Annotated in this window: 72 protein-coding genes, 1 tRNA gene, 1 rRNA gene, 1 pseudogene and 1 riboswitch (1 of these 76 cut by a window edge); of the genes and pseudogenes, 40 read left to right on the forward strand and 35 right to left on the reverse strand. The window is 38.2% G+C overall.

What is annotated here, in order from left to right:
- A protein-coding gene (locus tag H4J38_RS13025) for a lipoprotein-releasing ABC transporter permease subunit (protein ID WP_182132255.1) crosses the window boundary here: on the reverse strand, positions 1-569 show its start. Its footprint begins 652 nt before the window's first position; the window shows 569 of its 1221 coding nt (coding positions 1-569); the start codon lies at positions 567-569; its stop codon lies off the left edge, out of view.
- Between the two features lie 400 nt (positions 570-969).
- On the opposite strand from H4J38_RS13025, the gene H4J38_RS13030 reads away from it, so the two are divergent.
- The 5 genes from H4J38_RS13030 (at position 970) to H4J38_RS13050 (ending at position 6902) form a co-directional block, all read left to right on the forward strand.
- Positions 970-3036, forward strand: coding sequence for a M13 family metallopeptidase (locus H4J38_RS13030; RefSeq protein WP_182132256.1), 2067 nt, complete (start codon positions 970-972; stop codon positions 3034-3036).
- Positions 3037-3176: 140 nt separating this feature from the next.
- A riboswitch (cobalamin riboswitch) is annotated at positions 3177-3322 on the forward strand.
- A gap of 196 nt (positions 3323-3518) precedes the next feature.
- On the forward strand, positions 3519-4361 hold the full coding sequence (locus H4J38_RS13035; RefSeq protein WP_182132257.1) for an ABC transporter ATP-binding protein: 843 nt from the start codon (positions 3519-3521) through the stop codon (positions 4359-4361).
- Between the two features lie 2 nt (positions 4362-4363).
- The gene (locus H4J38_RS13040; RefSeq protein ID WP_182132332.1) at positions 4364-5365 is read left to right on the forward strand and encodes an iron ABC transporter permease; all 1002 of its coding nucleotides are present in this window, start codon (positions 4364-4366) and stop codon (positions 5363-5365) included.
- 5 nt (positions 5366-5370) lie between these two features.
- Positions 5371-5976, forward strand: a complete 606-nt coding sequence (gene cobO, locus H4J38_RS13045; RefSeq protein ID WP_182132258.1) for a cob(I)yrinic acid a,c-diamide adenosyltransferase — start codon at positions 5371-5373, stop codon at positions 5974-5976.
- Between the two features lie 32 nt (positions 5977-6008).
- A complete protein-coding gene (locus H4J38_RS13050) occupies positions 6009-6902 on the forward strand; it encodes a cobalamin-binding protein (RefSeq protein ID WP_182132259.1) in 894 nt (297 codons plus the stop codon).
- A gap of 104 nt (positions 6903-7006) precedes the next feature.
- Here H4J38_RS13050 and H4J38_RS13055 read toward each other — a convergent pair whose 3' ends face one another.
- Complete coding sequence (locus tag H4J38_RS13055; protein WP_182132260.1) at positions 7007-8173, reverse strand: methyl-accepting chemotaxis protein; 1167 nt, start codon at positions 8171-8173, stop codon at positions 7007-7009.
- A 205-nt stretch (positions 8174-8378) separates the two neighbouring features.
- Here H4J38_RS13055 and H4J38_RS13060 point away from each other — a divergent pair, with 205 nt between their 5' ends.
- Positions 8379-8546 carry a DUF2897 family protein gene (locus H4J38_RS13060; RefSeq protein ID WP_182132261.1) on the forward strand — a complete coding sequence of 56 codons (168 nt, stop codon included), beginning with the start codon at positions 8379-8381 and terminating at the stop codon, positions 8544-8546.
- A 30-nt stretch (positions 8547-8576) separates the two neighbouring features.
- Here the strand turns inward: H4J38_RS13060 and H4J38_RS13065 are convergent.
- Positions 8577-8854, reverse strand: a pseudogene (locus H4J38_RS13065) (peptidylprolyl isomerase).
- 176 nt (positions 8855-9030) lie between these two features.
- On the opposite strand from H4J38_RS13065, the gene can reads away from it, so the two are divergent.
- The 3 genes from can to H4J38_RS13080 all read left to right on the forward strand — a co-directional run bounded on the left by can (position 9031) and on the right by H4J38_RS13080 (position 11424).
- Positions 9031-9633 (forward strand): carbonate dehydratase, encoded by a 603-nt coding sequence (can, locus tag H4J38_RS13070; RefSeq protein ID WP_182132262.1) that lies wholly within the window; start codon positions 9031-9033, stop codon positions 9631-9633.
- A 306-nt stretch (positions 9634-9939) separates the two neighbouring features.
- A complete protein-coding gene (locus H4J38_RS13075) occupies positions 9940-10689 on the forward strand; it encodes an ABC transporter substrate-binding protein (RefSeq protein ID WP_182132263.1) in 750 nt (249 codons plus the stop codon).
- 102 nt (positions 10690-10791) lie between these two features.
- Positions 10792-11424, forward strand: coding sequence for a sulfotransferase family protein (locus tag H4J38_RS13080; protein ID WP_182132264.1), 633 nt, complete (start codon positions 10792-10794; stop codon positions 11422-11424).
- 10 nt (positions 11425-11434) lie between these two features.
- Here the strand turns inward: H4J38_RS13080 and arsJ are convergent, their stop codons facing one another.
- The 3 genes from arsJ to H4J38_RS13095 form a co-directional block, all read right to left on the reverse strand.
- Complete coding sequence (gene arsJ / locus H4J38_RS13085) at positions 11435-12679, reverse strand: organoarsenical effux MFS transporter ArsJ (RefSeq protein ID WP_182132265.1); 1245 nt, start codon at positions 12677-12679, stop codon at positions 11435-11437.
- A 16-nt stretch (positions 12680-12695) separates the two neighbouring features.
- Entirely contained in the window at positions 12696-13721 is a 1026-nt protein-coding gene (locus tag H4J38_RS13090) for an ArsJ-associated glyceraldehyde-3-phosphate dehydrogenase (protein ID WP_182132266.1), read from the reverse strand.
- A 78-nt stretch (positions 13722-13799) separates the two neighbouring features.
- Entirely contained in the window at positions 13800-14150 is a 351-nt protein-coding gene (locus tag H4J38_RS13095; RefSeq protein WP_182132267.1) for a metalloregulator ArsR/SmtB family transcription factor, read from the reverse strand.
- 280 nt (positions 14151-14430) lie between these two features.
- On the opposite strand from H4J38_RS13095, the gene H4J38_RS13100 reads away from it, so the two are divergent.
- From H4J38_RS13100 to bfr (H4J38_RS13110), 3 genes are all read left to right on the forward strand, one after another.
- Positions 14431-14625 (forward strand): bacterioferritin-associated ferredoxin, encoded by a 195-nt coding sequence (locus H4J38_RS13100; protein WP_182132268.1) that lies wholly within the window; start codon positions 14431-14433, stop codon positions 14623-14625.
- Positions 14626-14778: 153 nt separating this feature from the next.
- The gene (gene bfr / locus H4J38_RS13105) at positions 14779-15243 is read left to right on the forward strand and encodes a bacterioferritin (RefSeq protein ID WP_182132269.1); all 465 of its coding nucleotides are present in this window, start codon (positions 14779-14781) and stop codon (positions 15241-15243) included.
- Positions 15244-15279: 36 nt separating this feature from the next.
- Complete coding sequence (gene bfr / locus H4J38_RS13110) at positions 15280-15747, forward strand: bacterioferritin (protein WP_182132270.1); 468 nt, start codon at positions 15280-15282, stop codon at positions 15745-15747.
- Positions 15748-16332: 585 nt separating this feature from the next.
- On the opposite strand, the gene secF (H4J38_RS13115) is transcribed toward bfr (H4J38_RS13110), so the two are convergent.
- The 5 genes from secF (H4J38_RS13115) to queA form a co-directional block, all read right to left on the reverse strand.
- On the reverse strand, positions 16333-17280 hold the full coding sequence (gene secF, locus H4J38_RS13115; protein ID WP_182132271.1) for a protein translocase subunit SecF: 948 nt from the start codon (positions 17278-17280) through the stop codon (positions 16333-16335).
- Between the two features lie 16 nt (positions 17281-17296).
- Entirely contained in the window at positions 17297-19144 is a 1848-nt protein-coding gene (secD, locus tag H4J38_RS13120) for a protein translocase subunit SecD (protein ID WP_182132272.1), read from the reverse strand.
- Between the two features lie 162 nt (positions 19145-19306).
- Positions 19307-19642 (reverse strand): preprotein translocase subunit YajC, encoded by a 336-nt coding sequence (yajC, locus tag H4J38_RS13125; RefSeq protein ID WP_126669501.1) that lies wholly within the window; start codon positions 19640-19642, stop codon positions 19307-19309.
- Positions 19643-19706: 64 nt separating this feature from the next.
- On the reverse strand, positions 19707-20837 hold the full coding sequence (gene tgt / locus H4J38_RS13130; RefSeq protein ID WP_182132334.1) for a tRNA guanosine(34) transglycosylase Tgt: 1131 nt from the start codon (positions 20835-20837) through the stop codon (positions 19707-19709).
- 123 nt (positions 20838-20960) lie between these two features.
- On the reverse strand, positions 20961-22019 hold the full coding sequence (gene queA, locus H4J38_RS13135) for a tRNA preQ1(34) S-adenosylmethionine ribosyltransferase-isomerase QueA (RefSeq protein ID WP_182132273.1): 1059 nt from the start codon (positions 22017-22019) through the stop codon (positions 20961-20963).
- Between the two features lie 358 nt (positions 22020-22377).
- Here queA and aceK point away from each other — a divergent pair, with 358 nt between their 5' ends.
- The 4 genes from aceK (at position 22378) to rimI (ending at position 25375) form a co-directional block, all read left to right on the forward strand.
- Positions 22378-24120 carry a bifunctional isocitrate dehydrogenase kinase/phosphatase gene (aceK, locus tag H4J38_RS13140; protein ID WP_182132274.1) on the forward strand — a complete coding sequence of 581 codons (1743 nt, stop codon included), beginning with the start codon at positions 22378-22380 and terminating at the stop codon, positions 24118-24120.
- 125 nt (positions 24121-24245) lie between these two features.
- A tRNA-Trp gene (locus H4J38_RS13145) sits at positions 24246-24322 on the forward strand.
- Positions 24323-24443: 121 nt separating this feature from the next.
- The gene (locus H4J38_RS13150; RefSeq protein ID WP_182132275.1) at positions 24444-24917 is read left to right on the forward strand and encodes a DNA polymerase III subunit psi; all 474 of its coding nucleotides are present in this window, start codon (positions 24444-24446) and stop codon (positions 24915-24917) included.
- Positions 24914-25375, forward strand: a complete 462-nt coding sequence (gene rimI, locus H4J38_RS13155) for a ribosomal protein S18-alanine N-acetyltransferase (RefSeq protein WP_182132276.1) — start codon at positions 24914-24916, stop codon at positions 25373-25375. Before H4J38_RS13150 ends, rimI begins: the two co-directional genes overlap by 4 nt.
- Positions 25376-25511: 136 nt before the next feature.
- Here rimI and H4J38_RS13160 read toward each other — a convergent pair whose 3' ends face one another.
- The 6 genes from H4J38_RS13160 to napF all read right to left on the reverse strand — a co-directional run bounded on the left by H4J38_RS13160 (position 25512) and on the right by napF (position 30135).
- A complete protein-coding gene (locus tag H4J38_RS13160) occupies positions 25512-26087 on the reverse strand; it encodes a NapC/NirT family cytochrome c (protein WP_182132277.1) in 576 nt (191 codons plus the stop codon).
- 26 nt (positions 26088-26113) lie between these two features.
- Entirely contained in the window at positions 26114-26527 is a 414-nt protein-coding gene (locus H4J38_RS13165; protein WP_220465552.1) for a nitrate reductase cytochrome c-type subunit, read from the reverse strand.
- A gap of 137 nt (positions 26528-26664) precedes the next feature.
- Positions 26665-29154, reverse strand: coding sequence for a nitrate reductase catalytic subunit NapA (gene napA / locus H4J38_RS13170; protein WP_182132279.1), 2490 nt, complete (start codon positions 29152-29154; stop codon positions 26665-26667).
- Complete coding sequence (locus H4J38_RS13175) at positions 29151-29453, reverse strand: chaperone NapD (RefSeq protein ID WP_182132280.1); 303 nt, start codon at positions 29451-29453, stop codon at positions 29151-29153. The genes napA and H4J38_RS13175 overlap by 4 nt, the downstream gene beginning before the upstream one ends.
- Positions 29454-29465: 12 nt before the next feature.
- The gene (locus tag H4J38_RS13180) at positions 29466-29639 is read right to left on the reverse strand and encodes a TIGR02808 family protein (RefSeq protein WP_182132281.1); all 174 of its coding nucleotides are present in this window, start codon (positions 29637-29639) and stop codon (positions 29466-29468) included.
- Positions 29632-30135, reverse strand: a complete 504-nt coding sequence (gene napF, locus H4J38_RS13185) for a ferredoxin-type protein NapF (RefSeq protein ID WP_182132282.1) — start codon at positions 30133-30135, stop codon at positions 29632-29634. The genes H4J38_RS13180 and napF overlap by 8 nt, the downstream gene beginning before the upstream one ends.
- A gap of 500 nt (positions 30136-30635) precedes the next feature.
- On the opposite strand from napF, the gene prfC reads away from it, so the two are divergent.
- From prfC to H4J38_RS13205, 4 genes are all read left to right on the forward strand, one after another.
- Positions 30636-32216, forward strand: coding sequence for a peptide chain release factor 3 (prfC, locus tag H4J38_RS13190; RefSeq protein WP_182132283.1), 1581 nt, complete (start codon positions 30636-30638; stop codon positions 32214-32216).
- Between the two features lie 158 nt (positions 32217-32374).
- Complete coding sequence (argS, locus tag H4J38_RS13195) at positions 32375-34111, forward strand: arginine--tRNA ligase (protein ID WP_182132284.1); 1737 nt, start codon at positions 32375-32377, stop codon at positions 34109-34111.
- A 26-nt stretch (positions 34112-34137) separates the two neighbouring features.
- Complete coding sequence (locus tag H4J38_RS13200; protein ID WP_182132285.1) at positions 34138-35253, forward strand: HDOD domain-containing protein; 1116 nt, start codon at positions 34138-34140, stop codon at positions 35251-35253.
- Between the two features lie 36 nt (positions 35254-35289).
- Positions 35290-36108: a TatD family hydrolase gene (locus H4J38_RS13205; protein ID WP_259365517.1), complete on the forward strand. Its 819-nt coding sequence runs from the start codon at positions 35290-35292 to the stop codon at positions 36106-36108.
- Between the two features lies 1 nt (position 36109).
- Here the strand turns inward: H4J38_RS13205 and H4J38_RS13210 are convergent, their stop codons facing one another.
- Positions 36110-36712 carry an AhpA/YtjB family protein gene (locus H4J38_RS13210; protein ID WP_182132337.1) on the reverse strand — a complete coding sequence of 201 codons (603 nt, stop codon included), beginning with the start codon at positions 36710-36712 and terminating at the stop codon, positions 36110-36112.
- Between the two features lie 107 nt (positions 36713-36819).
- On the opposite strand from H4J38_RS13210, the gene serB reads away from it, so the two are divergent.
- Positions 36820-37854, forward strand: a complete 1035-nt coding sequence (gene serB / locus H4J38_RS13215) for a phosphoserine phosphatase SerB (RefSeq protein WP_310733479.1) — start codon at positions 36820-36822, stop codon at positions 37852-37854.
- 62 nt (positions 37855-37916) lie between these two features.
- Here the strand turns inward: serB and H4J38_RS13220 are convergent, their stop codons facing one another.
- The gene (locus H4J38_RS13220; protein WP_182132286.1) at positions 37917-40370 is read right to left on the reverse strand and encodes a PilZ domain-containing protein; all 2454 of its coding nucleotides are present in this window, start codon (positions 40368-40370) and stop codon (positions 37917-37919) included.
- A 387-nt stretch (positions 40371-40757) separates the two neighbouring features.
- On the opposite strand from H4J38_RS13220, the gene radA reads away from it, so the two are divergent.
- Positions 40758-42146 carry a DNA repair protein RadA gene (gene radA / locus H4J38_RS13225; RefSeq protein ID WP_182132287.1) on the forward strand — a complete coding sequence of 463 codons (1389 nt, stop codon included), beginning with the start codon at positions 40758-40760 and terminating at the stop codon, positions 42144-42146.
- A gap of 143 nt (positions 42147-42289) precedes the next feature.
- Here radA and metH read toward each other — a convergent pair whose 3' ends face one another.
- Together metH and metA are read right to left on the reverse strand one after the other, a co-directional pair.
- Positions 42290-45982 carry a methionine synthase gene (gene metH / locus H4J38_RS13230; protein ID WP_310733480.1) on the reverse strand — a complete coding sequence of 1231 codons (3693 nt, stop codon included), beginning with the start codon at positions 45980-45982 and terminating at the stop codon, positions 42290-42292.
- A gap of 28 nt (positions 45983-46010) precedes the next feature.
- Positions 46011-46961 carry a homoserine O-succinyltransferase gene (gene metA, locus H4J38_RS13235; RefSeq protein ID WP_182132289.1) on the reverse strand — a complete coding sequence of 317 codons (951 nt, stop codon included), beginning with the start codon at positions 46959-46961 and terminating at the stop codon, positions 46011-46013.
- Between the two features lie 353 nt (positions 46962-47314).
- Between metA and H4J38_RS13240 the strand changes: the two genes are divergently transcribed.
- Positions 47315-47965, forward strand: a complete 651-nt coding sequence (locus H4J38_RS13240) for a methyltransferase (protein ID WP_182132290.1) — start codon at positions 47315-47317, stop codon at positions 47963-47965.
- A gap of 57 nt (positions 47966-48022) precedes the next feature.
- Here H4J38_RS13240 and H4J38_RS13245 read toward each other — a convergent pair whose 3' ends face one another.
- Positions 48023-48616 carry an HD family hydrolase gene (locus H4J38_RS13245; RefSeq protein WP_182132291.1) on the reverse strand — a complete coding sequence of 198 codons (594 nt, stop codon included), beginning with the start codon at positions 48614-48616 and terminating at the stop codon, positions 48023-48025.
- Between the two features lie 240 nt (positions 48617-48856).
- Between H4J38_RS13245 and H4J38_RS13250 the strand changes: the two genes are divergently transcribed.
- From H4J38_RS13250 to secF (H4J38_RS13260), 3 genes are all read left to right on the forward strand, one after another.
- Positions 48857-49276, forward strand: coding sequence for a hypothetical protein (locus H4J38_RS13250; protein ID WP_182132292.1), 420 nt, complete (start codon positions 48857-48859; stop codon positions 49274-49276).
- A 155-nt stretch (positions 49277-49431) separates the two neighbouring features.
- Positions 49432-51369, forward strand: a complete 1938-nt coding sequence (gene secD / locus H4J38_RS13255) for a protein translocase subunit SecD (RefSeq protein ID WP_182132293.1) — start codon at positions 49432-49434, stop codon at positions 51367-51369.
- Positions 51366-52274, forward strand: coding sequence for a protein translocase subunit SecF (gene secF / locus H4J38_RS13260; RefSeq protein ID WP_182132294.1), 909 nt, complete (start codon positions 51366-51368; stop codon positions 52272-52274). Before secD (H4J38_RS13255) ends, secF (H4J38_RS13260) begins: the two co-directional genes overlap by 4 nt.
- Positions 52275-52521: 247 nt before the next feature.
- Here secF (H4J38_RS13260) and H4J38_RS13265 read toward each other — a convergent pair whose 3' ends face one another.
- The 5 genes from H4J38_RS13265 to H4J38_RS13285 all read right to left on the reverse strand — a co-directional run bounded on the left by H4J38_RS13265 (position 52522) and on the right by H4J38_RS13285 (position 55243).
- Positions 52522-52698, reverse strand: a complete 177-nt coding sequence (locus tag H4J38_RS13265) for a hypothetical protein (RefSeq protein ID WP_182132295.1) — start codon at positions 52696-52698, stop codon at positions 52522-52524.
- Between the two features lie 38 nt (positions 52699-52736).
- Positions 52737-53570, reverse strand: coding sequence for a rhombotarget lipoprotein (gene rhlP / locus H4J38_RS13270; RefSeq protein WP_182132296.1), 834 nt, complete (start codon positions 53568-53570; stop codon positions 52737-52739).
- Between the two features lie 195 nt (positions 53571-53765).
- A complete protein-coding gene (locus H4J38_RS13275; RefSeq protein WP_182132297.1) occupies positions 53766-54326 on the reverse strand; it encodes a flavodoxin family protein in 561 nt (186 codons plus the stop codon).
- A gap of 249 nt (positions 54327-54575) precedes the next feature.
- Positions 54576-54926, reverse strand: a complete 351-nt coding sequence (locus H4J38_RS13280; RefSeq protein ID WP_182132298.1) for a hypothetical protein — start codon at positions 54924-54926, stop codon at positions 54576-54578.
- A 125-nt stretch (positions 54927-55051) separates the two neighbouring features.
- A complete protein-coding gene (locus H4J38_RS13285) occupies positions 55052-55243 on the reverse strand; it encodes a DUF3185 family protein (RefSeq protein WP_182132299.1) in 192 nt (63 codons plus the stop codon).
- A gap of 413 nt (positions 55244-55656) precedes the next feature.
- Between H4J38_RS13285 and H4J38_RS13290 the strand changes: the two genes are divergently transcribed.
- The 5 genes from H4J38_RS13290 (at position 55657) to H4J38_RS13310 (ending at position 58283) form a co-directional block, all read left to right on the forward strand.
- The gene (locus tag H4J38_RS13290; RefSeq protein ID WP_182132300.1) at positions 55657-56292 is read left to right on the forward strand and encodes a LysE family translocator; all 636 of its coding nucleotides are present in this window, start codon (positions 55657-55659) and stop codon (positions 56290-56292) included.
- Positions 56293-56301: 9 nt separating this feature from the next.
- A complete protein-coding gene (locus tag H4J38_RS13295; protein ID WP_182132301.1) occupies positions 56302-56619 on the forward strand; it encodes a DUF962 domain-containing protein in 318 nt (105 codons plus the stop codon).
- A gap of 74 nt (positions 56620-56693) precedes the next feature.
- Positions 56694-57257 carry a DUF1697 domain-containing protein gene (locus tag H4J38_RS13300; protein WP_310733481.1) on the forward strand — a complete coding sequence of 188 codons (564 nt, stop codon included), beginning with the start codon at positions 56694-56696 and terminating at the stop codon, positions 57255-57257.
- 359 nt (positions 57258-57616) lie between these two features.
- Positions 57617-58075, forward strand: a complete 459-nt coding sequence (locus tag H4J38_RS13305) for a hypothetical protein (RefSeq protein WP_182132302.1) — start codon at positions 57617-57619, stop codon at positions 58073-58075.
- A gap of 1 nt (position 58076) precedes the next feature.
- Positions 58077-58283 (forward strand): helix-turn-helix transcriptional regulator, encoded by a 207-nt coding sequence (locus H4J38_RS13310; protein WP_182132303.1) that lies wholly within the window; start codon positions 58077-58079, stop codon positions 58281-58283.
- 26 nt (positions 58284-58309) lie between these two features.
- Here H4J38_RS13310 and H4J38_RS13315 read toward each other — a convergent pair whose 3' ends face one another.
- On the reverse strand, positions 58310-61168 hold the full coding sequence (locus tag H4J38_RS13315) for an ATP-binding protein (protein WP_182132304.1): 2859 nt from the start codon (positions 61166-61168) through the stop codon (positions 58310-58312).
- Positions 61169-61483: 315 nt separating this feature from the next.
- On the opposite strand from H4J38_RS13315, the gene H4J38_RS13320 reads away from it, so the two are divergent.
- Complete coding sequence (locus H4J38_RS13320) at positions 61484-62281, forward strand: ion transporter (RefSeq protein ID WP_182132305.1); 798 nt, start codon at positions 61484-61486, stop codon at positions 62279-62281.
- A 175-nt stretch (positions 62282-62456) separates the two neighbouring features.
- Here H4J38_RS13320 and H4J38_RS13325 read toward each other — a convergent pair whose 3' ends face one another.
- Positions 62457-63929: an NAD-dependent succinate-semialdehyde dehydrogenase gene (locus tag H4J38_RS13325; protein WP_182132306.1), complete on the reverse strand. Its 1473-nt coding sequence runs from the start codon at positions 63927-63929 to the stop codon at positions 62457-62459.
- Positions 63930-64160: 231 nt separating this feature from the next.
- Positions 64161-65339 (reverse strand): glutamate 5-kinase, encoded by a 1179-nt coding sequence (gene proB / locus H4J38_RS13330; protein ID WP_182132307.1) that lies wholly within the window; start codon positions 65337-65339, stop codon positions 64161-64163.
- A gap of 391 nt (positions 65340-65730) precedes the next feature.
- Between proB and H4J38_RS13335 the strand changes: the two genes are divergently transcribed.
- The 3 genes from H4J38_RS13335 (at position 65731) to H4J38_RS13345 (ending at position 69734) form a co-directional block, all read left to right on the forward strand.
- Positions 65731-66510 (forward strand): pyrroline-5-carboxylate reductase, encoded by a 780-nt coding sequence (locus tag H4J38_RS13335; RefSeq protein ID WP_182132308.1) that lies wholly within the window; start codon positions 65731-65733, stop codon positions 66508-66510.
- Between the two features lie 264 nt (positions 66511-66774).
- On the forward strand, positions 66775-68043 hold the full coding sequence (locus H4J38_RS13340; RefSeq protein ID WP_182132309.1) for a glutamate-5-semialdehyde dehydrogenase: 1269 nt from the start codon (positions 66775-66777) through the stop codon (positions 68041-68043).
- A gap of 353 nt (positions 68044-68396) precedes the next feature.
- Positions 68397-69734 (forward strand): sodium-dependent transporter, encoded by a 1338-nt coding sequence (locus tag H4J38_RS13345; protein ID WP_182132310.1) that lies wholly within the window; start codon positions 68397-68399, stop codon positions 69732-69734.
- A 253-nt stretch (positions 69735-69987) separates the two neighbouring features.
- Here the strand turns inward: H4J38_RS13345 and H4J38_RS13350 are convergent, their stop codons facing one another.
- The 3 genes from H4J38_RS13350 to H4J38_RS13360 all read right to left on the reverse strand — a co-directional run bounded on the left by H4J38_RS13350 (position 69988) and on the right by H4J38_RS13360 (position 74467).
- Positions 69988-71112, reverse strand: coding sequence for a diguanylate cyclase (locus H4J38_RS13350; RefSeq protein WP_182132311.1), 1125 nt, complete (start codon positions 71110-71112; stop codon positions 69988-69990).
- A gap of 199 nt (positions 71113-71311) precedes the next feature.
- Positions 71312-72760 (reverse strand): DNA recombination protein RmuC, encoded by a 1449-nt coding sequence (locus H4J38_RS13355; RefSeq protein ID WP_182132312.1) that lies wholly within the window; start codon positions 72758-72760, stop codon positions 71312-71314.
- Positions 72761-72940: 180 nt separating this feature from the next.
- Entirely contained in the window at positions 72941-74467 is a 1527-nt protein-coding gene (locus tag H4J38_RS13360; protein WP_182132313.1) for a fumarate hydratase, read from the reverse strand.
- Between the two features lie 202 nt (positions 74468-74669).
- Here H4J38_RS13360 and pabB point away from each other — a divergent pair, with 202 nt between their 5' ends.
- The 3 genes from pabB (at position 74670) to H4J38_RS13375 (ending at position 78344) form a co-directional block, all read left to right on the forward strand.
- Positions 74670-76121, forward strand: coding sequence for an aminodeoxychorismate synthase component I (pabB, locus tag H4J38_RS13365; protein WP_182132314.1), 1452 nt, complete (start codon positions 74670-74672; stop codon positions 76119-76121).
- 92 nt (positions 76122-76213) lie between these two features.
- Entirely contained in the window at positions 76214-76792 is a 579-nt protein-coding gene (locus tag H4J38_RS13370; RefSeq protein ID WP_182132315.1) for a CoA pyrophosphatase, read from the forward strand.
- Positions 76793-76967: 175 nt separating this feature from the next.
- Entirely contained in the window at positions 76968-78344 is a 1377-nt protein-coding gene (locus H4J38_RS13375; protein ID WP_182132316.1) for an L-serine ammonia-lyase, read from the forward strand.
- A 108-nt stretch (positions 78345-78452) separates the two neighbouring features.
- Here H4J38_RS13375 and cysB read toward each other — a convergent pair whose 3' ends face one another.
- Entirely contained in the window at positions 78453-79427 is a 975-nt protein-coding gene (gene cysB / locus H4J38_RS13380) for an HTH-type transcriptional regulator CysB (protein ID WP_182132318.1), read from the reverse strand.
- Positions 79428-79689: 262 nt separating this feature from the next.
- On the opposite strand from cysB, the gene H4J38_RS13385 reads away from it, so the two are divergent.
- Both H4J38_RS13385 and H4J38_RS13390 read left to right on the forward strand, forming a co-directional pair.
- On the forward strand, positions 79690-80454 hold the full coding sequence (locus H4J38_RS13385; RefSeq protein ID WP_182132320.1) for a hypothetical protein: 765 nt from the start codon (positions 79690-79692) through the stop codon (positions 80452-80454).
- 56 nt (positions 80455-80510) lie between these two features.
- Positions 80511-80900, forward strand: coding sequence for a ribosome recycling factor family protein (locus H4J38_RS13390; RefSeq protein WP_182132322.1), 390 nt, complete (start codon positions 80511-80513; stop codon positions 80898-80900).
- 507 nt (positions 80901-81407) lie between these two features.
- Here the strand turns inward: H4J38_RS13390 and rrf are convergent.
- Positions 81408-81507 (reverse strand): 5S ribosomal RNA (gene rrf, locus H4J38_RS13395); the annotation flags it as partial.

Consider the following 81507-nt stretch of genomic DNA (forward strand, 5'->3'; position numbering starts at 1 on the left):
ACAATGGTAAAAGTACGGTGCACTGGCACACGTCCCATTGGGGTAAATAAGGTTTTATTGGGTAAGGTTAGGCGCACAACATCGCCTAAGCTAACATTTAACTTTCGTGCTAAAGCTTGCCCTAAAACAAGGCTAAATGGCTGAGTATCTAAATGGGATAATTGGCCATATTCCATGGCCATATTGATAATATTGTGTTGTTCAAACTCAGGCATAATGCCATGTACTAAAACCCCTTGTAGCGCGGTTTTAGACTGAATTAAGGCTTCACTTTCCTGAAAAGGAGTAACTTGAGTAACGTCAGGCAACGCGAGAATGTCGCGTTGTAAATCACGCCAGTTATTAATATGAGTTTGTTGTGCAGACACTAAAATATGAGGCACTAAGCCCAATACTCGCCTTTTTTGCTCACGCTCTAGGCCATCCATAACAGAAACAACGGTGATCAAAGAAGCAACACCGAGCACAATACCGATAATAGAAAAAAAGGTTATGAAAGAGACAAAACCTTTTCCCTGACTGCTGCGACTATATTTTAAGCCGATATAAACACTAACTGGCTGAAACATGAACTCTTTCTTTATTGATAATGGTAATAACACCAAGATTATTGAGCGTAAAATCATAGCACAGCTCATAAAGATATATCTTCTGACTTTATTAACTTTTCTGCCTTTTGCTAAAAATGTAGACAACAATTAAGTAAAAAACTGCAAATGAAATGTGAAGGCCTGACGAATAGCCAGTGCTATAAGCAGAAACCAATAAAAAATATAACCACTCAAACTTAGTTTATTAATCACCTTATTAATTGCTGTGTAAATTTAAAACTACAGCGTAAGTTAAAAATATGTTAAAAAAACTGACTTTATTCTAGTAAATCGGCTTAATAGCCTTTAATATCGTGTGCTTTAAATAAAGCTCTGCAACCCTCTGAGCCTTCTACATAAATTAAATTGTGAGTATTGAATGAAGAAAATAATAACGGGTGCTGTTTGCACCTCTTTACTGTTCATTGCTGGTTGTAATGATAACACCAGCTCAAAAGCGGCTGTTGAAGCACCTGTAATGCAAAAAACAGCATTAGCATCTGGTATTGATAAAGCCAATATGGATTTATCGGTTCGTCCACAAGACAACTTCTACCGTTACGTTAACGGCGCATGGCTAAACAGCAACGAAATTCCTGGTGACAAAACCTCAATTGGTTCATTTTACGACTTACGTGATGAAGCTGATGATAACGTAAAAGCAATTATCGAAGAATTAGCCGCAACTAAAGATTTAAAAATGGGTAGCGACGAGCAAAAAGTTGCCGACTTATTCCGCTCATTTATGGATACAGACACCCGAAATGCTGCAGGTACTGCGCCAGTTCAAGCGATATTTGATCGTATTGATAGCCTGAAAGATAAAAATGAACTCGCTACATTCTTTGGTGAAAATCAAAAAATTGGTGTGAGCAGTCCGTTAGCTTTTTACATCAGCGTTGATGCGAAAGACTCTACTCGCTACGCTACACACGTTTGGCAAAGCGGCTTAGGTTTACCTGACAGAGATTACTACTTTAATGAAACTGAGCGTTTTGAACAATTACGTACCGGTTACATTGCTCACATTGAAAACATGTTTAACCTAGCGGGCTTAAAAGGCGGCAAGGCTGCTGCACAAACCATCATGGCACTTGAAACAAAGTTAGCCGGTTTTCATTGGACAAAAGTTGAATCTCGAGACAGCACAAAACGTTATAACAAATTTGATGTTACTGACTTAAATACCGTCACTGATGCCTTTAATTGGACAGTTTTCCTTGAAGCACAAGGTGTTCCTGCTCAGAAAGACTTAATTGTTAACCAACCTTCATTTGTGAAAGGTTTTGGTGAAACATTCGCAGCTACATCGCTTGCTGATTGGCAAACTTACTTAACTTTTCACACCTTAAGTAATTTTGCAAGTTCATTAACTACTGCTTTAGATAATGAGAATTTTGACTTTTATTCTAAGCAATTAAGTGGTCGTGAAGAGCAACGCCCAATGTGGAAACGTGGCGTTTCGGTAGTTAATAGCAATTTAGGTGAAGTTATTGGTAAAGTTTATGTTGGCCGTCACTTTAAACCTGAAGCTAAAACACGTATGACACAATTGGTTGAAAATTTGCGCGGTGCTTATGGCGCAAGTATTGATGACCTAGAGTGGATGTCAGATTCTACTAAAAAAGCAGCACATGTAAAACTAGCGAGCTTTGATCCTAAAATAGGTTACCCAGACAAGTGGGAAGATTATTCTGCACTTGTTATTAAAAATGACGATTTAGTCGGTAACAAAATGCGCTCTGGCATAGTTGCTCACGAAAAAGAAGTCGCTAAACTAGGTGGTCCAATCGACCGTCAAGAATGGGGCATGACACCTCAAACAGTGAACGCTTATTACAATCCAACTAAGAATGAAATTGTATTTCCAGCCGCAATTTTACAACCACCATTTTTTAACTTAAGTGCAGACGACGCAGTAAACTACGGCGGTATTGGCGCGGTTATTGGTCATGAAATGGGGCACGGCTTTGACGACCAAGGCAGTAAATATGACGGTGACGGCAACATGCGTAACTGGTGGACTGATGAAGATTTAGCTGCTTTTAAAGTACGAACTGACAACTTAGTTGCACAATACAGTAACTATGCGGTATTTGATGACTTAAACGTTAATGGTGAGCTAACTTTAGGCGAAAACATTGGTGATTTATCAGGTGTTACTATCGCCTATAAAGCTTACAAAGCATCATTAAATGGTAAAGAAGCGACCGTGATTGACGGCTTAACTGGCGATCAACGTTTCTTCATGGGCTATGCACAAGTATGGCGCGGCAAAATGGTTGAAAAATCATTACGTAACCGCGTAGCAACTGACCCGCATTCACCTGCTGAGTTCCGTGCTTTAGGTTCATTATCAAACATGCCTGAGTTTTATCGCGCATTTGACGTAAAAAAAGGTGACGCTATGTATATTGCACCTGAGAAACGCGTTAAAATTTGGTAAGCTTAAATGCTAGATTACTAGAAAACTAAAAAGGAGCTTCGGCTCCTTTTTTTACGTGTGTTGTATAGCCTCCCAGACACCACTGCAAGGTTTTCATTGTAAAGCAGTATACTTAACCGTAAAATCACCCGCTTAATAGATGATACTTTTAGCCAGAAATTGCATTGTTATTTTTTGGCTGATTTATAGGGAACACGATTTAAAGCCGTGACTGTACCCGCAACTGTAAATAGCTTCAGGTTAAAAGCTATAAGTCAGGACACCTAGTATCAAAACTTTACACCTAACTAATAATGTTAACACCGTGCGGGAATACACGCGAGTTACACTGTCTACAAGACATTTGTATACTATTGTCTCGCCTTAGTTTCATTATTCTTTATAAGCTTTTGAATTAACTTTTAGGCAGCAATGAAAATAACCATATTGCACATTATTAAAAATATTTCACACCTAGTGTGCATTAAGCTGAGCTACCTTTAATGTCAAAATTACTCAGTGTTGAATCCGTGTCCTGGTCAGTTGAAAAACAAGATATTCTCAATAATATTTCATTTGACGTTACCAGCGGCGATATTATCGGCATTATTGGCCCCAATGGCGCAGGTAAAACCTCACTTCTAAAGTGCTTACTAAACCAATATAAAAACTGGCAAGGGAGCATTAAACTAAAAAATAAAGCACTAACACATTATAGACCCCATGAATTAGCGCAAATATTCGCTTTAGTGGTACAAAACGCACCACCGATATTTGATTTAAAAGTTTATGATGTGGTTAGAATGGGCTTACTGCCCTATAAAGCCCTTTTTGCTAGCGACAACAATGATGATAAAAAAAACATTATGCTCGCGTTAGAAAAAGTCGGTTTAGCCTCCAGCCAGGCTAAGTTTTTTAACACCTTATCTGGCGGTGAACAACAGCGAGTATTAATCGCTAAAGCCTTAGTTCAAAAAGCAAAAATATTAGTGCTTGATGAACCCACTAATCACTTAGATATTTTCTATCAACACCAAATATTACAACTGGTTAAAGCGTTAAACATTACCGTAATTATGACCATACATGACCTCAACCTTGCCGCACATTACTGCAATAGATTACTGTTGTTAGATAAAGGCAACTTGGTTAGCGACAATAGTGTTGATCAAGTGTTAAAACCTGAGCTACTCACGAAAGTTTTTGGATTGCCTTGTCATCGAGACAACGAATTACATTCTGGCGTACCTAGAGTCTATTTTTATCCCGCTTGTGATACCTCGATGAATAATCCGTCAGCACTTAATTCACCCTTGTTGAATTCCAGTAAAGGTGAATACTCGTGAGAATGATTAGTGCCATTAAAGGTAAAAATTCTTGGGTATTTTCAGGCCTAATTATTTTTACTATTTTCTCCAGTATTCTCTCAATTACCTATGGACCAGCAACAATAACAAGTACTGATATATTTCAATGTGTAGTTAATGAATGTGCTTCACCTATGCACGACATGGTGATTTGGCAAATACGTATTCCACGTGTTTTAGTCGGTTTAGTGGCTGGCATGGGTTTAGCTTGTGCCGGGGCCATATTGCAAAATGTAACTCGCAACCCGCTTGCCGACCCTTATTTATTCGGCATTATTTCTGGTGCAGGTTTAGGGGCAACCATAGCCACCTTAGTATTAAACGATCAACAGTCGCTTGCATTGCCGTTGGCGGCATTTTTGGGCGCATTATTTTCTGTGGTCATCGTTTTTGGTATCGCAACTTTACTGCGTAATATGAGCCATTTACTATTAACCGGCGTGGCGGTTTCATTCATGCTGGGTTCTATCAGTCACTTTATTCTGTATCTTGGTGATCCGTTCGCTACCAACCGCGTAATTTTTTGGTTAATGGGCAGTTTAACGCGTGTTGAAATGTTTCACTTTTACTTGATCGGTGCCATGGTATTAATAACTTTACTGACTATTTTTGCCTTACATAGACAAATAGACGCGCTATTACTCGGCGATGAAAGCGCGGCAAGCCTTGGCGTTAATGTTGATAAACTACGCTTAATTCTTTTAGCTTTATGCGCAGCGGTTACCGCCACCATTGTTGCTTATTGCGGTGGTATTGGTTTTGTTGGTTTGATGATCCCACATATTGTTAGGCAACTGGTTGGCGTTACAACCATGCCGTTAATTATTGGTTCAGCGTTAGTCGGCGGCTGTTTTTTAATTTGGGTTGATGTTGCAGCGCGCAGTGCCCTGAGCAATGTCGAAATTCCCATTGGAATCATTACTTCAGCCATTGGCAGTATTTTCTTTTTAGCGATTATGTATCGCACTCGTAAAACAGGATAACTCACATGACAACAGATGCAGATAAAACTCAAAAACACCAAGAGCGCATGCAACGCCTTAAAGACAAAGTTGATGCCCGTATTGATTCAGCTCAAGAAGAGCGCGGTTTACTTATTGTTATTACCGGCAACGGTAAAGGCAAATCAACCTCAGGCTTTGGCACACTCGCTCGCGCTGTTGGCCACGGCTATAAAGCCGCGGCATTACAATTCATCAAAGGTGATTGGGCTTGCGGTGAACGTAACTTATTAGAAAACAATGGTGTTGAGTTTCACGTAATGGCAACGGGGTTTACTTGGGATACTCAAGATAAATCAAAAGATATTGCCGCCGCAACGAAAGTATGGAACGAGGCAAAACGTTTGCTAAAAGATGAAAGTGTCGACGTAGTTCTCCTTGATGAATTAACTTATATGTTGTCATTCAAGTATTTAGATTTAGATGAAGTGATTGAAGCTATAGTTAACCGCCCTGCGATGCAACATGTCATTATCACGGGCCGTGCTTGCCATCGCAGTATTATCGAACTTGCCGATACGGTTAGTGAAGTACAACCCCTCAAGCATGCATTTGATAATGGTATAAAAGCACAAAAAGGTATTGATTGGTAGCCGACTTGGCTGCAATAACAAATGGAATGTTAATGAAAATAATCCGCTCTCTAGTCATAGTTTTAATGAGCTTCACTTATGCAGCAGGCGCACAAGCAAGTAGTAAAAATGTTAATAATACCGCGGTTAGTGATGTGCCTAAACCCCGCATCATTGCACTCTCTCCGCACATTGTTGAAATACTGTTTAAAATAGGGGCTGGTGATCAAATCATCGCCACTACAGATTACGCAGATTACCCACTTGCAGCAAAGAAAATCCCAAAGATCGGCAGTGCATCGCGTATTCAGTTAGAGCGAGTAATTGAATTACAACCCGACTTAATTATTGCCTGGAGAAGTGGTAATCCCAGTGATGATTTAGCGCGCATTAAACAACTAGGCTTTAATGTGGTTTATTCACAACCCGATAGTTTTGAAGATTTAGCTAACGAAGTACGTTCATTTGGTAAGCTCTCAGGTCACACTGAACAAGCTGATCGTGTTGCCACTAAGTTTTTAACTGATTTAGACAAGATTAAAAAGCAATATGGTAATAAAGCACCACTCACTGGCTTTTACGAAGTTTGGTCTCGACCACTAACCACCATTGCCAAAGGCAGTTGGCCACAGCAGTTTTTAGACATTTGTAGTATCAAAAATCCATTTTATCAAGCGCAAGCTCAATACCCACAAGTAAATATTGAACAAATATTGCAAACCAATATTGATGTCATCATTGTGCCATTATCAACAAAACAAGCTAATGAAGATGCTTATGATTGGCAGAAATGGTCAATATTGAAAGCGGTTAAACATCAACAAATGATTAAACTTAATGCCGATGTTGCCCATCGAATGACGACGCGAAGTTTACATGCTCTGACTGAGTTATGTCAGCAAGCTGAGAAAAGCCGACTGTATTATCAACAAGTTATTGGTGAGTAGTATTTATAACGCTAAAGATGTTTGAGATGTCTGGAAATGAAAAAAGGTTCGCACTGCGAACCTTTATTATTCAAATCATTTATATATTTTTATACTTTTATTTATCAAACACAAATTCGGCTTAAAGTTGTGTCAACTTCTGCCGCTGTTTGCTGCTGCATCTCTGCAAGTTCTGCTACCGATAGTAAATTGGCATTAAGTTCTCTACTTAATTTTACCACCATCGACATATTGTCATTTATCGATGCAGTTGAATGCTGTTGCTCTGTGGTGCCTTGAGCTATTTGTGATGTTAAAGTATCTACTTCGGAAAACACTTGGCCTATTTTTTCTAGCGAATCAACTACTTGTGTTGAATGAATCAAGCTTTCTTGCGATAAAGTCTGACCACGGCCAATCGCATTTACCGCATTAGTCGACTTCTCTTGTAACCCTTCCACCATGGCATGAATTTCAACGGTAGATTCTTGTGTACGGTGTGCTAACGCCCTCACTTCATCGGCTACTACTGCGAAACCTCGGCCCTGTTCACCGGCTCGCGCGGCTTCAATAGCGGCATTTAATGCTAGCAAATTGGTTTGATCGGCAATACCACGGATAACCTCTAACACTGAACCAATGCGTGAGCACTCTTCTTGCAACAAGGCTAAATCAGAGGCCATTGTTGTTACTTCACTGTCGAAGGCTTCAATCGTGTGCTGGCTAGTATTTGAAGCGTTGGTACCTTGCTCTAAAATAGCTAATACTTGGCTTGATGTTTCACTCACCTGTGTTGCACTATCAGAAAGTGTCGCTGACGTTAAGGCAACTTGGTCAATTGAGTTCGCCATTTGTTCAATTTGATTTGCTGACTCATCAACCGCCCTAACCGAACCAACCATTTGAGCCGCTAACGACGCTGACCCTTGCTTTAAGATATCTGACTCACTGCGAATCTCACTAATAACATCCGCTAAATTAGCAATGAACTTTGATAAGTCATTAGTCACCTTTGCTAAATCATCATTGTTTTCATCTTTTATCAGTATGCTGGGTGCTTCATCAATACTCGCAACCTGATCAATATATTGCTGTAATTGTGCAAGTCGTTGAGTAAGTTTTTGCTGGGAATATAAATAACCGACAACAACTTGTGCAACCACCATCACTAACAATAATATTGCCGTTACGTTTTGGCTAAGACCCTCTCCGAGAAAAACTAACGAGATGATACTAATAATTCCAATAAAAAAAGTAGGGACTAATAATTTGATACTGAGACTATTCGACATGTTTTTTCCAAATACTTAATTATGATGACTTGTTAAACTTACTTTATGTTTAGGTGCTGAACGAAAAAGTTCTCCTACACGTGTTCCGAGCTTACAAATAAATTACATGCTATTGTGCTATTTAGCTATCTGTTTTTTTATCTAAATAAACATTCCATAGTAAAAAAACACTTAACCATAAATTTCACCTAATAAGGATATAGATATGACTATCACTAGTATTTTCATTATTGTTATTGCAGTTGGCTCTGTTATCGCAGGTATCTTATTGATAAAACAATCAGCTAGTAAGTTTCATCTATCAGATGAGCAAAAAAACAAAGTAGAGACCCGAAAAGCAGAGCAAATCAAAAAAGATCAAGAGCAAGAATAATTGCTATAGCCTATTAGTTTTAGTCAATGCTTAATTTCTGTAAATGGTTTGAATGAGGTGATAACCAAATTTCGGTTTAATTGGACCATGTACTGCTAGTATCGCTTTTTTGAAAACGGCATCATCGAACGTTTTACCATTTGGCCAGGTTTAAATTCACCCAAATCCCCACCTTTTTTACCTGAAGGGCAAGTTGAGTTTTTCTTTGCTAATTGAGCAAAATCTGCACCTTTAGCAATTTTATTCTTTAATTCTTGTGCAAGATTTTCTCTTTTAACTCAAATATGACGGGCACATGCAGAGGCCATATTATTATCCCATTCATTGTTAATGGCGCATTATAGCCATGACAAAGTAAATAATTTTAATCAAGAGCATAACAAGACGACTAAAACAAAGACCTGTAGATATAAGACCAGTTTTTTCTTTACTTGTGAGCATAACAACTTAGAATCACGGTATATTTTCCTTAGTTGTCTCCTCCATGAGTTCAATACAGCATTTATTTGACAATAATCAGCAGTGGGCTGAAAAGATAAAGCAAGAAGATCCTAATTTTTTCAAGCATTTATCAGAACAACAAAATCCTGAATATTTATGGATAGGTTGCTCAGACTCACGAGTACCCGCCAATGAGTTACTTGGTATGCAACCCGGTGAAGTGTTTGTGCACCGTAACATTGCAAATCAAGTTATTCACACCGACCTAAATTGTCTTTCCGTTATACAATTCGCGGTTGATGTTTTAAAAATCAAACACATTATTGTCTGTGGCCATTATGGTTGTGGTGGTGTAATTGCCTCTTTAGATGATAAAAGCCATGGTTTAATTGATAACTGGTTACACCACATTAAAGACGTTTATCGCTTTAACAAAGCTAGATTAGATGCCGTTAAAGACATGCCAGAACGACTAAAACTTCTGTGTGAACTAAATGTTATAGAACAAGTTGCCAACGTATGTAATACCACAATTTTAAAAAATGCTTGGAAAATAAAACAAGATGTGACCGTTCATGGTTTTGTTTATAATTTACAGGACGGTATTTTAAAAGACTTAGAAGTGTCAGTCGACAGCAACAAATAGTATTAACATAAACATAAAACTCACTTGTTTAGTTTTATGTTCACTTAACGATATTATTAGCAATAGAAAAGGCTTAGCTAAACGTTCACTCTGACCTTGCTCGCATTAACATTGCGACATCATTGTTTCGACTTTTTTACTCAACGTGGCATTTTTTATGCCTGAGTAAAGTCAATTATGGCTTCAATATGACAATCCGCTTGCACAAATATTGCAGATTTATGAAATGAAAAGTAGTTGCGATTTTAATATATTTAACTATTTACTTATTATGTCTATAATAAATAAAATAATTAGGTAAAAACTATGCGTTGGATATCTTGTTTATTGGTGTTATTCGTTTTTTGCTCTCTTGCTAATGCCCGTTCAATTCAGGCGATAGCAGACCAGCAAGTAGATTATGAATTTGCCGCCATTGAATACCTCATTGAACAAGAAATTGGTAAAATAATTTTAACGGCTATTTATCAAGAATTAGGCCTAAAAGTTAATATCACGTCTTATTCGGGTAATCGCGCACAATATGCAGCAAACTCAGGGCAGAGAGCCGGCGAAATCATGCGTATTTGGTCTTATGGTGCGGAGAACAAAAACCTAATTAGAGTACCGACCCCTTATTACAGTTTCATTACCTCAGCCTTTACACTTCGCAACAGCACGATAAATATTACTAAAGCCAAAGACTTAACAGGTTATAAAATTGCTCGCGTTAGAGGTGTGAAGCATACCAATAATATCACTAAAAACTTGCCAAAAGTCTCTGACAGTCCCTCCACAGAAGCCATGTTTAAACTATTACAGCAAGGTCAGGTCGATATTGCCTTAACTAGTTATATTGATGGTATTCAGGTGTTAAAAAAGCTAAAACTTGAAAAAGAGATCATGATCAGTGAACCTTTGGCTGGTTATAAACTTTATCATTACATACATAAAGATCATCAAGCACTCGTTAGTAAAGTTGATAACATCATTAAGCGGTTAAAAAACAATGGCAAATTAGCTAAAATCATTGCCCTAGCAGAGCATACTGTGCTCAATACTGACCGTTTACATTAATATTAGCCAATGCATTTATTTTCTACAACGGTAAATAACGTTAGTTTTTATTACACTCAAATCATACAATAGTGTGCTTTACCTCATTAAAATCCTATATCGATGAACAAAATTTTTATAATTGGTTTACCCCGTACCGGCACCACCAGTGTTTGTGCTGCAATGCTTGAATTAGGTTTTAGTGTTGCTCATACCGCTTATACTGAACGTGCATTCTTTGAAGCACAAGTCATCGCTGATACACCGATATTCTGTGACTATCAACACTTAGATAAAGCCTACCCTGATGCCAAGTTTATATACTTAACCCGAACAATGGATAAATGGCTACCTTCAATTGGACAGTTGCTGGCTCGTATGCACGTTAACCTTATTCGCGACGATGGTGGCTTTAACCCGATTATTAAACGCTGTTATCAAGCAATATTTAGCCCCTATAGTTCAGAAAACATCAATAATATTGAGTTTTTAGCGCAGTGTTACCAACAACACGAAAAGCAAGTTCTGGAATACTTTCAAGACAGAGCAGATGATCTTTTAACGATAGATGTTAGCGTTAACCAGAACTATGCCCAACTTTTAAAATTTTTAGATATAAAAGACAGTGAAGCGAAAGGCTTAGGTTTTAAAAAACTTAATGTTGGCGGTAAGGTTACCGCTTGGAAAGATATAAAAAGTGAATTAAAAGTTGAGTCTACCAACAAAGGTAGAGTTACCAAACTGCCCTATTTATAAACATCACAGTTTATTTAGCAGAAGTTGATAGCTCAGAAGCCTTACCATTAGCGGGTTGAATTAAGCCAGCAAATAGTACAGCTAAAGCAATAAAAATTGCTGATACATATAAACAGGCAACTAAACCATAAGCCTGAAAAATCCAGCCTGAAAGCACAGTGCCAAGCAACCTACCACAGGCATTCGCCATATAATAAAAGCCAACATCAAGTGACACGCCATCTTTACCCGCTATATCAACAATCAAAAAACTATGTAGTGAAGAGTTGATCGCAAATAAGAGAGCAAATACTGTCAAACCAGCAATAACAACCCATTTAGCTGAAAAGTCACCCTGTAAAGCAAGCGCCATAGCTGCTGGCACAACAACAAGTATAGCGCCCCAAACAGCAGCATCTCTGCTTTTTGGTGGCATACCAGCACGCTTTGTTGTTAATTTAGGTGCCAGTGTTTGCATAAAACCATAGAGCACAATCCAAGCGGCAATAAAGCCCCCTACCCAACTATGCGACCAGCCAAATTCAGACGCTAAATAAACGGGTAAAGCGACAACAAACCAAACATCACGGGCAGCAAATAAAAATAACCTCGCGGCTGAGAGCAAATTAATAGCTCGGCTTTTTGACAATACGTCTTTAAATTTAGGTTTGTGTTTAGCTTTACCTAAGTCTGCTTGCAACTTAAAAAGACTAAAGAACCAAACTAGCGTTAACATGGATGCCATCAGCGCAATAGCGCCCGTAAAACCTAGCCAAGTTAATAGTATGCCACCAAGAAAAAAACCAATGCCTTTTAGCGTGTTTTTAGAGCCAGTTAATAATGCTACCCATTGATATAACTTCCCGCTCTCACTTGCAGGCACAAGTAGTTTAATCGAGCTTTTTGCACTCATTTTATTAAGATCTTTAGCAATACCAGATAAGGCTTGCGCTACCATTACATAAGCAATAGTGAGAAAACTGGTCGGTACAAGTAACATAGACAAAGCAAGTATTTGCATGGCTAAGCCTATGTTCATGGTTTTATTAAGGCCAATTCTAGCGCCCAGCCAACCACCAACTAAATTAGTGATTACGCCAAAAATTTCGTAGAACAAAAACAACATAGCAATACTCAGCGGGCTATAACCCAGCTGATGAAAGTACAGCACAACTAACATGCGCAGCGCACCGTCAGTTAGGGTAAATGCCCAATAATTTCCAGTAATAATTAGATACTGTTTTACTTGTGCTGATAAACCGCTGAATACTTTCATTTATGCAAGTCTACCGTTAGCTTTTAGTTTTGATATCTAGATCAGAGCGACCTACCATACGAGCGATTTCTGCCGTACGATTTGCGTAACCCCATTCATTGTCATACCAAACATAAAGTTTCACTTGTGTGCCATTAACGACCATAGTTGAAGGTGCATCGATTATGCACGAACGGGGATCGGTTTTATAATCAATAGAAACTAGTGGTCGCTGTTCAAAACCTAAAATATCTTTTAGTTCGCCATTTGCAGCCACTTTTAAATAGTCATTTACCTCTTGCTCAGTTGTTGCTCGTTCAAGCTCGAAAACACAATCAGTAATTGACGCGTTAGCCAAGGGTACACGTACGGCATGGCCATTAAGTTTACCTTTAAGTTCAGGGAATATATGCGTAATAGCTGTTGCAGAACCCGTAGTGGTCGGGATCAAACTCATTGAGCAAGCTCGAGCACGGCGTAAATCTTTATGCGGTGCATCCAATATGGTTTGGGTATTAGTAATATTATGTATGGTGGTCATCGAACCATGCTTAATGCCTATACTTTCATGAATAACTTTTACTACAGGCGCAAGACAATTAGTGGTGCAAGATGCCGCCGTTACTATAGGATGTTTATCCGCATGGTATTGGTCATCATTAACGCCCATTACAATGTTTAATACGCCATCTTCTTTCACTGGCGCAGTAACTACTACACGCTTTACGCCTTGTTCTAAATAGGCTTGCAGTAACGCTTTAGACTTCATCACACCCGTTGCTTCAATAACTACATCACAGTCTGACCAATCAGTGTCTGCAATATTTTTATTTTGGCTACAGATAATTTCCTTGCCATTGATAACTATATTTTTTGCTGAATGCTCTGCCTGATGCTGCCAAATGCCGTGAACTGAGTCAAAATTAAGTAAATGAGCTAAGGTTTCCGCGTTGCCAGCAGGATCGTTGATTTTGATAATTTCAACATCATCCCAGCCATATGCCACACGCATCGATAAGCGTCCAATACGGCCAAAACCGTTAATACCTATTTTAATTGTCATGATAATTTTCCTGTCAAAAATTTATTTTTTAATCACATAAACTCTTTATGTAAGCCTGCCATTTGAGTTTTGTTTCACCTACTCACAACAACTAGCAATTCGTTCGGGTCTGTCGCCCATAATTTCTAAAGCTTGCAAATTCGGAGTAATAAAACCTATATTTTCTTCTAAAGTTAAGGTTATAACCTGTTGTGCCCAGGCAGGTATGTCAGCGTTAATGGTATAAAACACCCACTGTTTTTGTTTTCGGGTTAATAACACGCCTGAGTTTTTTAACACCGCTAAATGTCGAGATATTTTTGGTTGACTAGGCTCAGCAAGCGCTGTCATTAGTTCACAAACACAAAGTTCACCTTTTTTAGCAATCAGCAATATAGATTTAAGACGGGTATCATCAGCCAAATTTTTATAAAACTCAGTAGGGTTCATTCACTGCTCGTCAGGTTAATACACAATGTAGATAATCATAACTTAACTCAATGCATAACTAAATAGTTATATAACTAATTTATTATAAACTATCTCATTATTATGCAAACCAATTAAAATGGTATGAGTTACAGCACTTGATTAAATCGTAAAACACTTCTTAGTGAATTAAATTATCCTATTTTTCAAGCTTCTAATAAAAAGCGCAAATTAATTCTTGAAACGAACTTAAATAAGAACTATTATCAATCGCGTTATCAATCACTAGCGAATTTTTTACATGTTTGTTTGTATTTGCAAAGGCATCACAGATCATCAAATTAAACAATTAGTCACTGAATCAGGTGTCGGTTCTATACGTGAGCTAAAGCAGCACTTACCGTTAGGTTCTCAGTGTGGCACTTGTGTTAAAGTCGCTCAAAACATCATTGATAACACTATTATCAATGAAAGCTTATTTAAAGAAGTAGGCTAAAATACCACTACCTTATAAACCTGACTGCAACTGATAACGATTAACATTCTCAAGCTGTTGTTTTTAAATGTTTTTTATAATATACCCTTTGCATTCTCGTCGTTTCTTTCTATAATTACAGTCAATATTTAATCCGCTTAAATTTGAGGCTCTATGAAAGGCAACGCAACAGTTCTAACAATACTTAACAAAGTACTCACCAGTGAACTAACATCAATTAACCAATACTTTCTTCACGCCCGCATGTATAAAAACTGGGGCATTAATGCGTTAAACAGTAAGTGCTATAAAAAATCGATTCTTGATATGAAGCAAGCTGACAAAGTTATTGAGCGTATATTATTTCTCGAAGGTTTACCTAACTTACAACAATTAGCGCCTCTTTCTATCGGCGAACATACCCAAGAAATGATCGGCTGTGATGTTAGCTTTCAAACAGCGCAAATTGCGGTAGTAAGAAACGCCATTACTATTTGTGAACAAGAACAAGATTACGTAAGTCGCGAAATGTTAGATACCATATTGAATGATGAAGAGGAGCATTTAGATTGGCTGGAAACTCAGCAATACCAAATTGATGCTATGGGTATTGAAAAATTCATTCAGGCACAGTTATAAAACGGCTTAAGCTAGACCTATTAGAAGGAAAATAAAATGAAAGGTAATACCCAAATTATTTCTGCATTAAACGGCCTACTCGCCTATGAACTAGCCGCAATGGACCAATACTTCATTCATTCAAGTATGTATGAAGACTGGGGCATTAATAAGCTATTCGAACGTATCAGCCACGAGTTTGACGATGAAAAATTGCACGCATCAATGCTTATTCAGCGTATTCTATTTTTAGAAGGCATACCTGACATGCAAACCCGTCCAGGCTTAAATATTGGCAAAACAGTACCTGAAATGCTGCAAAGCGATTTAGATGTGGAATATGCCGTCGCAAAATCACTTAGAGCCGCTATTGCGTTATGCGAACAAGAAAAAGATTACGTTACACGTGAAATACTTGAAAAGCTGCTTGATGATACCGAAGTAGACCATGCATTCTGGCTAGAACAGCAACTAGGTCTCATTAAAACCATAGGTTTAGCGAATTACATACAGTCACAATTATAAGCCAATACTGACGCTAAAAAACGCCGTAAACATCCTAAACATTAAAAGCCAGCTATTTTATCAGCTGGCTTTTTTATATCTACTGCGCTTGCATATAAAGAATAATTATCCTCTAGAGACAAAAATTGGCGATTCATAGAGAATTTATTCTAATTTATGACGACCCAAGTAATGATAAACAGACGAAAGCTCATAAATACCAATACAAACATTCCAGCTGAACAATACTCAATTTATACCAGAGCAGCTAACCAATTTATTGAAAGCACAAAGTCTGGGCTAAGTTTCTATCTTAAATTTCGAATTTCTTTATTAATAGCGTCAATAGTTTCCATCATCATAATCGTCTACTTACTGGTGACTAGCTCTATGCTCAAAAAATTAACTGAGCTACTCGGCACCGGTACTATTGAACTGCTTAAAAAATCACGAGATCAGAGTAGTTTGAGTGAATACCAAAAGTGGTTATAAAGTTAATCACTATTCCGTGCAAAGTATTATTTAGAGCTAATTAAAAAATTGATAAAAAAACGGCCCGCATAATGCGAGCCGTATTAAACATTTAACGGTAAATAATAACGCTTTTTACTGTCTCATTTCTTCTTGATCAGCGCCTTCTTTTTCAATCACTTCAGGGATTAAGTCTTCTTTCGAAATACCTAATGCCAAAGCAACTGAGCTAGCAACGTAAACAGATGAATAAGTACCAACAAAAACACCCAAGAGTAATGCCGTAGCAAAACCATGAATTAGTGCGCCACCTTTAAAGAACAAAGCTGAAAGTACTAATAAAGTGGTGATTGAGGTAATTATGGTACGCGATAAGGTTTGTGTTAAAGAAATATTAATCACATCTTCAGGGGTACCAACACGCACTTTTCTGAAGTTTTCTCGAATACGATCCGAGACCACTATCGTATCGTTCAGCGAGTAACCTATTACCGCAAGTATTGCCGCCAATACCGTTAAGTCGAACTCTAGTTGTAAAATAGAGAATAAACCTAAGGTTAACAATACATCATGAAATAGCGCGATAACTGAACCTAAAGCAAAACGCCATTCAAAGCGAAACGCGACATAAACTAAAATACAGATAAGCGCGGTTAACATAGCTAAGCCACCCTGCTCTGCTAGCTCATCTCCGACACTCGCACCAACAAACTCGATACGACGCATATCAATGGTTTGCCCTGTACCTGCTTGTAGAACGTCCAGTACTTGGTTACCTAGCATTTCTGCTTTTACATCTTCACGGGTTGCTAAACGTATCACCACATCACGGCTTGAACCGTATAGCTGCACAACCGCATCATCAAAGCCGTTTGAATCCATAATGCTACGGATTTTGGTTAGATCTGCTGAGTCTTCAAAACCAACTTCGATTAAGGTACCACCGGTAAAATCTAAACCGAAATTGAGTTTATTTGTTGCCAATGAAACAACCGAAGCCGCCATTAGTATAATACTAAATATCACCGCTACCTTGCGGTAGCGCATAAAGGCAACAGTATCTTTTAATTGTAAAATTTGCATAATATTGAAGCCCTACCTATATAGACAATTTATCGAGACGTTTACCACCCCAAACAGCGTTAACGACAGTACGAGTACCAATAACAGCAGTAAACATTGACGTTATAATACCGATTGATAATGTTACCGCGAAACCTTTAATTGGGCCTGTGCCGACGGCAAATAAAATCAAGGCAGCAATTAACGTGGTGATGTTAGCATCAATAATGGTTGAAAACGCAGCGTCATAACCTTGATGAATTGACTGTTGAATTGACTTACCTGCACGCATTTCTTCACGAATACGCTCAAAAATAAGGACGTTAGCATCAACGGCCATACCAACTGTTAACACTATCCCTGCCATACCAGGTAAGGTTAATGTTGCACCTGGGATCATAGACATAACACCAATAATCAAGACTAAGTTCGCGCCCAAGGCTAAGTTTGCCACCACACCAAAAGCACGGTAATAAACCAACATAAACAAGAAAACAAGACCAAAGCCCATCAAAATAGCATGGAAACCCAGTTGAACGTTTTCAGCACCTAATGTTGGCCCTACAGTGCGCTCTTCAACAATTTGAATTGGCGCAATCAAAGCACCCGCTCTAAGTAATAGTGCTAAGTTATGGGCTTCAGATTGACTACCTGCACCGGTAATTCGGAAGGTTTTACCTAAACGCGCTTGAATAGTTGCAACACTGATCACTTCTTCGATTTTCTCAAAAATAGTATTGCCTTCAGCATCAACGCGATCCGTTGGCTTGTATTCTATAAATACCGTTGCCATTGGCTTACCAATACTGTTTTTGGTACCGTTCGACATTTTACTACCGCCGGCAGAATCCAAAGTAATATTAACTTGCGGACGACTATATTCATCAAAACTTGAACCCGCATCAACAATATGATCACCGGTTAGCATCACGCGTTTTTTCAATAAAACAGGTTTGCCGTTACGCTCTTTTAGTAATTGAGAACTTCCCGGCACACGACCATTAAGTGCAGCACCTAAATCACCGTCAGTATCAACTAAGCGAAATTCAATAGTAGCGGTAGCATTTAATATTTCTTTTGCTTTCGCGGTATCTTGAACGCCCGGTAATTCAATAACAATATGCTTTTGACCTTGGCGTTGTACTAGCGGCTCAGCAACACCTAGCTCATTAACACGATTACGAATAATGGTGATGTTTTGTTGCAGTGCATATTCACGAGTTTCTTTTAGCTTTTGTTCAGTCATTTTAGCGGATAACGTTAAGTTACCCTCATCACTAACAAACAATAAATCAGGGTTTTGTTTATCTAAATAAGTTTCTGCACTTACTAGATCTTCAGCATTACGAAATTGAATTTTAACGGCATCATCAACTTTTTTCACTGAGCGATAACGAATTTTTTCGCTACGTAAGTCACTACGAAAATCGTCAACTAAACTTTCTTGCGCCTTATTAATGGCTTCTTTCATGTTTACTTCCATTAGGAAGCTCACTCCGCCACTTAAATCTAAACCTAACTTCATTGGCGTTCCACCAATGCTTGCTAACCACTTAGGCGTTGCAGGTGTTAAGTTTAAGGCTACTGAATATTCATCGCCCATATTATCGTCAAGTAAATCACGTGCGCGCAATTGTTGTTCTGTATCACGGAATCGAGCTAATATTTGGCCGCCTTCCATGACGATACTTGCGTAGGAAATTTCCTTGCCATCTAAGTGAGACTTAACTACATCTAGCGTTGCTGCGTTTGTTTCAATACCGCGCAAGCCAGAAATTTGTACTGCAGGATCTTCACCATAAAGGTTAGGAGACGCATACAAAGCACCAACAGCAACTATTAATAGCACCATCAATGTTTTCCATAATGGATATTTGTTTAACACAATATCACCCTATTTTCTTTTGAATTACGCGATAATACTAAACTGAATTATCGCGTAAAAGTTTGTTAGAATTTTTTGTTATAGTTATGCGAAAGTGTGTACTGATGATTATCAATACACACTTTCAAAACCGCTATAGCGAAAAAAGCCAACAAAATCTCATTATAGAGACTTCATTGTACCTTTAGGTAATACAGCATTAATTGCGCCTTTTTGTACTGTTACTTCAGTACCTTCAGCTATGCTTACTACAATAAAATCTTTTTCATCTGAAACTTTAACAATTTTACCAACAATGCCGCCTTGTGTTAGCACTTCGTCACCTTTTGATAATTCAGACATCAAACTTTTATGCTCTTTCACACGCTTAGCTTGCGGACGATAAATCATAAAATAAAACACTAAACCAAATACCGCTAGCATAATTAACATTGACATACCGTCTGCCCCTTGAGCGGGACCTGCAGCAGCGTGGGCTTGACTAATAAATAAACTCATAAATACCTCTTGTTATTTTTTCTGATTGATTTTTATAAAATGGTGAATTAAACCTGTGAATCTTTTATTCTGCTTCACTGTCTGCCATTGGCGGGACAGGTAAATCGCGTAGTGCATAAAAGTCAGCAACAAACTCATCTAGTTTGCCTTGCTCTATAGCATCGCGCAATCCTTGCATTACACGTTGGTAAAAACGTAAATTATGCATGGTATTTAATTGCGAACCTAAAATTTCATTACATTTATCTAAATGATGTAAATAAGCGCGCGAATAATTTTTACAAGTATAACAATCACATTCAGGATCTAATGGGCCAGTATCCGTTTTGTGACGTGCGTTTCTAATTTTAATAACACCGTTAGTAACAAATAAATGGCCGTTACGGGCGTTACGTGTTGGCATTACACAATCGAACATATCAATACCACGTCGCACACCTTCAACTAAGTCTTCAGGTTTGCCTACTCCCATAAGATATCGGGGTTTATTTTCCGGTATCAAGGGCGCAGTATGATCTAATATTCGAATCATATCTTCTTTTGGCTCACCTACCGATAAACCACCAATAGCATAGCCATCAAAGCCAATACTGGTTAAACCATTAACTGATACTTCACGTAAATCTTCATACATGCCGCCTTGAACAATACCAAACAAAGCGTTTAAATTACCTTCATGGGCATCTTTTGAGCGCTGTGCCCAACGTAATGAAAGTTCCATTGACACTTTTGATTCTTCGTGGCTAGCAGGATAAGGCGTACATTCATCAAAGATCATGACAATGTCTGAGCCTAAACTGTTCTGAACTTCCATTGAACGTTCAGGTGTTAGCATAATTTTTTCACCGTTCACTGGCGAACTAAACTTAACACCTTCTTCGGTAATTTTGCGCATTTTGCCTAAACTAAAAACTTGGAAGCCGCCAGAGTCAGTTAAGATCGGCTTATCCCAATTCATGAAACCATGTAAGCCACCGTGCTGTTCGATAATTTCAGTACCTGGACGCAGCATTAAATGAAAAGTGTTACCAAGCAAAATTTCTGCACCGGTTTGAGCAACTTCTTCGGTTTTCATACCTTTTACTGTGCCGTAAGTACCCACTGGCATAAATGCAGGGGTTTCAACTGAGCCACGATCAAAGGTTAAGCGACCACGACGAGCTTTCCCGTCTGTCGTCAGTAATTCAAACTGCATAGCGTTTTTTTCTGTTTTCTCTGTCATATTATATCCTTCGCCCACTAGCGAAACAGGCTAGTAGCTTTTTCGTTTTAGCGACTAGAATTCTAGCCAACTACTATTTTCTCTAGTCAGTATATTTTACTGGCCAGTATTTAAATCTTTTTTCGTCAACAACATCGCATCACCATAACTAAAAAAGCGATACTGCTGCGCAACCGCATGTTGATAGGCAGCCATAATATTTTCGTAGCCAGCAAATGCACTCACTAACATCAACAAGGTTGATTCAGATAAGTGAAAATTAGTAATTAAGGCATCAACAATTTGAAACTCATAACCTGGGGTGATAAAAATATCGGTGTCACCATAAAACTCACTAAAATTTTTACCTTGTTCTTTAGCTATTTTCGCAGCACTTTCTAGTGACCGTACTGACGTAGTACCCACAGCAATAACTTTTCCGCCATTAGCCTTAGTTTGTTCAATTTGCACCACAACACTTGGTGGTACTTCAACATATTCTGCATGCATTATATGGTCGGCAATTTCATCAACCTTTACAGGTTGAAATGTGCCAGCACCGACATGCAAAGTCACAAAGGCAAAATCTACACCTTTGGCTTTAAGTTGCGTCATTAATTCATCATCAAAATGCAAACCTGCTGTTGGTGCTGCTACAGCACCCGGCTTTTCATTATAAACCGTTTGATAACGTTCACGATCACTGTCTTCATCAGGTCGGTCAATATAAGGAGGTAATGGCATATGACCAACTTCATCTAATATTGATAACACCGATTGTTCACCCTGAAATTCAAGCTCAAACAAAGCGTCATGCCTTGCCACCATAGTGGCTTTAACTTTACCTTCTAATAGTATTTCACTACCCGGCTTTGGCGACTTACTGCAACGAATGTGCGCTAATACGCGATGTTCGTCTAGTAAACGTTCAACTAACACCTCTAACTTACCACCACTGGCTTTTTGACCAAACATGCGTGCTGGAATAACTCGCGTATTGTTAAATACTAACAAGTCTCCCGCTTCAACATGGGCAATAAGGTCTGTAAATGTTTCATCTTTGCGCACACCATCGTTGCCATTTAACGTCATTAAACGGCTCGCAGAACGGTTAGCTTTTGGATATCGAGCAATTAGCTCTTCGGGTAAATCAAATGAAAAATCAGCAACGCGCATGGTAAATTAACTAGTTCAAAGAATAAAAAACGCGTAATTTTAGTGCTGCACGGCACGAATAGCAAGCATTAACTTGTATACCCACTGCACTTCAAGTTGCAAACTTCAGCAAGTTGAGAAAGGGTTTGGTATCGGACATGGGTCGAAGAGAATAATGGTTATATTGTCGAAATCCATAACGCAGGAGAAAACCCTTTATCGGCTTGCTCATAGGAAGCTGAACTTGGATTATTGCAGGAATATAGCTTACCCCCTAAGCGCTATCACGATTATAAATAGCGACTATAGTTTAAAAATAATCACCCAAAACATTCATTTTGACGTATGCTAAAATCAAACAACCTTGCTAGGTAAACTAATGAAAAATCTTGCTTTCGCCATCGCAAAAACCATCATCAATGGTTTTGAGCGACATATTTACCTTTATAGTGAAATTACACAAACGGCAAAACAGCGCTTTGAGCAACATCGCTGGAAAGACATTCAAATCGCTGCTAAAGCGCGTACAGATTTTTACGACCAACGCATAGAAGAAACATTGGCCACTATCAAGCAAGATTTTTGCATCAATGCGCTCGATGACAAGCTTTGGCAAACAGTTAAAACTTGCTATATTGAACTACTGAGCAAACACCCACAACCCGAGTTAGCTGAGAGTTTTTACAATTCAATATTTTGCCACTTATTTGAGCGCAAATATTATCATAACGCCTATATTTTCGTGCAATCAACTGCAACACGCTTAGACAAATTACCCACACCAAAAATATTCACCAGTTACTTTCCTGCTGAACATGGCTTGTTTCAAACCATTAATAATATTATGGATAGCCAAAATTTTTCAGTGCCCTTTACGCATTTGAAAAAAGATATCAATATTCTAATAGCCAAATTTCGCCAACAAGCAGATAAAACCCTCTATCAGTTGTCTGATTTACAATTCGACATTTTAGATTCTGTTTTCTACCGTAATAAAGGCGCTTATATTATTGGCCGGGTTATATCCCCTGGTGGTGAAACACCATTTATTATTTCGCTATTAAATACTGAAAAAGACGGTTTTTTTATTGATGCCTTGATTACCGAAGGTGAGCATATGGCGGTGGTTTTTGGTTTTGCTCGTGCTTATTTCTTTGTAGATTGTCAGCACCCCCATGCTTTAGTTGATTTTCTTAATCGATTAATTCCACATAAAACAAGTGCCGACTTATATTCTGCCATTGGTTTTCACAAACAAGGTAAAACCCAGTTTTATCGTGATTTTTTAAATCACTTGGATAACAGTGACGACAAGCTTGAGTTAGCACCAGGGATCAAAGGTATGGTGATGTCGGTATTTATGCTGCCGTCATACCCTTATGTTTTTAAAATTATTAAAGATAAGTTTTCCCCGAGTAAAAATATGACCCGAGCAGATGTTAAAGGCAAATATCGCTTAGTTAAATTGCATGACCGGGTTGGTCGAATGGCTGATACCATGGAATATTCGGAAGTTGCCTTTCCTCAGCAGCGCTTTTCAGCCGAACTACTCGAAGAGCTAAATACCGTGGCTCCTTCATTGTTAAGATACGAAAATGATCTGGTGATTATTAAACATATGTACATTGAGCGTAAAATGACCCCGCTAAATTTATACTTAGCAAAAGCCAATGATGATGAAATCGACAATGCTATGTACGGCTACGGTAAAGCCATTAAACAACTAATTGCCGCAGATATATTCCCAGGTGACATGTTGTTGAAAAATTTTGGCGTAACTCGTCATGGACGGGTTATTTTTTATGACTACGATGAAATTACTTATATGAATGAAGTTAATTTTCGCGTTAAGCCTGAAGCGGTAACAGAAGAGCAAATTTACGCAGCTGAGCCATGGTATTCTGTTGCGCCTGGTGATGTGTTTCCAGAAGAAATTGCCACATTTGCTCTAGCCAACAATCGCTATCGACAAGCTTTTCTTCGTCATCATGCTAACTTACTTGAAGCAAAATATTGGCAGGCCTGTCAAGCCAGAGTTGCTAAAGGTGTTTTTGCCGATGTTTACCCTTACCCAGAAAAATCACGTTTTTGTTATTGGAAAACAACCAGTACTGAGCAATAAACCAACAAAGGGTAAATTAAACCGGTTAAAACTAGCACAAATGCTGTTTATTTAGGCGAACAGTCATTTTTTTGAAATTTGCGCTTTACCTTTAGCTTGGCATCAGTATAATTCGAATCTGTTGCAGGGGTGTAGTTCCAATTGGTAGAACAGCGGTCTCCAAAACCGACGGTTGGGAGTTCGAATCTCTCCACCCCTGCCATTTTCCTTTCTTGTGTTATTCCAATTATATTGTTTCTATTTAGACTATTTTTAAAATTCTAGTTTTTCCTATTTAAAAACTCTGTCATGATAACTGTGATTTTAACCATACCTGAAATGATATGAGCATTAACAAAAGACAATTTGATTTATTACAAGCCATGGGTATTACGGTTTGGCAAAGGCGGGGATTACCTGGCCAAAACTCATTGTCAGCTGAATCTTCTGAGACGGTTCAAAATACTGAGCAAGCTAACGACTCAATAAATGCTGTTACCCCGCAATCTTCATCTTCACCAGAGCAAGATACAGCTCAACAAACACTACACAATAAAAATATTGCTTTAGATCTCAAGACACTACTTAAGCATCAGCTATTTAAAGATATTATAAGCAGTATCGGTGCAAGCAGTGCCGATTTATCCATTGCGCATAATCAGATAGATCTAGGCATCATTAATTGGCAATTCACAGCAAATAAAAATATTGAATTTAAGCATAACTGCTTAAAAACACCCGATTTAACAACGCTGGCCAACTCACCTGAATTAAAAAAATCTTTGTGGCAATCAATAGGACCTTTAAGCTCATCATGACAATTAAAGCAAACACAATCTTCAAGCCTGTTGATCAGGATATAGTTGCACAACTTATGGAAATTGAAGTTGCTTGCCATCCACACCCATGGAGTGAAAAAACTTTTCGCAGTTGCATTGAAGGTCGATATTTTGGTGAATATCTGACGGTCGACAATATCGTAGTCGGCTTTTATGTTGGTGAGCACGTAGCCGGTGAATCAACTTTAATGGATGTTTGTGTTGCGCCATCACAACAAGGTAAAGGTTTCGGTAAAGCACTGTTATTGCAGTTCTTCGAACACTGTAAAAAACTAGCAACCACAAGTATTTTCCTCGAAGTGCGAGCAAAAAACATCAGTGCACAAATGCTTTATATTAATCAAGGTTTTACTGAAATATCACGAAGAACAGGTTATTACCCAAGTAATAGTGGCTTTGGTTACGAAGACGCCATAGTGATGTCAAAAAAACTCTGATCAAACCCTAGTTTCTAACAGCAGATATATATTCGATATGTAAGCATATTGTAGCTATTAAAAAGCAAACCTAATGGTTTGCTTTTTTACTACTCACTATTTTTACTGCTCAATACATCACTACAGTTGAGCATAACTACCAGTTTTCAACCCCTTTCATATCAGGTAACTGATGAGCGATGCCTTTATGGCAATCGATACAGGTTTTCTCACCTGATGCCAAGGCGTCGGAGTGCATCTTCACACTACGATTACCTTGCTCGGAAAAGTCCATATACTCAAAATTATGACAGTTACGACATTCTAGTGAGTCATTGGCTTTCATACGTTTCCACTCACGCTCAGCCATAGAGCGACGATGATCAACAAACTCTTCACGGGTATCTATAACGCCGGTTAACATACCCCAAACTTCTTTACTTGCGGCAATTTTACGCACTATTTTATCCGTCCATTTTTTAGGTACATGACAATCAGGGCAAGTAGCTCGCACACCCGAGCGATTAGCGTAATGAATAGTTTCACGATATTCCTCATACACATTGTCTTGCATTTCATGACAACTAATACAAAACTCTTCGGTATTCGTTACCTCTAAAGCTGTGTTAAAACCACCCCAGAAAATAACTCCACCGGCAAAACCAATAGCTAAAATAAACCACAAAGCAGCACTATTGGGTGACTTTAAAAACATCCACAAATTCTTTAGCATTTTAACCTCCTATATTTTGCAATTATTTACTCATGACCCAATGATTCAACAGGCTCAAAGGTGTTATCAACCAGAGGCGCTGCATCAGCTTGTGTAACATGACATTGCAAGCAAAAATAACGACGAGGAGAAACATCAGATAAGGTTTTACCGTCACGTGTTTCATAATGCGTTAAGCTAATTTTCGTTGCACCGGTTTCTGCGGCATATTTCCAACTATGGCAGTTCAAGCACTTATTACTGTTTAAATCGACGCGATAACCTCGTATTTGATGAGGTATAACGGGTGGTTGATGCACATAATTACGCGCGATTGGATTTTTGTCCTTAATAACACGCTTTAGTTTTTCAGCTGGACGGGTTTCATCAATAGTTGCAGCCCCGCGAATAGTGGCTAAACCACCTGTATTTACCGTTTCTTGCGCCATTGTGCTAGACATAGTAGCGAACGTAACCGCACACGTAGCTACACATGCAGTAATGGCAACTAATAAAGGTAATAATTTCATTTACTCTCTCCACTGCATCAAGTATCAAGTATCAACATTATCGATGCATTAATTCGTCAAGGTTGGCTTTAAGCTTTAGTTACTTTGACCGCACACTTTTTATAATCAGTTTGTTTTGATAGTGGATCAGTTGCATCTAAAGTTAACTTATTCACTAGCTGCTTAGCGTCAAACCACGGCATAAACACTAACCCTTTCGGTGGTCGGTTACGGCCTCTTGTTTCAACACGTGACTCAACCTCTCCTCGGCGAGACGCCATTAAAACCTTATCGCCTCGGCGTAAACCACGATCTCTTGCGTCATCAGGATGCATAAAAATCACCGCATCAGGAAAAGCTTTATGCAGTTCAGGTACTCGCGACGTCATGGAACCTGAATGCCAATGTTCAAGTACCCGTCCGGTACTAAGCCATAAGTTGTATTCTTCATCTGGCGATTCCGCTGGTGGTTCATAAGGCAGAGCAAAAATAACCGCTTTATTATCTTTGTGACCATAAAACTGCACTTCACTACCTTTTTCAACGTATGGATCATGGCCTTCTCTGAAGCGCCACTTAGTTTCTTTACCGTTGACCACGGGCCACCTTAAACCACGCTCTTCGTGATATCGGTCAAACGGCGCTAAATCGTGACCATGGCCGCGACCGAATTCAGCATATTCTTCAAACAAACCTTTTTGAATATAAAAACCAAAAGCATCACCTTCAAAATTGGTATCGCCTTTTGACTCACTCATCGGGAACTTATTCACTTTGCCATTAGCGTATAGCACGTCGTATAACGTTTTACCGCGAAGCGCAGGTTGTTTTGCAATTAACTCTTCTGGCCACACTTCTTCAACTTTAAAACGTTTAGAAAACTCAACCAATTGCCATAAGTCTGAACGCGCATCGCCTGGCGCATTCACTTGTTGATGCCAAAATTGTGTTCTGCGTTCGGCATTACCGTAGGCACCTTCTTTTTCTACCCACATCGCGGTAGGTAAAATTAAATCAGCAGCTTGCGCGGTTACCGTTGGGTAAGGGTCTGACACAACAATAAAATTTTCTGGGTTACGATAGCCAGGGATCGCTTCTTCATTGATATTTGGCGCTGCTTGCATATTGTTATTACACATAACCCAGTAAGCATTAAGTTCACCATCTTTTAACATCCGATTTTGTAATACCGCATGATAACCAGGTTTAGGTGGAATAGTACCTTCAGGCAACTGCCAGATTTTTTCAGCTATAGCCCTATGTTTGGGGTTTGCAACTTGTAAATCAGCCGGTAAACGATGGGAGAATGTCCCTACTTCACGAGCGGTACCACAGGCCGAAGGTTGTCCTGTTAATGAAAACGGACTGTTACCCGGTTCAGAAATCTTACCGGTTAACAAATGCACGTTGTACATTAAATTATTAGCCCAAACACCACGGGTATGTTGGTTAAAGCCCATGGTCCAAAATGAGGTTACTTTCACTTTTGGATCTGCGTATAATTTCGCCATTTCAATTAAGTTCGCTTCTGGCACACCAGATAATTTTGAAACAGACTCAACTGTGTAGGTACTAACAAACTTAGCATAAGCTTCAAAAGTCATGGGTTTCGAAGCACCACTACCGGCATTTTTGGCCGCTTTTTCTAATGGATGTGTTGGACGTAAGCCATAGCCGATATCAGTAACGCCTTCACGAACATTAACGTGTTTTTTCATGAAGTCTTCATTGACGGCATTATTTTGAATAATGTAATTAGCGATAAAATTCAAAATAGCCAAATCGGTTTGCGGTGTGAAGATCATGCCATTATCGGCAAGCTCAAAACTACGATGCTTGTACGTCGATAAAACATTTACTTTAACGTGTGGTGCACTTAAACGACGATCGGTGAGTCGTGACCACAAAATAGGATGCATTTCCGCCATATTTGAGCCCCAAAGTACAAAGGCATCGGCATTTTCTAAATCGTCGTAACAGCCCATCGGCTCGTCGATACCAAAGGTACGCATAAAGCCACCAACAGCAGAGGCCATGCAATGACGCGCATTCGGGTCGATATTATTGGTTAAAAAGCCTGCTTTCATTAACTTAGAGGCGGCATAGCCTTCCCAAACCGTCCACTGCCCTGAGCCAAACATACCCACCGAGGTTGGGCCTTTTTTCTTAATCGCTGCTTTAAACTTATCAGCCATAACATCAAAGGCTTTGTCCCAGCTTACCGGCGTAAAGTCGCCTTCTTTATCGTATTCACCATCAGTCATTCTTAATAATGGTTGAGTTAATCGGTCTTTACCGTACATAATTTTCGATAAAAAATAGCCTTTTATACAGTTCAAGCCTTTATTAACTTCTGCCTCTGGATCGCCCTGTGTTGCCACCACTTTGCCATGTTGAGTACCGACTAATACACTACAACCCGTGCCACAAAAACGACAAGGGGCTTTATCCCACTTAATCGTGCTTTGTGACGATTTTGTGATCAAGTTAGTCGCTGACGCAGGGATCGCAACACCTGCGGCAACAGCCGTGGCAGCAATAGCATTAGCTTTAATAAAGTCACGTCGAGTTAACGTCATAATGCTTTCCCCTGATGCTGTGGCAAACCGGCATCGTTATGATGAAATATTAGTGATGATGAGATAACACCTGACACATTGCTCATGTCTGTAATGGTATCTATGATGCGTTTGGCAGGATTGGTTTCTCCTTCAAGGCCTTCTACGGTGAAAACCAAACTGCCATTTTCGCCAGTTGCATGTATTTCAGCACCAGGAAATGCTTGCAAATCATCAGCAACTTTATCCGCTTTGTCTGGGTAAGCCATAAACATAACTCCGGCAATATTTACTGGGCTTTCTTCTAAAAGATTAATCACATTTTTGCCCTCTTATAATTTTTCGTTTGCTTCTGCTGAATGCTCAAGTACGGCTGCAGGCTTGCCGCCAAATATTTTTAAAATAATAACCGCGACTAAGGCTGTGGCGATAAAGCCAAAAAGAAATATCAATGGCATTGAGCTGTAGCCCAAAATATTCCATATTAGTTGCTCTAAATCACTCATGACTTACTCCTGGTAAAACTGTTGATATTTTAATCGCTGATTCCGGACAAACCGCTACACATGCACCGCAACGTGTACAATCTGCCAGCGCTATTTCAGGCTGAGGTACGCTGCCATGAAAATAATTAAATTTAATAGCTTGTGGTTCGCAACTATCTTGACAAACTTGGCAATGCACCTGCTTTTTAGCTAAGCAACTTGCTTCAATTTCAATAGTTAACTGCCAAGGGACAGCGTCCAAAAGTTTGAATAACGGCTCTTTACAGGCCTTTACACATTGTTGACAAAATGTACATTCGCCAGCATAAAAATTAATTTCTGGAAAACCACCATCACCTTTAATAATGATGTGTTCCTCACAAGCGTCAAGGCAGTCGCCACATTGCGTGCAGCCTTGAGTAAATAACTTTTCGTCCACGATCCAAGGTAATCTAATCGCTGGCGGTTTAGAAACATGCTTGGCTCGCATAAAGTTACGACGGCTTAAATCAACCATAAATCCCCTTTACCTGAAAAGATAAAACAACTACATTTTTACCAAGTTAATTAAGTGACATAGATCACATACCAACATTATTAACTGACGATACAGCATCTAATCAGCGCGTTACTTGATGCAAATCAAGTTTTTCTTGTACTTAATAGATAAAACCTTGAATAAGGTAAAAATGAATAACGCTAAGATAAAATTAGAAATTAACCAGGCAAAATTATTTTCATTTTAGCTGTGTACATTTAAATAATTTTTGAATTATTTTTACATAGTAACGACTTATTCCCCCTTACTTTAAAGTGCATCATGAGCTGAAATACTCACTATTATTGTTTAAATTAAGCACTTCATGGCAGGAACCTTTAACTATCGAGGTAAAAGATTGAAATTAAAATGAGAATACAAGATATTGTTACTGCCCTTCGCACTTGTTTTCGCTATAATGTTGCGCTTTAAAATTTAACTTAAATTATTTTTCATCCACTTTAAAACGGGTAATTTGCATGTCTGTACAACAGCAGGAAGTCGATCTTCGACGCACCTTCGCTATTATTAGTCACCCTGATGCGGGTAAAACGACGATCACTGAAAAGGTGTTACTTTTTGGTCAAGCTTTACAAAAAGCCGGTACCGTAAAAGGTAAAAAGTCGGGGCAACATGCAAAATCTGACTGGATGGAAATGGAAAAAGAACGTGGTATATCAATTACCACTTCTGTAATGCAATTTCCCTATGACAATTGTTTAGTCAATTTACTCGACACACCGGGTCATGAAGACTTCTCAGAAGATACTTATCGTACGTTAACAGCCGTCGACTCATGCCTGATGGTTATCGATGTCGCTAAAGGTGTAGAAGCGCGGACCATTAAATTAATGGAAGTTACTCGCCTGCGTGACACACCAATTATTACCTTCATGAATAAAATGGACCGCGATGTACGCGACCCAATGGAAGTGATGGATGAAGTTGAAGATGTACTAAAAATTAAATGTGCACCTATTACTTGGCCAATAGGCATGGGTAAAGAATTTAAAGGTGTCTATAACATTTTAACTGATGAGATATTCTTATATCAAACAGGTCAAGGTCATACTATTCAAGAAAAACGTGTCATTAAAGGCATAGATAATCCAGAGCTAGATACGATTATTGGTAACTACGCTGAAGATTTTCGTGAAGAGTTAGAGCTTGTTGTCGGTGCTTCACATGAATTTAATCATGAAGAATTTTTAAAGGGTGAACTCACACCTGTATTTTTTGGTACCGCATTGGGCAACTTTGGTGTTGACCATATGCTTAACGGTTTAACACGTTGGGCGCCAAAACCATTGCCGCGCGAAACCGATACTCGAATTGTTAGAGCTGAAGAAGAAAAGTTCTCTGGTTTTGTTTTTAAAATTCAAGCCAATATGGATCCTAAACATCGTGACCGCATTGCTTTCATGCGTATTTGTTCAGGCAAATATGAAAAAGGCATGAAAATGAAACAAGTGCGCATCGGTAAAGATGTAAGAATTGCTGACGCCGTAACCTTTATGGCCGGTGACCGCTCTAATGTTGAGCAAGCTTATGCCGGCGATATTATCGGCTTACATAACCACGGTAGCATTCAAATTGGCGATACCTTTACCGCTGGCGAAGATATGAAATTTAGTGGTATTCCAAACTTTGCACCGGAAATGTTTCGCCGTATTCGTTTACGCGATCCTCTTAAAGCTAAACAACTACAAAAAGGCCTGATCCAGTTATCAGAAGAAGGTGCTGTGCAAGTATTTAGACCTTTCAACTCGAACGATATGATTGTTGGTGCTGTCGGAGTATTGCAGTTTGAAGTAGTAGTACAACGCTTAAGAACTGAATACAAGGTTGATGCTATTTACGAACCTATCAGCGTAGCCACTGCCCGTTGGTGTACTTGTGATAATGAGCGCACATTGGAGCAATTTGAAAAGAAAGCCTACGATAACCTAGCACTTGATGGCGGTAATAATCTGACTTACATCGCCCCTACTATGGTTAACTTGAGCCTAGCGCAAGAACGTCACCCAGATATTAAGTTTCACAAAACACGTGAACATTAATCTCCAGCAGATTAATTTAATGTAATTGATGACAAGTAGTTAATGACAAGCAAAAATCAATCACGTAATTTACCTATAAGCCTGATGAAAACATTAGGCTTATTTACTCAAGTTAATGCCACATACTTGAGCCTTTAATTGAAGAAGAGTTAATTTAAATGAATATTAGTAACATCCTGAGTGAAAAAGTTAAGCTTGCCATGACGGCGGCAGGTTTACCTGAAGGCACAAACCCTGCGATAAGTTTATCTAGCCGAGCAAATTTTGGCGACTACCAAGCAAATGGCGTTATGGGTGCAGCTAAAAAGTTAAAAACTAATCCTCGCGAATTGGCAACCAAAGTGGTTGATGCTCTCGACTTGGCAGGCATTGCTGAGAAAGTTGAATTAGCCGGCCCTGGTTTTATTAATATTCATTTAGACAAAAATTGGTTAGCCGAACAATTAAATCAAATATCAAATGACGAAAACTTAGGTGTAAACCAGTCAGAAAAGCCGCAAAACGTTGTGGTCGATTATTCTGCACCTAACTTAGCAAAAGAAATGCACGTAGGGCATTTACGCTCAACCATTATTGGTGATGCTGTTGTGCGCGCACTTGAGTTTCGTGGTGAACATGTTATCCGTCAAAATCACATGGGTGATTGGGGCACGCAGTTTGGTATGTTATTAGCTCATTTAAGCGATAAATTAGCTTCTAATGAAGTGGCCGAAACTGCCCTGTCGGATTTAGAGAACTTCTATCGTGAAGCAAAAGTACGTTTTGATAATGAAGACGGTTTTGCTGATCGCGCCCGTGACTACGTAGTAAAACTGCAAAGTGGCGACACACATTGTGCAACGCTTTGGCAACAGTTTATTAATATTTCAATTAGCCACAGTGAAGACATATATAAAAAACTTAATGTCACCTTAGCGCGTAAAGACATTATGGGCGAAAGTGCTTACAACGATGATTTATCAAACGTGATTGATGAATTGATGGCACAAAAAATTGCCGTTGAAGACCAAGGTGCTAAAGTTGTTTTTATTAACGAAATGGCTAACAAAGACGGCGACCCATCGGTATTTATCGTACAAAAGTCGGGGGGTGGGTACTTATATGCCACGACCGATCTTTCTGCTTGTCGCTACCGTGTTGGTGAATTAAAAGCCGACCGAATTATTATTTTTACTGACGCTCGTCAAGCCTTGCACTTTAAGCAAGTTGAAATCGTTGCCCGTAAAGCCGGTTTCTTACCTGAGCATGTCGGTTATGATCATTGCCCATTTGGTATGATGATGGGTGACGACGGTACGCCTTTTAAAACGCGTACGGGTGGCACGATTAAACTTGCTGAATTACTTGATGAAGCCATTTTACGTGCATCAGCATTGATCAAAGAGAAAAACCCAGATATTACCGATGTCGATTTAACTGAAATTTCAGAGAAGGTAGGTATTGGCGCGGTTAAATTTGCTGATTTATCTAAAAATCGTACCAGCGACTATATTTTCAGCTGGAAGACTATGCTCAGTTTTGAAGGAGCAACTGCACCCTACTTACAATATGCTTATTCGCGTATTCAAAGCATTTTTACCAAAGCGGATTTTTCAGCAGATAACATACAAACTATTACTATTGTCGAGCCACAAGAAAAAGCACTTGCACTGAAGTTGTTGCAGTTAGAAAATGTAATTAACGCTGTTATAAGTGAATGCACACCAAATTTACTGTGCAATTACTTATACGAACTCGCCAGCCTTTATATGAGTTTTTACGAGGCTTGCCCAATATTAAAAGATGACATTGCTACTAACGTTAAACAGTCACGATTAGCACTGAGCTACATTATTGCCAATACCCTAAAACAAGGCTTAGACATTCTAGGCATTGATGTAATGGAACGCATGTAAAACACCGACGGGACAATATGCTGTAAATGAAAATATTAATCATTGATAATGTCGAAAATCAGCTGCTCGAGCTTAAACAGGAACTCCTTAAGTCTCGAGCTCAGTTTGCTCATGTAAACAGCTTAAATTCAGCTATTTCAGCACTTTCACAACACAAGTTTACTGTCGTAATATGTGTATCAAACGTGGACAAAAATGATGGCAACATCATATTTGACATGATAGCGAAAAAGTTTCCCACTATTGTTCGCATATTAATTAAGGATAACGAGCAAAAAGCAAACAATAGCGCCCACTATTGTTTTGCACAGCCAATAGAGTGTAAAAGTATCATTAGTACAGTGGCTAAATTGGCAGTTAATAACGCGGCAATAACTAAAGATATTATCGTTAAAACTGTCGCCAATATAAAAACACTGCCGAGCCCGCCTAAAGTATACATGCAACTCAATGCAGTTTTAAAAGACAGTAATACCGACTCACAGAAAATTGCCCAAATTATACAACAAGACCCAGCACTAACAGCCAAAGTACTTCAGTTCTCTAATAATAGTTTCCCTACCGGTGGTAAGCCGATGATGAATATTGGAGACGCCATTACTAAAATGGGTATTGATACCCTATGTTGTATCGTGATGACTGCAGAGCTATTTTCTTATACGCCAAAAATTAAAAAATTTTCCATACTGGAAGAACAGTTACATTGCTTAGCAACTGCAAAGCTTGCCGCTTCAATGGTAAAACCTGAATTGAAACAAGACACAATGATCGCTGGTTTGTTGCACGATATCGGTAATGTTGTGCTGTTTGAAATCAATGAAAAATCCACAGCGTCTTTCTTTATGCATCGTATTAATAATGAAAACAATATCGAGTTAGAAAATAAAATATTTGCTAGTGACCATTGCCATGTTGGTGGCTATTTATTGCATATCTGGGGGTTTTCTTACCACATTATTGAAGCTATTATTTTACATCATCGACCTGATAAGCTTTTACAAAAAAGCTTTGGTATCGCGCAAGCGGTTTATCTTGCCAATGCCCTTGTTCATCAACAGACACCAGACGCTGAATTTATCGCTCATTATAAATTAGCAGGCGTTATTGATAATCTTTCAAAACGAGCTGAAAAACTAATTTAACCTGTTATATTATTTAAAGTAAAATTAAGGAAGAAGATGGCAAATACATTGCGCTTTACTGACAGCCATTGTCATCTTGATTTTGACGCCTTTAGTGCTGATTTACCCAGCTTACTTAGACAATGCCAGCAAGCAAACATTTACCATATTGTTATACCTACCATAGGTCCAAAAAACTGGCATAAAGCACTAAAACTAGCTAAAAGCCACAAAGGTAATAAATTAACACTTCATCCGTGTTTAGGTATACATCCTTGGTTTCTAAAAGATTTACCTAGCGATAGCTTAAGTGTGTTAGCACATTTAGTGGAAAATAATATTGATGATATTGTAGCTATTGGTGAGGCGGGTATTGATGGCGTTATTGATAAAGAGCAAAATAATTTGTCGCTGCAAATTGAGGTTTTTGAACAACAACTTAGCTTAGCAAAAAAACACCACTTACCTATTATTGTCCATCATCGAAGGTCGCATCAGCATATTGTACCCATGCTTCGACAGAGTAAACTCACTAAAGGTGGTATAATTCACGCTTTTTCAGGTAGTTACCAACAAGCATGCGAGTATATTGATTTAGGCTTTAAGTTGGGTATCGGCGGTACAATCACCTACCCAAGAGCAGAGAAAACCATAAATGCGGTAAAGCGCCTTCCGCTAGAAAGCTTAGTATTGGAAACTGACGCACCGTCAATGCCCTTGTATGGTTTTCAGGGCCAAGATAATTCACCATTACAACTCATAAAAATATTTGAATCGCTTGCGAGCATACGTAATGAATCAATAGAAGATCTTGCCCATGCACTTGAGTCTAATATAAAGTCTGTTTTATCTAATTTAACTGATGTTATAAAGTAAACTAGCTTTTAGGAGGCCTGTATCCTTGGCGACTAAAGCGATTTAAACCCCGTGTTAAGAGAAAACCAATAACACCTGCAACTATCATCAGCAAACGCATAATATCGTACTGAGAACGGCTATCTTTTGCCAACTCATCGACTAATATAGCACGATGAAGTGATAGTCGAATATACCCATGCAATTTGTCACTGCGCAGTTCCTGAACAAAAGGGATCACTTTATCAGTTTGATTGATTTTTTGGATACTAAGACCAAAAAGATCATTAATCGACTCAGCTTGCTCTGAACTTGCAATTTTTTGCCCGGTAATATCATAAATATGGACACTTTTTACTAATGGTTGCAGTACTAACGTATCGGTATATTGTTGTAACTTGCTTTGTTTTTGCACCAAATAAGGCATAACACTTGTCGCTGCTTGTGCTAAATACAGCTTGGCCATTTTATTAGCATGCACTTGAATCTGCATTTGCTGGGCATCGCGACTTTTCACCCAAAAATTCATCAAAAATACAATCAACAAAATAGCGATAGCTAATTGCAATATTTTATTATAAATCGGTGATAATTTAGGGTATAAAGGCTGTTCTATTTGCTTCATCAAACGCATTGCTTCCTACATTTCTATTACTACAGTATAGAACCATATTTATACTTTTTATACTAGGACAGTCGTTTAAAAGCGTATTTTTCAAATAAGGTATTATCGTGACGACCGAAAAAAAATCAGTTTCTTTAGCTAATATTCAGCAATTAAGTTTAACACAGTGGTTACCTCTCGACTCGACCAAAAACGATATGCCTATTATTTTTGATAACGCGCAACAAACATTTATTTTATTTGATGCTCATCAGTCGTTAAACACAATGCAGTTATCAGAAATGCCTGAGCTTGTGGTCTTCGGTGACGTTAAGCTTCATACCATGGTAGATTTACTTAACCAGTGTGAGTTAACCCTGCACCGCCTAAATAAAATCAATCTTCGCAACAACCTAACAAGCTACCGATTTGCCGTGCAAGTAAAGGATATTAAACAAGCACGTGATCGCCTTGCGAAATTTAATATTAGTGAACAAATTGAATCTGCCTTATTACTTAATGTGCCAACACTTTCAAAACCAGGCTTGTTAGTGATGGATATGGATTCAACCACCATAAAAATTGAATGTATTGATGAAATTGCTGCGCTAGCTGGTGTTGGCGAAGAGGTAGCAGCGGTTACCGAACTAGCCATGCAAGGACAACTAGATTTTAGCGAAAGTTTGCATCAACGTGTGGCTAAACTTCAAGATGCGTCTGAAGATATATTAGCCCAAGTTGCGAGTAACATACCGCTAATGGAAGGCCTAGAAACCTTAGTTGCTGAACTGAAAAAACATCACTGGCGCGTTGCCATTGCCTCGGGTGGCTTCACCTACTTTGCTGATCATTTAAAACAAATACTATCACTTGACGCCGCCGTAGCTAACGTTTTAGAAATCAATAATCATAAGTTAACCGGAAAGGTTTTAGGTGATGTGATTGACGCACAAGCAAAAGCCGATTGTTTGCTACAACTGAAAGAAAAATTCGATATATTGCCAACACAAACGGTTGCCATGGGCGATGGCGCTAACGATTTGGTGATGATGGCAGCAGCGCACTTAGGCGTTGCCTTTCATGCTAAGCCATTAGTGCTTGCTCAAGCAGATGCCTGCATTACAACGTCAGGTCTAGATTGTTTATTACATTGGCTTAAATAGAGACAGAATGGGGCAATGAGTTTTCGCTTAGCTAACTTGCCCCTAAATTAAAAAATGCAGCTTTAGGCACTACGCGTTAAACGATAGTTAAACAGCACTTCTTTGGTTATATCGAAAACCTGCGCAATACCCGCCACACTCCAAATATCTTGCTCTATTTGTTTACCGCGATGAATAGCATAAGAACTAATGTAACTAAGCTCAGGGTTTAAGTGGCTCATATCTGGCTCAGCTGTACGTGAGAGTTTCATCATCACACAGAAAAACTTACCGTTTTTCAGCGCTTGATGAATAAATTTTTGTTTTAATTCTTCATTATCGAGCTCTGAAGAGAGCTTTATTGTTACCGATTTGTCTACCGTGTCAAAACTGGTGTTAATGGCAATATAAAGTACTTTGGAACTTGCTGTTTCCGTATGTGGCATTTTCTTTAGCTTTGCCGTCAAACTTGTCATAATTTCGGCATGTCCAAAAATAGGGTATAAATTGTAATATGAACTACGGTCACTTAATTGTTTCATCGCAGACATTAATTTACCATCAGAGTCTCCACCGGCAATTATTTCAGATTTATAACGACTACCACTTGTTTGCACAATCAGGGATAGAGTATTTGAACTGCCACTGTATATATTGCGCAGTGCTTTGGCTAAACCTGGGCTCGACTGAACATATTCATCAGAGGTTAATTTGTCACGGTTTTTATCAATCAAGGCTTTAAAGAATTTACGCCCAATGTGCTGATGTTTTTCCACAAAAACCCGTAAATTAACCATAGTTTTAGCCCGATTAACGCGCATAACTTCGTAAGGTAAACCGGTTAAATCAAATGATGACGTGATTTTTTGTAACTTAGGAAAACCTAAATAAACAATGTCACCTGCTACCAAGGTTGTGGCTTTATCTAGCTCAATTTTCAAACCCGAAGTAGAAAAATTAATTGAAGTTCCTTGCGAAATAACTTGATCAATTTCGATACTAGCCGGCGCTTTATAGGTGAAGCGTAATTCTTGTCGCTGATTCCTATAGTTTATGCCAACTTCATCAACACTAAAGGGCTTACTCAAACGTTTATGACCAAACCTTTTCAATTTAACTGTGTTAATTCCCTCAAAAGACAGCGATTGATAAGCCTGCACACTTTCATCTTGCGTAACATCACTAACCACCACAATATAAGGTGTTTTATCTAATAATGACTTAATCTCTTCAGGTATTGGCGCATTTAAATATTCGTTTTGCTTAGTAATACTATTAGATAAAGTAAAATTTGACTCAGCTCGATTTGAAACAATATCCAATAAATTCAATTGAGTAACAGAAAAATGTTCTTTTGAAGCTGCAAAACCTAAAAATTGTGGCATAAATTCTGGGTCTTCAGCCAGCTGAATTTCATCAGCAGTATAAAAATATGACTTACCTTGGCTTTTATGAATAAAACTAAAAACCAGTAACGACTTTCCTGATAAAGCCAACTTCCGCAGCCGAACAATGCGTTCAGGCGTAATTAAGCAGTATAGCGTCGAATAGTGCTTTTCATCTTGCCAATACTGGTAAATACCTTGGTTGTTATTACAAGTTAATGCATATTTTGGTGTTAAAATGTTAGCGTTTTTTTCAATAAAAATCGGCAGTTCATTGGATTTAGGTAGAACATACTGTTCAAAACTGCGTGCTTGTAGCGCGCTAATAGTATTATCCAGATTAATTTTGTATCGACGTTTATTGCCTTGAATAAAGCTAACAAGGTATTGCGTAAAAGCATCTGTGCCAGATTTTTCTTGGTTTATTCTTTTTACACCAACTAACTGCATATTATCTAAAACGGTGACGTTTTTTACTTCGTAGATAAAGTCGCTGTCAGCACTTAATTGGAACTGCTCTTCCAAGCCACTAAAACGTAGGCTAATTTGTTGACCAATACTAAACGGCTTAAGGCTATTCACTCTGAACTTGCAGCCATTGACACTTAAGTCTAAAGTTGAGCATTCAAACTCGGGCTCTTTGTCTATAGTGACTTGAATAGAAATCACAAAGTTCATCCGTTCTTCAACGCGATTATGATAAGGACCGAAACTACAAAACTGTGCAGGATATTGTGATTTTTCTAATATTTTAGTGGTGTCTTCTGACGGGGTTTTATTAACCTTACTTTTTTCTTTATGATAAATAACCCGAAAGTTATTTTCTGTATTCATTGTCGCTTCGTAAACACCAAGCGTGTAGCCGCCATAACGTGAAAACGCCTCTGTAAAAGCTAAGCTAGCAAGGTTGTCTAGAAAATGAATTCTGTCTTCGTGTTCAAAGGTTTTACATTCCCCATCAACGTGACCTCGTAAATCAATCAAACGACTACAAGGCGCAGCAAGACGTTTTAATTCCATCTTCAAAAGAAAGCGTTCAGTCTTAGGTATTTTTTTTGTGACAGCATTAAATCTAGCTTCAAAGTCACTATTTAAGACTTGGCCACTAAATTCGTTAATAATTTTTTGATATTTTGAAAAATCTTTATTCATTTACGCTTCAATATCTTTACAATAAAGAAAACTACTCATGGGGTAATAATCTAGTATATTTGGCTTGTTATAAAATTAACACCACAACACTAGGCTAAACCTTGAATAGTAAAGAATTTATTTTTAACTGTTCTATAGCAATAACATTAGCAATAAACGTACCTGTTAATTTGCCAACGAAGATATAGATCTAAAAAACTCTGTTTACAACAAGCTGAACACTTAAATTAGCTAAACTAAAAGCTTGAATATCAACAATAAAAAATAATAACAGAATAATGACACCCCTGACAAACAGCTTTAAATATTTATTACCTTGCTGTGTTGTCATAATTTTGACTAATAATAATTGGTTGAAGAATTTAATTTTAGAAAATAGGCAGCCAAATGGCAAAGTTAGCAAAATTAGAATTTGTTTGTACTGATTGCGGAATGAACTACCCACGTTGGCAAGGGCAATGTCGATGTGGCGCTTGGAACACCCTAGTGGAAATGAAAATTCCTGCTAACCAAAGTAAAAGCGCAGCACAAAGTCGTACATCCTCTGGTGGTTACGCTGGTGGAACTGGCGGCGGTTCGAAAAAAATTAATGAAATAGAATCAACCGAGGCTGAAAAGCAATTAACCGGTATAGGTGAACTTGACCGAGTTTTATGTGGCGGTGTAACTACAGGTTCTGTGAATATTATCTCAGGTGATCCAGGTGCAGGGAAAACCACTTTACTTTCCGATTTAGTTGCCCGCATGTCAAAATTAACGCCATCACTTTATTGTACTGCCGAAGAGTCGCTTTCACAGTTCAAAAACAGGGTTCAACGTTTAAAGCTTGATTATAATCCTGACGAATTATATTTGTTATCTGAGACCAGTGTTGAAGCCATTATTGAAGAGTTAGACCAAAAGAAAATTAAATTTGCCGTTATCGACTCTATTCAAGCCGTTGTTACTGAAAATGCCAATGGTAGCCCAGGTTCACCATCACAAGTTAAGAGTGCAGCTCAATCATTAACACAGTACTGTAAACAAAATAACGTCACTATGTTTCTTATTGCTCACGTTAACAAAAACAACGAAATTGCTGGGCCACAAACCTTAGTACATATTGTTGATGCTCTACTACATATCGATACTAATGATGGCCAAATACGGACATTGAGAGCAAATAAAAATCGTTTTGGTGACATTGATACCGTCGGTATTTTTAAAATGTGTGAACGCGGTATGCTCAGTGTTGATAACCCGAGTGAAATATTTTTATCAGGTTCTAGTACTGAGTCACCGGGCTCTGCTATTACTTGTATACGCAAAGGTAACAGAAATTTACTATTAGAAATTCAGTGCTTAACGACAGAAACTGAAGCAGAATTCCCCCAGCGGGTATGTGTTGGGCTTAATATGAATCGTATTAAGATGTTAACCGGTATTTTGCGCAAGCATACCAAAACCAAAATTTATCATGATACTTTTTTTAATATTATTGGTGGCCTAAAAATAGATGAATCAGAAACCTGTATTGATCTTGCCTTAGTCACTGCACTTTTAAGTAGCTTGAATGAATTTGTTATCCCAAGAACCACCTGCATTATGGGTGAGCTAAGCTTAAATGGTGATGTACGCCCGATAGACAGCGGTGTGCCGCGCGTAAAAGAAGCAGCTCAACATGGCTTTACTGAAATATTTATTCCTTTTAGAAATTATCATAAATCGATGGAAGGCTTAGGCGCTAAAATATCGCCAGTAAAGACAATTCATGAATTAATTGAGCTAATAAAATAGTTAAATAGCACTATTATTTAGCTTAAACACAGAATAAAAATTGCCTAGTATCAAGCATTAAAAAGTGACATAACTTATTAAGCTATGTCACTTTAATGCTTTACACGATTAAATTAATACTCAAAATCGTTATAAAGTAAGGTTTACGATGGTTCGTAATCTAAATTAGCTGATAACCAGCGCTCAGCCTGTGGCATGGTCATTTCTTTACGTGCGGCATAACTTTCAACTTGGTCTTGTGCCAATTTTGCTACCGCAAAATATTTCGAGTCTGGGTGGGCAAAATACCAGCCACTGACTGCAGCACCTGGCCACATGGCAAAGCTTGATGTTAGTTCCATACCAATATTTTCGTCAACCTTAAGTAACTCCCACAACAAGCCCTTTTCCGTATGTTCTGGACAGGCAGGATAACCAGGTGCAGGTCTAATACCTTGGTATTTTTCACGAATTAAATCATCATTCGCTAAGCTCTCTTCTGGAGCGTAGCCCCAATATTCTTTGCGAATTTTCTCGTGAAGATACTCGGCACTTGCCTCTGCTAGTCTATCGGCAACCGCTTTAATTAAAATACTATTGTAGTCATCGTGATCTGCATCAAAGGCCTTTACTAACGCTTCAACACCAAAACCTGCAGAGACAGCAAAGGCTCCTACATAATCATCAACGCCTGAGTCTTTATCGGCAACGTAATCCGCTAAACAACGATTATATTGACCGCTAGGCTTTTTACTTTGTTGGCGTAATTGATGCAATTTCATTAATGGCTCAGTACGAGTTTCATCAGTATAAAGCTGCAAATCATCTTGTACGCGGTTCGCTGGAAATAAACCAAAAACCGCTTTCGCTGTTAGTTTTTTATTGTTAATCACGTCATCTAACATGGCATTGGCATCATTAAATAGTTTAGTTGCCTCTTCGCCCACCACCTCATGTTTAAGAATTAACGGGTATTTACCTGATAACTGCCACGTCATGAAAAATGGCGTCCAATCGATATAGTGCCGAACAATATTGAGGTCTATATTATCAAGTACGGTTACGCCTAGTTTATTTGGCACCTTGGGTGTGTAGTTATCAAAATTAATAGGCACAGCATTAGCACGCGCGTCTTTTAAAGAGATTAAACTCGAACGTGGGCCTTTTTTATAATGGCGCTCACGTACTTTGACGTATTCTGCGGTTTGGCGCTCAACAAAGGCGTCTCTATTTTCATCAGAAAGTAGCGTACTGACCACTGAAACTGAACGAGAAGCATTAGGTACATACACCACAGGATGCTGATATTGCGGCTCAATTTTTACCGCAGTATGTGCTTTAGAGGTAGTCGCACCACCAATCAATAATGGTAGGTCAAAGTCTAGTCGCTTCATTTCTTTAGCAACATGCACCATTTCATCTAGCGATGGTGTGATCAAACCTGACAAACCAATAATGTCGACTTTTTCTTCGCGTGCGACACGTAAAATATCTTCACACGATACCATGACACCTAAATCGATAATTTCGTAATTATTACACTGCAACACGACTCCGACGATATTTTTACCAATATCATGAACATCGCCTTTTACCGTGGCCAGTAGTATCTTACCGTTCGACTTAATTTCGGTTTTTTCCGCTTCAATAAAAGGGTTTAAATGCGCAACGGCTTGTTTCATGACTCGTGCAGATTTCACCACTTGCGGTAAAAACATTTCACCAGCACCAAATAAGTCACCAACAACATTCATACCATCCATCAACGGCCCTTCGATTACATCTAGTGGCCGTTTGGCGACTAATCTAGCCGCTTCTGTATCTTCAAGAATGAACTCATTAATGCCTTTAACTAGTGAATATTCTAAGCGCTTATTAACTTCTAATTCACGCCACGTTAGATCAGCTTTGCTATTTTGACTACCGGTTTGACCGCGATATTCTTGTGCCACATCGAGAAGACGCTCAGTGGCGCCATCATCTGAATTTTGAATCACATCTTCAACAGCTAAAAGCAAGTTATCAGGAATGTCTGAATAAATGGCTAACTGACCCGCGTTAACAATGCCCATGTCCATACCATTCTTTATTGCATGGTAGAGAAACACCGCATGAATCGCTTCGCGCACAGGGTTATTACCCCGAAATGAGAATGAAACATTCGACACGCCACCAGAAATCATGGCGTGAGGTAAGTTTGCTTTGATATCGCCAACGGCTTCAATAAAGTCACGCGCATAATTATTATGATCGTCAATGCCGGTGGCAACCGCAAAAATATTTGGATCGAAAATAATATCTTCCGCAGGATAGCCAATTTCATGCACCAAAATTTGATAAGCACGCTTACAAATTTCATACTTACGTTCGCGAGTGTCTGCTTGGCCTTTTTCATCAAAGGCCATAATAATAACCGCAGCACCATAACGGCGTAACAGTTCAGCTTGTTCACGAAAGTTATCTTCGCCCTCTTTTAAACTAATAGAGTTAACAACACCTTTACCTTGAATACATTTTAAGCCCGCTTCTAAAATATCCCATTTAGAAGAATCGAGCATAATTGGCACCTTAGCAATATCTGGCTCACCGGCAATTAAGTTTAAAAATCGCACCATAGCCGCTTGCGAGTCCAACATGCCTTCATCCATGTTGATATCAATAATTTGCGCACCGTTTTCAACTTGCTGCAAAGCCACCGCAATGGCTTGATCGTAGTTTTCATCGGTTATTAGGCGTTTAAAAACAGCTGAGCCTGTAACATTAGTACGCTCACCTACGTTAACAAATAAGCTATCTTCTTTAATGGTCAGTGCTTCTAGACCTGATAATCGACAAGCAATTTCTTTCGGCTTTATTTCTCGCGGAGCAATATTAGCAACCGCATCTGCCATACCTTTAATATGATCTGGCGTGGTGCCACAACAGCCACCAATAATATTTAAAAAGCCAGATGTTCCCCACTCTTCAATATGCTTGTCCATTTCTTCAACGCTAAAATCATAGCCACCAAAAGCATTCGGTAAACCAGCATTGGGGTGAGCAGATACAGCCACGTCTGAAATACGACTTAACTCTGCAACATATTGGCGTAATTCAACCGGGCCTAACGCACAGTTTAAACCCACTGAAATTGGCTTAGCATGGCGTAACGAGTTGTAAAATGCCTCAGTTGTTTGGCCTGATAACGTACGCCCTGAGGCATCGGTAATCGTGCCTGAAATCATCACAGGAAAACGTTCACCACGGCTCTCAAAAACGGTTTCAACGGCGAATATAGCTGCTTTAGCATTTAGCGTATCAAATATGGTTTCAATTAAAATGATATCACTGCCGCCATCAAGCAAGGCGTTGGTGGATTCAATATAGGCATCTTTTAATTGATCAAAGGTTACATTGCGATACGCTGGATCGTTAACATCTGGAGAGATTGAACAAGTGCGGTTTGTTGGCCCTAAAACGCCAGCAACAAAACGTGGTTTACCAGGGTTTTTCGCGGTAAATTCGTCGGCTACTTCTCGTGCCAACCGTGCTGCAGTGAAATTAATATCAGCACTGTGCGCTTCCATGTCGTAATCGGCCATGGCGATAGTCGTAGCATTAAAGGTATTGGTTTCAATAATATCAGCGCCAGCAACTAAATATTCACGATGAATCGCTTTAATAACTTCAGGTTGGGTTAGCACCAACATATCGTTATTGCCTTTAACATCGCTATGCCAGTCGGCAAACTGTTCGCCGCGGTAATCTTGCTCTTCAAACTTGTACGCTTGTATCATAGTGCCCATAGCACCATCTAAAATTAGAATACGCTGGTCTAATTGCGTTTGTAATAGGCCATAAGAGGAAGATTGCACCACAGGTGCTTTTGGGTTTGTGTTTACTTGCTTAGCCACGAGATTTCCCTGGGTGAATTGCTTTAATATGGTCTGCATCTAGTTGATACGGCGTAATTTGATAAACGTAATAGTTTAACCAGTTAGTGAAAAGCAAACTACCATGGCTTCGCCAAGTGTTTGCCGTGGCGGAGTTTGGATCATCTTCAATAAAATAATTCTCAGGAATTGACGTTTTACGGCCCAACTCAAGATCACGAAAATACTCTTCACTTAATGTTGATGCATCATACTCTGGATGACCGGTCAGGTAGACTTGCTGCTTGTTCTTGCTAGTAACTAAATAAACCCCTGCCTCGACCGACTCAGCCAATATTTCTAGATGGTCAAGTGACTCATAGTCTGATTTGTCAATATAGCCATAGCGCGAGTGAGGCACGTTAAATTTTTCATCGAAACCTCGAGTAAGCGGTTCATCAGGCTTTAAACTGCTGTGGCGATATACGCCCGAGAGTTTTTCCTTACGTAAATGTCTTTTCAAACCATAATGATGAAAAAGCGCAGCATGTGCCGCCCAGCAGGAAAACATCGTTGATGTGACGTTTTTTTCTGCCCAATCAAACACTTCGCAAATTTTATCCCAAAACGTTACTTGCTGATAATCTAGTAATGCTAAAGGCGCACCCGTAATGATCAAACCATCGTATTGCTTTTCTTTAATATCGTCGAACAAGCGATAGAAATTATCTAAATGTGCTTGTGGGGTATTTTTAGATTCATTAGCGTGGATACGAATAAATTCAACATTGATTTGCAGTGGGGTATTGGCCAACATACGCAAAATTTGCACCTCGGTTTCTATTTTGTTGGGCATTAGATTGAGAATAGCCACTTCCATTGGGCGAATTTCTTGATCCGCAGCGCGACGTTCAGACATCACGAAAATATTTTCTTTGTCTAATATCGTTAAAGCGGGTAATTCATTGGGGATCTTTATGGGCATAGCACTAACCTAATGTGAGGTATTTCGTCATATCTGCAATAAGTATAAAATAACACTGAAAAACAGTTTTTTTCTTTACGATTTTTAACTAACTACAATGTGACTTGGATTGCTAGAGATGTCAACCTCTAAACGTATAGACGTCTAAATGAATTTAGTATGAGTTAGTGTTTTTTCGTTTAATCGCAAAAAAAACCTGTAAAAATTATTAAAATTATTAAAATTATTTTGTAGCTTAATCATAGCGCACGAAATGCATTGTCATTTTGTTTAGATACTGTACGCTGTTGTCACATTCCCGTTGTATCATTTTTCTCCAGATACTAGGCTCAGCGCCAACATAGGCAATCCCCATGACAAACCTTCGTTACAGTTATCAAACAATAGAGTTTGGTAAAACTGATATTCACCTTTGTACTTTGCGCGATAAACAAGAATTTTATGATCCTGAAGACATCGCGAAAAATCTTGGTATTTCATCTGCGACTTGGTCTTTATTTGGTGTTGTTTGGCCGTCAAGTTTAGTACTTGCTCATTTTATTGAGCAATACCAAGTGGGTACAAAGCGGATATTAGAAATTGGCTGTGGTATGGCGCTTAGTAGCTTACTGTTAAATAAAAGAAAAGCAGATATTACCGCCACAGATTACCACCCTGAGGTAGGAGCTTTTTTACTTAGAAACACCTTACTTAATCAAGATAGTCCCATAACCTTTGAGCAGACAGATTGGTCAAATAAGCAAGACACCTTAGGACTGTTTGATTTAATCATAGGCAGTGATCTATTGTATGAAGATGAACATATTGAATTGCTGGCAGACTTTATTGAAGCTCATGCTAACAAAAGCTGTGAAGTTATTCTTGTTGATCCGGGACGCGGTAGAAAAAGTAAATTAAGTACCAAAATGCTAAGTTTTGGTTTTAGTTCGGATCATATAAAGCCTGAACATACTGACTATATTGCACAAGATTTTAAAGGTCATATCCTTAAGTTTAAACGATAGAGTCTTAGACGCTTGCAGCAAGTTAAAAAGCTTCTAAGGCTCTAATTTTAAAAGGTGTTATTCGTTTAGTAACCAGCCATTTTCTACAGCAAGCTCAATTTGTTCAGCAACATAAGTCCAGAGCTTAGGCGCCAAGCCATCCAATAAATTATTACGAGCAATAACCTCTGACTTTCTAACATTATGCTTAGCCCAACTCCCCCCATCATTTTTCATATTTTGCAGTAAAGGTAATACTCGATCCATCGCTTTGGCAAATTTAGCATCGTTCGTTTCAGCCGCTTCAAATTCTAACCACAGGTTTAACATTTCTTGATATTGCTTTTCAGGCAGTAAGCCAAATATACGATTTGCCGCATCAAGTTCTTTCGCTTCTTGTGCATCAAGTTCGGCTTGTGCAGCAAACGCAAAGGTGTCACCTGCATCAATTTCTACTATGTCATGTATCAGTAACATGGTGGTGACACGAGCAACATTTACCGGTTCTGCGGCGTAAACATGGAGCGTTTGCGCCAGCATGGAAATATGCCAGCTATGCTCGGCACTGTTTTCTTGCCTGTTTTTATCCGACTTTACCATCACCTTTCGATATACAGCTTTGAGGCGGTCTAACTCTAAAATAAAATTTAATTGTTGTGCTAAGTCTTGCATTTTTTATCCTATTTAAAACAAATCTGGTTATAGGTACTAGTCATATAAACTGATATGGGGGCTAACATTAAAAACTCCACCTTGGTAACTAACTGAATATATTAAAGACTAATTAAAAGCGACAAATAAGTTATGTATAAAAACCTATACGATTTATTTCTACTAAAGTACTTATACGCTATTGAAAAGTAATAAAACGGCCTTATATTAAACTTATTCAAGGTAAACAAATCTCTCGATATGTGGCGTTACATAACAATATTATTGGTGTTATTTTTATTAGCTCAAAGTGCTAATGCCTCGTCGTACTCAGAATTTAACCAAAACAAATTAGTACAACAAAACGATGTAGTTCAGCTAGACCAAAAAGCTAGAACTAATTTTGATGGGCAGCACTCACAAGATTTATTTAACTTACCTCGCATCAATAGCATAAGCCCAGCAACTTTTTCGGTAGAAGCACAAACAGCACCAAACTATGTGTTAGTTATTGAGTTTTTTAAAACGAATAACAGCGAAAGAGAATTTAAAAATTTAGCCTCCCCAGCAAAATTAATTAACTGGTTCGAACAATTAAACCACCAAGCAAAGTCATCTCGTATTTCCGGCTGGAAAGACGGCAATTTTTTATACAGTTCAAGAACCACCTACCACAGCTAGTTCATCAACACTCCCCCTCTAGTAATATCTTTTTAATTTATTACTAGAACAAAAATCGACTATTTTCCTTTTTATAAACTGATGCAAAGCCATCGGTCACTTATGAATTCGTTCAACTTAACGTTTCATTCCTGTGTAAATGTAGAGATTTCAAGATGAACTCACGTAACAAATCCGCCAAAAAATACATTAGTTGGCAAAATATCGTCATTATGATCACCCTGATATTTATGATCATTAATGCCCTACCGAACTTATACCCTGAAAAAGCAAGCATTCAGTTAACCAGCAATAGTAGCCAAAGCGTGCAAACATCGCCGCAAAAATTAAACACCTTATTACTCAGCAATCAGCTAGCGACAGAAAAAATAACCGCTAACGCAACAGGTATTACTATTATCTTAGCGAGCAAAACCGATGAGCAAGCAACTAAAGATCTATTAAAATCTGAATTAGATGATAATTACTTGATTGCCAGCACACTAGAGAGTGATGCGCCACCATGGTTTAAGTCAATGAATATGGAACCGATAAAACTAGGGCTCGACCTGAGTGGTGGTGTGCTATTTGTATTAGACGTAGACACCGAAAGAGCGTTATTTGAACATCTTAAAGGATTCGCTGTTGACATAAAAACACTCAGTGTAGAAAACAGAATTCGTGGCTTGAATATTTCTCAGCCAACTAATAACTCTATTGAAATTAGCTTTCCATCATCAATGCACAGCAAAGTTGAAAAACTGCTTAATGCTGTAACTAATAGCACGCCAGAACTCAGCATGAGTAAAACTAGCAATACTCAAATAACACTATTTTACCCACCGCAAGAGCAAGTTAAATTTAGACAAGCCACCATGAAACAAACCTTGAAAACAATGCGAGGTCGTATTGAAGAGTTAGGTATTACCGAAGCGGTAACTCAACAGCAAGGTAAAAATAGAATTCGTATTGAGTTACCCGGCGTACATAACCCAGAAGAAGCCAAACGCATTATTGGCGCTACCGCAACACTAGACTTTTACCAGTTAGCTGATGGTTTAAATACCGCAGGTGTTATGCAAATGATAGATAGTAGTGGCCGTAAATTAAGCTTGAATAGCAAAGCTGTTTTTTCGGGTAGTAGTATTAAAAATGCACGCGCTGGACAAGACGAAATGGGCATGCCATTGGTCAACTTGACCTTAGACAGTATCGGCGGAAAAAAAATGTCGACATTCTCTAAAGCAAATATTGGTAAGCCTATGGTGACACTGTTCTCTGAGTTTCACCGCAACAGCGACAATGAAATAGTCAAGAAAAGCAAAATCATCAATGTCGCCAATATTTCTCAACATTTAGGTGCCCAATTTAGTATCACTAATATGTCTAGCCCACAAGCAGCGCAAGAATTATCACTATTGCTACGTGCCGGTTCATTAAATGCCCCTGTTACCATAGTGATGCAGCGTAATATTGAAGCAACGCTTGGCGCGGACAACATAGATAATGGTATTAAAGCGCTCAGTATCGGTATTTCGTTTACCTTATTGTTTATGGCTGTTTGGTACCGAACTTTAGGCCTTATTGCCAACATTGCTTTGGCATTAAATTTAGTAAGTTTACTTGGCCTAATGTCATTATTGCCCGGCTCTGTGTTAACTCTGCCCGGTATTGCAGGCTTAGTATTAACTGTAGGTATGGCAGTTGATGCCAATGTACTTATTTTTGAAAGAATTAAAGAAGAATTAAGGCGAGGGCGTCAAGTGTTATCAGCTATTGAAACCGGATACAAAAGTGCCTTCGCTACTATTCTTGATGCCAACATTACCACCATGATCACCGCTATTATTTTATACACCATAGGTTATGGACCAGTAAAAGGTTTTGCCATTATTTTGTGCTTAGGAATACTCACCAGTATGTTTACCGGCGTATTTGTCGCTAAAGCATTAACCAATATGGTCATCCGTGAAAATAAAAACCAACTTATGGGTCTTAAATTGGCAGATAAAGTTGGCATTAGCTCATCGAGTAAGTTATCTACTAACTCTTTAGCTGAATTATCAGAAAAGTTAGGCACTAAATCCAAAGTAAAGCTAGGAGTTAACTCATGAAAAACAACGTATCTCGTATCAGTAAATTTCGCTTTGCCAGCTTCTATTTTGCCGCAATGCTTATCACTATTTCATTATTTGGCTTATTTACGCAAGGCCTTAACCTTGGCTTAGATTTTACCGGTGGCTACTTAACTGAATTTTCAACTGAGCAATCGATTGACCAAACCAAAATGAACCAACAGCTTAGTGAGTATTTAACGGATGATTTTCAATTATCTGCTGCCGACAACGGCACACATTGGAGCGTTCGACAAACTGATGCCAACATTGGACAACAAGATAGCAGTTGGTTGACTGAATTCTCCCAACAAAGCGGTTTATCGATAACCCCACAAAACGCTATATATATTGGCAGCCAAGTCGGTGATGAACTTATTGACCAAGGTGGCCTAGCGTTACTCACCGCTGTTATCGTGATATTAGTTTACTTATCGCTGAGGTTTGAATGGCGACTAGCTGCAGGCTCAGTAGTTGCTCTGGTTCATGACGTGGTTGTCGTACTCGGTATATTCGCGTGGTTTAATATCTCTTTTGATTTAACGATATTAGCAAGTTTATTGGCCATTATAGGCTACTCGCTTAATGACTCGATAATCGTTGGAGATAAGGTTAGAGAGATCATGATACGAAACAAAGACGGCGATATTGATGACATTATTAACCAAGCGATTAAATCTACTTTAGTGCGAACATTAATCACCTCAGGCACAACACTTGCTACGGTACTGGCAATAGGATTATTTGCGGGTGAATCATTGGCGGGTTTTGCTATTGCATTGTTTGCTGGCATATTAATTGGCACATATTCATCAATTGCCATATCAGCTACTATCCCACAATTATTAGGTTTGAGTGCTGATCACTACCATAAAAAAGAGCATGAAGTTTGCACTCTACCTTAAGTTTTTGTGTTCTTTAAAATATCAGTGTGTTTTAAAATATGATTGAGCTTTTAAAGGTATGTAAGCAGCGAAAAATTTATTGCGCACGAAGCAATAATTAAAAGAGTTAAAGGCACAGGTTCATCGTTATAAATTGAGCTTGTGCCTTTTTTTCGAGAATACTATCTCAATCCATAGTACTAAATATAGGATTTAAAACTCACTTTATATTCAAGCTGAACATTGCTTATTTAATTCATTATTAGACTTAATTAAATAAGCTGGCAAGCCAATCAAAGGTTAACACAGTTGTGAATATTTTTAAGCCAATCAAACCAATAACTAAGACGATGAGTAATGCTTTCGCTTTCTTACTTTTTATGTTCTTCCAATATACCCACTTTGCTTTAATCTCCTCTTTAACTTCATTACTTGCTTCTTTCATAATAATATTTCTCTTAATAAAGAATAGCTTTGGCTTGTTTAGCTAAATTTACGACACCCATTTTTATTGACTAACATGAACAAGGAGAACAATAACAAATAGTAACTAATTGACCCGCCACTATAACCTTCTCGGCGTTCAACTTTTGCAATTTTTTCTTCTTTAACTCTAGCCTTAAATTGAGCAAGTTCCGCTTCTAGATTAATAGTCATATCGCTAACGGCCAAACCAAAACCTTCGAGTGATTTTTCCATTAAGGTGTCATCAATTCCTATCGCTGTCGTTCTTTTTTCAAGTTTGTTCAAACCTGGAGCTCTAAAAAGCATTTTTTTACTTTTAATGTCAAAAACAGCTGTATCTACGAAGGTTTGAATAGAGTTTTCATTTCCAGGAATGATATACATACCGACTATTGTCCAATAAAGTAAGGCGGCATTATTTTCAAGTGATTGAGTGACTTGGTCGTAAGAAACCAAAGCCATTACGTCAACGTCATAAAGTCTTCCTACTTGTTCTAAAGTTGAAAACCCTTCGCCGCCATTTAAGTATGTGCTGGGAATGATTTCAATACGATCAATGTAATCATATTTGAGGAATGACTTTTTGACTTTTTTAAGTAAATCCATCTGATCTTTACTGTGAATACCATCTCTTTGCCAATTTTTAGATGGTACAAAAGCCAGGCCGACTTTAACCGGTAGTGTTAATACCGGAATTTCTGGTTTATGTGCAGCTCGGCTTTCTTGGTTTGGATACAGAAAATCCATCAAGCTACTCGACTGTGTTTTCTTACCGGTATTATCACTTATAAGTGAGCTACACGACGCTATTAATATTACACCTAGCATTATGATAAATATTTTAGATTTCATCGACATTCCTTTTGGTCGTATTAACAAGCTTGAATAATTACTCGTTTTTACTATTATTGATTAATCGTAACACGCTAACTGGATAGATTTTTTGAAACAATCAAAAGTATTTAGGTTGCAGCTGTTTCGAGTTTTTAATCACGCGGTTTTGATAGCTGGTACCAACTAACAGCAGCTTCGCTAATGCTAAAGTTTCTAATTTAAACGAAGTGTTAATTTTGCCACCCTGCGGCCTAAGTATTTCGCTGTAGCGAGGTCAACTTCATTAACGATATTATTGGATGTTTGGGCAACTACTCCTAACTGGCAACCAAGCCGATTAATGCTAGCGTCCACAGAGTCATATGAGGCGTCTACGCCAACCCATAACATGCCATGTTGGCTTGCTAAAGTTGCTAGGTATTGCAAAGTGCTTGATTGGTCGCCGTTTAGCCCAGTTCCAGAGGTGAAGCCAGTTGCAACTTTATCTGCCCATTCTTGGCACTGCCAATGTTCACTTGAGGCATCGGCAAAAGCCTTAAATTGAGCAGCAACACTTCCCATATAGGTTGGGCTTCCAAAGATGATTGCATCGCATAATTTTAGCTGTTCGAATAATACAGCGTTTTCAAACCTACCTTCAACAATTTCATGACCATAAATTCTATGCTCAAGCACACTTATATCAGGCTCTTGATTAATGCCCGCTACTATCGCTTTGGCAAGTTGGCTGGTGACATTAGTTTCCGAGAAGTAGACTACTGCAATAAGAGGCATCGATTTTAATTCCTTTTTTTTCAATTAGTATGATTGAAACGTACCAATTGAATTATAAACTATGTTGCTGTGGGTCTTTGCTTAATAGCGTATTGAGACTTAACTCTGATAATCTGAGCCGCCAACGGCTATTTTCACCTCAAAAGCTGTATCTAACGTTTAAATTCTAACAAGGAACTAATAGAAAAGGCGTATTGAAAAGACAGAATAGGAGCCGCTTTTATAGCACCTATTCTATTTATAATTTATCTAGAAAAACCAACCTGTCGGATTAGGATGTACCACTCTAGCTTCTAATGATTTCATCCCTTTAACACATCGAACAATAAGCCAGACAACCCAAAACATAAGGACAAACCAGCCGACTAGAATGAGTGAAAGTATTGAGCCGATAAATAGAAACAAAGCGCCTATCCAAAATGTTCTAATTTGAAATTGATAATGTGATTTTAACCAATCAGGTGCATCATCTTTGTTAATATAAGCCATGACAACGCCAACAATACCTGTAATACCAAATAAAATGCCAACCATATACAATATGTAGACTATTTTAGCCGTGCCCTCAGTTGCTGGCCCCTCATTTACTATTTCACTCATCTGTTTTCTCCTTTTGTTATGATGAATTTATTAACATATTCCAATGACATGCGAAGTGAAATTATCTCTTCTGTTAATTCTGAGATTAATGGGTTGATGTAAGTTCGACAACAACCCATTAACTTTTACTTTAACCTTGTAATGCCAATTAAAACAGCAACAACACCGCCAACCATTCCGGCCCAAGCTTCAATTGGCGTATCACCACTTACAGCACGGGTAACTTGCGACGTAGCTGAATCGTATATATTAAAACCCCATAGTGCTAAAGCAACACCGGCAATGATAAGCACGATACCAATAATTTTATTATTCATTTTAACTCCAAAGTTTATAAGATTACACTAGCGTCAACTTGCTACTAACATAAAAAACTAACAGCGTTATTAGAGGGCTTGCTGGTGTTCACTACCAATCCTAAAGTCAGCCCAATGTATAACCATTTATTTTAATATACAGCGCTTACATAATAGCTTCAATGACTTACTTAGTTTTCATTCAATTCTCACTCAATTTTAATTGACTAAAAAAAGCAACAGAACATTCTAACTAGGGTATTATTTGCAGGTAAATTTTAGCAATGTTAATTTAGTTATCAATTTATAAAATGTTGCAGACTTTCAGGTTTAGAATTAGTTTGTAAACTACTTTAATAGTACACATTATAAATAACAGGTATCAGGTTGCTTTTTTTGCTTTTACATTTTCAGCTACAGTTTAGGAGATACTTATGGATTTAGTGCAAGGCTTAATTTTAATTACCTCCATCCATTTATTGGCGGCGGCATCTCCAGGGCCTGATTTTGTTTTAGTATCCCAGCAAACCTTGTCTAACGGTAAGCAAGCAGGGTTTATGGTCAGTATTGGCATTGCTTTGGGCTTGTCGGTTCATATTATTTACTCAGCCTTGGGCTTAGCTGCCGTTATTGCGAATTCAACAACAGCCTTGTGGTTGATAAAAATTATCGGTGGCTGTTATCTAATTTATTTAGGTATTCATGGCTTAAGAGCAAAACCTGTGCACCCGGCTAGTAATATAATCAAACAAAAAGCGATTACAAAACATTCAAACTTAAAAGCTATCGCAAAAGGGTTTTTATGCAATGCTTTAAACCCAAAAGCGCCAATCTATTTTGTGGCGCTGTTTACCGTGGTTTTATCGCCAAATTTACCACTATTGCATTTGGTTATCTACGGTGTTTGGATGATGATATTGCAGCTACTTTGGTTTTCTACTGTCGTGGTTTTGCTTTCTCGCCCCAGTGTTAATAAAAAATTTCAACGCTTAGGTCATTGGATCGATCGTGTGTTGGGTGGCGCTATGATTTTAATGGGCTTAAAAGTACTAACGAGCAAAATAAACTAGGTTATTTTTATGACAAATTCACATGTTAAACAATATAACGACTTTAAGTCGTTCTATCCTTTTTATTTAAGCCAGCATAAAAATATTATCTGCAGAAGGCTGCATTTTATAGGCTCTAGTTTGATTATCATAACGCTAGCCTATATTTTGATAAACTCTGCCTGGACTTTACTTTGGGCATTGCCTTTGTTCGGTTATGGTTTTGCTTGGCTTGGTCATTTTTTCTTTGAGAAGAATAGACCCGCTACTTTTACTTATCCTTGGTATAGCCTGCTTGGCGACTGGGTTATGTATAAAGACATGATAATGGGTAAGCTTAAGTTCTAATACTATTGCTAGCTTCAGTTTGATGCACAAGTATATTAATATTTAGTCAAAGGATAACCAAAATCACCACTTATATTTCATTACTGCGCGGCATTAATGTCGCAGGCCAAAAGATAATAAAAATGGCAGATTTGAAAATGCTATATCAACAATTATCGTTTGAAAATATTCAAAGCTATATTCAAAGTGGCAATGTAATCTTTAATAGTCATGATAATGAGGTAAGTGATTGCTCACAACTCGCTAAAAAAATAAACCAAGCGATTTTTGCACATTATAAATTTGAGGTACCGGTATTTGTCATAACACCTATTGATTTACAAAACGCTCGTGCAAATTTGCCCTTTGATAATATTGACGTTGCCACAGATGGTAGCAAAATATTACTTTGCTTTTTATCTGATTTTCCAAACAACACAATCTCGAATAACCCGATAGCATTATTAACACCTTACCTTAAAAAAAATGAACACTTGCACATTATTGGCAAGGTGCTTTATTTACATTGTGAGGATGGTTATGGTCGCTCTAAATTAACCCATAGTAATATTGAGAAAAAATTAAAAGTAAATGCTACATCCCGTAACTTAAAAACTGTCGATAAGCTTATTGCCCTTGCAGCAAAAAATATCAGCTAAGCACCTAGTCCTTATAAAGTATCCCTTTAAACTTGCCTTTAAAAACACAACTACGGCATTCAGAGGCATTCAGAATTCACATCTAAAATATCAGTAACCCAGCATAGCTTAACTCTGAAAATGATTAACGCCCTCCTAATAGTAGCTTAACCATCAAAGCTATAATCATTACCTCCATAGTTATGACCTAAGTAAAATTTACCTTACATGGTGTAAAAAATATTTGACTTGGCAACTCTGTTCAACTAAAGTCAAAATATCATTACATCATGTCAAATATTTTATACATCGATGTAAATACATTTCTGCATTGATGCTAACCAATAATTTATGAGTCTGAGTAAACTTAAGGAATAACTATGTCATACAAAGAACGCAGTATTTGGGTTTCATTAGCCATTACGATATATATTTGGTTTAATTATTTTTCAACGCTTTATAGATCAGCGCAACAAGAAATTTTAACAACAAGTATTATGCAATCAGCCCTGCTAACAGTAGTCATAATGACTATTGTTTTAGAAATTTTTCATCACATTGTTATCGCGATAATTGATAATAAAAATGCTAACTATGATGAAGATGAGCGAGATAAACAAATTGCGCTTTTAGGTACTCAAAACGCTTATTACATTTTAAGCTTTACGACGATTGCAGCGGTACTGCATTTACTCTTCCCTTTTATGAGTCAGCGGTTAGAGTCTTTGCTTAATTTGCCTAATGAATATGTCATCATAAATATTATTATTTTTGGTGCTCTAGTTGCTGAGATTGTTAAGTTTGCAACGCAAGTATTTTATTATCGCAGAGGCTTTTAATGTGTCAAAAAAAATAACTAATAATATTCGACGACTGCGCTTTGATAATGATGAAATGACACAACAAATGTTGGCTGACGAGGTTGGAGTGTCGCGACAAACGATTGTCGCGATTGAAAAAGACAAATACTCACCGTCTTTAGAGGTCGCATTTAAAATTGCTGAATATTTCAATGTACCTTTGAATGTGATTTTTCAGTATAAATAATATAACTTAAATGCAGTAATAGGTAGTTACCACAATACCTGATCTATCTCATTCAACAACTTTTGGGTGTGATCATGAACGCTAGCACTCTGGTTGCTTTTAATCACTGTTTCTAGCTGAATAGCATGTTTAGATAAATCGGCGAAACCAAACATTTGCGCGGCACCCGCGATACGATGCGATAGTTTAGCAAGTTTGTCGAAGTCTTCATTATTAATGTGTAGCACCAAATCTTGTTGCTCTAACACCAAGTTAGATTTAAATTCTTGCACTAAATCTGACATATCAACGTTGTTAAAGTTTTCATTAGCCTTTTCTTGCGAAATACTACCGTCATAATATTTAACGATAGTAGGAATAAAAATACTTCGTTCAATCGGTTTAGATAAATGACCATTAAAGCCCAAGGATATATAATGGGCTATTTCATGCGACATTGCGTTTGCAGTTAGCGCTAGAATAGGTGTAGTACAGCCTTTTTGTCGTAATATTTTAAACGCTTCAATACCGTCCATTTCAGGCATTTGAATATCCATCAATATTATTGTGGGTTTGTGTTGTTCAAATAAGGCCAAAGTTTCATAACCATTACGTGCGGTGATAACCTCCAAGCCCAGTGATGCCAATAACCGAGCAATTAGCCGTCGATTATCGTTATGATCATCAGCAAGTAAAATTTTGCCCTGCAACTGTTGGTGTTCATCGTTATTATCAACCTCGATAGTCGATATTATACTTTCACTGCTCTGCTCACTTTCACTGGCTTTACAGGGTAAACTAAAGACAAAAACACTGCCTTGGTTTAGCTCACTTTCAACTTCAATTTTACCACCCATAATTTTAGCTAACTGATCTGATAAACATAGGCCTAAGCCTGTACCACCAAAGCGCCGGTTAATGCTGCTATCTCCTTGGGTGAAGCTTTCAAATAAATTTTGTAATTGCGAACTGCTCATACCAATACCACTGTCGGTAATTTTAAACATCAGGTTATTTTCACTTTGACTGATATTGAGTTCTACATGTCCTTTGGGTGTAAATTTAATGGCGTTAGAGCATAAATTAATTAAAATTTGCTTAACACGAATACCATCAATATCAATTAAAAATGGCTTTGATAAACAATGATTTATTTCAAAAGTTAAGCCTTTTGACCTAGCAAGTAAACTAAACATATTAGCAAGTTCTTGCAGCATGTCGTGTAAGTTGTGTGTTTGTATTTCAAGTTCTATTTTATTCGCTTCAATTTTACTTAAATCGAGAATGTTATTGGTAAGCTCTAATAAATGTAAGCTGTTACCAAGGATAATCTTTACTTCTTTAGCGATAAATTCATCATCAACATCACCACTAATTATGGCTTCAGCTTGACCAATAACAGTGGTTAATGGTGTTCTAATTTCATGACTCATATTGGCTAAAAATTGACTTTTAATATTATTAGCACTTTGTAACTCTTGCATTAAATATTCGAGTTCGGTGGTTCTTTGTTTTACTTTTATCTCAAGTGCTTGCTTTGAGCGCCGCTCAATTTCTCGACGTGTAATTAAAAAACCTATAAGTAAGGCAGCGAAAACCACAATGATAATAAAAAAACGCTCTTGTGAAGAACGTTCCATTTCTAGTTCTTGTAAACGCTTTTGCTGTTTTAACTGTTCAACTTGTTGTTTGAGTTGATCAGAATTAAACACCGCTAACTTAGAATTAAGTTCATTATTAACCCACTCATACTGTGTTTGCAAAAAATCGCGCTGGCTTTTAACTGCCTTAAAAGACTGATGTTGTGCAGCATATATAAGTGAGCGCAGTGAAAGGTTCTTTCTTATTTGCTCCTTATATTGCATTTTATGCGCCATTTCATTGGATTGCTCGACATAGCTCAAAGCTAAATCATACTTTCCTTGATAAAAATATGCATTAGCTAAACTAAATAATGCGCCGGAATAAGCATTGTCATTTCCATACTTAGCGCTTAAACGAATACACTCCTGCGCAAACGCTATGGCTTGGTCAATATTACCAAGATTATTATTAAGCTCGGCCAAGTTTTGTAAGGTAGTAGCAGCCCAGTAACCATTATTGTTGATACGATGATAATCGAGGGCCTTTGTCAGGTAGTATTCAGCCTTTTGATAGTCACCTGCATACATATAGGAGGTGCCTAAGCCACCTTCAGCCTCAGCAAGTCCTTGCTGATCGATGATTTCTAAACGACTTTCTATTACCTCAAGAAATAAAGAAATGGCAGTATCGTAGCGCTTTAGCTGTAAATGAAAAGCGGCAATATTGTATTTAACGTCAATTTTATCCGCTTCACTACCAAACTTTTGATATATCTTTTCCGCTTGTTGGTAGCTTAACAACGCATTTTCTAGCTCGCCTGTAAACGCATGTACTAGGGCGATATTGTTGTACAAATTTGCTTGGGTGATAGATTCATCAAGCGTGAGGTAATAATTGAGCGACTGCTGATACGAGTGCAAAGACAATCTATTTTGGCCCTTTAAATAGGCATAAATCCCGACCCTTTTATAAGCATCGGCTTCTAATTGCGTAAACTCAAATTTATTAGCAAGCTGTTGTTCTTCCTGTGCTACTTCAATAGCATTATCAAGTAGGCCTAATTGATGAAAAACCCTACTTTTACTGGCTAAAACAGAGAGTTTATCTAACGTTGATAAACTGTTGTCTTTACTGAGCTCAGTGATTAAAACTAAGGCTTGGGTTTGATCTGCCATCGCTTCGATTGCGGAGAGTTTTTGACCGAAATTTTTACCTAAAAATTGAAGTGAGTTCTGATTTTGACTTTGTGCTGTAAAACTGGGGCACAAAGTTGAGAATAAAAAAAATACGGATAATAACAATGTTCTATTGTAAACCGCCATCCATGACACCTTAAAATACGCGTTATTTTTGCTATCAAGTGAATTATTTTTTTGACTCATTTAACTATAATCTATTATTTCAATTGATAAAAATATTATGTAGTCGTTAGTTATAGCATTTTGCTATTCTACTAACAACGTTCAGGGCAATTGATTTTTATATTGCCATGCATCAACACTGCGGTAAGGTAATCCAGCATTTATTTTTTACATAAATAGTTACTAAAATTTCACTAAAAACTTAGCTAAACTCACTACAAAAAGTTTATAATTCGGCTCAAATATATTTACAACCCATGATTTAAGTTATCCCCAATGTACCAGAACACAAAAGCTGCCTTTACCAAGTTAAAAAACAACAAGTTTTTCGAATTAAGTGTCATATGTGTCATTATCATTTCTGCACTTGAAATTGGCGCTAAGACATTTACTTTGTCTAATACCGCTATTTCCATTACCTCTGTACTGGACACCTTTATTACGGTTTTTTTCTTATTTGAAATTTTGTTACGGTTTCTAACAGAAGAAAACAAAAAACACTTTTTTAAATCAGCTTGGAATGTTTTCGATACTCTAGTAGTTGCTATAAGCCTTATCCCAATAAATGACTCTGAAATGGCTTTACTCGCTAGGTTAGTGAGGGTTTTTCGTGTTTTAAGAATGGTGTCTGTGGTGCCTGAACTTAGAATCCTGATTAACTCATTGATAAAGGCCTTACCTCAATTAGGTTATGTCGTATTGTTAATGTTTATAATTTTTTATATCTATGCAGCTGTTGGTAGTTTTTTGTTTAATACCATCAACCCGGTATTATGGGGTGATATAGCCATATCAATGCTAACGCTTTTTAGGGTAATGACCTTCGAAGATTGGACCGATATTCAATACGAGACTATGGAGGTTTATCCTTATAGCTGGATTTATTACATGACCTTTATCTTCTTTACCGCATTCGCATTTCTTAATATGGTGATTGGCATTGTTGTTAATGTAATGGAAGAAGAACACTCAAAAGAAAAAAATAAAAATGAGCCAAGTTTAAGTGAATTAAAACAAGAAATAACCGCATTGAAAACGCTTATTTTAAAACTTGATGATAAAAATAATAATTAGAGATAAATGGTGCTTTGATAAAGTGTTTATTCAACTCAAACTGTTACCGTTAACAATATATCGCCAAAATTTTTAATTCAACAACTGAAAAATCCGGTATTACTTTACGTAACACCGGATTTTTAAATATGATACATGATCTATTAGAACAAATTAAAATATGATCCCTTTAGGATTATTTATCTAAGCCGCCCATGCATAAATATTTAATTTCTAAATAATCATCTAGGCCATATTTAGAACCTTCTCGGCCACTGCCTGATTGCTTAATACCACCAAATGGCGCAGCAGCATTAGAAATAATGCCTTCGTTAATACCAACCATACCAAATTCAAGCCCTTCCGCTACACGCCAAATTCTACCAATATCTCTGGCGTAGAAATAAGAGGCTAGGCCAAATTCGGTATCATTTGCCATGGCAATAACTTCTGCTTCTGTATCGAATGAAATAATTGGCGAAACGGGACCAAATATTTCATTTTTAGCGACTGGCATATCATTCGTTACATTAGTTAAAATTGTTGGCTGATAAAAGTTTTCGCCTGCGGGGTGTTTTTTACCACCCAAGATAATCTTAGCGCCAGCCGCAACCGATTCTTTTACTAACTTGTCAACATCACTAACCGCAGTACTTGAAATCATAGGACCTATGATAATTCCGTCATCTAAACCATTGCCTATCGCTAATTTTTCAACAGCAGTAGTAAATTTTTCTGTAAATTGCTCAAGCACTTCTTTTTGAACAAAAATACGATTAGTGCACACACAGGTTTGACCTGCATTACGGTATTTGGATGCCAATGCACCTTGAACAGCAGCATCAACATCTGCATCTGCAAAGACAATAAAGGGTGCGTTGCCGCCTAATTCCATTGACACTTTTTTCACTGTGGTGGCACATTGTGTGAGTAAAGTTTTTCCTACTGGCGTTGAACCAGTAAAGGTAAATTTAGCAACATCAGGATGCTGAGTTAACACTTTGCCCATGCCACGAGAATCGTCTCCCACAACAACATTAAATACGCCAGCAGGAATTCCAGCACGCTCGGCTAGTTCGGCCATAGCCAAAGCTGAAAGTGGTGTTTGTGTTGCAGGACGTACAACAAAGGTACACCCAGCCGCTAATGCTGCCGCTGCTTTTCTTGAGATCATAGCATTGGGAAAGTTCCATGGTGTGATCGAGGCAACCACACCAACCGGCTGTTTAATCACAATAATACGTTTATCACCTGATGGGCCTGGAATTGTATCACCGTAAACCCGCTTACCTTCTTCGGCAAACCATTCAATAAATGCGGCTCCGTAAGCTACTTCCCCTTTGGCTTCGGCAACTGGTTTGCCTTGCTCTAAGGTTAATATACGGCCAAGATCATCTTGATGTTGCATGATCAAGTTAAACCAATTACGCATCACCTCTGCACGGTCATTTGCTGATTTAGCCGACCACATCTTTAATGCAGCTTTGGCGGCATCTACTGCTAATTCTGTTTCAGCTACACCTGCATTACTTATTTTTGCTATTTCACTGCCATCAGCCGGATTAGTAACACTGATATCAGATTCACTTCGATGCCAGTTACCATTAATATATGAAGAATTTTTAACTAACTGACTATCTTGTAAACCCAGATCTGATTGATTTTGCATATTTGGCTCCGCTACAATCTGTTTTAGTACCAATTAAAATAAGTAATCTATGACCCCATAGTTTCACTAGTGAGCTTAGACATGTTTATTAAAATTTGTGATAATTTGAGAGAATTAAGGGGAATGATGACAATTTAGAAATTAAAACAGGGCCCAGTGAACACAACGGAAAAGCAGATAAGCAAAACCAGTATTCAACAGCGGCCCTAAATATTATGTCAAAATGATAAGTTAATCACTTTGAACCGGTTCATCCCAAGAGAGATGATGTTCAGCCAATACGACTAAATTTTCGCTATTAATCAAACGATGTGAAGCGGCATAACCGAGTATATTCTTAACCGTCTCTTCTGGACGACTTGAAATAATGGCAGTTTCATCTGATGAGAAATTACACAAACCACGAGCGATTTCCTCGCCTTTTTCATCATAGACATGAAGCACATCTGCACGCTCAAATTTACCGTGAATGGAAACTACATCATGGCATGTAAATCCGTCGTCACCACCAAATAATGAGTCAGCTACATCCTGTTTAATTACTAAACTACCGGCCATTTGTAGGCGATCAGTCAGCCAGATATTCCATGCAGATGAAGGTGATGAATGAGCGATACACACGGTGTGTTTGCGTTTGCCACGTAGAATTGCCGTAACCGGAGCTTCCATTGTTCCTCTAGCAATAATAGTGGTACAACCTGCGTTTTGCGCCATGTTTGCCGCTTGCAATTTAGTCAGCATACCGCCAGTTCCTAAAGAACTCGTGCCGCTAGCAGCTTCCATATAGCTACTCACATCTTCGATAGACTCAACGAAAATTGCGCCTTCTTCTGAAGGGTCACGATCATAAACGCCATCAATACAGGTTAAAATAAATAAATACTCTGCACCAATCATCTGAGCAACTTTTGCAGCAAGTCGATCGTTATCGCCAACACGAATTTCTTCGGTGGTCACGGTATCGTTTTCGTTTACGATAGGCATAACACCTTGTTTTATTAAACGATGAACCGTATTTTTAATATTGAGGAATCGACGTCTGTTTTCCAAATCATCGAGGGTTACTAACACCTGAGCAATATCAAAACCATACTCTAATGCAATTTGCTTGTAAGCGTGCATTAAGATGGGTTGTCCACAAGCAGCAGCGGCTTGTTTGTCTTGAACACTAGCGTTTTCAATAGTGCAGCCAACAGTATTAAGACCTAATGCGACTGACCCGGAAGAGGTGAGCACAACTTCATAGCCTTGGTCTCGTAGCGTAGCAATATCGCTTAGTAGGCCATGCATGAAGGCAAAGCTAGGTGTTAAATTCTTAACATTTGCTAAAAGGCTCGAGCCGACTTTAATAACTATGCGAGGTTTGATTCGAGAGGTTTTTTCTGTTTTTGGTTGTTCAAATGTGGGCAAAATGACTCCGTACTTTGATTGATTAAAATAAATAGCTGAGTTAATCGATAACACAACTTGTTATCGAAACTACAGGTATTCTCTTGATTTACCGGTTTTGTTCTCTTGTCGTATTGCAATTACTTATGATCAAAAAAATCAGCTTTATTAGCGATTGATTGAGTTGAAAATAGTTGATAAAAATTTGCTGAAACGCTTAAATTAAACGTTAATAATTGACAACAATCGACAAATGAGTGCGGATATCATATACTAAAAACCCTTTTTTTTCAATTGGACTTAAAATCACCGCTTTAAAAATGGGTTTTTAAGACTTCAAAAAAGTTTACACTGAGCACTTGCAAATCCATCTGCACTTATTCAAAAGCAAACTAAAAACATGAGGAGTTTTATGTCTTTACTTATGATTGGTTGTGGGAAAATGGGCGGTTCATTATTGGTTCGCTGGGCAACCTCTACAGATCAAGAAATCACTATAATTAATCCTTCTTTCGTTAAAGCACCATCAGGCGTTATCGTCACACAAACAATTGAAGAGTTGGCAGATAAACGATTCGATATCATCGTTGTTGCGATTAAACCGCAACTTATTGAAAAAGTATTGCCAGCTTATCGACGCTATCTTGCTAATTCTGGTTGCGTTATTTCTATTGCTGCGGGTTACTCTGTATCTTCAATAGAAAAGCTAATTGGCGAGCAAGCCATAATGCGCATAATGCCAAATTTACCAGCGCAAATTGGTCGCGGCGTCAGCGCACTTTATGCAAACTCAAAATGTAGCCCTGCTCAATTAGCAATCGCCACGGCGCTAACTGATGCGGTTGGTTATACCCATTTAGCTGTTAGCGAAGATGAGCTAGACCGAGTAACAGCAGTGGCGGGAAGCGGACCGGGTTATGCCTTCGAAATAACCCGCTGCTGGATAGAATCGGCAATGAAATTGGGGTTTTCACCTCAAACAGCCAAAGAGTTGGTGCTAAACACTCTAGGTGGTTCAATTGAACTGGCGATGACCAGCATTCAGAACGTAGAAACTTTACGAAATTCAGTAACCAGTAAAAATGGGACAACCGAAGCAGGCTTAAGCGCACTTATGCAAGATTCCAAATTAGATACCCTCATTGAGTCGACCGTTTTAGCGGCTTATGAACGCGCTGTAGCATTACGTTGATTTCGTCTTTGACTGAAAGATAACCTAGCCGAAGATTGAAAAATTGAACATAGATCATTAAAAAACATAACCGTTATAAAACTCAAAATAGTATGCTAACCATTGAATACTATAACTTTATATAGACTGAACTTTTAATAATATTTGTAATATTTAATTGAGTATAAATATCGACAATACATCAATAAAAGTTGAAAGATTCAATAAAATTGAATTTGACCAAACAGTTTAATAATAATCGAAGAAGAAACAGGAAATTAATTCATGTCAAACAGCAAAAAAATCGATATCGAAAGTATGATAAAAAATCTTGGCAAACAAGCTAAGTCAGCAGCAAAAGTGCTTGCAAGTGCAACTACAGAACAAAAAAACCAAGCATTAACGGTTGCCGCAGATGCCCTTCGTCAAAATACACCAGCACTTTTAGAAGCGAATGCGCTAGATGTTTTAAGTGTAATGCAAGCAGGTAAAGCCGAGTCATTTATTGACCGATTAAAACTAACGCCTGACAGGATTGAAGCTATGGCTGTCGCTTTAGAAGATATAGCAAAACTGCCTGATCCGGTTGGTCGTTCTTTGGCACAATTTGATCGTCCCAATGGACTAAAGATCACCCGTGTTTCAACCCCTATTGGTGTTATTGGTATGATCTACGAGTCTCGTCCTAATGTTGGTGCAGATGCTGGTGCTTTATGTCTTAAATCGGGTAATAGCGTAATTTTACGTGGCGGTTCTGAGAGCCTTAATTCTACGCGTATTATTGTTGAATGCATGGCAACAGGATTGTGTGCAGCTAATTTGCCAGCCACATGTATACAGTTAATTGATACAGATGACCGTTCTGCAGTTGCTGCATTATTACGTTGTGCTGAATATGTTGATTTAGTTATTCCTCGCGGTGGTCGTGGGCTAGTTGAACTTGTAAGAAATGAAGCGCAAGTACCAACCTTGCTTCACTTAGATGGCAATAACCACATTTATATTGATAAGGATGCCGACTTAGCAAAAGCATTAAGCATTGTTAATAATGCTAAACTGCGCAGAACAGGTGTTTGTGGTGCAACTGAAAGCTTGGTATTGGACCAAGCAATAGCCGCTGAATTTTTACCTCAACTGGTTGATGCTTTAAAGGACTGTGAAATTAGAGGTGACCAAACGGCCCAAAATTGTGATGAAAGAATAATAGCCGCTAATGATGCTGACTGGGACACTGAGTATCTAGATGCTATTTTGTCGGTCAAAGTAGTTTCAGGCTTAGAAGAAGCGCTTGATTTTATTGACGAGCATTCATCTAAACATACCGATGCCATTATTACTGAAAACACTGAGACAGCAGAAATATTTATGCGTGCAGTTGACTCAGCTGTAGTCATGCATAATGCTTCAACCCAGTTTTCAGATGGTGGTGAATTTGGTATGGGCGCTGAAATAGGCATTGCGACCGGTAAAATACATGCACGTGGACCGGTTGGTCTGGAACAGTTGACGATTTTTAAATATCGTGTTGCTGGCCAAGGACAAATTCGTCCTTAATCCTAGCCATAGGATTAATTAAGGTATGCGGAAAACTATTAATTAATATTTGTTAGTATTGCTTAATTTCGATTTCCGTTTACTTTATTCACAATTTAGCGACAAGTTAATATGAGACCGTAAAATGTGTTAGAACCTTATGCTTGTTGAACTGTTGTCGTAAATTTAACAATAGTTCAACGATTAAACTTTTATTAACCAACGCTTAAATAATATCTCCATAAGTCACCCGCCGCAGAAAAATTTACAAAAACATAAAATCAAAAAAAACAAATCGTTAAAAAAACTTTGCTAACGAGTGTTAACTAGGTAAGCTCAAACCAAAGTATTAACAACAATAATAATTATCCTTTATGAGTAATATTAGAGATTCATTTCATTCCAGAATTGGTTTTGTTCTCGCCGCTGCAGGCTCTGCAATTGGTTTAGGCAATATTTGGGGTTTCCCAACACAAGCGGCAAATAATGGCGGTGGTGCGTTTTTATTCGTTTACCTTGTGGTAACCGTATTGTTAGCATTTCCAGCGCTGTATGCCGAAGTTTATATTGGTAACCAAGCACAGAAAAACCCCGTTTCGGCATTAGAAGACGCTTGTCGAGATACGGCACCAAGATTAGGTAAATATGCCGGTTTGATCGGTCTGGGTGGCGCAATAATGATGTTAAGTTTTTACACCATAGTTGCCGGTTGGATGCTTGCGCATGCCATATCACCACTTGCCGAACTACTTGGTTATCATGATGTTTCGCAATGGCTTGCTACATCAAGTACTTTACGTAATCTACTGTTTACGCCAATATTTATATTACTTGGCGCTGCCATTATTCATCAAGGGGTTAACGCCGGTATCGAGAAATGGTCAGCGCGTTTGATGCCCATTTTATTGATCATGCTAGTCGCGTTAATTGCTTACATACTACAACAACCCGGTGCTGAAAAAGGTTTAAGAACTTATTTAATACCTGACTTTTCTCAAGTGACTAATCCCAAGTTGATTATATCTGCCATGGGACAAGCCTTTTTCTCACTTTCTATCGGTGTTGGCGGCATGATGGTTTACGGCTCATATATGAAGAAAGACCGTGATATAGGTAAACTCGCCATTTCGATTACTGCTCTCGATACTTTTATTGCATTTATGGCCGGTTTATTAATTATTCCAGCCCTTTACGTTGCAGAAGCTGCCGGCCAGCAAGTATTTCAAGGTGATAAGTTAATTGGTGAAGGTCAACTTATATTCAACATATTGCCTGAACTTTTCAACTCAATGGGTAGCATAGGTATGTTAGTCGCGATTGGCTTTTTCTCGTTATTATCGATTGCTGCGCTTACCTCAACCATTTCTTCAACCGAAGTGCCTGTGTCTTATCTCGTTGAAGATAAAAAATTCAGCCGCTCGAAGGCAACTTGGTTAGTATCAGCTGTTGTATTAACCGCGAGTATGACCTTAATCACATTTTTTGATAGCTTATTTGGCCTAGTTATTCGCATGCTTACCACTATTTTACAGCCGCTTAGCTGCTTGTTTTATTTTATTGTTGTTGGCTGGTTATGGAAACGCGGTAATAAGCTTCGTGATGTGTCTTTGCAAGAGGGTAGAAAGTGGTTACCAATTTGGGGTAATTATTTACGTTTTGTTTGCCCGCTGTTATTAACGGTAGTATTTGTCAATGTTGCGATATTAAATTAACGGTAATAATTTTGTACATAAAGGGCATTAACCTTTCGCAAAAAATATGACAATATACTTAGCAGTGCTGTGAAAATCAGTTCGATTAGAACATAGAAATTTAACCAAAAAGCCCATGATGATAATCATGGGCTTTTTTATAACATCGCACTACTATTTATTATTAACGCTACTGATGGCTATCGAAACTTTGAAACTATCGATACCACTCAGCTATTTATAATATTGGCTAACGCTTTATTCACTGTTCAGTTTATTCACTGACGTTATTACGGCCCGATTTTTTCGCTCGATATAATGCTTCATCAGCTAATTTTAAAGTTTGTTCAAAATTCAATTTAGATGCTCTTTCCGCAAGCCCGATTGAAATGGTGACACTGACGGTTTTAACTTGGCTACCTTTCTTGTCCGAGCGCGCTTGTTTAGTTTTTCGCTGCTCTTGACGAATAACAATTTTATAATCTTCCACTGCCTGTCTAACAGCTTCTAATGCGGGTAAAGCTTGCTCGGTGGTTTTACCTGGAAACACAATAGTAAATTCTTCGCCGCCGTAACGGAACACTTTACCAGAGCCTTTCACTTGTGCCAATTTACTCGCTACTAGCTTTAACACTTGATCGCCAATGTCATGGCCATAAGTATCATTAAACTTTTTAAAGTGATCGATATCGAGCATGGCGAGGGTGTATTTTCGGCCTAACGACAGGGCTAATTGATTGAGTGCTCGCCGTGAAGGTAATGTTGTGAGTTCATCACGATAGGCTAAAAAGTATGAGTCAACCACCACAACAAAAAAGTAATGCATGATCATTAAGGTTAATAGCACGCTCCATGGCAATGTAATTAGCTGATAATATTGCCCAAGCCAAATACAATAACTGCTCAACAATGCAGTTGTTACTAGGCTTTTTTCACGTAAACATCGCCACACCAGTAATAAGGCAAAAAACACTAATGGTAATTCGACACTAAGGTATTTCAACCAAGGTTCAAGTTGTGCAACACGGGTTAATTTAACGACTAAAACATTGGCGATATCGAACCAAAAATAACTGGCAACACCGACAAATAATATGAGCGTAAGTCGATAAAAACCATGAGTCGACAGTAGACCTCGGTCTTTAACTACACTTAATACTGACAAAACGCCTGCGCCCGTAAGTACTAACCATTCACCATGAGAAAACACCCAAGTTTGCCAAGGTAAAGCTTGTGAAAGCGTGAGGTAGAACACTAAAAATATTATGGCGGCCAACGCCAATCGGCTGCGATTGAAATAGCTAGATAACATGATAGTGATGGCAAATAAGCCATAAAGCACTTGTTCTATGAGATTTATTTTTACAAACCAATAACTTTGAAATTTACTTAAAAGCATGAAAGCTACAAAAAAAGCAATCAGGCTGATAATACTACTTTTAAAACCGCTGAAAAACTGAATCAAGCGTAACTCCAAGATAAAATGTCGGCAAGTGCGACTTTGTTTTCAGTTGTTAAGATCAGTAAAAACTAAAAACTTATTATATTTATTACGTCTCTATTTAGCGCGGTTAAATCCACTCAATAATGGTGAAACTTTAATCAGCTGCAATAGCGACACTCTCTTCTTTTTCTTCTTGCTTTAATTCTACCTGCTCTATTTTATCAAAACGACTACTAATTTTATCTGCTGAAGTATGAATTTGTTTTACGTCACTTGCCGCTTGATCTATATGTTTTGCTAAATTAGCAAAACGGCCTTTAAAGCGCGCGAAATCAGAAGAAAGGTGCGACAAATGCGCTTGAATAACATGTATCTGTTTACGGGTTGCTTCATCTTTTAACACAGAGCGTGCCGTAGTTAAAATTGCCATTAGTGTCGTTGGCGAGGCTAACCACACTCGCTTTTTATTAGCATAGTCAACCAGATCACTGTGGTGGGCATGAATTTCCGCAAAAATAGCTTCTGCTGGAATAAACATTACTGCGCCGTCTGCAGTTTCTTTTTCAATTAAATATTTATCACTGATATCGTTAATATGCTTTTTAATATCAAGCTTAAATTGCCGCTCCGCAGCTTTGCGCTCAAATTCACCTAAAGTATTGTCAGCCATTTTTTTATAGCTTTCTAATGGGAATTTTGAATCAACGACCACGTTACCAGTTGGCTTAGGAAGAAATAAAATACAGTCAGCAATTTTACCGTTCGATAAGGTATGTTGCAGTGAAAAGTGCTGCTCGGGTAATACATTTCTAATTAAAGCATTAAGTTGTACTTCACCAAAGGCACCACGCGAGCGTTTGTCTGATAACACTTCTTGTAAACTGACAACATTGCTAGAAAGTTCAGTGATTTTTTTCTGTGCGTCATCAATTAAGGCTAAACGTTGTAGAATATCATTAAAGGTTTTGGTGGTTTTTTCAAAGCCATCTGCTAAACGTTTTTCGACCTGGCCACTAATATCTTTCAGGCGATTATCAGTAGAAACTGTTAACTCATCAATTCTTTTGGCCATTTGTTCACTGGATAAATGCAGTGATTTAGCCATTTCTTCTCGGCCTAATTTTGACGTTGCCGTAAGTTGAGTTGTTAGCTGTTCGGTGGCATTACGTTGATTGTTATTAAAAGTCACATGATGTTCGTATAAGGTTTTCTTCAGCTGCTCACTATGGCTATATAATTGCTGCGCTTGTTTTTCACCTTGCTCACCATGTTGGCGTAATAGTTTTAACTTAAAATCTGAAATTTGCTGTTCAAAGTAAGTTTTAAGTTCGCTTTGTTGATTTGCTAATTGCTGATGATTAAAGTTTAACTGTTGCTGTAATTGCTGCTGATTACTGACATTAACTTCATAACTGAGGTTTACTTTTTCGGCCAATTGTTGCAAAAGTTGTTGTTGAGCTAAAAAGGAGATACGGCTAGTTTTTATTTGTTGAAGCAAAACTAAAACGATAATCAATAAGCTAAACAGTAGCGCTAACGCAACTAAGATTAAGGTAGGAAAGTTTTCTAACGCTAACCAAGGGAAATTGAATATAGTATTCATTCTATCGCCAAACACTGTAAATATTAACAGTTATTAGAGCATACTTTATTGATAAGGTTAATAGTTATTTACTATGGTAGAAGCTGGATGGTGTCTGTGGTTGTATTTATCTTTAGTAAATTGATGATATAAAAAACGCCCGTAATGGGCGTTTAATCTAGTTTAGAAGGCTATTATCTTTTACTTACCGCTTAATTTACTATCAAGCTCTTCAATTTTTGCTTGCCAAATCGCAGGGCCTGTCACGTGAGCTGACTCACCTAAGCTATCAACGGCAACAGTTACGGGCATATCTTCAACAACAAATTCGTAAATAGCTTCCATTCCCATATCTTCAAAAGCCACTACTCTTGCTTTCTTGATGGCTTTAGACACTAAGTAAGCGGCGCCGCCAACGGCCATTAAATAAACCGATTTATGGTTTTTAATACATTCAACAGTTTCAGGACCACGTTCAGCTTTGCCGATAGTACCCAGCAAGCCAGTTTCTGAAAGCATCATTTCAGTGAATTTATCCATACGGGTTGCCGTTGTAGGGCCAGCTGGTCCTACTGCTTCGTCACCGATTGCATCGACTGGGCCGACGTAATAAATAAATTTGTTAGTAAAATCAACCGGCAATTTTTCACCCGCGGCTAACATTTCTTGAATACGTTTATGCGCCGCATCACGACCGGTTAAAATAGTGCCGCTAAGTAACACAGTTTCACCCGTTTTCCATTCACTGATATCAGCTTTTGATAATTCATCGACATTAACACGACGAACATTCTCACCAACTTCCCAAGTAATTTCAGGCCAATCTTCTAATTTAGGTGGCGTTAAATCCGCAGGGCCAGAGCCATCAAGATGAAAATGTACATGACGAGTTGCGGCACAATTTGGGATCATGACCACAGGTTTTGAAGCAGCATGCGTAGGCACCGACATAATTTTAATATCAACAACCGTGGTTAAACCGCCTAAACCTTGAGCGCCAATACCTAATTTATTTACCCTTTCGTAAATCTCTAAACGCAATTCTTCTTCGGCATTTTCAGGTCCACGGTCAATAAGCTCTTGAATATTTACTGGTTCCATTAAGCTTTCTTTGGCTAATACACCTGCTTTTTCAGCCGTACCACCAATACCTATGCCTAACATACCTGGAGGACACCAACCAGCGCCCATAGTTGGTAAAGTTTTAACCACCCAATCAGCAATGGAGTCACTTGGATTTAACATCGCCATTTTAGCTTTGTTTTCACTTCCGCCGCCTTTGGCCGCTATCATTACATCAATTTGATCACCCGGCACCATTTCAATATGCACAACCGCAGGGGTATTATCTTTAGTATTGATGCGTTTACCTGCAGGGTCTGAAACAATGGACGCACGCAATGGATTATCAGGATTAAGATAAGCACGACGCGTGCCTTCATCTACCATTTGTTGCACTGTCATGTCAGTTTTATCCCACTGCACAGCCATACCTACTTTTACAAAGCAGGTAACAATTCCGGTATCTTGACAAATAGGTCGTTTGCCATGTGCCGACATACGAGAATTAATTAAAATTTGCGCAATGGCATCTTTAGCTGCCTGACTTTCTTCTTTATGATAAGCCTTTTCAAGTGCTTGAATAAAATCTAGCGGATGGTAATAAGAAATGTACTGCAGCGAGTCTGCAACACTTTCGATTAAATCTTGTTGTTTAATAATAGCCATAACGGTCTCTTTTTATTAATTGGGCGAGAGAAGAGTTGAAAGTTATAAATTTGCCGATATCATACCTTGCTTGTTAAATAGCTACCAGTATCAAATGGTCTAATAATTAGCATCATATTCACCTAAGTGACTTCAAGCGGTATCATTGAGCCTATTGAAGTCGATTGGGTATAATGACTTAAAATAAACCTGTGAGAATACTTTGCCAACCAATTCATTAAAACAGTTATCAGCTAAATTATTATCAGTTGAGCTAGCGTTTGATAGTCAATCACTTTTTGCCACCCTTGCTGAGCAATCTTGGGCAATGTGGTTAGACTCATGTGAAAGTAGCCATGTCGATAGCCGCTATGACATTATGGTTTGGCAACCTAGTATTACACTAACCACTCATGGCAATGTCACTGCCGTTAGAAATGAACACAACAATAGCCAATATCAAAGTAATGAAGACCCTTTATTACTAGTAAAACGTGAACAGCAAGCTTGTTTTAATAAGATCAAACTTACATCAACCGAACTACCTTTTAAAGGCGGTGCGGTGGGTTACTTCGCATACGACTTAGGTAAACGCTTTGAAGTCATAAAGCAGCAAAACAGTAAAGATATTGATATACCTGAAATGGCAATTGGTATTTACCAGCAAGCGATAATTTTTGACCAGAAACTACAACAAGTTTGGTTGTTATGCCTTGACGAAAAAAGAGCCGAGTTTACTGATTTTTTTAACTGTGCACTGAGCCAACACAATAAACAACAAACTGAGCTAGCGACTGAACAAAGAACTGAGAAAAATTCGCCGCAAAATAATTTCAAGTTAACTACACCGTGGCAATCAAATATGCGGTCTGATCAATATCGCGATAAATTTAAGCAAGTGCACGACTATTTGCTTTCAGGCGATTGTTATCAAATCAACTTAGCCCAGCGTTTCACGGCGCAATATTCCGGCAGCGAATATCAAGCATATTGCGCGTTGAGACAAGAAAACAAAGCGCCTTTCTCTGCTTTTTTACGTTTTCAACACAGTGCTATTTTAAGTATTTCACCCGAACGTTTCTTGCAACTTGTTGACAATAAAGTCCAAAGTAAACCCATTAAAGGTACGCGCCCACGCAGCGATGATGCCAGCATAGATCAAGCTAACGCTAAAGAATTACAGCAAGCGAGTAAAGATAAAGCGGAAAATCTAATGATTGTAGATTTGTTACGTAACGACATTAGTCGTGTTTGTATACCCGGCACGGTAACAGTACCGGCATTGTTTGCCATTGAAAGCTTCCCAGCAGTGCATCATTTAGTCAGCACAGTGGAAGGAATAATAGACTCACAATACGATGGCACCGACTTACTTCGTGCCGCATTTCCTGGTGGTTCAATTACCGGCGCACCAAAAATTAGAGCCATGGATATCATAGAAGAATTGGAGCCCCATCAACGCAGCGTTTACTGCGGCTCTATAGGTTATCTGTCAGCTTGTGGTAATATGGATACTAGTATTACCATTCGCACGTTAGTTTGTCATAACCAGCAAATACACTGTTGGGCTGGAGGCGGTCTAGTGGCAGATTCAAATGTTGATAGCGAATATCAAGAAACTTACGATAAAGTAAATAAGATTTTACCGGTATTAAGTAAGCTAAATTTGGCATAACCAGTTTCTAAAGTAACTATCTAATGCTAAAACTAAAAAACGCCAAGTAGCCCCAGTAAACTTAGCATTATTACAGTGATTTTAAGGTGTGTATGACTGAAGAAGAATTTATACAGCGCTTTCAAATGCAAGCTTTGCCTGCTTCAGCTCATAAATTTCGCTATTCACATAAGCTTAAAAGTGCAGCAGTGTTGATCCCTATTGTTAATCATCAAGGTCAGCTTGAAGTGTTGTTAACTAAACGTGCAAGTCACCTTACTCACCATCCAGGGCAAATTAGTTTTCCTGGCGGTAAAGTAGAGCTTTTCGATGTTGATATAACAGCAACAGCGCTACGTGAAACTCAAGAAGAAATAGGTCTACAATCTACCTGTATTAATGTACTTGGACAACTTAAACCCTATCAAACCATTTCAGGCTATGAAATAACGCCAATTGTTGCCATCGTATCAAATAGCAAAAGCTATCAAATTGATGAAAATGAAGTTTCAGAAGTGTTTCAAGTGCCATTATCACACTTTTTACAACGTCAGCACCATATTCAAATACCGGTTTATCATCGTGGCGAACACCACAGCGTATATTTTATGCCTTATCAACAATATAATATTTGGGGCGCAACCGCCGCTATGTTGCATGATCTGAGTGTGTTACTAAACCAAGATAATTGAAATAATTATTGCTACACCATGAATACTATTTCTTTATCCACCCTATAAATATTCTTAGCTATAATTATACTCACCTAATAGACATTTTGTTTTGCATGCTGAAAGCTTTCAGCTACAATAACCGAACAAAATTTTACTTCTATTCACTTTTAATAGTATTTATTCAGGTTTTCTTATGATTAGTGTATTTGATATGTTTTCAATTGGAATTGGCCCTTCCAGTTCTCATACCGTTGGCCCAATGAAAGCAGCAAAATTGTTTGTTGAAAACTTAATAGCAGAGAATATGTTAGCCAAAACAGATCGCGTAAAATGTGAATTGTTTGGCTCATTGGGTCAAACCGGCATCGGACATGGTACCGGTAAAGCTGTGATTTTAGGATTAACAGGGCAAAGCCCCGAAACAATCCCTGTTGACTCTATAGAGTCAATTTTAGCTCAAGTAGTAGCAAGTGAAAAAATAAATCTAAATATGGAGCATTTAATCGCTTTCCCTAAAGCGAATGCCATTATATATCACCGCAGAAAAACCCTACCAGCACATGCTAATGCCATGACATTTTTTGCGTATAGCAATGATGTTGTCATCTTTGAAGAAACCTATTACTCCATCGGTGGTGGTTTTATTGTTAAAGATTGCGACTTTGAAAAAGAAAAAAATAAAGCCTTATCGACTCATGCCAACATTGACCGCCCTCACCGTTTCTCTAGTGCCGATGAGCTACTACAAATAGCGAATGAGAAAGGCCTAAGTATTAGCACCATCATGATGGATAATGAGAAATGCTTGCAAGACGAAACTAGTATTCGCTCAGGTTTGATAGAAATTTGGGACGCCATGAAAGCAAGTATTGCCCGTGGTATTGTCACAGAAGGTATATTACCTGGCGGTTTAAAAGTCACGCGAAGAGCCCCGGCCTTACATAGAGCGTTATGTGTTGAAAAAAACACCGACCCTCTATCAGCCATGGATTGGGTTAATTTGTTTGCCCTAGCAGTAAATGAAGAAAATGCTGCCGGCAGCAGAGTAGTAACAGCACCAACAAACGGCGCGGCTGGTATTCTTCCTGCAGTATTATCTTACTACGACAAATTTATTAAACCTGTAGACGAACAAGATTGTATTAGATATTTATTAACGGCAGCAGCTATTGGCATTTTATATAAAACCAACGCCACTATTTCTGGTGCAGAAGGCGGATGCCAGGCTGAAGTAGGTGTTGCATGCTCAATGGCGGCAGGCGCACTAACAGAAATTATGGGCGGCACGCCTGAGCAAGTAGAAAATGCCGCTGAAATAGGTATGGAGCACAACTTAGGACTAACTTGTGACCCAGTAGGAGGACTTGTGCAAGTACCTTGTATTGAACGCAATGCTATGGGGTCAGTTAAAGCCATTAATGCTTCACGTTTGGCACTTCGAGGTACTGGTAAGCAGAAGGTATCATTAGACAAAGTGATTAAAACCATGTGGGACACAGGCAATGATATGAAAACAAAATATAAAGAAACCTCTCGCGGCGGTTTAGCGGTTAATATCACCGAGTGTTAATTCTTTACTCTCGCTTTGTATATTAGAATAACCATAAGTTAAAACTAAAAAAACCGTATTTTACAATACGGTTTTTTGTTATCTATTTTTTACCAAACTAATTAATGGTTAACGCATAGGTAATTTAATATCAGCAAACATTTCATCTATCTCTGCATTGTTCTTCAATAAAATAGCTTTAGTGACTAAATCACGATTTAAATGTGGAGCAAAGCGTTCAATAAAGTCGAACATATACCCACGTAAAAAAGTACCACGTCTAAAGCCGATTTTTGTCATGCTAGGGCTAAATAAATGACTGGCGTCGATAGTCACTAAATCATTATCTAACTTAGGGTCCATCGCCATAGTGGCAATAACGCCGACCCCAACACCTAAACGAACATAAGTTTTAATAACATCGGCATCTGTTGCAGTAAAGGCGATTTTAGGTTCAACACCTACTTGATTAAAAGCAATATCTAATTCTGAACGACCAGTAAAACCAAAAACGTAAGTCACTAAAGAATATTTAGCAATATCTTCGATGGTAATATTTTGTTTAGAGGCTAATGGGTGATCCGCTTTGACAATAATACTTCGATTCCATCGGTAACAAGGCAGCATCACCAAATCGTTATACAAATGCAAAGACTCTGTAGCTATAGCAAAATCAGCATCACCTTTACTTGACGCATCACTAATTTGTGCCGGGGTTCCCTGATACATATGCAATGAAACTTTTGAATATTTTTTCATAAAACCTTGAATGACTTCAGGCAAAGCATAACGCGCTTGAGTATGTGTTGTTGCAATACGAAGCTTCCCCTCATCAGGTTGAGTATGTTCACGAGCAACTGCTTTAATCGCTTCAACTTTCGATAAAATTTCCGTCGCTATATTAATAACTTCATTACCCGCGGACGTAACATGGGTTAGATGCTTACCGCTTCGACCAAAAATTTGAATACCGAGTTCATCCTCAAGCATTCGCACCTGTTTACTAATACCGGGTTGAGAGGTAAAAAGACTTTCAGCGGTGGCAGAAACATTTAAGTTATTATTAAGTACTTCGACGATATAGCGGAGTTGTTGCAGCTTCATAATTATAATTCAGAGTTTTCTTAGACGAAAAATATATACTTAAATGCACATTTATTCCATATTATTTTAATATTGTGTGAAATTAATCTGCTGATGAGCGATTTAATCAATAATTGAATCGCTAAATATTAGAGCTAAAATCTAACATTGAAACTAATACACTAAAATATTCAAAAGAAACCGCATTCTTCTTTGCTTCATCGGCCAATTTTTGTAAACTGCAGTATTAGTAATTTATATTTTTCACAATAGAGAATTAAACATGGGCATTATCATCGCTTTAATTATCGCTTTAATTATCATTGTCGTGGTAGTAAATGCAATACAACAGCATAAAGAGAAAGTAGAGCAAGAAAAGCGAGGTAAGGCAGCAAAACAAAAAGCCATAATAGATGAAACAGAAGAGTTGCTGTTAAGTATCGCCAATTTACCAAATAATCCAGCACTTGTAATGATACTAAATAATCGTAGTTTAAATGCCGCAAAGTCTATGGCGAGAATATTACCGGAAAATAAAGCATTACTTAAACGTATTCAAGATATGGAAGGTCGCGTTAATGCTGGTAAAGCTAACACTGCCCAAGCAGCGAGTGAGCAAAGCTTTACCTTACCTGATAATGAACAACAGTTGGTCAGCGTTCTCCAATGCATAAAAAAACTTCGCGTGACATTAAAGTCAGAGCAATCAAAAGGTAATTTAGACCCACAAACCTTTACACAAGAAGATCATAAATTATCAGCTATGCAACTTAAAATTGGTGTAGAAACCTTGCAAAAGCGTGGCATGATAGCCTATCAAAAAGAAATGTTAGGTTCATCAAGACAATATTTAGAAAAAGCACTGCAAACGATAGCAGATAGCCCTATTCAAACTGAATATTGCACCAGTAAACGTGAAGAAATACAAAACGTACTAGAAGATATTACTTCATCATTAAAAAATACTAATGCTAAAGATGCCGCTAAAAAAGCCAAAGCAGAAGAAGATGATTTAGACTTACTATTTCAACCAAAGAAAAAGTGGTAATCGATAGCCAACAGTATAAAACCAGCAGTAATGTTGGTTTTTACTTTTAACTGTTTATGAAAACACCAAAAGATCATATCCCTTATATAACCCTACCCTCTTTTATACGCCGAGTGCTAAAAGCCTACGCACTCAAAATTCTTATCCGTGAGCAAGGCTGTGAGATTAACCGTATTGGTCGCTCACGAAACTGGCAGTTAAAAGCAACTTTTGAGCAGTTAGAACAAACGATTAATGTTATTGAACAAAGCGAAGAAACAAGTTGGCATTGGCTAGCTGTTCACCTGTCAAAACAAAGTAAAAATCTAGGCTTTAATATGCTGCTCACTATTGCTCAAAAAAAGCCAGATATAACCGTATCCGAACTTATGCATCGCACCGATTGCACTATAGCCGAAGCAAGAAGAGTTATAGATACTTTAGAGTTTGGTGAAAATTCCCCTTAGCGCTAATTGATTATCTATTACCTTACTATTTATCAGTAATTAAAAAACACACTAGGCATAACTTAAGATCTTAATCCTATCCAGATAGATATTCATTTAATAACAAAAGTCCACCTTAACAGTCATATCTAATCAAACGGTTAAATGTAATAAATCCCAAATATAAACTGAACAAAATGATCGTATACTTTAAAAATATAATCACCAAAACACCTAGCTTTGGCCTTCCCTACGTATAAATTCTTTAGCTAAAAGGACAAAGCTCTTTCGGATCAGATTATTCTAAATAGGAGTATGCAATTACTGATTAATGACTTGGATGCATGAATGCATCAGAGCGACTTCACGTAGAGAAGAACTCCCATACACTCTTTATTCACCGACACTCACACGTATTACTTTTGAGTTCGAAATGGGAACAGTTGGAGCCATCGTTATTCAGTGCATTTATCAAATCCCAGACAGCAAAAAGCCCGACTCTATCGAATCGGGCTCTTCTAAATAGAAGCCTAGCAATGTCCTACTCTCACATGGGAACTCCCACACTACCATCGGCGCTAACACGTTTCACTTCTGAGTTCGGAATGGGATCAGGTGGGGCCATGTC

The sequence above is a fragment of the Colwellia sp. BRX10-3 genome (assembly GCF_014077505.1).
GTDB lineage: Bacteria > Pseudomonadota > Gammaproteobacteria > Enterobacterales > Alteromonadaceae > Cognaticolwellia.

Coding starts and splice junctions, on each gene's coding strand:
- H4J38_RS13030 (WP_182132256.1), top strand. CDS start 970: ATGAAGAAAATAATAACGGGTGCTGTTTGCACCTCTTTACTGTTCATT.
- H4J38_RS13055 (WP_182132260.1), bottom strand. CDS start 8,173: ATGTCGAATAGTCTCAGTATCAAATTATTAGTCCCTACTTTTTTTATT.
- H4J38_RS13315 (WP_182132304.1), bottom strand. CDS start 61,168: ATGGCGGTTTACAATAGAACATTGTTATTATCCGTATTTTTTTTATTC.
- arsJ (WP_182132265.1), bottom strand. CDS start 12,679: ATGAAAGTATTCAGCGGTTTATCAGCACAAGTAAAACAGTATCTAATT.
- H4J38_RS13150 (WP_182132275.1), top strand. CDS start 24,444: ATGAGCATTAACAAAAGACAATTTGATTTATTACAAGCCATGGGTATT.
- H4J38_RS13060 (WP_182132261.1), top strand. CDS start 8,379: ATGACTATCACTAGTATTTTCATTATTGTTATTGCAGTTGGCTCTGTT.
- H4J38_RS13375 (WP_182132316.1), top strand. CDS start 76,968: ATGATTAGTGTATTTGATATGTTTTCAATTGGAATTGGCCCTTCCAGT.
- rhlP (WP_182132296.1), bottom strand. CDS start 53,570: ATGAAATCTAAAATATTTATCATAATGCTAGGTGTAATATTAATAGCG.
- H4J38_RS13295 (WP_182132301.1), top strand. CDS start 56,302: ATGACAAATTCACATGTTAAACAATATAACGACTTTAAGTCGTTCTAT.
- rimI (WP_182132276.1), top strand. CDS start 24,914: ATGACAATTAAAGCAAACACAATCTTCAAGCCTGTTGATCAGGATATA.
- H4J38_RS13165 (WP_220465552.1), bottom strand. CDS start 26,527: ATGTCTAGCACAATGGCGCAAGAAACGGTAAATACAGGTGGTTTAGCC.
- H4J38_RS13250 (WP_182132292.1), top strand. CDS start 48,857: ATGTGGCGTTACATAACAATATTATTGGTGTTATTTTTATTAGCTCAA.
- H4J38_RS13335 (WP_182132308.1), top strand. CDS start 65,731: ATGTCTTTACTTATGATTGGTTGTGGGAAAATGGGCGGTTCATTATTG.
- can (WP_182132262.1), top strand. CDS start 9,031: ATGAGTTCAATACAGCATTTATTTGACAATAATCAGCAGTGGGCTGAA.
- H4J38_RS13345 (WP_182132310.1), top strand. CDS start 68,397: ATGAGTAATATTAGAGATTCATTTCATTCCAGAATTGGTTTTGTTCTC.
- H4J38_RS13280 (WP_182132298.1), bottom strand. CDS start 54,926: ATGAGTGAAATAGTAAATGAGGGGCCAGCAACTGAGGGCACGGCTAAA.
- bfr (WP_182132269.1), top strand. CDS start 14,779: ATGAAAGGCAACGCAACAGTTCTAACAATACTTAACAAAGTACTCACC.
- secD (WP_182132293.1), top strand. CDS start 49,432: ATGAACTCACGTAACAAATCCGCCAAAAAATACATTAGTTGGCAAAAT.
- H4J38_RS13340 (WP_182132309.1), top strand. CDS start 66,775: ATGTCAAACAGCAAAAAAATCGATATCGAAAGTATGATAAAAAATCTT.
- cysB (WP_182132318.1), bottom strand. CDS start 79,427: ATGAAGCTGCAACAACTCCGCTATATCGTCGAAGTACTTAATAATAAC.
- secF (WP_182132294.1), top strand. CDS start 51,366: ATGAAAAACAACGTATCTCGTATCAGTAAATTTCGCTTTGCCAGCTTC.
- H4J38_RS13370 (WP_182132315.1), top strand. CDS start 76,214: ATGACTGAAGAAGAATTTATACAGCGCTTTCAAATGCAAGCTTTGCCT.
- H4J38_RS13265 (WP_182132295.1), bottom strand. CDS start 52,698: ATGAAAGAAGCAAGTAATGAAGTTAAAGAGGAGATTAAAGCAAAGTGG.
- H4J38_RS13390 (WP_182132322.1), top strand. CDS start 80,511: ATGAAAACACCAAAAGATCATATCCCTTATATAACCCTACCCTCTTTT.
- secF (WP_182132271.1), bottom strand. CDS start 17,280: ATGCAAATTTTACAATTAAAAGATACTGTTGCCTTTATGCGCTACCGC.
- H4J38_RS13285 (WP_182132299.1), bottom strand. CDS start 55,243: ATGAATAATAAAATTATTGGTATCGTGCTTATCATTGCCGGTGTTGCT.
- H4J38_RS13220 (WP_182132286.1), bottom strand. CDS start 40,370: ATGAATAAAGATTTTTCAAAATATCAAAAAATTATTAACGAATTTAGT.
- H4J38_RS13210 (WP_182132337.1), bottom strand. CDS start 36,712: ATGAAGCAAATAGAACAGCCTTTATACCCTAAATTATCACCGATTTAT.
- H4J38_RS13240 (WP_182132290.1), top strand. CDS start 47,315: ATGACAAACCTTCGTTACAGTTATCAAACAATAGAGTTTGGTAAAACT.
- yajC (WP_126669501.1), bottom strand. CDS start 19,642: ATGAGTTTATTTATTAGTCAAGCCCACGCTGCTGCAGGTCCCGCTCAA.
- H4J38_RS13090 (WP_182132266.1), bottom strand. CDS start 13,721: ATGACAATTAAAATAGGTATTAACGGTTTTGGCCGTATTGGACGCTTA.
- H4J38_RS13035 (WP_182132257.1), top strand. CDS start 3,519: ATGTCAAAATTACTCAGTGTTGAATCCGTGTCCTGGTCAGTTGAAAAA.
- queA (WP_182132273.1), bottom strand. CDS start 22,019: ATGCGCGTTGCTGATTTTTCATTTGATTTACCCGAAGAGCTAATTGCT.
- cobO (WP_182132258.1), top strand. CDS start 5,371: ATGACAACAGATGCAGATAAAACTCAAAAACACCAAGAGCGCATGCAA.
- H4J38_RS13075 (WP_182132263.1), top strand. CDS start 9,940: ATGCGTTGGATATCTTGTTTATTGGTGTTATTCGTTTTTTGCTCTCTT.
- bfr (WP_182132270.1), top strand. CDS start 15,280: ATGAAAGGTAATACCCAAATTATTTCTGCATTAAACGGCCTACTCGCC.
- H4J38_RS13160 (WP_182132277.1), bottom strand. CDS start 26,087: ATGCTAAAGAATTTGTGGATGTTTTTAAAGTCACCCAATAGTGCTGCT.
- H4J38_RS13205 (WP_259365517.1), top strand. CDS start 35,290: ATGGCAAATACATTGCGCTTTACTGACAGCCATTGTCATCTTGATTTT.
- H4J38_RS13050 (WP_182132259.1), top strand. CDS start 6,009: ATGAAAATAATCCGCTCTCTAGTCATAGTTTTAATGAGCTTCACTTAT.
- H4J38_RS13180 (WP_182132281.1), bottom strand. CDS start 29,639: ATGAGTGATTTAGAGCAACTAATATGGAATATTTTGGGCTACAGCTCA.
- H4J38_RS13040 (WP_182132332.1), top strand. CDS start 4,364: ATGATTAGTGCCATTAAAGGTAAAAATTCTTGGGTATTTTCAGGCCTA.
- H4J38_RS13290 (WP_182132300.1), top strand. CDS start 55,657: ATGGATTTAGTGCAAGGCTTAATTTTAATTACCTCCATCCATTTATTG.
- radA (WP_182132287.1), top strand. CDS start 40,758: ATGGCAAAGTTAGCAAAATTAGAATTTGTTTGTACTGATTGCGGAATG.
- H4J38_RS13245 (WP_182132291.1), bottom strand. CDS start 48,616: ATGCAAGACTTAGCACAACAATTAAATTTTATTTTAGAGTTAGACCGC.
- H4J38_RS13080 (WP_182132264.1), top strand. CDS start 10,792: ATGAACAAAATTTTTATAATTGGTTTACCCCGTACCGGCACCACCAGT.
- metA (WP_182132289.1), bottom strand. CDS start 46,961: ATGCCCATAAAGATCCCCAATGAATTACCCGCTTTAACGATATTAGAC.
- H4J38_RS13095 (WP_182132267.1), bottom strand. CDS start 14,150: ATGAACCCTACTGAGTTTTATAAAAATTTGGCTGATGATACCCGTCTT.
- H4J38_RS13385 (WP_182132320.1), top strand. CDS start 79,690: ATGGGCATTATCATCGCTTTAATTATCGCTTTAATTATCATTGTCGTG.
- H4J38_RS13320 (WP_182132305.1), top strand. CDS start 61,484: ATGTACCAGAACACAAAAGCTGCCTTTACCAAGTTAAAAAACAACAAG.
- tgt (WP_182132334.1), bottom strand. CDS start 20,837: ATGCAGTTTGAATTACTGACGACAGACGGGAAAGCTCGTCGTGGTCGC.
- H4J38_RS13325 (WP_182132306.1), bottom strand. CDS start 63,929: ATGCAAAATCAATCAGATCTGGGTTTACAAGATAGTCAGTTAGTTAAA.
- prfC (WP_182132283.1), top strand. CDS start 30,636: ATGTCTGTACAACAGCAGGAAGTCGATCTTCGACGCACCTTCGCTATT.
- H4J38_RS13305 (WP_182132302.1), top strand. CDS start 57,617: ATGTCATACAAAGAACGCAGTATTTGGGTTTCATTAGCCATTACGATA.
- H4J38_RS13355 (WP_182132312.1), bottom strand. CDS start 72,760: ATGAATACTATATTCAATTTCCCTTGGTTAGCGTTAGAAAACTTTCCT.
- aceK (WP_182132274.1), top strand. CDS start 22,378: ATGAAAAATCTTGCTTTCGCCATCGCAAAAACCATCATCAATGGTTTT.
- H4J38_RS13360 (WP_182132313.1), bottom strand. CDS start 74,467: ATGGCTATTATTAAACAACAAGATTTAATCGAAAGTGTTGCAGACTCG.
- argS (WP_182132284.1), top strand. CDS start 32,375: ATGAATATTAGTAACATCCTGAGTGAAAAAGTTAAGCTTGCCATGACG.
- H4J38_RS13275 (WP_182132297.1), bottom strand. CDS start 54,326: ATGCCTCTTATTGCAGTAGTCTACTTCTCGGAAACTAATGTCACCAGC.
- H4J38_RS13200 (WP_182132285.1), top strand. CDS start 34,138: ATGAAAATATTAATCATTGATAATGTCGAAAATCAGCTGCTCGAGCTT.
- H4J38_RS13350 (WP_182132311.1), bottom strand. CDS start 71,112: ATGCTTTTAAGTAAATTTCAAAGTTATTGGTTTGTAAAAATAAATCTC.
- napF (WP_182132282.1), bottom strand. CDS start 30,135: ATGGTTGATTTAAGCCGTCGTAACTTTATGCGAGCCAAGCATGTTTCT.
- H4J38_RS13100 (WP_182132268.1), top strand. CDS start 14,431: ATGTTTGTTTGTATTTGCAAAGGCATCACAGATCATCAAATTAAACAA.
- napA (WP_182132279.1), bottom strand. CDS start 29,154: ATGACGTTAACTCGACGTGACTTTATTAAAGCTAATGCTATTGCTGCC.